Source organism: Actinomadura mexicana (assembly GCF_900188105.1).
Classification (GTDB): Bacteria; Actinomycetota; Actinomycetes; order Streptosporangiales; family Streptosporangiaceae; genus Spirillospora; species Spirillospora mexicana.
Genome location: NZ_FZNP01000009.1, coordinates 281853 through 395766, shown reverse-complemented (window position 1 = coordinate 395766; position 113914 = coordinate 281853). Strand labels below are relative to the sequence as shown.

Annotated in this window: 103 protein-coding genes and 1 riboswitch (2 of these 104 only partly in view); of the genes, 63 read left to right on the top strand and 40 right to left on the bottom strand. The window is 73.3% G+C overall.

The genetic code is table 11. The annotated features are described in order from the left end of the window. The 5 genes in view from CHC11_RS24775 to CHC11_RS24755 are tightly spaced (at most 24 nt apart) and all read left to right on the top strand, a layout consistent with a single transcriptional unit that may run on beyond the window. A protein-coding gene (locus CHC11_RS24775) for an AMP-binding protein (RefSeq protein ID WP_089314180.1) crosses the window boundary here: on the top strand, positions 1-897 show its 3' portion. 696 nt of this gene lie to the left of the window's left edge; the window shows 897 of its 1593 coding nt (coding positions 697-1593); its start codon lies beyond the left edge, outside the window; its stop codon occupies positions 895-897. Beyond that, the gene (locus CHC11_RS24770) at positions 894-2126 is read left to right on the top strand and encodes an acyl-CoA dehydrogenase family protein (RefSeq protein ID WP_089314179.1); all 1233 of its coding nucleotides are present in this window, start codon (positions 894-896) and stop codon (positions 2124-2126) included. Before CHC11_RS24775 ends, CHC11_RS24770 begins: the two co-directional genes overlap by 4 nt. Before the next feature lie 24 nt (positions 2127-2150). Continuing rightward, entirely contained in the window at positions 2151-2909 is a 759-nt protein-coding gene (locus CHC11_RS24765) for an enoyl-CoA hydratase/isomerase family protein (protein ID WP_089314178.1), read from the top strand. 8 nt (positions 2910-2917) lie between these two features. Beyond that, positions 2918-3856 carry a VOC family protein gene (locus CHC11_RS24760; RefSeq protein ID WP_089314177.1) on the top strand — a complete coding sequence of 313 codons (939 nt, stop codon included), beginning with the start codon at positions 2918-2920 and terminating at the stop codon, positions 3854-3856. Continuing rightward, positions 3847-4929: an acyl-CoA dehydrogenase family protein gene (locus CHC11_RS24755; protein ID WP_089314176.1), complete on the top strand. Its 1083-nt coding sequence runs from the start codon at positions 3847-3849 to the stop codon at positions 4927-4929. The genes CHC11_RS24760 and CHC11_RS24755 overlap by 10 nt, the downstream gene beginning before the upstream one ends. A 59-nt stretch (positions 4930-4988) precedes the next feature. Here CHC11_RS24755 and CHC11_RS41580 read toward each other — a convergent pair whose 3' ends face one another. Further along, a complete protein-coding gene (locus tag CHC11_RS41580; protein ID WP_245919714.1) occupies positions 4989-5603 on the bottom strand; it encodes a 2'-5' RNA ligase family protein in 615 nt (204 codons plus the stop codon). A 361-nt stretch (positions 5604-5964) separates the two neighbouring features. Between CHC11_RS41580 and CHC11_RS24745 the strand changes: the two genes are divergently transcribed. Continuing rightward, entirely contained in the window at positions 5965-7044 is a 1080-nt protein-coding gene (locus CHC11_RS24745; RefSeq protein WP_143227308.1) for a dienelactone hydrolase family protein, read from the top strand. Positions 7045-7237: 193 nt separating this feature from the next. Here the strand turns inward: CHC11_RS24745 and CHC11_RS40540 are convergent, their stop codons facing one another. Beyond that, complete coding sequence (locus CHC11_RS40540; protein ID WP_143227302.1) at positions 7238-7429, bottom strand: hypothetical protein; 192 nt, start codon at positions 7427-7429, stop codon at positions 7238-7240. A 271-nt stretch (positions 7430-7700) separates the two neighbouring features. Here CHC11_RS40540 and CHC11_RS24735 point away from each other — a divergent pair, with 271 nt between their 5' ends. The 6 genes from CHC11_RS24735 to CHC11_RS24710 all read left to right on the top strand — a co-directional run bounded on the left by CHC11_RS24735 (position 7701) and on the right by CHC11_RS24710 (position 13938). After that, positions 7701-8888 (top strand): sensor histidine kinase, encoded by a 1188-nt coding sequence (locus CHC11_RS24735; RefSeq protein ID WP_089314172.1) that lies wholly within the window; start codon positions 7701-7703, stop codon positions 8886-8888. 54 nt (positions 8889-8942) lie between these two features. Beyond that, positions 8943-9692, top strand: coding sequence for a LytR/AlgR family response regulator transcription factor (locus tag CHC11_RS24730; protein ID WP_179278979.1), 750 nt, complete (start codon positions 8943-8945; stop codon positions 9690-9692). 92 nt (positions 9693-9784) lie between these two features. Then, entirely contained in the window at positions 9785-10093 is a 309-nt protein-coding gene (locus tag CHC11_RS24725; protein WP_229810239.1) for a DUF485 domain-containing protein, read from the top strand. After that, complete coding sequence (locus tag CHC11_RS24720) at positions 10090-11820, top strand: sodium/solute symporter (protein WP_089314171.1); 1731 nt, start codon at positions 10090-10092, stop codon at positions 11818-11820. The genes CHC11_RS24725 and CHC11_RS24720 overlap by 4 nt, the downstream gene beginning before the upstream one ends. Positions 11821-11971: 151 nt before the next feature. After that, positions 11972-12331 (top strand): DUF485 domain-containing protein, encoded by a 360-nt coding sequence (locus CHC11_RS24715; RefSeq protein WP_089314170.1) that lies wholly within the window; start codon positions 11972-11974, stop codon positions 12329-12331. Further along, on the top strand, positions 12328-13938 hold the full coding sequence (locus CHC11_RS24710) for a solute symporter family protein (RefSeq protein ID WP_089314169.1): 1611 nt from the start codon (positions 12328-12330) through the stop codon (positions 13936-13938). Before CHC11_RS24715 ends, CHC11_RS24710 begins: the two co-directional genes overlap by 4 nt. A gap of 109 nt (positions 13939-14047) precedes the next feature. Here CHC11_RS24710 and CHC11_RS24705 read toward each other — a convergent pair whose 3' ends face one another. Continuing rightward, the gene (locus CHC11_RS24705; protein WP_089314168.1) at positions 14048-14632 is read right to left on the bottom strand and encodes a DUF2867 domain-containing protein; all 585 of its coding nucleotides are present in this window, start codon (positions 14630-14632) and stop codon (positions 14048-14050) included. 131 nt (positions 14633-14763) lie between these two features. Here CHC11_RS24705 and CHC11_RS24700 point away from each other — a divergent pair, with 131 nt between their 5' ends. Then, entirely contained in the window at positions 14764-16086 is a 1323-nt protein-coding gene (locus tag CHC11_RS24700; protein WP_245919688.1) for an RNA-guided endonuclease InsQ/TnpB family protein, read from the top strand. A gap of 35 nt (positions 16087-16121) precedes the next feature. Continuing rightward, positions 16122-16676 carry a TetR/AcrR family transcriptional regulator gene (locus tag CHC11_RS24695; protein WP_089314167.1) on the top strand — a complete coding sequence of 185 codons (555 nt, stop codon included), beginning with the start codon at positions 16122-16124 and terminating at the stop codon, positions 16674-16676. Positions 16677-16740: 64 nt separating this feature from the next. Here the strand turns inward: CHC11_RS24695 and CHC11_RS24690 are convergent, their stop codons facing one another. Next, a complete protein-coding gene (locus tag CHC11_RS24690; RefSeq protein ID WP_218826230.1) occupies positions 16741-17337 on the bottom strand; it encodes a maleylpyruvate isomerase family mycothiol-dependent enzyme in 597 nt (198 codons plus the stop codon). A 59-nt stretch (positions 17338-17396) separates the two neighbouring features. Here CHC11_RS24690 and CHC11_RS24685 point away from each other — a divergent pair, with 59 nt between their 5' ends. From CHC11_RS24685 to CHC11_RS41575, 3 genes are read left to right on the top strand one after another with little or no spacing between them, the layout of a single operon-like run. After that, positions 17397-18017 carry a TetR/AcrR family transcriptional regulator gene (locus CHC11_RS24685; protein WP_089314165.1) on the top strand — a complete coding sequence of 207 codons (621 nt, stop codon included), beginning with the start codon at positions 17397-17399 and terminating at the stop codon, positions 18015-18017. Between the two features lie 40 nt (positions 18018-18057). After that, positions 18058-19419 (top strand): DUF2201 family putative metallopeptidase, encoded by a 1362-nt coding sequence (locus CHC11_RS24680; protein ID WP_089314164.1) that lies wholly within the window; start codon positions 18058-18060, stop codon positions 19417-19419. Between the two features lie 23 nt (positions 19420-19442). Beyond that, the gene (locus CHC11_RS41575) at positions 19443-21059 is read left to right on the top strand and encodes a hypothetical protein (protein WP_089314163.1); all 1617 of its coding nucleotides are present in this window, start codon (positions 19443-19445) and stop codon (positions 21057-21059) included. A 19-nt stretch (positions 21060-21078) separates the two neighbouring features. On the opposite strand, the gene CHC11_RS24670 is transcribed toward CHC11_RS41575, so the two are convergent. Then, the gene (locus CHC11_RS24670) at positions 21079-22392 is read right to left on the bottom strand and encodes an SDR family NAD(P)-dependent oxidoreductase (protein WP_245919686.1); all 1314 of its coding nucleotides are present in this window, start codon (positions 22390-22392) and stop codon (positions 21079-21081) included. Positions 22393-22445: 53 nt separating this feature from the next. On the opposite strand from CHC11_RS24670, the gene CHC11_RS24665 reads away from it, so the two are divergent. From CHC11_RS24665 to CHC11_RS24620, 10 genes are all read left to right on the top strand, one after another. After that, on the top strand, positions 22446-24215 hold the full coding sequence (locus tag CHC11_RS24665; protein ID WP_089314161.1) for an ATP-binding protein: 1770 nt from the start codon (positions 22446-22448) through the stop codon (positions 24213-24215). Positions 24216-24372: 157 nt separating this feature from the next. Then, a complete protein-coding gene (locus CHC11_RS24660; protein ID WP_089314160.1) occupies positions 24373-25482 on the top strand; it encodes a DegT/DnrJ/EryC1/StrS family aminotransferase in 1110 nt (369 codons plus the stop codon). Then, on the top strand, positions 25479-26510 hold the full coding sequence (locus tag CHC11_RS24655) for a Gfo/Idh/MocA family protein (RefSeq protein WP_089314159.1): 1032 nt from the start codon (positions 25479-25481) through the stop codon (positions 26508-26510). Before CHC11_RS24660 ends, CHC11_RS24655 begins: the two co-directional genes overlap by 4 nt. 13 nt (positions 26511-26523) lie before the next feature. After that, positions 26524-28104, top strand: a complete 1581-nt coding sequence (locus tag CHC11_RS24650) for a glycosyltransferase family 2 protein (protein ID WP_218826229.1) — start codon at positions 26524-26526, stop codon at positions 28102-28104. Positions 28105-28107: 3 nt separating this feature from the next. Beyond that, positions 28108-29424, top strand: coding sequence for a nucleotide sugar dehydrogenase (locus CHC11_RS24645; RefSeq protein ID WP_089314158.1), 1317 nt, complete (start codon positions 28108-28110; stop codon positions 29422-29424). Between the two features lie 53 nt (positions 29425-29477). Further along, on the top strand, positions 29478-31076 hold the full coding sequence (locus tag CHC11_RS24640; RefSeq protein ID WP_218826228.1) for a glycosyltransferase family 4 protein: 1599 nt from the start codon (positions 29478-29480) through the stop codon (positions 31074-31076). 2 nt (positions 31077-31078) lie between these two features. Next, a complete protein-coding gene (locus CHC11_RS24635; RefSeq protein ID WP_218826227.1) occupies positions 31079-32335 on the top strand; it encodes a glycosyltransferase in 1257 nt (418 codons plus the stop codon). Further along, the gene (locus CHC11_RS24630; protein WP_089314157.1) at positions 32332-32871 is read left to right on the top strand and encodes a hypothetical protein; all 540 of its coding nucleotides are present in this window, start codon (positions 32332-32334) and stop codon (positions 32869-32871) included. The genes CHC11_RS24635 and CHC11_RS24630 overlap by 4 nt, the downstream gene beginning before the upstream one ends. Positions 32872-32875: 4 nt before the next feature. Then, the gene (locus tag CHC11_RS24625; protein WP_089314156.1) at positions 32876-34342 is read left to right on the top strand and encodes a glycosyltransferase; all 1467 of its coding nucleotides are present in this window, start codon (positions 32876-32878) and stop codon (positions 34340-34342) included. A 2-nt stretch (positions 34343-34344) separates the two neighbouring features. Next, positions 34345-34941: a hypothetical protein gene (locus tag CHC11_RS24620; RefSeq protein ID WP_089314155.1), complete on the top strand. Its 597-nt coding sequence runs from the start codon at positions 34345-34347 to the stop codon at positions 34939-34941. A gap of 23 nt (positions 34942-34964) precedes the next feature. Here CHC11_RS24620 and CHC11_RS24615 read toward each other — a convergent pair whose 3' ends face one another. The 5 genes from CHC11_RS24615 to CHC11_RS24595 form a co-directional block, all read right to left on the bottom strand. Further along, positions 34965-35579 (bottom strand): acyltransferase, encoded by a 615-nt coding sequence (locus tag CHC11_RS24615; RefSeq protein ID WP_089314154.1) that lies wholly within the window; start codon positions 35577-35579, stop codon positions 34965-34967. Between the two features lie 40 nt (positions 35580-35619). After that, entirely contained in the window at positions 35620-37584 is a 1965-nt protein-coding gene (locus tag CHC11_RS24610) for a glycosyltransferase family 2 protein (RefSeq protein WP_089314153.1), read from the bottom strand. Between the two features lie 37 nt (positions 37585-37621). Continuing rightward, the gene (locus tag CHC11_RS24605; protein WP_143227297.1) at positions 37622-39397 is read right to left on the bottom strand and encodes a CDP-glycerol glycerophosphotransferase family protein; all 1776 of its coding nucleotides are present in this window, start codon (positions 39395-39397) and stop codon (positions 37622-37624) included. A gap of 138 nt (positions 39398-39535) precedes the next feature. After that, positions 39536-40954, bottom strand: coding sequence for a bifunctional cytidylyltransferase/SDR family oxidoreductase (locus CHC11_RS24600; protein WP_089314151.1), 1419 nt, complete (start codon positions 40952-40954; stop codon positions 39536-39538). Positions 40955-41221: 267 nt separating this feature from the next. After that, positions 41222-42343: an acyltransferase family protein gene (locus CHC11_RS24595; protein ID WP_089314150.1), complete on the bottom strand. Its 1122-nt coding sequence runs from the start codon at positions 42341-42343 to the stop codon at positions 41222-41224. A 253-nt stretch (positions 42344-42596) separates the two neighbouring features. Here CHC11_RS24595 and CHC11_RS24590 point away from each other — a divergent pair, with 253 nt between their 5' ends. The 3 genes from CHC11_RS24590 (at position 42597) to CHC11_RS24580 (ending at position 44424) form a co-directional block, all read left to right on the top strand. Next, positions 42597-43013: a PGPGW domain-containing protein gene (locus CHC11_RS24590; protein ID WP_089314149.1), complete on the top strand. Its 417-nt coding sequence runs from the start codon at positions 42597-42599 to the stop codon at positions 43011-43013. A gap of 94 nt (positions 43014-43107) precedes the next feature. Further along, positions 43108-43536 (top strand): hypothetical protein, encoded by a 429-nt coding sequence (locus tag CHC11_RS24585; protein WP_143227290.1) that lies wholly within the window; start codon positions 43108-43110, stop codon positions 43534-43536. Positions 43537-43605: 69 nt separating this feature from the next. After that, on the top strand, positions 43606-44424 hold the full coding sequence (locus CHC11_RS24580; RefSeq protein WP_089314147.1) for an IclR family transcriptional regulator: 819 nt from the start codon (positions 43606-43608) through the stop codon (positions 44422-44424). 6 nt (positions 44425-44430) lie between these two features. Here the strand turns inward: CHC11_RS24580 and CHC11_RS24575 are convergent, their stop codons facing one another. Genes CHC11_RS24575 through CHC11_RS24560 form a run of 4 tightly spaced genes read right to left on the bottom strand, consistent with a single transcriptional unit; the run spans position 44431 to position 47813 of the window. Further along, the gene (locus tag CHC11_RS24575; protein ID WP_089314146.1) at positions 44431-45318 is read right to left on the bottom strand and encodes a fumarylacetoacetate hydrolase family protein; all 888 of its coding nucleotides are present in this window, start codon (positions 45316-45318) and stop codon (positions 44431-44433) included. Further along, positions 45315-46184, bottom strand: a complete 870-nt coding sequence (locus CHC11_RS24570) for a fumarylacetoacetate hydrolase family protein (RefSeq protein ID WP_089314145.1) — start codon at positions 46182-46184, stop codon at positions 45315-45317. Before CHC11_RS24570 ends, CHC11_RS24575 begins: the two co-directional genes overlap by 4 nt. Positions 46185-46214: 30 nt before the next feature. Then, positions 46215-47003 (bottom strand): SDR family NAD(P)-dependent oxidoreductase, encoded by a 789-nt coding sequence (locus CHC11_RS24565; RefSeq protein ID WP_089314144.1) that lies wholly within the window; start codon positions 47001-47003, stop codon positions 46215-46217. A gap of 15 nt (positions 47004-47018) precedes the next feature. Then, the gene (locus CHC11_RS24560) at positions 47019-47813 is read right to left on the bottom strand and encodes an SDR family NAD(P)-dependent oxidoreductase (RefSeq protein ID WP_218826226.1); all 795 of its coding nucleotides are present in this window, start codon (positions 47811-47813) and stop codon (positions 47019-47021) included. Between the two features lie 160 nt (positions 47814-47973). Between CHC11_RS24560 and CHC11_RS24555 the strand changes: the two genes are divergently transcribed. Both CHC11_RS24555 and CHC11_RS24545 read left to right on the top strand, forming a co-directional pair. Continuing rightward, a complete protein-coding gene (locus CHC11_RS24555) occupies positions 47974-48774 on the top strand; it encodes a TetR family transcriptional regulator (protein ID WP_245919685.1) in 801 nt (266 codons plus the stop codon). Between the two features lies 1 nt (position 48775). After that, positions 48776-50047, top strand: a complete 1272-nt coding sequence (locus CHC11_RS24545) for a cytochrome P450 (protein ID WP_089314143.1) — start codon at positions 48776-48778, stop codon at positions 50045-50047. On the opposite strand, the gene CHC11_RS24540 is transcribed toward CHC11_RS24545, so the two are convergent. Then, positions 50040-51092, bottom strand: a complete 1053-nt coding sequence (locus CHC11_RS24540; RefSeq protein ID WP_089314142.1) for an amidohydrolase family protein — start codon at positions 51090-51092, stop codon at positions 50040-50042. The two genes, CHC11_RS24545 and CHC11_RS24540, sit on opposite strands and share 8 nt — an antisense overlap. A gap of 98 nt (positions 51093-51190) precedes the next feature. Here CHC11_RS24540 and CHC11_RS24535 point away from each other — a divergent pair, with 98 nt between their 5' ends. The 3 genes from CHC11_RS24535 to dacB all read left to right on the top strand — a co-directional run bounded on the left by CHC11_RS24535 (position 51191) and on the right by dacB (position 54496). Then, on the top strand, positions 51191-51658 hold the full coding sequence (locus CHC11_RS24535) for a MarR family winged helix-turn-helix transcriptional regulator (RefSeq protein ID WP_089314141.1): 468 nt from the start codon (positions 51191-51193) through the stop codon (positions 51656-51658). A gap of 147 nt (positions 51659-51805) precedes the next feature. Further along, positions 51806-52849: a maleylacetate reductase gene (locus CHC11_RS24530; RefSeq protein WP_089314140.1), complete on the top strand. Its 1044-nt coding sequence runs from the start codon at positions 51806-51808 to the stop codon at positions 52847-52849. Between the two features lie 90 nt (positions 52850-52939). Further along, positions 52940-54496 (top strand): D-alanyl-D-alanine carboxypeptidase/D-alanyl-D-alanine endopeptidase, encoded by a 1557-nt coding sequence (gene dacB / locus CHC11_RS24525; protein WP_089314139.1) that lies wholly within the window; start codon positions 52940-52942, stop codon positions 54494-54496. A 52-nt stretch (positions 54497-54548) separates the two neighbouring features. Here dacB and CHC11_RS24520 read toward each other — a convergent pair whose 3' ends face one another. Continuing rightward, entirely contained in the window at positions 54549-55940 is a 1392-nt protein-coding gene (locus CHC11_RS24520; RefSeq protein WP_143227284.1) for a hypothetical protein, read from the bottom strand. A gap of 184 nt (positions 55941-56124) precedes the next feature. Between CHC11_RS24520 and CHC11_RS24515 the strand changes: the two genes are divergently transcribed. The 5 genes from CHC11_RS24515 to CHC11_RS24495 all read left to right on the top strand — a co-directional run bounded on the left by CHC11_RS24515 (position 56125) and on the right by CHC11_RS24495 (position 61690). Further along, the gene (locus CHC11_RS24515) at positions 56125-56466 is read left to right on the top strand and encodes a HEAT repeat domain-containing protein (RefSeq protein WP_218826225.1); all 342 of its coding nucleotides are present in this window, start codon (positions 56125-56127) and stop codon (positions 56464-56466) included. Between the two features lie 214 nt (positions 56467-56680). Then, the gene (locus tag CHC11_RS24510) at positions 56681-58306 is read left to right on the top strand and encodes a B12-binding domain-containing radical SAM protein (RefSeq protein WP_089314137.1); all 1626 of its coding nucleotides are present in this window, start codon (positions 56681-56683) and stop codon (positions 58304-58306) included. 17 nt (positions 58307-58323) lie between these two features. Beyond that, complete coding sequence (locus CHC11_RS24505; RefSeq protein ID WP_089314136.1) at positions 58324-58719, top strand: hypothetical protein; 396 nt, start codon at positions 58324-58326, stop codon at positions 58717-58719. A 27-nt stretch (positions 58720-58746) separates the two neighbouring features. Next, positions 58747-59028 (top strand): hypothetical protein, encoded by a 282-nt coding sequence (locus CHC11_RS24500; RefSeq protein ID WP_089314135.1) that lies wholly within the window; start codon positions 58747-58749, stop codon positions 59026-59028. A 4-nt stretch (positions 59029-59032) separates the two neighbouring features. Beyond that, positions 59033-61690 carry a class III lanthionine synthetase LanKC N-terminal domain-containing protein gene (locus CHC11_RS24495; protein ID WP_089314134.1) on the top strand — a complete coding sequence of 886 codons (2658 nt, stop codon included), beginning with the start codon at positions 59033-59035 and terminating at the stop codon, positions 61688-61690. Positions 61691-61733: 43 nt separating this feature from the next. On the opposite strand, the gene CHC11_RS24490 is transcribed toward CHC11_RS24495, so the two are convergent. The 3 genes from CHC11_RS24490 to CHC11_RS24480 all read right to left on the bottom strand — a co-directional run bounded on the left by CHC11_RS24490 (position 61734) and on the right by CHC11_RS24480 (position 70088). Continuing rightward, positions 61734-67250: an ATP-binding protein gene (locus tag CHC11_RS24490; RefSeq protein WP_089314133.1), complete on the bottom strand. Its 5517-nt coding sequence runs from the start codon at positions 67248-67250 to the stop codon at positions 61734-61736. Between the two features lie 205 nt (positions 67251-67455). Next, on the bottom strand, positions 67456-68868 hold the full coding sequence (locus tag CHC11_RS24485; protein ID WP_089314132.1) for a B12-binding domain-containing radical SAM protein: 1413 nt from the start codon (positions 68866-68868) through the stop codon (positions 67456-67458). Beyond that, the gene (locus CHC11_RS24480; RefSeq protein WP_089314131.1) at positions 68859-70088 is read right to left on the bottom strand and encodes an MFS transporter; all 1230 of its coding nucleotides are present in this window, start codon (positions 70086-70088) and stop codon (positions 68859-68861) included. Before CHC11_RS24480 ends, CHC11_RS24485 begins: the two co-directional genes overlap by 10 nt. 59 nt (positions 70089-70147) lie before the next feature. Between CHC11_RS24480 and CHC11_RS24475 the strand changes: the two genes are divergently transcribed. Next, the gene (locus CHC11_RS24475) at positions 70148-71128 is read left to right on the top strand and encodes an ArsR/SmtB family transcription factor (protein ID WP_089314130.1); all 981 of its coding nucleotides are present in this window, start codon (positions 70148-70150) and stop codon (positions 71126-71128) included. Positions 71129-71143: 15 nt separating this feature from the next. Here CHC11_RS24475 and CHC11_RS24470 read toward each other — a convergent pair whose 3' ends face one another. Further along, the gene (locus tag CHC11_RS24470; protein WP_245919682.1) at positions 71144-72286 is read right to left on the bottom strand and encodes a cobalamin B12-binding domain-containing protein; all 1143 of its coding nucleotides are present in this window, start codon (positions 72284-72286) and stop codon (positions 71144-71146) included. Beyond that, on the bottom strand, positions 72283-74001 hold the full coding sequence (locus CHC11_RS24465; RefSeq protein ID WP_089314128.1) for a PP2C family protein-serine/threonine phosphatase: 1719 nt from the start codon (positions 73999-74001) through the stop codon (positions 72283-72285). Before CHC11_RS24465 ends, CHC11_RS24470 begins: the two co-directional genes overlap by 4 nt. Before the next feature lie 252 nt (positions 74002-74253). On the opposite strand from CHC11_RS24465, the gene CHC11_RS24460 reads away from it, so the two are divergent. Further along, on the top strand, positions 74254-74778 hold the full coding sequence (locus CHC11_RS24460; protein WP_089314220.1) for an STAS domain-containing protein: 525 nt from the start codon (positions 74254-74256) through the stop codon (positions 74776-74778). On the opposite strand, the gene CHC11_RS24455 is transcribed toward CHC11_RS24460, so the two are convergent. Next, positions 74747-75379, bottom strand: a complete 633-nt coding sequence (locus tag CHC11_RS24455) for a fasciclin domain-containing protein (RefSeq protein WP_089314127.1) — start codon at positions 75377-75379, stop codon at positions 74747-74749. The genes CHC11_RS24460 and CHC11_RS24455 overlap by 32 nt on opposite strands. A gap of 129 nt (positions 75380-75508) precedes the next feature. On the opposite strand from CHC11_RS24455, the gene CHC11_RS24450 reads away from it, so the two are divergent. From CHC11_RS24450 to CHC11_RS24430, 5 genes are all read left to right on the top strand, one after another. Then, positions 75509-76102, top strand: a complete 594-nt coding sequence (locus tag CHC11_RS24450) for a TetR/AcrR family transcriptional regulator (RefSeq protein ID WP_089314126.1) — start codon at positions 75509-75511, stop codon at positions 76100-76102. 45 nt (positions 76103-76147) lie between these two features. Further along, complete coding sequence (locus tag CHC11_RS24445) at positions 76148-76636, top strand: nitroreductase family deazaflavin-dependent oxidoreductase (protein WP_089314125.1); 489 nt, start codon at positions 76148-76150, stop codon at positions 76634-76636. 328 nt (positions 76637-76964) lie between these two features. After that, positions 76965-77342: a BlaI/MecI/CopY family transcriptional regulator gene (locus tag CHC11_RS24440; protein WP_089314124.1), complete on the top strand. Its 378-nt coding sequence runs from the start codon at positions 76965-76967 to the stop codon at positions 77340-77342. Between the two features lie 4 nt (positions 77343-77346). Then, positions 77347-77595 carry a hypothetical protein gene (locus tag CHC11_RS24435; protein ID WP_089314123.1) on the top strand — a complete coding sequence of 83 codons (249 nt, stop codon included), beginning with the start codon at positions 77347-77349 and terminating at the stop codon, positions 77593-77595. Between the two features lie 105 nt (positions 77596-77700). Further along, positions 77701-77846, top strand: a riboswitch (cyclic di-AMP (ydaO/yuaA leader). Positions 77847-77849: 3 nt separating this feature from the next. Beyond that, complete coding sequence (locus CHC11_RS24430) at positions 77850-78893, top strand: C40 family peptidase (RefSeq protein ID WP_089314122.1); 1044 nt, start codon at positions 77850-77852, stop codon at positions 78891-78893. A gap of 152 nt (positions 78894-79045) precedes the next feature. Here CHC11_RS24430 and CHC11_RS24425 read toward each other — a convergent pair whose 3' ends face one another. Then, positions 79046-79777 (bottom strand): NUDIX hydrolase, encoded by a 732-nt coding sequence (locus CHC11_RS24425; protein WP_089314121.1) that lies wholly within the window; start codon positions 79775-79777, stop codon positions 79046-79048. A 124-nt stretch (positions 79778-79901) separates the two neighbouring features. On the opposite strand from CHC11_RS24425, the gene CHC11_RS40530 reads away from it, so the two are divergent. The 7 genes from CHC11_RS40530 to CHC11_RS24395 are packed head-to-tail and all read left to right on the top strand — an operon-like array spanning position 79902 to position 87457. Further along, on the top strand, positions 79902-80228 hold the full coding sequence (locus CHC11_RS40530) for a hypothetical protein (RefSeq protein ID WP_143227269.1): 327 nt from the start codon (positions 79902-79904) through the stop codon (positions 80226-80228). Then, entirely contained in the window at positions 80210-81880 is a 1671-nt protein-coding gene (locus CHC11_RS24420; RefSeq protein ID WP_143227264.1) for an Hsp70 family protein, read from the top strand. The genes CHC11_RS40530 and CHC11_RS24420 overlap by 19 nt, the downstream gene beginning before the upstream one ends. After that, on the top strand, positions 81877-83238 hold the full coding sequence (locus CHC11_RS24415) for a GTPase (protein ID WP_089314119.1): 1362 nt from the start codon (positions 81877-81879) through the stop codon (positions 83236-83238). The genes CHC11_RS24420 and CHC11_RS24415 overlap by 4 nt, the downstream gene beginning before the upstream one ends. Next, positions 83235-83729, top strand: coding sequence for a nucleotide exchange factor GrpE (locus CHC11_RS24410; RefSeq protein ID WP_143227258.1), 495 nt, complete (start codon positions 83235-83237; stop codon positions 83727-83729). The genes CHC11_RS24415 and CHC11_RS24410 overlap by 4 nt, the downstream gene beginning before the upstream one ends. Before the next feature lies 1 nt (position 83730). Further along, positions 83731-85674 (top strand): dynamin family protein, encoded by a 1944-nt coding sequence (locus CHC11_RS24405; RefSeq protein ID WP_089314117.1) that lies wholly within the window; start codon positions 83731-83733, stop codon positions 85672-85674. Further along, positions 85674-86267, top strand: a complete 594-nt coding sequence (locus CHC11_RS24400) for a hypothetical protein (RefSeq protein ID WP_218826224.1) — start codon at positions 85674-85676, stop codon at positions 86265-86267. Before CHC11_RS24405 ends, CHC11_RS24400 begins: the two co-directional genes overlap by 1 nt. Next, a complete protein-coding gene (locus CHC11_RS24395) occupies positions 86267-87457 on the top strand; it encodes a 5'-methylthioadenosine/S-adenosylhomocysteine nucleosidase family protein (protein WP_089314116.1) in 1191 nt (396 codons plus the stop codon). The genes CHC11_RS24400 and CHC11_RS24395 overlap by 1 nt, the downstream gene beginning before the upstream one ends. A 6-nt stretch (positions 87458-87463) precedes the next feature. Here the strand turns inward: CHC11_RS24395 and CHC11_RS24390 are convergent, their stop codons facing one another. Then, positions 87464-88879, bottom strand: coding sequence for a dihydrolipoyl dehydrogenase family protein (locus CHC11_RS24390; RefSeq protein WP_179278978.1), 1416 nt, complete (start codon positions 88877-88879; stop codon positions 87464-87466). Between the two features lie 240 nt (positions 88880-89119). On the opposite strand from CHC11_RS24390, the gene CHC11_RS24385 reads away from it, so the two are divergent. From CHC11_RS24385 to CHC11_RS24375, 3 genes are read left to right on the top strand one after another with little or no spacing between them, the layout of a single operon-like run. Then, positions 89120-90040 carry a cation diffusion facilitator family transporter gene (locus CHC11_RS24385; RefSeq protein WP_089314115.1) on the top strand — a complete coding sequence of 307 codons (921 nt, stop codon included), beginning with the start codon at positions 89120-89122 and terminating at the stop codon, positions 90038-90040. A gap of 5 nt (positions 90041-90045) precedes the next feature. Then, a complete protein-coding gene (locus tag CHC11_RS24380) occupies positions 90046-90408 on the top strand; it encodes a BlaI/MecI/CopY family transcriptional regulator (protein ID WP_089314114.1) in 363 nt (120 codons plus the stop codon). Next, entirely contained in the window at positions 90405-91295 is an 891-nt protein-coding gene (locus CHC11_RS24375) for a M56 family metallopeptidase (protein WP_089314113.1), read from the top strand. Before CHC11_RS24380 ends, CHC11_RS24375 begins: the two co-directional genes overlap by 4 nt. Before the next feature lie 9 nt (positions 91296-91304). On the opposite strand, the gene CHC11_RS24370 is transcribed toward CHC11_RS24375, so the two are convergent. From CHC11_RS24370 to CHC11_RS24350, 5 genes are all read right to left on the bottom strand, one after another. Then, positions 91305-91760 (bottom strand): tellurite resistance TerB family protein, encoded by a 456-nt coding sequence (locus CHC11_RS24370; protein ID WP_089314112.1) that lies wholly within the window; start codon positions 91758-91760, stop codon positions 91305-91307. A 74-nt stretch (positions 91761-91834) separates the two neighbouring features. After that, a complete protein-coding gene (locus CHC11_RS24365) occupies positions 91835-92377 on the bottom strand; it encodes a DapH/DapD/GlmU-related protein (protein ID WP_089314111.1) in 543 nt (180 codons plus the stop codon). 40 nt (positions 92378-92417) lie between these two features. After that, positions 92418-93389, bottom strand: a complete 972-nt coding sequence (locus CHC11_RS24360; protein ID WP_089314110.1) for a LysR family transcriptional regulator — start codon at positions 93387-93389, stop codon at positions 92418-92420. A 223-nt stretch (positions 93390-93612) separates the two neighbouring features. After that, a complete protein-coding gene (locus CHC11_RS24355) occupies positions 93613-94005 on the bottom strand; it encodes a nuclear transport factor 2 family protein (protein WP_089314109.1) in 393 nt (130 codons plus the stop codon). Further along, complete coding sequence (locus tag CHC11_RS24350) at positions 94002-94676, bottom strand: TetR/AcrR family transcriptional regulator (protein WP_089314108.1); 675 nt, start codon at positions 94674-94676, stop codon at positions 94002-94004. The genes CHC11_RS24355 and CHC11_RS24350 overlap by 4 nt, the downstream gene beginning before the upstream one ends. Positions 94677-94787: 111 nt before the next feature. Between CHC11_RS24350 and CHC11_RS24345 the strand changes: the two genes are divergently transcribed. Next, a complete protein-coding gene (locus CHC11_RS24345) occupies positions 94788-95240 on the top strand; it encodes a DUF6069 family protein (protein ID WP_218826223.1) in 453 nt (150 codons plus the stop codon). Between the two features lie 47 nt (positions 95241-95287). Continuing rightward, a complete protein-coding gene (locus tag CHC11_RS24340) occupies positions 95288-95908 on the top strand; it encodes a dihydrofolate reductase family protein (RefSeq protein WP_089314216.1) in 621 nt (206 codons plus the stop codon). 120 nt (positions 95909-96028) lie between these two features. Here the strand turns inward: CHC11_RS24340 and CHC11_RS24335 are convergent, their stop codons facing one another. From CHC11_RS24335 to CHC11_RS24300, 9 genes are all read right to left on the bottom strand, one after another. Beyond that, positions 96029-97576: a serine/threonine-protein kinase gene (locus tag CHC11_RS24335; protein WP_218826222.1), complete on the bottom strand. Its 1548-nt coding sequence runs from the start codon at positions 97574-97576 to the stop codon at positions 96029-96031. 206 nt (positions 97577-97782) lie between these two features. Continuing rightward, the gene (locus CHC11_RS43540) at positions 97783-97917 is read right to left on the bottom strand and encodes a hypothetical protein (protein WP_281258367.1); all 135 of its coding nucleotides are present in this window, start codon (positions 97915-97917) and stop codon (positions 97783-97785) included. 82 nt (positions 97918-97999) lie between these two features. After that, a complete protein-coding gene (locus CHC11_RS24330; RefSeq protein ID WP_089314106.1) occupies positions 98000-100912 on the bottom strand; it encodes a hypothetical protein in 2913 nt (970 codons plus the stop codon). 97 nt (positions 100913-101009) lie between these two features. Beyond that, entirely contained in the window at positions 101010-101690 is a 681-nt protein-coding gene (locus CHC11_RS24325; protein WP_089314105.1) for a GntR family transcriptional regulator, read from the bottom strand. Positions 101691-101959: 269 nt separating this feature from the next. Continuing rightward, the gene (locus CHC11_RS24320; protein ID WP_089314104.1) at positions 101960-102868 is read right to left on the bottom strand and encodes a polysaccharide deacetylase family protein; all 909 of its coding nucleotides are present in this window, start codon (positions 102866-102868) and stop codon (positions 101960-101962) included. Positions 102869-102914: 46 nt separating this feature from the next. Next, positions 102915-103871, bottom strand: a complete 957-nt coding sequence (locus CHC11_RS24315; protein ID WP_089314103.1) for an asparaginase — start codon at positions 103869-103871, stop codon at positions 102915-102917. Between the two features lie 73 nt (positions 103872-103944). Continuing rightward, positions 103945-105273 (bottom strand): MmgE/PrpD family protein, encoded by a 1329-nt coding sequence (locus tag CHC11_RS24310; RefSeq protein ID WP_143227252.1) that lies wholly within the window; start codon positions 105271-105273, stop codon positions 103945-103947. 2 nt (positions 105274-105275) lie between these two features. Next, on the bottom strand, positions 105276-106610 hold the full coding sequence (locus CHC11_RS24305; protein WP_179278977.1) for an MFS transporter: 1335 nt from the start codon (positions 106608-106610) through the stop codon (positions 105276-105278). A gap of 442 nt (positions 106611-107052) precedes the next feature. Then, complete coding sequence (locus CHC11_RS24300) at positions 107053-108744, bottom strand: thiamine pyrophosphate-binding protein (protein ID WP_089314100.1); 1692 nt, start codon at positions 108742-108744, stop codon at positions 107053-107055. Positions 108745-109032: 288 nt separating this feature from the next. Here CHC11_RS24300 and tcuA point away from each other — a divergent pair, with 288 nt between their 5' ends. Then, positions 109033-110514 (top strand): FAD-dependent tricarballylate dehydrogenase TcuA, encoded by a 1482-nt coding sequence (gene tcuA, locus CHC11_RS24295; RefSeq protein ID WP_089314099.1) that lies wholly within the window; start codon positions 109033-109035, stop codon positions 110512-110514. Between the two features lie 40 nt (positions 110515-110554). Here tcuA and CHC11_RS41570 read toward each other — a convergent pair whose 3' ends face one another. After that, complete coding sequence (locus CHC11_RS41570) at positions 110555-110698, bottom strand: hypothetical protein (RefSeq protein WP_179278976.1); 144 nt, start codon at positions 110696-110698, stop codon at positions 110555-110557. A 117-nt stretch (positions 110699-110815) separates the two neighbouring features. On the opposite strand from CHC11_RS41570, the gene blaOXA reads away from it, so the two are divergent. From blaOXA to CHC11_RS24280, 3 genes are all read left to right on the top strand, one after another. Next, entirely contained in the window at positions 110816-111706 is an 891-nt protein-coding gene (gene blaOXA / locus CHC11_RS24290) for a class D beta-lactamase (RefSeq protein WP_089314098.1), read from the top strand. Between the two features lie 120 nt (positions 111707-111826). After that, positions 111827-112888 carry a type III polyketide synthase gene (locus CHC11_RS24285; RefSeq protein ID WP_089314097.1) on the top strand — a complete coding sequence of 354 codons (1062 nt, stop codon included), beginning with the start codon at positions 111827-111829 and terminating at the stop codon, positions 112886-112888. A gap of 4 nt (positions 112889-112892) precedes the next feature. Then, entirely contained in the window at positions 112893-113423 is a 531-nt protein-coding gene (locus CHC11_RS24280; protein WP_089314096.1) for an isoprenylcysteine carboxyl methyltransferase family protein, read from the top strand. A 24-nt stretch (positions 113424-113447) separates the two neighbouring features. Here the strand turns inward: CHC11_RS24280 and CHC11_RS24275 are convergent, their stop codons facing one another. Beyond that, positions 113448-113914, bottom strand: partial view of a hypothetical protein gene (locus CHC11_RS24275; RefSeq protein WP_089314095.1) — the 3' portion only. It continues 19 nt past the right edge of the window; 467 of the gene's 486 nt are visible here — the last part of the coding sequence; its start codon lies beyond the right edge, outside the window — the gene reads right to left on this strand; it ends in the stop codon at positions 113448-113450.

Here is a 113914-nt window from a genome sequence, read left to right as displayed (position 1 = left end):
CTCTCGGCCCTGCTCGGCGGCGGCTCCATCGCGATCGTCGAGCGGTTCAGCGCGTCGAGGTTCTGGGACGACGTGCGCCGCTTCGACGCGCAGGTGTGCATGAGCGTGTTCTCGATGATCCCGATCCTGCTGAACCGCCCGCCGACGTCCCGCGACCGCGACCACCGGCTGGAGACGTTCTACATGGGCAAGTCCAACCTGGACGAGCCGCTGCGGGAGCGGTTCGGCGTCCGGTCCGTGGAGACCTACACCAGCACCGAGGCGGGCATCGCGACCGGCAGCCCGTACGGGGAGTGGCGGCTCGGCTCGTGCGGGCAGGCGCACGAGGAGCGGTTCCAGGTGGCGGTCGTGGACGAGTGCGACCGGGAGGTCGGGCCGGGGGAGCCGGGGGAGCTGGTGCTGCGGCCGAAGCAGCCGTTCGTCCTCACCACCGGCTACTACGGCAACTGGGAGGCCACGACCCGCTGCTTCCGCAACATGTGGTTCCACACCGGCGACCGGGTATGGCGCGACGGCGACGGGTATTTCTACTTCCTCGACCGGATGAAGGACGCGATCCGCAGGCGGGGGGAGAACATCTCGGCCTTCGACCTGGAGACCGAGATCAACCGGCATCCGGCGGTGCTGGAGTGCGCCGCGATCGGCGTGCCCTCGGAACTGGAGGACGAGGACATCAAGGTGTCGGTCGTGGTGCAACCGGACACCGGGCTCGACCCGGAGGAGCTGGTGGCCTACTGCGAGGAGCGGCTGCCGCGCTCGATGGTGCCGCGCTACGTCGAGTTCATCGACGCGCTGCCGCGCACCCCGACCGACAAGGTCGCCAAGTACAGGCTGCGCGCGCAGGGCGACGGCGGGATCACCCCGACCACCTGGGACCGGGAGGCGAGCAACCCGTGAACTGGGACGACACGCCGGAGCAGGCCGCCTTCCGCGAGGAGGTCCGCGCCTTCGTCGAGGAGCGGTTCCCCGCGTCGTACCGCCCGGCGGGGGACGAGGAGCAGAGCCTCGAACCCGAGGACGTCGCCGGCTACAACTGGCCGGTCGACCGGGTCGCGGACGACCCCGGGCGCCGCGAGGGCGCGCGGGCGTGGGCGGCGGCGCTGGCCGGGCGCGGCTGGATCGCGCCGCACTGGCCGCGGGAGTACGGCGGCGCGGGGCTGTCGGCGCTGGAGGAGTTCGTCCTGCACGAGGAGATGATGCGGGCCCGGGTGCCGACCGTGAACGGCATCGGCGCGTTCCTCCTCGGCCCGACCCTGCTGGTCCACGGCACCGACGAGCAGAAGGCCGTCCACCTGCCGCCGATCGCGGCGGGCGAGGCGACGTGGGCGCAGGGCTTCTCCGAGCCGGAGTCCGGCTCCGACCTGGCCTCGCTGCGCACCCGCGCCGTCCGGGACGGGGACGAGTACGTCGTGGACGGCCAGAAGGTGTGGACGTCCCTCGGCCAGTACGCCGACTGGCTGTTCGTGCTGGTCCGCACCGACCCGTCCGCCGAGCGTCCCCACCGCGGCATCACGTTCCTGCTCGTCGAGGCGGACGCGCCCGGGGTGACGATCCGTCCCATCACCGACATCCGCGGCGCGGCGCCGTTCTGCGAGATCTTCTTCGAGGGCGTCCGGGTGCCGGTGGCGAACCGGGTCGGCGAGGAGAACCGCGGCTGGTACGTGGCGATGTCCGCGCTCGGCTTCGAGCGGGCCGGGATCGGCGCCACCATCAAGTACGAGCAGGCGTTCGCCGAGCTGGTGGCCCACCTCAGGTCGCCGGAGGGGCGGCGGCACGCCCGGCGCGGCCCCGCGCTGCGGCAGGAGATCGCGCGCCGGCGGACCGAGATCGCCGTCCTGTACAACCTGGCCCGCTACACCGTGTCGCGGCAGGCGGCGGGCGACGAGCCCGGCTTCGAGGCGTCCGTCAACCAGCTGTTCGGCGCCGAGCTGCACCAGCGGCTCGCGCGGACGGGCGCGCTGGCCTTCGGACGGTCCGCAGCGCTGTGGGAGCGCGAGGGGGCGCCCCTCGACGCGGTGTTCACCCACATGCGCCGGGACTCGGTCGCGTCCACCTTCCTCGGCGGAACCACCGAGATCCAGCGCAACGTCATCGCCACCCGGGGCCTGAACCTGCCCCGCGGCTGACCAACACGGGAGGAGCGCACGCACATGCTCGACGAGAACGCCTACGAGACGGTCGACCTGCGGGTCGAGGAGCGGGTCGCCTGGCTGACGCTGAACCGGCCGGACAAGCTCAACGCCCTGACGCCCACCACGATGACGGAGCTGCGCGACATCTTCACCCGCGTGGACGACGACGAGGACGTCTGCGTCGTGGTGCTGCGCGGCGCGGGAGAGCGCGCGTTCTGCGCCGGCATGGACCTGTCCTGGTCGGAGAAGCTGACCCCGCGCGAGCGGATCGAGCAGGGCCGGCTCGGCGAGAGGACGTTCGCGATGATGGAGCGGATGTCCGTCCCGGTGATCGCCGCGGTGCACGGGTACGCGGTCGGCGGCGGGCTGGAGCTGGCGCTCGCGGCGGACTTCATCATCGCCTCCGACAACGCCAAGATGGGACTCGTCGAGATCACGCTGTCGGCGCGTCCCCCGTACCGCCCGAAGATGACCGAGGACGGCGACCCCGACCAGCCCGAGTTCGGCGGGTCGGCGCCCGGCTGGGGCGGCGTGAAGCGGCTGCCGGAGCGGATCGGCAAGGCCCGCGCCAAGGAGCTGCTGTTCACCGGCGCCCGCGTCGACGCCGACCGGGCGCTGCGACTCGGCCTGGTCAACGACGTGTATCCGGCGGAGGAGTTCGACAGGCGGATCGGCGAGCTGGCCGAGCGGATCGCGGCGATGAACCGCTACAACCTGCGGCTCGTCAAGGAGCTCGTCACCTACGGCTACGACTGGATCGAACCCCACCCGAGCTAGGAGGACCCGTGCAGATCTACCGCATCGATCATGTCGCGCAGGTGACCCCCGACCTCGACCAGCAGGTCGCCCTGCTGGAGGGGCTGTTCGGGTTCCGGCGCGTCCGGAGCTGGGACAACCCGGCCGAGGGCGTGCGCGGCGCCCGGCTGGAGATCCCGGGAAGCCGCGGCCAGGCGTGGGAGGTGGTCGCGCCCGCCGGCGACGGCGCGGCACTGCAGACCTGGCTGGACGAGCACAACGGGCGCCCGGGCCTGCACCACGTCGGCGCCGAGGTGCCCGACCTGGAGGCCGTCCGCGCGGAACTCGAGGTGCGCGGCATCAAGCCGACCGACTGGGCGTGGGGACGCTGGCTGGAGGCGTCGCTGAGCCCGCCCGAGCACGGCACCGGCGTGCTGTGGCGGCTCCGCGGGCCGGGCGGCCTGGACATGTGCGGCGACGCCGCCGCCTCGGTCGCCGAGCCGTCCGGGCCGGACGGCCCGTCGCTCGGCGTCGTGGCGCTCGACCACATCTGCCAGGCCTTCCACGACCGGGACGTCCTCGCCCGCTGGTACCGCGACCTCGCCGGGTTCGTGCAGGTCTGGCGGACGGCGGACGAGGAGCACCCCGACATGGCCGACCTCGTGCTGAACATCCCCGGCTCGACGATCTGCTGGGAAGTGATCATGCCGCGCGGGGAGGACTCGTTCATCGACCGCTTCCTGGAGCGCGGCGGCCCGGGCGCCCACCACGTCACCTTCGAGGTGGCCGACTGGGACGCGGCCCTGGCGGCCTGCGAGCACCACGGCGTCCCCACCTTCGACGACGAGGAGGGCGTCACCGACGGCGCCGCCTGGAAGCACACGTTCGTCCACCCGAAGCACACCGGCGGGATCCTCGTCCAGCTGTTCTGGGAGGAGCGGCCGGGCGTGTGGGTCCGCTCGGACAAGGTGCCGCCGCCATGGACCTGAGCCTGACCGAGGACCAGGAGCTGATCACCGCCACGGCCCGCGAGCTCCTGGAGTCCAAGGCCGCGACGGCGGGCGCGCGGGCCCTGGCCGGCGACCCGGCCGGCTACTCGGCGCCGCTCTGGAAGGAGATGGTCGAGCTCGGCTGGACCGGCCTGGCCTTCCCCGAGGAGCACGGCGGCGTGGGCGGCGACTTCCTGGACGTCTGCCTGCTGTTCGAGCAACTGGGGTACGCGCAGGTCCCGAGCCCGCTGCTGTCCTCGGTCGCGTGCTGCGGCATGCCGGTCGCGCGGTTCGGGACGTCCGCCCAGAAGGAGCGCTGGCTGAACGCGATCTCGGACGGCCAGATCGTGACCGCCGCACCGCTTCCCTGGGATCGCCCGGGGGAGGGCCCGGTCGCGACACGCTCCGACTCCGGCTACGTCCTGGACGGCACGGCCACGTTCGTCCCGTTCGCCGCGTCCGCCGAACACGTCCTCCTGGTGGCGCGCCTGGACGGCGAACCGCACGCCTTCTGGGTGGACGCCGCGGACGTCACCCTGAAACCGCTCGGCACGATCGGCCACGACCGTCCCTGCCACGCCGAACTGAGCGGCCTGTGGGTGCCCGGCGAGGCCGCCCTGGCCCCGGAGGCCGCCGCCGCGATCTCGCTGTTCGGCGCAGCCGCCACCTGCGCCGAGATGGTGGGGGCCGCGCAGCACGTCCTGGACATGACGGTCCAGTACGCCACGGAACGCGAGCAGTTCGGCCGTGCGGTCGGTGCGTTCCAGGCCGTCCAGCACCACTGCGCGAACATGGCCATCGACGTCCTGGGCTCCCGCTTCACCGCCTACGAGGCCATCTGGCTCCTGTCAGTGAACCGCGACGCGGAGCAGCAGGTGGCGATGGCCAAGGCCTGGGTGAGCGAGGCGTACGAACGCGTATGCGCCCTAGGCCATCAGGTACACGGCGCCATCGGTTTCACCCGGGAACACGACCTGCACCTGTTCTCCGAACACGCACTGGCAGCGTCCCTGGCCTTCGGCGACGCCCACCTTCACCTCGACACCTTGGCCGACGCCCTCGACCTACCGTGACCACGAGCCGACGTCCCGCCGGGCCGCCCCGGCGGGCGTCAGCTCACGCGCTGCGGCTCTCAACCGTCCAACGCGGCCTCGGCGAGCCGCTCCCACCGGTACAGGTGCCCGTCCCTCACCTGGCCGACCAGATGCGCTGCGGCGACACGCAGGGGAACGGGCTCGGGACGCGGGCCGAGGGCGTGGACGATCGGGGCGGAAGGACCATCGGCGTTGCTGTAGGCGACCGAGACGTGCGGCGTCCAATCAGGCTCGCCGTCGAGCGGGTGCACACCCACGGTCTCGGCCGCGGCCTGGCGCAGCGCCTGCCGGACGGGATCGAGCCCGCGTGCCGGACGGACGCCGAGCGCCACCCCCTCGCTGTGAACCCACGGCCGCCCGACCTCCACCTCGATCGGTTCGAGGGGGGCCAGACGACGGGCGGCGCTCGCGGTGAGCGCCTCGACCCGCTCGCCGGAGATCTCGTCCTCGAACCCGACGATCTGCGTGGTCATGTGCAGCCACTCGGCCGGAATGAGGTCCAGCCCGTCCACCCCGGCAAGCTTGTCCTGGTACCGACGGACCAGATCGAACACCTCCGGCTGCCTGTCCAGCAGGACGTGCCAGAGCAACATCCGCCGCCCGGGCCGCATCCCCGGCAGCCACCACCAGTGATCGGACATCCGTTCGGGCATCGGGTCCACGGGGCCTCCAAAGCGCTCGACGCCAGCATGCCGGACGGGCCCCGAACCTGCCGCTGCCGCGCGGGAGTGGGCGGCTTGTCCGGGTGTCTGGATACACCCCCTGAGGGGTCTGAGTTCACCGGCTTCCGGGTGTGTAGGTCGATGGTGTGAAGTCGGCCGCCTCTCTAGCGTCATGGACATGAAGATGAGCCTCGTGGGCAGCCGCGTGTCGCGGGTCCTGCTCGGTACGACACTGGTCGTTTCAGGTGCGGGTTGCGCTGCGCAACCCGGAAAGCCGGCTGCGGCTGCGGCCGGGCGGTCGGACGCCTCCGGTGGGCGGGGGACGGTGGTCTCGGTGACGCCGGTGGTTCGCATGTCACGGGCGGAGGTCCGCGTCTACCTCGGCGATGAGGGGTTGACGTCTCCGCGGCCGCGCAGTGGGGTGAGCGGCTTCAAGGTCCTCTACCGCACCGTCTCCGCGACCGGGCGGCCCACCCTCGCCAGTGGGATCGTCGTCCTGCCCAGCGACACCGCCGGGACGCTGGAGGCCGTCAGCTTCGCCCACGGAACCCACGCCGGCCGAAGTACCGCCGGTTCGGTCGCCGCGGACGGCCAGAGCAGGATCGCGGCGGTCTACTACGCCGCCGCCGGATACGCCGGTGTCGCCCCTGACTACCTCGGTCTCGGGGAGGGGACCGGAGCCCATCCTTACCTGGACGCCGCCTCGGAAGCGTCCGCATCGCTGGACATGCTCCGCGCCGCCCGCGCCGTCGCCACCCGGCAGGGCAGAGCGCTGGAACGGCGGGTGCTGGTGACCGGCTTCTCGCAGGGCGGTCAGGCCGCCATGGCACTGGGACGCCAACTGCAACGCGGTACCGATCCCTACCTGCGGCTGGGCGCGCTGGCTCCGATCAGCGGCGCCTACGACCTGCGGCGCGCGCAGCTCCCGGCATCCCTTCCCGGCGGCCCGCTGGACCCGCGGGTGTCGGCGTTCAACCTCGCCTACGCCACGGTCGCCTGGAACCGGCTCCACCACCTGTACAAGACACCCTCGGAGGTCTTCCAGGCGCCCTACGACACCAGCATGGAACGGCTCTTCGATGGCAGCCACGATGAATCGGACATCTTCCCGCAGCTCCCCGCGAGCCCCGATCGGCTGGTGACCCCGCGCTACCTGCACTGGCTCGACCACCCCTCCGGCGCCCTCCTGCGGGCGATCCGCGCGGCCGACGGCACCTGCGACCAGGCTCCGGACGTCCCGATCCGGCTGTACGGCGCGTCCGGCGACGAGCAGGTCACCTTCACCAACACGCGCAACTGCGTCCGCGCTCTCCGCGCCCACGGGACCCGGCCGCAGGTCGTGGATTACGGCACCGGCACCGGCACCGACCACTTCGCCACTCTCTACCGCGCCCTGCCCGACACGCTGCGCTGGTTCCAGACCCGCGATTGAGCTGGGAACGGGCGTAGGCGCAGGCGTTCGGGGCTCAGCGGCGGGCCCGGTCCGGGTCCGCCCTGAAGCGTCCTCGGCCACCCGAGAAGAGGAGCACGGTCCACGACGAAGAGAGGTCCTGGCCGCAGAGCGGCCAGGACCTCCTATGGGAGCTTTCGAATTTATCGAGAGGAGAGCTTCAAAAGCCTTTTACTTACCCGTAGTAGACCCCACTGCAGTACGTGCAGATCTTGAAGCCCTTCGTGTGGTGGTCCACCAGATTGTGGTTGCCGTCCGGGCTCGAAGGGCAGTCCCCCATCCACATGGGAAGGTTCGAGGACTCGGGCTGCTGGTCGAACGATGTCTCGGGCGGCAGGTCGGACTGCGGCTCGGACTTCGGCTCCATCAAAAGCACGTTGAACTCCCTTAGTTTGTCCCCTGGCCCGCGTTCGATCGCGGCGCCAAGCGTGCAGACGGAACCGTCCGGTGCAGCGTCGGGCGGCAAGCTCCGGGGCAGAGGAATGTGGGGGTTGTGGGGCTTGTCACAGGGGCCATATGTGCGCACGTGCTTGGACCTGAACGCCCGCAGGGAAACGTTCTCCTGCTTGATGTACGAGAACGAGGGCACCGCCGGCCTCGCCGGGCCCGAGCGTGTCTGTTCGGCGTAGGTTTGCCGGATGAGTGTGGTCGTTGCCGTTGCCGCGACGTTGGTGGTCACCTGGGTGCCGGCGTTGCTGTGGCGGCGGCACCGGCGGCGGGGGGATCTCGGAGGGCCGGAGCGGCGGGCGACCTTCGAGACCCTGCACACCGCTTCGCGGGCGGCGCCGGCGTTCCGGGCCGGGTTGACCGAGCAGGGGGCGCAGAAGGCGGCCCGGCACCTGCGGGCGCTGCTCGGGTGCGAGGCCCTCGCCATCACCGACGGGGAGCGGCTGCTGGCCTGGGACGGGGAGCACGACCATCACGCGGTGGACGGGCCCGAGCATGCCCGGGCCACCTTGGGAAACGGGCGCACGCAGGTGGACGACGTGGAGTGCGACCGGCTCGACTGTCCGATCCGTCGAGTGGTCGTCGTGCCGCTCGCCACTGACGACCGGGTGGTCGGGACGCTGGCCGCCTACGGGGAGGACGTCCCCGCCGGGCTGATCCGCGCCGCCGAGGAGGTCGCGCAGTGGGTGGACGCCCAGCTCGAACTCGCGGAGCTGGACCACTCGCGGACGCTGCTGATGGAGGCGGAGATGCGGGCGCTGCGGGCGCAGATCTCGCCGCACTTCATCTACAACTCGCTGACGACGATCGCCTCGTTCGTCCGGTCCGATCCGGAGCGGGCGCGGGAGCTGCTGCTGGAGTTCGCCGGGTTCACGCGGTACTCGTTCCGGCGGCACGGCGACTTCACGACGCTGGCGGAGGAGCTGCGGTCGATCGACCGGTACCTGCTGCTCCAGCGCGCCCGGTTCGGTGAGGAGCTGCGGGTGATGTTGCGGATCGCGCCCGAGGTGCTGCCGGTGGCCGTTCCGTTCCTCTGTCTGCAGCCGCTCGTGGAGAACGCCGTCCGGCACGGGCTCCAGGACCGGTCCGAGCCCGGGGTCATCACCATCATCGCGGAGGACGCGGGAGCCGACTGCGTGATCAGTGTGGAGGACGACGGGATCGGCATGGATCCCGAGGACGTCCGCCGCCTGCTGTCCGGGGAGCGGCCCGAGCCGTCCGCCGACGACGCCGCCGGGATCGGGCTCGCCAACGTCGACGCGCGGCTCCGGCAGGTGTACGGGGACGAGTACGGCCTCGCGGTGGAGACCGGGCCGGGTGCCGGGACGAAGGTCACCGTGCGGGTGCCGAAGTACCGGCCCGGTGTCACGGCCTCTTGACGCCCGGCCGGTACTTGACTGGAATGTGGCGAATGGCGGCGGAAGGACGGTGCGGTGTCCCTGCGTGTCCTGGCGGTGGACGACGAGGCGCCCGCGCTCGACGACCTCGTCCACCTGCTGCGCGCCGACCCGCGCATCGGTGAGATCGACACCGCCCGGGACGGGGCCGCCGCGCTCCGCAGGCTCGATCGGGCCCTCGCCGAGGGCCGTCCCGTCGCCGCCGTCTTCCTCGACATCCGGATGCCCGGCCTGGACGGCACCGTGCTCGGCCGCGTCCTCGCCCAGTTCGCCCGCGCCCCGCAGATCGTCTACGTGACGGCCTACGAGGAGCACGCCGTGGACGCGTTCGAGATCAAGGCGACCGACTACATCCTCAAGCCGGTGCGGCCGGAGCGGCTGGCGGTGGCGATCCGGCGGGTCACCGAGGCCGCCCGGGAGGACGAGGCCGCGCCGGAGCCGTCCGAGCCGGAGGCCATGCCGGTCGAGCTGGGCGGGGTGACGCGGTTCGTCACCCCGGGGGAGGTGCTGTACGTGGAGGCGCAGGGCGACTACGCGCGGCTCCACACCTCCACCGGCAGCCACCTGGTGCGCATTCCGCTCGCCGCGCTGAGCGAGCGGTGGAGCGGCGCCGGGTTCGTCCGGGTGCACCGCAGCCACCTCGTCGCGCTGGCGGCGATCACGGAGCTGCGGCTCGACTCGGGGCGCTGCAGCGTCGTCGTGGGCGGCGCCGAGCTGCCGGTGGCGCGCCGGCATGTGCGCGAGTTGCGCGACCTGCTCGTCCGCCGGGCGAGGCGGTCTCCCTGAGCGCGCCGGGGCCGGGCCGGCGGGACGTCGCGCCCGGGCGGACGCTGGTCACCGGGCCGCGGACCCGGACCGTCCGGCGGCCCCGGTACCCGGTGACGCGGGAGATCGACGAGCAGACCGGGCTCGGCGAGGCGTACATGCGGTCGCTGGTGCGCGCCCAGTGGCGGCTCGCGGCGCGGCTGTGCCTGGTCCTCGCGGTGGTGGTGCTCGGCCTGCCGCTGCTGTTCGCGCTCGTCCCCGCGGTGCGCGAGCAGGAGGTGCTCGGGCTGCCGCTGCCGTGGGTGCTGCTCGGCGGGCTGATCTACCCGTGGTTCGTCGCCTGCGGCTGGTGGTACGTCCGGCAGGCCGAGCGCAACGAGGACGACTTCGCCGACCTCGTCGACCGGGCCGACCGGCTGTGAGCGCCGCGTACGGGCTCGCGGGCGTGCTGCTGGTCGTCGTCGCGACCATGCTCGTCGGCGTGCTCGGGGTGCGGATCTCCCGCACCACGTCCGACTTCTACGTCGCGTCCCGCACGGTGACGCCGCTGCGCAACGCGTCCGCGATCGGCGGGGAGTACCTGTCGGCCGCCTCGTTCCTCGGCATCGCCGGGCTGATCCTCGCCTACGGCGCCGACATGCTGTGGCTGCCCGTCGGGTGGACGGGCGGGTACCTCGTCCTGCTCGTCCTGGTGTCGGCGCCGCTGCGCCGCTCCGGTGCCTACACGCTGCCGGACTTCGCCGAGGCGCGGCTGGAGTCCATGGCCGTGCGCCGCGTCGCGAGCGTGTTCGTGGTGCTGATCAGCTGGCTGTACCTGCTGCCCCAGTTCCAGAGCGCCGGGCTGGTGCTGCGCACGGTCACGGGCGCGCCGGTGTGGACGGGCGGCGTTCTCATCGCGGTCGTCGTGGCGGCGAACGTGCTGGTCGGCGGCATGCGCAGCGTCACCATGGTGCAGGCGTTCCAGTACTGGCTGAAGCTGACCGCGCTGGCCGTGCCGCTGGTGTTCCTGCTGATGGCGTGGCGGTACGACGGCGCGCCCGGCCTGTCGTCGGACGTGCCTCCGCGGTTCGGCGACCGGACGACCGTCTCGGTCGGGACGGGGGTCACCGTGCAGGTCACGGCGCCCGTCCAGGTGACCGTGGACGGCCGGGTGGACGGGCGCGCCTACTCCGGCGTCCCCCTCGCGCTGGGGCCGGGGCCGCACCGCCTCGACAAGGACACGTCCGTCACCTTCCCGGCGGGCGCCGACGTCCCGCACGTCAGCGGGCGCCCCGCCACCACCGGACGGGAGTGGGCGCTGCCGCTGGACGGGCGCGACCACTCCCTCTACGCCACCTACTCGCTGATCCTCGCCACGTTCCTCGGGACGATGGGGCTGCCGCACGTCCTCGTCCGCTTCTACACCAATCCGGACGGGCGCACCGCCCGCCGCACGACCGTCGTGGTGCTGACGCTCCTCGGCGCGTTCTACCTGCTGCCCGCCCTGTACGGGGTGCTCGGGCGCCTCTACACCCCCGAGCTGCTGATGACCGGACGGGCCGACGCCGTCGTCCTCACCCTGCCCGGACGGCTCATCGGCGGGCTCGGTGGCGACCTGCTGGGCGCGCTCGTGACGGGCGGGGCGGTGGCGGCGTTCCTGTCGACGTCGTCCGGCATCACCGTGTCGGTCGCGGGGGTGCTGGCGCAGGACCTCCTGCGCGGCGGCGTCCGCTCGTTCCGCGCCGGGACGCTGCTCGCCCTGGCCGTCCCGCTGGGCCTGGCGATCGCGGCCCGGTCCCTCGCCGTCGCGGACGTCGTCGGGCTGGCGTTCGCCGTCGCGGCGTCCACGTTCTGCCCGCTGCTCGTCCTCGGCGTCTGGTGGCGGCGGCTCACCGTGCCGGGCGCGCTCGCCGGGCTCGTCCTCGGCGGCGCGCTCGCCGGGACGGCGGTCGTGGTGACGATCGCCGCCGGGCCGCCGTCCGGGCTGCTCGGCGCGCTGCTCGCCCAGCCCGCGGCCTGGACGGTCCCGATCGCGTTCACCGTCATGATCCTCGTGTCGCTGTGCACGCCCGGACGGATCCCGCGCGGCGTCGCGCGGATGATGGTGCGCCTGCACACGCCGGAGTCGCTCGACGTCGATCGCGGCACGTGGCGGCCCAAACGGGTGTGACCGTTCGTCGCGCGAGAACGACCGTTCGGCGACGGGGGCGACCTTTGGTCGACGGTGAACGGCGGCTGGTCGCAGCCTTGCCGCCGACCCCTCGTCCACTCCCGGCAGGATCTTTACGGTTGCGCGTGACCGGCGTCACAATCGAGGAGGGGTGGGCGTGTCCGTCGACAAGAGCGCCACCGGCACCGTCTATGAACGGTTCCAGGGCACCACGGAGTTCCAAGAACTCCGGCGAAGATTCCGCCGTTTCGTCTTCCCGATGACCGCGGCGTTCCTCACCTGGTACCTGCTGTACGTCGTCCTGTCGGGGTGGGCGCGGGACTTCATGGGCACCGAGCTGTTCGGGGCCGTCAACGTCGCCCTGGTGTTCGGGCTGCTGCAGTTCGTCTCCACCTTCCTCATCGCCTACCTGTACGCGCGGCACGCCGAGCGCCGCCTCGACCCCGTCTCCGACGAGATCCGCGCCCGCATCGAGGCCGAGTCGGCCCCGGCCGAGAAGGAGGCCAGATGAGCAACGAGACCCTGTCGATCATCCTGTTCCTGGTCTTCGTGGCGGCCACCCTGGCGATCACCGTGTGGGCGAGCCGCAACACTCGCAACGCCACCGACTTCTACGCCGGCGGGCGGTCGTTCTCCGGCGCGCAGAACGGCATCGCGATCGGCGGCGACTACATGTCCGCCGCCTCGTTCCTCGGCATCGCCGGGCTGATCGCCCTGTACGGCTACGACGGGTTCCTGTACTCGATCGGGTTCCTCGTCGCGTGGCTCGTGGCGCTGCTGCTCGTCGCCGAGCTGCTGCGCAACTCCGGCCGCTTCACGATGGCGGACGTGCTGGCGTTCCGGATGAGCCCCCGCCCGGTCCGCACCGCCGCCGGCGTCTCCACCATCATCGTGTCGATCTTCTACCTGCTGGCGCAGATGGTCGGCGCGGGAGCCCTGGTCTCGCTGCTGTTCGGCTTCACGAGCGACTTCGCCAAGGGTGCGACGATCGCGCTGGTCGGCGTGCTGATGATCGTGTACGTGGTGTTCGGCGGGATGAAGGGCACCACCTGGGTGCAGATCGTCAAGGCCGTCCTGCTGATGACCGGCGCCACCCTGATCACGCTGCTGGTGCTGGGCAAGTTCGGGTTCAACCTGTCCAGCCTGCTGAACGACGCCGCCGACCAGAGCGGCAAGGGCGGCGAGTTCCTGGAGCCGGGGCTGCGCTACGCCACCGCGGAGCAGGGCCTGAGCGGCAAGCTCGACCTGATCAGCCTCGGCCTCGCGCTCGTGCTCGGCACCGCAGGGCTGCCGCACATCCTGATCCGCTTCTACACCGTCCCGACCGCCCGCGACGCCCGCAAGTCGGTGCTGTGGGGCATCGGGATCATCGGCGTGTTCTACCTGCTCACCCTGGTCCTCGGCTTCGGCGCCGCCGCGCTGGTCGGGTCCAAGGAGATCGCCAAGGCCAACCCGGCCGGCAACACCGCCGCCCCGCAGCTCGCCCAGAAGATCGGCGAGATCGTCTTCGGGGACGCGGGCGGGACGATCCTGCTCGCGGTCATCGCGGCGGTCGCCTTCGCGACGATCCTCGCGGTCGTGGCGGGCCTCACCCTCGCCTCGTCCTCGTCCTTCTCCCACGACCTGTACGCCCACGTGTTCAAGAGGGGCAAGGCCTCGGAGCGGGACGAGGTGCGCGTGGCCCGCATCTCCGCGTTCGTGATCGGCGCCGTGGCGATCGTCCTCGGCATCTACGCCCAGCGCCTGAACGTGGCGTTCCTCGTCGCCCTCGCCTTCGCGGTCGCGGCGTCGGGGAACCTGCCCGCGATCCTGTACAGCCTGTTCTGGAAGCGGTTCAACACCACCGGCGCCGTCTCCGCCATCTACGGCGGCCTCGGCTCGGCCATCTTCCTGGTGGCGTTCTCGCCGGTGGTGTCGGGCTCGGAGAAGGCCCTGTTCACCGACTCCGACTTCAGCTGGTTCCCGCTGGAGAACCCCGGGATCATCTCCATCCCGTTCGGCTTCCTGTGCGGCTGGATCGGGACCCTGCTCAGCAAGGAGTTCAACGCGGAGAAGTACGCCGAGATCGAGGTCCGCTCCCTCACGGGCGCGGGCGCCGAGCAGGCGACCGAGCACTAGGGGATCCGGCACCGAGAGCCGCCGCGCGGGCGGGCGTCGCCCACACCCGCGCGGCTCGCGGCCCCGTCCCTTTCTGCCCCCGCAGGGACGGGGCCGTCCCCTGCCCGCGTCAGGCCGGTTTCGCCTCGCGGGCCTTCCACGCGCGCCCGATGGTGCGCATCAGCGCCGGGTACACGAGGGTGTACCGGAACGGCAGGATCGCGGCCATATAGGCCCTGCCGAGCAGGCCGTTCGGCTTCACCAGGACGGCCATCTGGGCGCGGTGGCCGCCGGAGCCGTCCGGGACCCAGCCGATGTGCATCACGCCGTGCATCGTCCGGTTGGCCGTCTCGACCGCCCACTCGTCCCCGGTCAGGTAGAGCGGCCGGAACGGCAGCGAGCGGGGGGCGGGGCCCGCCGGGAGGTCGCGCAGATCGTCCGGCAGCCGCTCGCGCAGCGTCCGCACCCGCCCGCCGAGGCCGGAGTCCTCCCCGTCCCAGCCGAGCAGCCGCCCGAGCCGCCGGCGGACGGCGAAGAGCACTCCGGCGACGCCGGGCAGCTGGTTCTCGCTGGAGGTCATCTGCTCCAGCAGCTTCGGGAAGTCGTCCGGGCCGCCGGTGGCGGGCAGGGCCCACACGTCCTCGAGCCGGAAGTCGGGAGCGATCTCGTGGATCCGCCAGGGACGGTCGGTGTGCGCGCTCGCGGGAAGCTTCATCAGTTCTCCTTCGTAAATGCCCTGGCCTTTAGGCTGGGGAGGAAACGGGCTCTTACGGAGCAGGTCGGGGAAGCCGGGGCGTTTCGGCGTCCGCCGGGTCGGCTTGCACCGGGCCTGCTAGAACGTGGGACATGGCGCGGCAGGTCAGGCGGGCGTTCAAGTACCGCTTCTACCCCACCGAAGAGCAGGCGGCCGAGTTGTCGCGCACGTTCGGCTGCGTGCGGCTGGTGTACAACAAGGTGCTGGAGGAGCGGACCCGGGCCTGGTACGGCGAGCGGCGCCGGATCTCCTATGTGCAGTCGTCGGCCTTGCTGACGCAGTGGAAGAAGACCACGCAACTGGCCTTCCTGTCGGAGGTGTCGTGCGTGCCGCTTCAGCAAGCGCTGCGGCATCTGCAGACCGCGTTCGCCAACTTCTTCGCCAAGCGCGCCGCCTATCCGCGGTTCAAGTCGCGCAAGCGGTCGCGTGCGTCGGCCGAGTACACCCGCAGCGCATTCACCTGGCGCGACGGGCACCTCACACTGGCGAAGATGACCGAGCCGCTGGACATCCGCTGGTCGCGTCCCCTCCCCAAGCACGCGGAGCCGACGACGGTGACGGTGTCCTGCGACAGCGCCGGACGCTGGTTCGTCTCGATGCTGTGCGAGGACACGATCACTCCGGCTCCGGACACGGACGCAGCGGTCGGGATCGACGCCGGGATCACCTCCCTGGTGGCCCTGTCCACGGGGGAGAAGGTCGCCAATCCCCGCCACGAGCGCCGTGACCGCGCCCGCCTCGCGAAGGCGCAGCGGGACCTGTCCCGCAAGGCCGCGGGTTCGGTGAACCGGGACAAGGCCCGCCGCAGGGTCGCCCGGGTGCATGCGCGGATCGCCGACCGGCGCCGCGACTTCCTGCACAAGCTGTCGACCCGGCTCGTCCGTGAGAACCAAACGGTCGTGATCGAAGACCTCACCGTCCGCAACCTGCTGAAGAACGGCAGGCTCGCGCGCGCCATCTCGGATGCGGCATGGCGGGAGATGCGGCTGATGCTGGAGTACAAGTGCGCCTGGTACGGGCGCGACCTGGTCGTGATCGACCGCTGGTTCCCCTCCTCCAAGCTGTGCGGAACCTGCGGCACGATCCGCGCCAAGCTGCCGCTGGACGTCCGCGAGTGGACGTGCGGGTGCGGCGCGGTGCATGACCGCGACGTGAACGCGGCGCGCAACATCCTGGCCGCCGGGCTGGCGGTGACCGCCTGTGGAGACGGTGTAAGACCTCAACGGGACACCTCCCGGATGGGGCGGTCGTCGGAGAAGCAGGAAACCCAGCGGGCGACCGCTGGAAGCCCCCGCCTTCAGGCGGGAGAAGAAGTCAACGCCAAGCCACCTCCTCGGTCGGCGGGCGCGCCGTCGCGCCCGCCTCCGCTCAAATATACGGCACCGTATGAATCGGCCCCGGGTGGGGGGCCGTGAGATCCGGATATCCGGAGGGGAGGGGATAATGGACCATGCCCGCCGTCCTCCGCACGCCACGCAGCAGCTGGATCGAGCAGGGCCTCAAGGCCCTCGCCGCCGGGGGGCCCGACGCGGTCCGGGTCGAGGCCCTCGCCCAGGCGCTCGGCGTCACCAAGGGCGGCTTCTACGGGCACTTCCCCGACCGCAAGGCGCTGCTGGCCGCCATGCTCGACGACTGGGAGCGGCGGTCCGTCGACGACATGCGCGACCGGGTCGAACGCGAGGGAGGCGACGCCCGCGCGAAGATCCGGCGGGCGGGCATGCTCACCCGGGCGGGCGACCACCTGCACATCGACCTCGCCATGCGCGACTGGGCCCGCCGCGACCCGGCGGTCGCCGAGCGCGTCCGCCGCGTGGACAACCAGCGCATGGACTACCTGCGCGAGCTGTTCGGCACCTTCCGCTCGGACCCCGACGAGGTCGAGGCCCGCAGCATGCTCGCCTTCTGCCTCCTGGTCGGCAGCCACTTCCTCGCCGCCGACCACGGCTCCCGCACCCGTGGCGAGGTCGTCGAACGCGCCGGCAGACTCCTCCTCGGCGACGACTGAGCCTCCCGGCGCCCACTGGCCCGCTCGCCACCGACCGGCGCCACCGCCACCGGGTCACCCGCCACTACGCCGCGCCCGTCCCATGAGATGAGGCCGGCGCGCTCCAGCGCGGGTCGCGGCCGAGGAGGGCGGCGAGGTTGTCGACCGCGGGACGGGACGGGTCCTCGGCGAGGGGCGGGCGGTAGGCGCCGCCGGGCACGTTGAGGGGACTGCCGGGTGCGGTGTTGGCGCGGGCGAGGGGCAGCGCGGCCTCGGTGATCCGGGACGGCGCGGCGGACACGGCGGTGCAGAGCGCGCGCGCCAGGTCCCAGCGGTGGACCAGCATGTCGACCAGGTGGATGCCGAGCACCCACTCGGCCGACACCGGGCCCAGCCGGGGCATGGTGACGGTCTCGCCCGCCCGTTCGAGGACGGCGAGGCAGCGGGCGGCGGTCAGGGCGAAGTCGTCGCGCGGGTCCCCGGCGGGTTCGAGGGGCGGCAGGGCGGTCCGCGCGATGGCCTCGTGGCGCTCGTTCATGTGGTGGACCAGGTCCGCGACCGTCCATCCGTCGCAGGGGGTCGGGTCCGCCATCGCGGCGTCGGGGATCATCGCCACGTCGTGGCCGATGAGGGCCAGTGCCGTGGCGTCGAGGCTGAGCAGGTCGGTCATGTCGCGTCCCATCGTTGGCGAACGGTCGTTCGCCAAAACCATAGCGTACGCCCGTTCGCTAAACTGGTGCCATGTCTCCTCGTCACTCGGCGGCCGAAGCGGCCCGGACGCGCGAGCGGATCGTGGGCGCCGCCGTGCAGGACGCCTCCCGCTTGGGCCTGGAAGGACTCACGGTCGGATCGCTGGCCCAGCGGCTCGGCATGAGCAAGGCGGGCCTGGTCGGTCCGTTCGGGTCGCGCGAGCGGCTGCTCATGGCCGCGCTCGACCAGGCCTGCGAGGTCTTCCGCGCGGCGGTGACCGGCCCCCTGGAGGGCCTGCCGCCCGGGCCGGAACGCCTGGAACGGCTCGTCGACGGGTGGGTCGGCTACCTGGCCGACTGCCCGTTCCCCGGAGGCTGCTTCCTCACGGCCGCCACGTCCGAGCTCGACGGGCGGCCGGGGCCGCTGCGCGACCGGCTGCGGGAGATCGTCGCGTCCATCCGCCGGGCGCTGGCGGCGGAGGTCGCCGCCGCGCAGGCGGCATCGCCGGGCCCGCACCGGCCCGCGGAGGAGGTCGCCACGACGCTGATGGGCCTGTCGATGGCGGCCAACCAGGAGATCCAGCTGCTGGGCGACCCCTCGGCCGCGTCCCGCGCGCGGAGTGCCATGCGCCACGCGGCCGGGCTGCCCGTCCGAACCCTCGGATCTCCGTAAACCTGTGGAACGCGGCGCGGGTTGCCGGGAGGGTTGGGGGGTGGGGTACGGAGAGGTCGGGTGGCCGCGGGTGCCGGTCGTCGAGCTGGCCGATCGGCGGGCGCTGGCGCGGTGGCGGCCCGCCGGCGAGGAGGTCGTGGAGGCGGCGCGGCGGCTGAAGGAGCGGGCGCTGCTCGAACTGGGGATGACGCACAGCGCCGTCGCGTCGTGGCTGTTCAGCAAGTGCCACCACCAGCTGCCGACCACGGCGGTGGACACGGCGGCCGTGGTCGCCTCCGGGGACGGGTCCTGCCTGCTCCTCTACAACCCCGAGTTCTTCGTGGGGATCGGGGCCGAAGGGGTGCGGTTCGTCCTGTTCCACGAGGCCCGGCACCTCGTCCAGCGGCACCTCTTCGCGGACGCCGACCTGCGGAGCGACCCGGTGTTCACGCTGGCGTGCGAGGTCACGATCAACCATGTCGCGATGGTGCGGCTCGGAGCCGGGCTGCCCGAGACCGGCGGCGCGCCCGTGGGCGTCTCGCCGCACGGCGTGTACGGATCCTATGCCGAGGACCTGCGGGACCAGGGCGTCGAGCCGCTTCCGTTCGAGGAGTGGGTCGAGACCGACATGAGCGTCTACCGGGAGCTCGGACGCATGCGGAACCCGCCGGGCGTCGGGCAGGCCGCCTGCATCCACGTGCTCGTCGACGCGCTCGACCGGGAGACGGTCGGACGGGTCGGGGACGACGTGCTGCGGAGCGTGCTCATCGCGGCGCGGCGGGGCGACCGGGTGGCGCGCGACGAACTGCTCGACCTGCTGCGGCGGACCGAGGGGGCCTCGGAGGGCGTCGACAGGATCTGGGGTGACCTCGGGGTGCACGCGCTCCGGGGCGTCACGTCGGCCACGCGGCGGGTGGAGTGGTGGCAGCGGTGGCTCGTGGACGTGCTCGCCTCGAAGCTGGAGGAGGGGGAGCGGCTCGTCTACCCGAAGAAGCGCGGGGCCGTGCTGGCGGCGCTCGGGCACGAGCCGGTGCTGGCGCGGCGCGGACCGCAGCGGGTGAAGTCGCTGGTCATCGCGCTGGACACGTCCGGGTCGATGCCGGACGGCCTCGTCGAGTGGCTGGGCGAGCTGGTCGGCCGGATCGACGGGACCGAGGTCGAGTGGGTCGCCTTCGACGCCTCCGTGAAGCCGTTCCGGCCCGGGGAGCCGCTCCGCGGCGGGGGCGGGACGGACTTCGAGGCCGTCCGGCGGCACGTGGACGGACGGGACGAGCCCGCGGACGCCGTCATCGTGGTCACCGACGGGTACGCCGACCCGATCGTCCCGGCCGACCCGGGGAAGTGGATCTGGCTGATCACCGCCGGGGGCGACGAGTGGCCGGAGCGGCGGGGAATGGCCTGCCACCGGGTCCGGCCGGGGTGATCCTTCGGCTACGGTGACGGCCCATGGCCCCCCACCCCAGGACCCGCGCCCAGAACATCGCCCGCTGCACGGCCGGCCTGCTGCGGTTCGCGACGCCCGGCGAGATGGACGCGCTGCTCGGCCATCTCCCGAAGAGCCGCGTCGAGTCCGCGGTGCACAGCTTCGGGAGGCCCAACCGGGTCGTCCTCGAGGCGCTGCTGCGCCGCGGCCGGCCCAGTGACCTGGACCTGCTCGTCCAGCAGGCGGTGCTCGCGGGCGACCCGCCGGAGCTGCTGGGGCGGCTGCTCGACCTGGACGACCCCGAGGTCAACGCGACCCTGCTGACCGCCGAGAGCGCGCTCGGGCGCATCCCGCGGAACCTGCGCCGCCAGCTCGCCCACCAGACCTCCCGGCGGGACGGCGTGACGCCGCTGCCGCTGCCCGCCGGGGTGCGGCGGACCCTGCTGTCCATGCGGGGGCAGGAGCCGCTCGACCACGCGCTGCTGTGCGCGGCCGACCCGGAGCTGGCCGGGGACGCGCTGCTCTACCTCGGCGCGGGCGCCGATCCGCACGGCGCCGTCCTGGCCTGCCGGACGCTGCTGGAGGCGGGCCGGCGGCACGAGATCGGGCAGCTCGTCGAGGACGGGCGGCTGCCCGCGTTCCGGTGGGGACCGGAGGACTCCGAGCCCAGCGTGCTGGCCTACGCGCAGGCGGCGCTGGCGAGCGCGGAGGGGGAGCGGCGGCTGCGGGAGCTGTCGGAACGGGTGCGGCGGCCGGAGTTCCTCCGCTCGGTCGCCGAGATCGCCGACGTGGACGGCTGCGAGCCGTGGCGCGGGAGGCCGCTCGTCCGGACGGTCGTGAACCGCCGCCATCCCTGCGTCCCGCGCGTGGGCTGGGACGCGGTGCTGGCGGACGAGCCGCGGCGCCGGGCGGCGGAGGGGCCGTTCCCCCTGCGCGCGGCGCGGTTCGTGGCGAGGCGCACCGATGCCCCGCTCGACCTGGTCCGGATCGTCGTCGCCGACCACCCGGACCTGGCCGTCCTGCTGCCCGACCCCGCGCCCGAGGTGCTCGCCGACCTCGCCGGGGCCGGGGCGGGCCCGGACGTCATCGTCAAGGTCGTCGGGAACGGCTTCGCCGCCGGGACGCTCACCGCCGAGTTCGTCACCGCGACCGTGCCGGAGGAGAGGCTGCGGGCGGTCGCCGAGACGCTGTGGCTCCCGGGCCTGCGCGGCACGGCGCAGGTCAGGGCGCGACTCGGGCTGGCCGGGGACATCGCCCTGACGCCGCCGTTCGTCGACGAGACCGGCCACGGGCGCAGGCGCCGCCTCCGCGAACCCGGAAAGCGCCACCACTGGGACCCCGTGCTCGCCTACGGCGAGAGGGCGGGACGGTTGTTCGCGGAAGACCGGGACGTCACCGCCGACGCCGTGCTCGCGGAGGCGCACGTAGACGCCCTGCTCGCGGCGGTGGAGGTCGAACCGCTCCTCGGCGAGGTCGGGGGCATGCCCGATCCGCGGGTGCTGCGCCGTCTCGCCGAGCACGTCGACCGGCATCTCGGCGGGCGTCCCGAAGCGTGGATGGTGGCGCTGAAGCTGCTGGAGGACGGGTTCGTCGGAACGCTGCCCGAGCTGCTCGCGACCGCCGGCGCCGTCTCCGGCTGAGCCGCCCCGGGCCGGGCGGTCACCAGTTGACGACCTGGTAGTCCTTCAGCAGGCAGCCGTTCGGCGGGTCGCCGTCGCGCTCGCCGCGCACGATCGGGTGGTAGATCCGGGCGGCGGCGTCCACGACGTCGAGCGGCGGGCGGAACCCGGCGGCGGTCCGGCGCGCCCGCGCGGGCTCCGGCTGCTGGTCGGTGAACCAGCCCGGGTCGACGCTGGTGACGTGCACGCCGTGCTCGGCCAGCTCGGACGCGGTCGTGCGCGTCAGCATGTTGAGCGCCGCCTTCGCCATGTTGGTGTGCGGATGCTCGGCGCCCTTGTACACGCGGTCGAACTGCCCCTCGACGGCCGAGACGTTCACCACGTACCGCCGCGGATGCCGCGAGAGGGCCAGGAGAGGACGAAGCCGTCCCAGCAGGACGAAGGGCGCCGTCACGTTGATGAGCTGAGCCTCCAGCAGCTCCACGGGATCGACCTCGTGCACCAGCCGGGTCCAGGAGTTGACCGGGGACGGGTCGGGGACCAGGCCCGCGACGTCGACGGCGCCGGTCCAGAGCGGCACGGGCAGCGGGCCGGGCGCCGCGAGACCCTCGCCCGCCGGCAGTTCCCCGTCCGGCGATCCCTCGCCGGCCAGCAGCTCCGCGTAGGACTCCGGCGGATGGCGCAGCGTCTGCGCCGCCAGGTTCACCAGGATGTCGAGCGGCTCGCCGGCCTCGACGAGCGCGTCGCACCACCGGACGAGGGACGGGACGTCCCGCAGGTCCATGCCGACGACCGTGAGGCGGTCGTGCCAGTCGGCCCGGTCGGCGACCTCGGCGAAGCGGCGGCGCGCGTCGGCGGGGAACCGGGTCAGGGCGGTCACGGCGGCGCCGTCCCGCAGCAGCTTCAGCACGAGCTCGAACCCGGCCTTGACCCGCCCGCCCGTGACGATCGCGCGGCGCCCCGCCAGGTCGGCCCGCGCGTGCCGGTGCCGCCGGTGCTCCCGCGCGCACGGCGGGCAGAGGCGGTGGTAGAACGCGTCCGCCTCCCGGAAGTGCGCCTTGCACACGTAGCAGGCGCGCAGCCCGCCCGTCACCGTCCCGGCCGGGACGGCCTCGCGCGGCGGCTCGGCGGGCACGCCCTCGACGCGTCCCGCCGCGCCCGTGGCGGTCGCGGCCAGCATCTCCGCGTCGGCCGCCGCGCGACGCAGCCGGGCCGCCGCCCGCTCGCGCTCCCGGGTCCGCCGCACGAACGCGCCCGCCGCCGCCCGGACCCGCGCCGCGTCGGGGTCGTCGTCCGGCGCGTCCGCCAGCTCCGCCAGGACGCGCAGGCAGGTCCGCACATCGTCGTCGCGCATGCGCGCCATTAAATCGGCTGAACCGGACGTCCCGGACCGCTGTACTTGGTCTCATGAGCATGCCGGACGGGCCGCGGCTGGCCCGCTTCATCGACACGATGATCGAGCTCGGGATCACCGGGCAGGTCTTCGGCGAGCACGGCATCGGCAAGACCTCCACGTTCTTCCACCACGTCCGGCGCCGCGAGGACACCGCGCTCGTCTACGTCCCGGCCGCGAACCTCACCCCCGACGACCTGCTGGTCAACGCGCCCGTCCGGCAGGACGGGGAGCTCGTGCTGCGCCAGCTCGTCATGCGGCAGCTCAAGCCGGGCAGGCCGTTCGTGCTGCTCATCGACGACTCGCTCCAGGCGGGCGCCACGATCCAGTCGCAGCTCATGCAGATCGCCTGCGACTGGACGCTCGGCGAGCACGACCTGCGCGCGCTCGGCTGCGTCGGGGTGTTCCTGACCGACAACGAGACGCTCACCGAGACCGCCGCGCTCCGCACGGACCCGGCCGTCCTGGACCGGATGGCGACGCTGCGGGTCACCGCCGCCGACACCGCGTGGCGGGCCGCGCTGTCGCGCAGGTTCCGCGGCGTCGACCTCACGGGCGTGTTCCGGGTGTGGGCGTCGCTGCCCGCCGAGCTGCGCAGGCTGCTGTCGCCGCGCACGCTGGAGCACGTCCTCGACTGCGCGCTCGCCGGGTTCCCGCTCGCCTGGGGCCTGCCCCTCGTGGACGGGCGCCGCCTGCCGCTCGTCACCTCGGACAAGAAGCGGGGAGCCGACCAGGCCCCCGAGATCCTCGGCCGCATCGCCGCCGAGTTGCGCCGGGCGGGGGCCGACGTCCCGGACCCGGCGCACGTGCCGGACGCCGTCCGCCGGGTCGTCCGCGCGGCGATCGAGCGGCGCTGGGCCGTGCTCGTCCAGGGGCCGCCCGGCTGCGGCAAGACGGAGGTGGTGAAGGAGGTCGTCCGGGACGAACTCGGCACGGACCCGCTCTACTTCTCACTTCCCGTCACCAACGTGGAGGACCTGTGCGCGCCCGTCCCGACCCTGGACGGAACCCTCGACAACCTTCTGGCGGGCCCGTTCATGGAGCCCGGTGACAAGGCCATCGTCTGGGACGAGTACAACCGGCCCAAGGACAAGGCCACGTTCGCCCGCCTCATGGAGGTCACGCAGGAGTGGTCCTTGGCCGGACGGCGCATCAAGGGTCTCCGCGCCCAGATCGCCCTGCAGAATCCTCCGTACTACCTCGGCCGCAAGCTGCTCGTGTCACGCAACACCATCGCGCAGGCGTCCCGCTTCACCGTCTCGCTGGAAATCCAGCCAGATGACATTCCGGCGAACGAATGGCTCATTTCCCGTTACGGCGGGGTGGCCGAGACCGTCCTTGAGTGGTGGAAGAACGACATCGACGACGAGGGACGGCAGTGGATGACCAAGCGCACCTTGGAGCGCCTCATCCGCCTGCACGGCACCGGCCTGCCGATGGAGATCGGCAAGATGTACCTGGGCGACGGCGACTACGCGCCCGTCCCGCTCACCGCCCTCGAGGCGCGGCTGGCCCGGCGGCAGGTGACCGGCCTGCGCGAACTGGCCGCGGACCTGGACGCCTGGGCGGAGCGGCTCCGCGCGGCCGGGGACGAGGGCTCGGACGCGACGGACATCGTGCACCGCGTCCTCGCCAACGCCGAACTGTCGCAGCTCCGCCACCACGCGGAGGCCGCCGCCCGGCTGGCGCCGATGCTGCCGCCCAAGCTGAAGGCGACGTACCTGTTCGGGGCCGATCCGGACCGGCAGCGGTTTTGGACGGGCGTCTTCATGGGAGGTCTGTGAGGGGGGATAGATCGGCAAACGTCCTCGCATCGGTCTGACTTGGCTAGAATCCGTCCGTCAGACGAGGCTTCCGCCGAGAGTGCGCATCTTTGTCCGGTCGCGATCTGTGCCCCGCGAGGAAGCCCTAGCTCATCGTCTCGCCCTAAGGAGCCTGTGCATGCCCGTGGAATCGGAAAGGCCCGTCCCCGCGGCGAGCCCCGTGATCGGGGAGGCCGAGATCGAGGCGGCCGTCCGCGTGCTCCGCAGCGGGCGGGTGGTGCAGGGCCCCGAGGTCGCCGCGTTCGAGGAGGAGTTCTCCGCGCTCGTGGCGGGCCGCCACTGCGTCGCCGTCAACTCCGGGACCTCGGCCCTGCACCTGAGCATGATGGCCCTCGGCGTCGGCCCCGGCGACGAGGTGATCGTCCCCTCGTTCACGTTCGCGGCCACGGCCAACGTCGTCCGCCTCGTCGGCGCCGAGCCGGTCTTCGTCGACATCGAGCCGGGCTCGTTCTGCGTCGACCCGGACGCCGTCGCCGCGGCGGTCGGGCCCCGCACCGCCGCCATCATGCCGGTGCACCTGTACGGGCACCCGGCGGCGATGGACCGCGTCGGCGCGATCGCCGAGCGGCACGGCCTCGCCGTCGTCGAGGACGCCTGCCAGGCGCACGGCGCCGCCCAGGGCGGCACCCCGGTGGGCGCGCTCGGCACGATCGGCTGCTTCAGCTTCTACCCGACCAAGAACATGCACGCCCTCGAAGGCGGCATGATCACCACCGCCGACGCGGAGACCGCCCGGACGCTGCGGCTGCTGCGCAACCAGGGCATGGAGCAGCGCTACGCCAACGAGATCGTCGGCGCCAACGTGCGGCTCACCGACGTCGCCGCGGCCATCGGCCGCGAGCAGCTCAAGCGGCTGCCCGGCTGGACCGAGCGCCGGATCGGCAACGCCCGGTTCCTGGACGCCAAGATCACCGGCGCCGCGGTGCCGCCGGTCGCGCCCGGCGTGCGGCACGTCTACCACCAGTACACGGTCCGCGTCCCCGGCGACCGGGACGCCTTCCAGGTGCGCCTGGAGGAGCGGAAGGTCGGCAGCGCCGTCTACTACCCGACGCCCGTCCACCGGCTCAGACCGTTCCTGAAGGACGGCGCCCCCGACCCGCGCTGGGACCTGCCCGAGACCGAGCGCGCGGCGGCCGAGGTGCTGTCGCTGCCGGTGCACCCGTCCCTCGCCGACGACGAGCTGGCGCGCGTGGCCGACGCGGTCAACGCCGCCGGGGCCGCGTCGTGACCGCGCCGCTGCGCGCGGGCCTGATCGGGCTCGGCGTGATGGGACGCAACCACGCCCGGGTCCTGTCCGGGCTGGACGGCGTCGACCTCGTCGGGATCGTCGACCCGGCCGGGCGGCCCGAGGGCGCCCCGCACGGGGTGCCGATGATGGCGTCCCTCCAGAAGCTTCTGGACGCCGGCATCGACTACGCGGTGGTCGCCTGCCCGACGGCGCTGCACGAGGAGATCGGGCTCGCGCTCGCCGAGGGCGGCGCCGGCGCGCTGATCGAGAAGCCGCTCGCCGAGTCGGTGGAGGCCGCCGAACGGCTGGTGGCGGCGTTCGAGTCGCGCGGGCTCGTGGCCGGGGTCGGGCACATCGAGCGTTACAACCCGGCGCTGCAGAGCATGCGGGCCCGGCTGGAGGCGGGCGAGCTGGGCGAGGTGTTCCAGGTCGTCACGCGCCGGCAGGGCCCGTTCCCGCACCGGATCGCCGACGTCGGCGTCGTCAAGGACCTCGCGACCCACGACATCGACCTGACCGGGTGGGTCACCGGCCAGGACTACGTGTCGATCTCCGCGCACACCGTGGCGCGCAGCGGCCGCCCGCACGAGGACATGGTCGCCGCCGTCGGGCGCCTGGCCGACGGCTCCATGGCCAACCACCTGGTGAACTGGCTGAGCCCGTTCAAGGAGCGCACCACCGTGGTCACCGGCGAGCGCGGCTGCTTCATCGCCGACACGCTCACCGCCGACCTCACGTTCTACGCCAACGGCGAGGTGAGCACCGAGTGGGAGGCGCTGCGCGCGTTCCGCGGCGTCTCCGAGGGCGACATGATCCGGTACGCGATCCCCAAGCGCGAGCCGCTGCTGGTCGAGCACGAGCGCTTCCGGGACGCGGTCCTCGCGGGCCCGGGCGGGGCGGTCCCGGGCGACGTCGTCACCCTGCGGCAGGGCCTGCGGACGGTCGAGGTGTCGGCCGCCGTCCTGAAGTCCGCCCGTCTCGGCGAGACGGTCACGCTCCAGCCGGCGGAGGTGCTCAGTGACGTCTGAGGGAAGTGCCGCGGTGCCCGACGTCACCGTCGTGGTCGCGGTCTACAACACGATGCCGTACCTGACCGACTGCCTGAACTCGCTGGTCGGGCAGAGCATCGGCCCGGACCGCATGGAGGTCGTCGCGGTCGACGACGGCTCCACCGACGGCAGCGGCGCCGAGCTGGACCGGTTCGCCGCGGAGCATCCGGACGTCGTCACCGTGCTGCGCCAGCCGAACTCCGGCGGCCCGGCGGCCCCCAGCAACCGGGCGCTGGACGTCGCGACCGGACGCTACGTCTACTTCGTCGGCGCCGACGACCACCTCGGCCCCGAGGCGCTGGAGCGCATGGTCGCGGCGGCCGACGAATGGGGCTCCGACGTCCTCGTCGGGAAGATGGAGGGCGTCAACGGGCGGGCCGTCCGGCGCCCCGAGCTGTTCGCCGAGAACCGCCCCGAGATCGACCTGTACGACTCGGTGCTGCCGTGGGTGCTGTCGAACTGCAAGCTGTTCCGCCGCGACCTGGTGGAGCGGCACAAGCTGCGGTTCCACGAGCACATGCGGATCGGCAGCGACCAGCCGTTCACCCTCGAGGCGTGCGTGCGCGCCCGGCGGATCTCCGTCCTCGCCGACTACACCTGCTACTACGCGGTGCTGCGCGACGACGGCGGCAACATCACGCAGGGCGCCGTCGACGTGCACACCCGGCTCGAATGCGCTGAGAGCCTGTTCGGCGTCGTCGCCGACCTGATCGAACCGGGCCCGAAGCGGGACGCGATCCTCAGGCGGCACACCCGCTGGGAGCTGACGATGCCGACGCGGGAGGGGTTCCTCGAACTCGACCGCGCCGCGCAGGAGGACGTCTGCGCCCGCGTCGGAAGGCTCGTCGAGCGGTACGTGACCGACGAGGTCCTCTACACGCTGCCCATCGTCCGCCGCGCCCGGCTCCGGCTGGCGCAGCTCGGCGAGGTCGACCTGCTGTGCGAGGCGATCCGGGACGGGGTCGCCGAGCGCCCCTACCTGATCGCGCTCAAGGACGGCCGGACCTACCTCGCCTACCAGGGCTTCGAGGACCCCCGCCCGGAGCTGCCGGACGACCTGTTCGAGATCACCAAGGGGATGCGCAGGCGGCTGTCCCAGGAGGCGCGGACGGTCGCCGTGCGGCCCGACCGCGACATGGTGGAGATCACCGTCCGGACCCCGCTCACCGGCCCCGAGGCCGGCGACCCCGCGACCGTCCGGCTCGCGCTCGCCCCCCGCGGCGGCGGCGAGACCCTCGACCTCGACGAGCACACCACCCGCGAGGCGCGCGAGGACGGCCTGCACGTCACCGCCCGGATCCCGGCGGCGCTCACGGCGGCGTCCGGCGGGAACCGGCACGCGCTGCGGCTGATCGTGCGGGCGGCCGGGGAGACGCACGACGTCGCCGTGCCGGCGGGGGAGTCCGCGGTGCCCGGCCCGCGCGGCGAGCTCTTCTGGCACCGGGCCAGGCCCTACCGGCTGGCGGTGGCCGGCGACGACCGGCACGGCACGATGATCGAGACACGTCCGGTACGTCCGGCCCAGGCCGTCGCCCAGCGGGTCCGGCGCGTGACGTCCCTTGGAGGTAAGTAGCACATGCGCATCTGCGTGGTCGCGCTCGGCAAGATCGGTCTCCCGCTCGCGGTGCAGTTCGCCCGCAAGGGCCACCGGGTGATCGGCGCCGACGTGGACGAACGCGTCGTGGCCGAGGTCAACGCCGGGCGCGAGCCGTTCCCCGGCGAGGCGGAGCTGGACGTCCACCTCGGCGAGGCGGTGCGGGCCGGGCTGCTCACGGCGACGACCGACACGGCGGCGGCGGTCGCCGAGTCCGAGGCGGTCGTCGTGGTCGTGCCCCTGTTCGTGGACCCGGCGGGCATCCCGGACTTCGGCTGGATGGACGCCGCGACGCGCTCCATCGCGCGGGGCCTGCGCCCCGGCACGCTCGTCAGCTACGAGACGACGCTGCCCGTCGGCACCACCCGGGACCGCTGGGCCCCGATGCTGGCGGAGGGCTCCGGCCTCACCGCGGGCGCCGACTTCCACCTGGTGTTCAGCCCGGAGCGCGTGCTGACCGGGCGGGTGTTCGCCGACCTGCGCCGCTACCCCAAGCTCGTCGGCGGCGTCGACGAGGCGTCCGCGCGGCACGGCGTCGAGTTCTACGAGCAGGTCCTCGACTTCGACGAGCGCCCGGACCTCGACCGCCCGAACGGCGTCTGGGACCTCGGTTCCGCGGAGGCGGCGGAACTCGCCAAGCTCGCCGAGACGACCTACCGGGACGTCAACATCGGCCTCGCCAACCAGTTCGCCCGCTACGCCGACACCGTCGACGTGGACGTCACGAAGGTCATCGAGGCCTGCAACTCCCAGCCGTACAGCCACATCCACCAGCCGGGCATCGCCGTCGGCGGCCACTGCATCCCGGTGTATCCGCGGATGTACCTGTGGAACGACCCGGACGCGACCGTCGTCCGCGCCGCCCGCGAGGCCAACACGGGCATGCCCGACTACGCCGTCGGCCTCCTCGCCGACGCCTACGGCGACCTGACCGGCGCCGGCGTCCTCGTGCTGGGCGCGGCGTACCGGGGCGGCGTCAAGGAGACGGCGTTCTCCGGCGTCTTCCCCACGGTGGAGGCGCTGCGGGGGCGCGGCGCCGTCCCGTACGTGTCCGACCCGATGTACACCGCCGAGGAGCTGGAGGCCCTGGGCCTGCCGCCCCACCGCGGCGAGTCGGTGACGGCCGCGATCGTGCAGGCCGACCACGCCGCCTACCGCGAACTCGGCGCGGACGACCTGCCGGGCGTCAAAGCCCTGGTCGACGGCCGCCGCGTCACCGACGCCTCCCGCTGGCCCGGCGTGCACCGCGTCGTCATCGGGGCCCCGGACGCTCGGACCGGTTCGCAGCCGCCTCGCTGACCGCTCGGGCCGGTCCGCGCGAGCGCCCCGGCCGACCGCAACTGGAGAATCGAATGCAAATCGAAGACGGGACGGTTCCCGGCGCGCCGTCGCGCGGCCGCGTCGTCATGCTCGTCGACAACGATGTCGTGCGCGACTCCCGGGTGCAGAAGGCCGCGCAGTCGATGGCCGACGCCGGCTGGGAGGTGCACCTGCTGGGCAGTGCGAAGGGCAAGAGGCGCCGCTCCTGGAACATCGGCGGCGCCCGTGTGCGGCTCCTGCCGGTGCAGCACGTGCTCCTGCGCAACCGGCACGGCGTCCTGCGCGCCACGCTGCGCCGCCCGCTCGCGTACGGGCATCCGAAGGTGGCGGACTACCGGCGGCGGCTCGTGCAGTCCCGGCGGGCCGACCTCGCCGCCGCGCGCCTGGACCGGAACTCCCGGGGGCCGGCGCGCAAGGCGTGGCTGCTGGCACGGCGGGTCACGGCGAAGGTGCAGTCGCGGTGGGTCGCGCTGCGGGTGCGGCAGACCGAGTCGCTCGCCGCGGCCCGCGTCGACCCGCGCGCGCCGATGGAGCGGCTCGCGATCGACTTCTGGCTGAAGCTCCTCGGCGACCGGGCGTGGCGCGTCCTGGACCGCAACCTGTGGGACTGGGACAGCGCCTACGGCAAGGTCATCGACAGGCTCGAACCCGACATCGTCCACGCCAACGACTTCCGCATGCTCGGCGTCGCGGCGCGCTCCGTGCGGCGGGCCCGCGCGAAGGGCCGGCAGGTGAAGCTCGTGTGGGACGCGCACGAGTTCCTGCCGGGCATCCGCCCCTGGGGCTCCGATCCGCGCTGGCATCCCGCCATGTGCGCCTACGAGCGCGAGTACGCGGGCGACGCCGACGCGGTGGTGACCGTCTCGGAGGCGCTGGCCGATCGGCTCGTGGAGCGCCACGGCCTGCGCGGCCGGCCGACCGTCGTGCTCAACGCCCCGATCACCGGGGGCGCGCCGAGCACGTCCGAGCCGGTCCCGGACATGCGGGAGATGTGCGGCGTCGGCCCGGACACCCCGATCGCCGTCTACAGCGGCGCCGCCGCCCCGCAGCGCGGCCTCGACATCATGATCGAGGCGCTGCCCCGGCTGCCGCGGCTGCACGTCGCCCTCGTCGTCTCCTCGGCGGGGTCCGACTACGTCCGCGGGCTGGTCGCCCGCGCCGCCGAACTCGGCGCCGCCGACCGCGTCCACACGCTGCCGTACGTGCCGTTCGACCAGGTCGTCCCCTTCCTGGCGGCGGCCGACATCGGCGTGATCCCGATCCACCACTGGCCCAACCACGAGATCGCGCTGATCACGAAGTTCTTCGAGTACTCGCACGCGCGGCTGCCGATCGTCGTGAGCGACGTGCAGGCGATGGGCGACATGGTGAAGGCCACCGGGCAGGGCGAGGTCTTCCACGCCGAGGATCTCGACGACTACGTGCGGGCGGTCGAGGCCGTCCTCGGCGACCCGCGGCGGTACCGCGCCGTGTACGACGACCGGCCCGACCTGCTCCACGAGTGGACGTGGGAGGCGCAGGCCGAGGTCCTGGACGGCGTCTACACCCGCCTGCTGCCCTCCGCCGCCGCGCCCGCCCCCGCCGCGCCCCCGGCGGGGCCGGACGACCAGCTCATCGGCGCCCAGGACTGACGATGGCCGCGGACAGGAGCGACGGCGGTGACGTGGCCGTCGTCACCCCCTGGTACCCGAACCCGATGCAGGAGTGGGCGGGCGCCTTCGTCCAGGCGATGGTCGAGGCGACCGCCCCCGGGTGCGGCGACGTCACCGTCTACCACACCGAGGCGTGGCTGATGAGGCGGCCCGCGGAGGAGGTCGAGGCGGCGCGCGAGGCGCACCGCCGCCTCCTGCCGGTCGCGCTGCACCCCGCGGCCGACGTCGCGGGCTCCCGGCTGGTGCGCGTCCCGGTGCCGACGGTGCCCGACTACACCTTCGCCGAGCTCGCGGTGCAGCACGCCCGGTGGCTGCGCGAGGCGCTGGGCGGCGAGCCGATCCCGGCGCCCGTCGTCCACGCGCACGTCGGGCTGCGCGGCGGCTGGACGGCGCTGGAGAACGCCCGCCCGGACGCGCGGGTGTTCGTCACCGAGCACGCGTCCTTCCTGGACAAGGTCCTGGAGCAGCCCGACTCGCGGGAGATGTACGAGCGGGTCCTGGAGCGCTGCACCGGTTTCCTCGTGGTCACCGACGTGCTGCGGGACACGCTCGCCGAGGCGTTCCCGGCGCTCGCCCACAAGATCGAGATGATCTCCAACCCGATCTCCTTCGGGGAGCCGCGCGAGCGGCCCGTCACCGAGCTGCGGCGCTGGCTGTACGTCGGCACGCTGGTCGAGCGCAAGGGCGTCGGCTGGCTGCTGGAGGCGTTCGCCGAGTGCCTCGCCGAGGACCCCGGGCTGACGCTGACGATGGCCGGGCCGGGCGTGCTCGCCCGGCGGCTCCAGGAGCGGGCCGCCGAGCTGGGCGTCGAGCACGCGGTGTCGTTCCTCGGCGCGGTGGCCCCCGACGAGGCCACGCGGCTCATGCGGGAGCACGACCTGCTCGTCCACCCCGCCCGGTGGGAGACCTTCGGTGTGACGATCATCGAGGCGGTGGCGGCGGGCCTGCCGGTGCTCGTCACCCGCTGCGGCGGCCCCGAACGCACCCTGGCCGGTATGGAAGCCGCCGCGGGGGAGATGATCGACGTAGAGGAGAACGCGGGCTCGATCGTCGCCGGGTACCGCCGCCTGCGCGACCGCTTCCCGGACGGCCTCGACCTGGCGAAGGCCCGCGAGATCCTGAACGGGCGCTTCGGATACCGCACGGTGGCCGAGGCGCACCACCGGCACTGGTTCCCGGAGGGCGCGGCCGTCCGTGCCGGGGCCGACGGTGCCGCGAACGGGGGAGGAGAAGCGTGAACGTGCTGTTCGTGGCGCTCGGCGCCTCCCGCCGGCCCGCGGTCGTCCGGGAGGCGGCGCAGGTCGTCGCGGACGGCGGCAGCGCCACCGTGCTGGTGCGCAAGACCTCGGCGTGGGCGAAGGACCCGCTCCCCGACGGCGTCGACGCCGTCGAGCTGCCCGCGCTCGAACGGCGCTACCGCCCCGCCGCGGTGCGGATCCCGCTGTACCGGATCCCGGGGCTGCTGCTGCGCGTGTGCCTTCCCGGGCCGCTGCGCGGGCTCGGGAAGCGGATCGACTCCGCCTATTGCAGGCGCGTCGCCCGGCCCGTCGACCGGCGGCTGGCCCGTCTCTACCGGCGCGACGCCGGTGCGGTGCGCCGCCGGACGGTCGAGCGCGAGCTGCTGCGCGGCCGCTCCATCGACCTCGTCGTCATCGCGGACCCGCAGTCGCTGGCGGCCGTGTCCGAGCTCGCGGACACGATCATGGGCGCCGGGGCGGCGCTCTCCTACTCCGTTGCTCATGAAAGGTCCCCGGCAGGCCACGCCAGAGGATGACGCCATGACCGAACGCCGTCCACGCCTTCTCTACCTCGCGTTCTACTTCCCGCCGTCCCGTGCGAGCGGTGTGTACCGCCCTCGGGCGACCGCGAACCGGCTGACCGAGCTGGGCTGGGACGTCACGGTCTTCGCGGCGCCGCTGCCGTTCCTGTACGACACGATCGGCTCGGTCGACGACCGGCTGACGGAGACCGTCGACCCGCGGATCACGCTGGTGCGCCCGGACCTGAACCGGTTCGTCTGGCAGACGGACCTGCGCGAGTACAGCCGGTTCCGCGGGGCGTTCCCCCAGCTGGCCCAGTCGCTGTACACGTGGGGGCAGAAGCACGTCTTCCCTGAGCACTACGCGTCCTGGGGGCGCGACTCCGTCCGGCGCGCGCTGCGGATGCACGCGCGGCGCAGGTTCGACGTGGTCCTCGCGACGGGGAACCCGTACTCCTCGTTCGCCGCGGCGTGGCTGTTCCACAAGCTGACCCGCACCCCCTACGTCATCGACTACCGCGACTCCTGGACCCTCGACCAGTTCAGCGAGGAGCCGATGTTCGAGGACGGGCATCCCGCCTGGCGCTGGGAGCGCCGGGTGCTGCGGTCCGCGGCGAACTCGCTGTACGTCAACGACGCCCAGCGCGCCTGGCACGCCGAACGCCACCCGCGCGCGGCGGACCGCATGATGACCGTCCTGAACGGGTGGGACGCCGACACGCTCCCGCAGAGCGCCGCGCCGCCCCCGGCCGCCCGCGCGACGACGGACGGGACCGTGACGACGGGCGGGCACGCGCCCCGCTTCTCCTTCGTCGGCACGGTCACCGACAAGCAGCCCATCGAGGAGCTGATCGAGGGGTTCTCCCGCGCCCGCACGCACTCGGACATGGGGGCCGCCTCCCTGAACTTCTACGGCTACTTCGGGTTCTTCCAGGGCACCGACGACAAGCTCCGCAAGCGTTTCGCCGCCGCTGCCGAAGCGGCGGCCGCCGCCGTCGGCGCCCAGGAGGCCGGGGGCGGGCCGGCGACGGCCGAGCCGGTGGAGACCGCCGGCGGGGAGGGCGGCGAGCAGGTGCTCGCCCCCGGGGTCCACCACCGCGGTCCGGTGTCCAAGACGGCGCTCGCCGACGTCTACCAGGACTCCGACGTGCTGGTGTTCCTCAACGGCGGCGGACGCTACGTCACCTCCGGAAAGATCTTCGAGTACATGGCGGCGGGACGTCCCATCGTGTCGGTCCACACGCCGGGGTCGGCGGCCGAGGAGCTGCTGCGCGGGTATCCGCTGTGGTTCAACCCGGGCGGGCTCGCCCCGGCCGACATCGCCGCCTCGATGGTGGCGGCGGCGAAGGCGGCGGCCGGCCTGGACGAGCGGCAGGTCGCCGAGGCCCGCGCCTACGCGGACCGCTTCGAACGGAACGTGACGCTGGAGCCGCTCGTGGGGCGGCTCGACGAGCTGGCCGCCCGCAGGCGCGGCGGGAGCGGGTGATCATGTCGGGAGACGGTGACGTGCGCGGCGGGCGGCCCCCGAAGGTGCTGGTCCTGGCCATGGACCCCAGGCTGACGATGGACCCCGCCCCGAACGTGCCGCCCAAGCGCCAGCACAAGAGGGTCATCGGGCTGGCCGGGTACTTCGCGCAGGAGGGCGCGCGGGTCGACGTGGTGACCGCCGAGCCGGACGGGTGGGCGGACCTGGACGAGCGGGTGCGGCTGCACCGGCTCGACGAGGCGGAGGCCCGGCACCCGCTGCCCTGGCTGGAGCACACGGTCGTGGTCAGGATGCCGCGGCTCGCCGTCCGGCCGGTGGCGCGGGCGGGCCCTCTCGGCGCCCGCCTGGACCGCGTCCGGACCCGCGTCTCCCGGGCCGTGCACCGGCGGCTCTTCGTGCCGTTCTACCGGCACGTCCGGCCGCACCTGCTGGCCCGCATCGCGCGGCGGCGCGTCCTGCGCGAGATCGACACGGGCGGGCTCGTCCGCGTCGTCGTGATGGACCGGACGTCGGTGCCGCTCGGCCGGCGGCTGGCCCGCCTGCACCCCGACCTCGTCGTGACGACGCGGCAGGTGCGCAGCCTCGACGCCAAGCCCTGACCGGCCCGCCGCCCCCTCCGGGTTCAGCCCTTCTCGGTCAGCACGGCCGTCCCCGAGCCGTCGCCGGCGGGCGCCTCGACGTAGACCTCACCGGTCCGCGGGCACTCCCACGTCCCGTCGGAACGCTCGGTGAGCCGGGCGCCGGCCCTGCCGACCCAGCCGATCCGGCGGGCGGGGACGCCCGCGACCAGCGCGAAGTCGGGGACGTCGCGGGTCACCACCGCGCCCGCGGCGACCATCGCCCAGCGGCCGACGCGGACCGGCGCGACGCACACGCTGCGGGCGCCCAGCGAAGCGCCCTCGGCGACGTGGACGCCGACCGCCTCCCAGTCGTCACCGCGCTTCAGCCTGCCGTCCGGGTCCACCGAGCGGGGCTCCCGGTCGTTGGTGAGCACGACGGCGGGGCCGACGAACACGCCGTCCTCCAGCACGGCGGGCTCGTAGACGAGCGCGTGGTTCTGCAGCTTGACGTTGTCGCCGATCCGCACGCCCGCGCCGACGTAGGCGCCGCGCCCCACGATGCAGCCCGCGCCGAGCCGGGCGCCCTCGCGGATCTGGGCGAGGTCCCACACGGTGGTTCCGTCGCCGAGTTCCGCGCCGGGGTCGACCTGGGCGCTCGGCAGGATGCGGTGACTCATTCGGGGCCTTCCGTGCGGATGTTCAGCGGGTGGATGCGGGTCACGACCGCGGCTTCCTGCCCCCGCCGGGGAGCAGCCGCCGGGTGCGCCTCGCGAGCGACCCCAGCGGCGCGGTGACGTGCACGGTCGCCGTCCTGCGGTCCATTCTGACGTGCACGCGGCGCGGGGGCGCCAGCGACGCGGTCACCGGCCCGAGGACGCCGCCGCCCTCGGCCGGCAGGCGCACCGGGACGGGATCGCCCACGCCGTCGACCGCGAAGCGGGCCCGCCAGCGGCCGGGACGCGCGCCCGCGAGGGAGAGGTCGGCGCACAGGCGGGGCGGGTCGTCGGGCGCGGCCTCCAGCGCGGCGCGGATCGTCGTCTCGCCGTCGGCGTGCTGAAGCAGGACGCTCATCGCCGGGCCGTCGCCGAGGACGGGCGGCGCGTCGGCCCGCACCCGGACCCGCCGCCCCGGCCCCCAGCCGACCTCGACGCCGGTGAAGTCGGCGGACGTGAGGACCGCGCCGGCCTCCAGCACGAGGGGCCCGCCGCCGCGCTGCTGCGTCGGGCGCAGGAGGCGGGCGCCCGCCAGGGCCGCCCGCGGAAGGGGCAGGTCGCGCGGCTTCACCAGCGGCATCGTCCGCACGTGCCCGCTGAGCGAGACCTCGATCTGGACCGTCCAGCGGCCGTTCCGGAGGGAGGCCGCCTGCGGGGCGAGATCGGCGGTGAAGGACACTTCGACGCCTTCGTCCGCGGGCGCGGCCGGGACGGTCTCGCACTCCACCGGGCGGTGGGCGCCGTCGCCGTCCTTCAGCAGCAGGCGGACGGCCGGGCTCTGCCCGTCCACGTCGCGGACGAGCACCGTGCCGCCGACCAGGAGGGCGCCGTCCTTCCAGGCCAGTCGCGCCAGGGTGGGCAGGACCTCCAGCGGCTTGGGGCTCGCGAAGCACGCGTCGGGGATGCGGACGGCGGGGTCGCGGAAGAACGGGTACTTCACGTAGGCGCGCCCGTCCTCCAGGTGGAGGCGGGGCCGCGTCCCGCCGCGGCGGAACCGCAAAACCTCCACCAGTTCGTCGTCGAGCTCGTGCAGGACGCAGTGCGCGATCACCCGGTGGAGGGGGTGGGCCAGCTCCCGCTGCGCGGGGGTGTACCACTCCTCCAGCAGTTCGCGGCAGCCCGCGAGGGTGATCTTCTGGTCGTCGGGCGAGGAGTCCAGGTACAGGCGGTCGAGCCGGCCGAAGACCTCCAGCCGCAGGTAGCGCCGGTTCAGCCGCTCCCGGGTCTCGCCCGGCTCGGTGCGGTCGGCGACCTGCCGCATGGCCTGGGCGATGATCGCGTACAGGTCGGCGGGCGGGGCGCCCGCTCCCTGCGTCGCGCTGGAGCCGTCCTCGCGGGCGGCCCAGTAGTAGCAGTCGTAGTCGGCCAGGACGGAGACGCCGCGGGCGTTCAGGTAGGCGCCGGCGGTGAAGAGCTGGTCCTCGTGGGCCACCAGGCCTTCGGTGAAGCGGAGCCCCGCGTCCTCGACCAGGGACCGGCGGAAGAGCTGGAGCGCGGCCATCGACATCCGCCCGAACAGGTCGCAGTCGGGGTCGAGCACGTGGGTGCGCTCGATGGAGCGGGCGAACACCTTGGGCGCCTTGCGGCCGCCGGTTCCGACCTGCTTGCCGAGGACGATGTCGGTGCCGTTGCGCTCGGCCATCGCCGTCATGCGCTCCAGCGCCTCGGGGGCCAGGCGGTCGTCGGCGTCCAGGAAGAACACGAACGTCCCGGACGCCAGTTCCAGGCCCCGGTTGCGCGGCGCGCCCGCGCCGCCGGAGTTCGGCTGGTGGACGACCGTCAGCCGGTCGTGGGCGCGGGCGAGCTCGTCCAGCAGTTCGCCGCCGCCGTCGGTCGAACCGTCGTCGACGGCGATGACCTCGACCTGCTCGGCGGGCAGGGACTGGGCGAAGACCGACTCCAGTGCCCCGCCCACCGTGTCCCGGCACTGGTACACCGGGACGATCACGCTGACCAGGGGTTGCCTCATGGCCCCTCTACGCTCGGGAGGTGACTGTGGGGCCACTCTAGGCGTGCTCGGTGGCCGCCGTGACCGCCCGTCCGGAGATTCCGTACATCGTCGACCTGGGGCCGGCCTGCGCGAGCGCGTCGACGGCGGCGGCGAACCGCGTCATGGCGTCCGGCTGCTCGGGGCCCAGCAGGTAGTCGCGGAGCGTGCGCCGCTCCGCGGCCAGCGGGTCCTGGCCGGGCGTCACCGCGACGGCGAGGATGTCGGCCAGCTCGCCGCAGCCGGGGCTCAGCAGGTAGGCCGCCGACGCGGACGGGAACTCGGTCGTGAAGAGGTTCTCGTCCATCCCGTCGGGGTTGGTGACGACGTACGGCTTCAGGCTCGGGATGTAGTCGGAGATCACACTGGAGATATCGGTGATCAGCATGTCCGACCGGTTGAAGCACTCGTAGAGGGAGGCGTCCGCGCCGGTCACCACCTGGTGGCCGCCCGCGCCGCCCCGGTTCGCCTGCTCGATCATCCGGATGATCCGGGCGTGCACGGCGGCGGCCTCCGCCAGCCGCCGGCCGGTGTAGGGGTGCGGCCGGTAGATGACGCGCAGCCGCGGCCCCTGCTCCAGCAGCGTCCGGATGATCCGCTCGCCCATGCCGAGCAGGGAGCTGTAGCCGTGCTCGTTGTCCCAGCCCTCCCAGGTGGGCGCGTACAGGACGGTGGGGACGGGCCCGCCGGACGGCTCGGTGGTGATCTCGCCGAGCTGCGGGCGGCCCACCTCGACGATGGCCTCGTCGCGCACCCCGGCGTCGGAGTTGCGGTAGCGGTCGCGGCCCCCGGGGCCGGCCACCCACACCTCGTCGAAGACCTTGCTGACGGGGTTGGAGCTCGGGCCCTTGTCGCTGTCGCCGTGCCCGACGAACACGTGCTTGATGTGCTCCTCGCGGAGCAGGTGGAGGTTCTTGCCGGTGTTGCCCGGGTAGAGCGCGACCTTCACGGTGCCGAGGTCGAAGTTCATCATGTCCTCGGCCCGCGTGATGCACACGACGGGGAGCGGGGTGGGCGCGAGCGCGCCGACGACCTCGGGGGAGCGGACGAGGACCATCGCCTTGCGGTCCAGCCGCTCCAGCGTCTCCAGCCACATGTTGGCCTGGTAGACGGTCGTGGCCGGGCCGGTGAAGTACAGGACGACCTCGGGCTTGTACAGGTCGACGCGGCGCTGCACGTTGCGGCCCGACCGTCCGGCGTCGAGGAGCATGCGCATCCGGCGCAGCCGCGGCGCCTGCGCGGCCGCGACGGCGACGGCGACGGCCGCGGTGCCGAGGACGCCGGCGAGGACCAGCGCCGGGAGGCCGAGCAGGAGCCCGGCGGTGCCGAACAGCAGCGGCAGGAGGTCGGCGTGGCTCTCGAGCAGGAGGGTCAGCCGGGCCTGCCGGGCGGAGTTCGGGGCGGGGAGCGACGGCTCGCCCTGCCCGAGGTTGCGGGTGACGAAGGGGAGCCGGTTGACGCGGCGCGAGGCGACCGCGCCGGCGAGGGTCGCGGCCCGGAGCCAGTCGGCCAGCAGGAGGCCGAGGGCCGCCAGGACGACGGACGGCCGGCCGGCGTCACCCGACTGGACGAGCAGCAGCACGAGGGCGGCCTGCCGGACCAGCACCCGCGCGCCCGGGCTCATCTGGCCCCAGCGCAGCGGCCTCGCCGCGTCCGGCAGCGTCCGCCCGAGGGCGAACTCGGCCGCGTAGCAGAGCACGGCGGCGCCGAGGAACGCCCAGGGCGCTCCTGCCGCGGCCGCCCCGATCAGCAGCCCGAGCGTGACGGGCAGCGACAGCACCGATGAGTACCGCATGAGAGTCGAGTACCGGGAGACGAGACGCCGCACGGCACACCTCCGTCTTGTCAGCGCCCGAGGGGTGGGCGCATTTGGGGAGAGGGGAAGGGGGGACCTGCGCCCGCCGGGGCCGGGCGGGCGCGTGCGGGGGCGGGGTCAGCCGGAACGGCCGCCGCTGAGGGGGTCTTCGCGGCGCACGTCGATGACCTGCCCGGTGAGGCTGGAGAGCAGGACGTTGAGGGAGGTGCGGGCCACCTGGTCGGCGCTCAGCAGGGTGTGCGGGGGCTCCTGGCCGAACGCCGCGGTCCGCATGGGGGTGCTGGTCCGCTCGGGGTTGATGCAGTTGATCCGCACCTTGTCGCCGGACCACTCGTCGGCCAGCGCCTGGGTGAGGTTCACCGTGGCGGCCTTGGCGGAGGAGTACAGGCTGTAGTCGGCGCGCCCGCGGGTGTAGGAGCTGGAGGTGTAGAGCAGCAGCTGCCCGCCGGTCTTGGCGAGGTAGGGGAACGACGCCCGCGCGATGTGGATCGGCGCGAGGTAGTTGACGCGCAGCGCCTCCTCGATCGCCTCGGGGTCGATGGCGTCGAGCCGGCCGATCCGCAGGATGCCCGCCGTGTTGACGACGAAGTCGACGCGGCCGGTCGCCGAGTAGGACTGCGCGAGCGCGGCGGCGACGTCCTCGGGCCGCTCGGCGTGGGTGCGGGTGGCGCCGCGGCTGTAGCCGAAGACGCGGGCGCCGAACCGCTGGGCCAGCTCCGCGATGGCGGCGCCGATGCCCTGGCTGGCGCCGAACACGACCATCGTCTTGCCGCCGAGGGCCTCGGCGTACTGGTCCTCGGTCAGGTCGGGGGCGTCGGAGGAGGCGAGCTGGAACAGCTTGTCCGCGACGAACATGTCGACCGGCTCGGTGACCTTCATGTTGTGCTCGTCGCCGGGGACGACGTAGATCGGGGTGCCGGGCAGGTAGCGCAGCACCACGGAGCAGTCGTCGGTCGCCTCGAAGTTCTCGTCCTGCCACGCCTTGTCGTAGGCGTCGCGGATGGTGGCGAGCCGGAAGCCCTGCGGGGTCTGCCCGCGGCGCAGGTTCGCCCGGCGCGGGACGTCCACGATGACGTCCTGGTCGACCTGGATGATCGTGTCGGCGGACGGGATCGCGACGTCCACCGCCCGGTGCTCGCGCAGCGCGGCCACGCAGTCGCGGATGATGCGCTGCGACAGCAGCGGGCGCACCGCGTCGTGGAACAGCACGCTGGTCGTCTCGGCCGGGTGGTCGGCGAGGGCGTCGAGGGCGAGCTGCGTGGTGGCGTTCCGGGACGTCCCGCCGGGGAGCACGGCCTTGACCTTGGTGCAGCCGGCCTTCCGCACGCAGTCCGCGGCGTCCTGGAGGAAGCCGGGGTTCATCAGGACGATGATCTCGTCGACGTCGGGGGCCTCCTCGAACACGCCCAGCGTGTGCTCGAGGATCGACTTTCCGGCGATCTTGAGGAGCTGCTTGGGAGTGCTGAGACCCATCCGCTGTCCGCTGCCACCCGCGAGGATGACGGCGACGACGCGATGCTCACCCTGCGGCGCCATGACCAATGCGACCGTCCTTCTTCTTCATGGCAGCCGGAACGGCGGCCGGAGACCGAACGTGATGCAGTCACCCGTGGGATCTGGGGTGCGGGCGGCACGGCTTTCGCAGGGCTGGTGATCCGCACAGGGGGGAACTGCCGCCTTACTGTACCCGGTCTGTAGAACTTTGCGGCGAATTCAGCAACGTTCCAGGTTCCTGTAACCCTTGCGTGACGGGGCCTGCGACGCCCCCGGATCATGATCGTTGCGGCTCCGGACGCCCGGTCGTCACCGGCCGAAGAGCGGCCTCATGTCGGGCTCGACGGCCCAGCGGGTCACGCGGCGCACCGGGGAGGTGCTCAGCACCGTGACGATGACGAAGCAGGCGAGCACGACCGACAGGACGCCGGGGATCGTGTCGAACCAGGCGAGCTTCTGCCAGCCCTCGAACGTGAACAGCCGCGTCAGGAACCCGTGCAGCAGGTAGCCGTAGATGGTGGCGGCGCCGAGGTCGCTGTACCACGTGCGGCGGGACGGGGTGACCGCGAGGAAGGCCAGGATGAGCACCGTCCCGGTGAGCAGCAGTCCGGCGCGCATCACGGTGCCGGTGAACTCGTCCACGCCGAGGTCGCCGTTGGCGGTGTCCCAGTTCAGCCAGCGCGCGTTCATGCGGTCGTGGGTGAGGTACGCGCCCGCGAGCGCGGCCGCCAGGAGCGCGGCGCCCGTGATCCGCGCCCACGGCCGCCGGACGATCTGGATCACCTCCGGCGACAGCGTCAGCCCGAGGACGTAGAACGGCGCCAGCCCGAGGATCCGGTACAGGTCGAGCGTGCTCCCGATGTCGGACATGTAGCAGAGGAGGGCGACGAGCACGGCCGTCGCCAGCGGGAACCTGAGCCGCCGCCACACCGGGGTGAGAAGCCGCCAGATGAACAGCGCCAGCAGGAACCAGGTCAGGTAGTAGGGGTCCAGCACGTCGAACTGGAACGCCCGCCCGTCGACGCCCCAGGCGAAGAGGCTGTAGGCGCACTGGAAGACCAGGTACGGCGCGATCGTCGAGCCGACCAGCCGCACGGACTTGTCGTCGGTGAGGGTGAACCGCTTGGACAGGTAGCCGCTGACCATGACGAACAGCGGCATGTGGAACAGGTAGATGAAGTTCCAGAGCGACGCGGCCAGCGGGACGTCCCGCAGTCCCGACAGCCCGTGGCCGGCGGCGACGAGCAGGATCGCCAGGAACTTGGCGTTGTCCAGGTGGGGGTCGCGTCCTCGGGGAGCCGCGCCGCCCGGCGTCCGCGGCTTGTCCTGCGCGCGCTCGGCGGGGGGCGCGGACGCCGGGGCGGAGCCGGGGACCGCCGCCTCGGCGGAGTCGGGAACCGCCACGACGGACGCCTCGGGTGTCTGTGTCATGAAAGATCTCTGATCCTGGGAGGGGCTCGTGGAGCATACCTAACGAAACGGTCCAGAACCCTCGGAGTCACCGTGCGCTGCCGCGGCGTCACGGGCGGGCACCGCGGGTCCGGGCCGCGGATTTCGGCGGGCGTCCCGCGCGCAGGATCCGCTGAGGCGGGTAGACCGGCCCTTGCCGGATGCGGCGGCCGTCGCCCGATGCGATGGCGGGTCCGGGGACGGGCCCCGGTGGGGCGGGAGGACGGGAGCGGCGATGGGATACGGGAGGTCCACCCGGCAGGGGGTGGTGATCATCGTCGGCGGCACCGTGCTGCTGGCCGGTGTCGCGCTGCTCGTGCTGCCCGGCCCCGGGCTGCTGCTCGTGCTGGCGGGCCTGCTCATCCTCTCCCGGGAGTTCCCGGCCGTGAACCGCTACGTCGAGCCCGTCCGGGAGCGGGCGGTCCAGGCGGCCGAGGAGAGCGTGACGTCGTGGTGGCGCCTCACGGGTTCCCTGCTCACCGGGCTCGCGCTGATCGGCGCGGGCGTGGCCTGGGGGCTCGTGGAGGAACTGCCGCTCAGCGGATGGAGCACGGGCTCCGGGCTCATCCTGTCCGGATTCATCCTCTTCGGGCTGCTCTACTGGAGCTGGCGGCGGGTCAGGGCCCGCCGCGCCGAGACCTCCCCCGGGTGACGGGCCGGGCGGACGGCTCGGCGCGGCCGGACCCGGCCTCGTCGAAATGTTCCGCCTGGTTGATCCGCCGGCCGGGTATCACCGTGCAATGGGCATGGGCATCCTTCTTCGCGTACTCGTGGCCGCCGGACTCGCGGCCGACGCCGTCGTGCACTGGCGCTTCGCACCCGACATGGCCCCCGGGCCCAACACCCCCGGCGACGTCATCCCCGGAGACGACCTGTTCCGCGGCCAGGCCGTCGCGGCGGCCGTCGCGGCCCTGCTCGTGCTCTTCTGGGCCCGGAGGTGGACGTACGCGATCGCGTTCGTCGTCGCGGCGGGCGCGGCCGGGGCCGTGCTGCTGTACTACTTCGTCGACTTCGGGCAGCTCGGCCCGATCCCCCGGATGTACGACCCGCAGTGGTACGCCGACAAGACGATCAGCTTCGCCGGGGAGGCCGTCGCCGCGCTCGCCGCGCTCATCGGGTTCTTCACCGCCGGCAGGAAGGAGCACGCGGAGTCCTACTCCGCAGCCGTGCGGTGACGCGGCCGGACGCGGCGTCCGTACGATGAGGGCGCAGTGTCCGCAGGCCAGGCAGAAAGCGAGGCGTCCGTGCCCCCGCGTGACCGTACGCCGCCCCGCTCCGCCGACGGCCGGGCCCGTCCGAAGAGCGGCTACCACGTGGAGGCGCTGGCGAAGGGCCTGCGCCTCCTCGGGCTGTTCTCCGAGCAGCGCCCGGCCATGAAGCTGACCGACATGGCCGCGGCGACGGGCCTGCCCCTGCCGACCGCCTTCCGGATGGCGGCGACCCTGACCGCCGAGGGGTTCCTGGAGCAGCTTCCGGACGGCGCCTACCGGCCCGCGCCGAAGGTGCTGACGCTCGGCTTCTCGGCGCTGCGCAGCCTGGACCTCGTCCAGCTCGCGGACGGGCCGCTGCGCAGGCTCGCCGGCGCCACCGGGCAGACGGCGAACCTGGGCGTGCTGTCGGGGGACCACGTGCTGTACCTGGTGAGGCTGCGCAACAACGACCTGGTGACGGCGAACATCCAGGTCGGGTCGCGGCTTCCGGCCGTCCGCAGCTCGATGGGCAAGATGCTGCTGTCCCAGCTCGACGACGCCGAGCTGGAGCGCGTGCTGACCGAGGAGTCCTTCGCCGGGGCGGCCGGCCCCAACGCCGCGGCCTCGCTGGACGCGCTGCGGCCCGCGCTGGCGGAGATCCGCGGCCGCGGCTGGGCCCTGCAGGACGAGGAGCTCGCCTACGGGCTCCGGTCGGTGGCGGCGCCCGTCCGGGACGCGTCCGGGGCGGCGGTGGCCGCGGTCAACGTGGCCGTGCCCGCGACGGAGGTCCCCACGGCACGCCTCCTGGAGGAGGTCCGGCCCCGGGTCCAGGAGGCGTGCGCGGAGATCTCCCGCCTGCTGGGCGGGCGCTGACCCGGCTCAGCGAGCGGCGTGCGGACGCGGCCCGCCGGGCGGCCCGGCGACGAAGCGCTGGGTGATGCGCCCCACGCCCTCCAGCTCGCTCACCAGCACGTCGCCCGGCTTGACGAACCGCTTGGGCGTGCGGGCGTTCCCGACGCCGGACGGCGTCCCGGTGAAGATCAGGTCGCCCGGGAACAGGCGGCACACCCGCGACAGCCGGACGAGCAGCTCCGGAACGCTGTAGACCATCGCCGACGTCCGCGCGCTCTGCACGGTCTCGCCGGACAGGCTGCACGACAGGGCCAGGTCGGACGGGTCGTCGAACTCGCTCAGGGTGGCCAGCCAGGGGCCGGTCGGACCGAAGTTCGGGTACGACTTGGCCAGGCTGAACTGCGGCTTGGACCCGGCGAGCTGCGACGTCCGCTCGGACAGGTCCTGGCCGAGCGTGATGCCGGCGACGTGGTCCCAGGCGTCCACCGGGTGGACCCCGCTGCTCTCCCGCCCGACCGCCACCACCATCTCGACCTCCCAGTCCACGGTGTCGGACGGCAGCTCGACCTCGCAGACGGGCCCGGCCAGGCAGCTCGGGAACTTGGTGAAGGTGACCGGCGCCGAGTCGGGCGGGTACCCGGCCTCGCTCGCGTGCGCGGCGTAGTTGACGCCGATCGCGAACACCTGGGCCGGACGCGGCACGGGCGGGCCGAGCTCCTCCGGTGCGAACGGCCTGCCCCGCGCCGGGTCCAGGGACCACGCCGCCCATTCGCAGAACGCGTCCCAGCGGGCGAAGACGGCCTGCGGGTCGGCGGGGAACCGGCCGCCGCTCGCCTCGGCCACGTCCACCGCCAGGTCGCCGGAGTCCGCGCGGGCGATGACGGCGGCACGCCCGCCCAGGTTGGCGAACCTCACCAGTCGACCCGCTTCGGCGGGGCCTCGCCGTGGGCGTCCTGCCAGGAGACCACGGGGTTGCGCAGCGTCCCGACGCCCTCGATCTCGGCTTCGACGACGTCGCCGGGCCGCAGGTAGAAGTCGAACGGGTCCGGCTGGACGGCGGCGACGCCCGACACGGTGCCCGTCGTGATGATGTCGCCCGCGCTGTAGGTCTGCGGGGAGTGGTAGGCGACCAGGTGCGGGATCGACACGCGCATCTGCTTGGTGTGCCCCGTCTGCCGCGTCTCGCCGTTCACCCGCAGCTCCATCGCGAGGTCCTGCATGTCCTCGATCTCGTCGGCGGTGACGATCCACGGGCCGATCGGGCAGAACGTGTCGATGGCCTTGCTGAACGAGAACACCCCCGACTCCATCTCGCGGCGCTGGATGTCGCGCGCCGTGACGTCGTTGAAGACGGTGAACCCGGCGATGTGCTCCAGCGCCTGCTCGGGCCCGAAGAACTTGCCGGGCCTGCCGATGACGACGGCCAGTTCCAGCTCGTAGTCGAGTTCCCGGGTGAGGTGCTCGGGGTACACGATCGGGTCGTCCGGCCCGATGACCGCGTCGACGTTCTGGAAGAACACGATGCCCTTGTGCACCGGATGCGACCAGTTGACCGCCTGGAGCTCCTCGTGGTGGTCGGCGAAGTTCCCGGCGGTGTGGAAGAACTTCTTCGGCCGGATGGGCGCGCGGAGCCGCACGTCGGCCAGCCTCAGCCGCTCCCCGGTCTCCGGCGCCGTGCCGCCGCGCTCGAAGAACGCCCGCGTGGACGGCACGTCGAGCTCGATGACGTCCTCGCCGTCGAGGCGGCCGACCCGGCCCTCGTCGAACGTGATCAGTTTCATGGGTTCCTCTCAGGCCCCGGCACGGCCGGGTCAGGCCCCGACCATGTTGAAGCCGCCGTCGGCGAGCATGTAGGCGCCCGTGATGTGGGAGGCGTCCTCGGTGGCGAGGAACAGCGCCGTGCCCGCGACCTTCTCGGGCGGCGGGATCGTGCCCAGCGGCGTCTGCGCGATGAGCTTCTCGCGGCGGCCCGACTTCCAGTCCTCGCGCTCCAGCGTCGCGCCGGTCTCCATGAAGCCCGGCGCGAAGGTGTTCACGCGGACGGCCGGCGCGAACGCCGCCGCGTACGACTTGGTGATGCCGAGCAGCCCGTACTTGGCGGCGGCGTACTGGGGGGCGCGGGCGCTGCCCCGCACGACCACGGTGGACCCGATGTTGACGATCGAGCCGTGGCCCTGGTCCAGCATCCGGGAGCCGAACTCGTGGGTCATCAGCAGCGTGCCCTTGACGTCGACGTCGATGACGCGGTCCAGGGACTCCTGGGTCAGCTGCCGCCACGACATCTGCTCGGTCGCGACGTCCCCCACGTTGTTGACCAGCACGTCGAGCGTGCCCGCCCACGCGAAGACCTCGTCGGCGAGGCGGCGGATCGCCTCCCAGGACGCGATGTCGGCCTGCACGACGAACGCCTCGCCGCCGGCCTCCCGGACGCGTTCGGCCGTGCGCTCGGCGCCCTCCTTGGAGCTGTTGTAGTGGACCCCGACGCGGGCGCCCTCCTGGGCCGCGCGGACGGCGATCTCCGCGCCGAACCCCGTCCCGGCCCCGGTGACCAGCACCGCCTTCCCGGCGAACCGCGGGAAGATGCCCTGCTGCGTGCTCATGTTTCTCCTGGATGGTCAGACGAGCGTGCGGCCGCCGTCGACGTACATGACGTGCCCGGTGACGAAGGCCGCGTGCGGCGAGGACAGGAACAGTATCGGGCCGACGATCTCCCCGGCCGTGCCGAGCCGCCCCGCCGGGACGAGGCGCACCAGCTCGTCGCGGACGCCCGGCCGCGCGAGGTGCGCCGCGGTCAGCGGCGTCTCGACGTAACCGGGCGCGACCGCGTTGACCGTGACGCCGTGGCGCGCCCACTCGGCCGCCATGACCCGCATCATCTGGTTCATGCCGCCCTTGGACGCGGCGTAGGGGCCGTGCCTCTGGTGCGCCAGGAGTCCGGACACCGACGACAGGAGCACGATGCGCCCGCGGCCGGCCGCCACCATGTGCCGTCCCGCCGCCTGCGCCGCGCCGAACGCGGTGGACAGGTTGGTGCGCAGCACCCGGTCCCACTCGTCCTCGGTGAAGTCCAGGATCGGGCGGCGGTCGTTGACGCCGACGCAGTGCAGCAGCACGTCCAGCCCGCCCATCGCCTCCACCGCCTGCCGGACGGCGTCTCCGCCGGCGCCCGGCTCGGCCAGGTCGGCCGCGATCGTGTGCGGCGGGGTTCCGTCCGGGCCCGGCGGCAGGGCGTCGAGGCGCGCGGGGTCGCGGTCGACCGCCGTGACGACGGCCCCGGCCCCCAGGTAGCCGCCGACGCACTCCGCGCCGATCCCGCCGGCGCCGAGGACGAGCACCCGGGCGCCGCGCAGGCCGAGCCAGTCGGCCCCGGTGCCCGGCGTCCCCTGAGTCGTCGCAGACCCGTCAGCCACGTGCCACTGCCCGCCCTCCGTGCTTTCATTGTATGAAAGTAGCTTTCATTCCGGCTCACGAGTATCCGAGCACGGCGGACCCGGCGTCAAGGGCCCGCCGGGAACCACCCGTCGCGCCGGGGCCCTTGACCCCTCAAATGAACGCTCGTTTAATTTCGGTATGGGGCGTATTGCGGGCGTCACTCGCGCGGAGACGCGGGAGCGGCTGCTGAGCGCCGCGGCCGACGAGTTCGCGCGGCGCGGCTACGACGGGACGCGCGTCGCCGACATCGCGCGGGCCGCCGGCGTCAGCAACGGCGCCCTGTACGCGCACTTCGACTCGAAGGCCGAGCTGCTGGTGGCCGCGCTCCGCGCGCACGGGCGGCGGCTGCTGGCCGACCTGTTCGACGCCGACCCGGACCGCCCGGTCGTCGAGCTGCTGCTCGCCATCGGGCGGTGGCTGCCGAAGCGCCGCGACGCCCGCGCCCACCTCGTCGTGGAGGCCCTCGTCGCGGCCCGCCGGGACGAGGAGGTCGCCCGTCCCATGCGCGACTACGTCGGCGAGCGCGGCGACTGGCTCGCCGGGCTCATGCGCATCGCCCAGGCGGGCGAGGAGATGGATCCGGCGCTGTCGCCGAACGCGCTCGCCCACCTCTGCCTGGTGCTCGGGATGGGAAGCGCGCTCATCCCGCCGGACATGCACGCCGTCGGGGACGAGGAGTGGGCGGCGCTGCTCGCGCGGATCGTGGCCGCGCTCGCGCCGGCCCCAGGGAGGAACACAGTGAAGGTGCGGATCGACCCGAAGCGCTGCCAGGGGCACGGCCGGTGCTACGACCTGGCCCCCGGCCTGTTCGGCGAGGACGACGAGGGCTACGGCACGGTCCTCGGGGACGGCGCCGTCCCCGGGGGTGGGGAGCACGAGGCCCGCCTGGCGGGCGCGAACTGTCCCGAGCGAGCGGTCGACGTCCTCAGGGAGGCGTGAGATGACCGCGGACGACCGCTTCGGCAAGAGCTTCAGGGAGGAGCGGGAGAGTCGCCCGCTCGGCACGCGCAACGAGGCCGTCACGGGCCCGGTCTCCGACTGGGCGACCGACTTCTCCCACCTGGAACCGGAATGGGCCGCCGACCCGTATCCGATCCAGGACGACCTGCGGCGGCGCTGCCCGGTCGCGCGGACCGAGCGGTTCGGCGGCGGCTGGCTGCCGACCCGCTACGAGGACGTCGCGGCGATCGCCTACGACACCGAGCGCTTCACCTCCCGCTCGGTCGTGATGAGCAACTTCCGGCCGCCGCGCGAGGTGGCGCCGGTGGGCGTCACACCGCCGATCTCCTCCGACCCGCCGTTCCACCACGACGCGCGCAGGCTGCTGCTCCCGGCGTTCAAGAAGTCCGCCGTGGCGCGGCTGGAGCCCGCGACCAGGGCGTACTGCCACGAGCTCATCGACTCCTTCGAGGGCCGCGACGTCGTGGACGCCGCCCAGGAGTACGCGCAGCACATCCCGATCCGGGTCATCGCCGACATGCTCGGCTTCCCCTCCGAGGACGGGCCCCGGTTCCGCGAGTTCGTCGAGAACACCCTCGAAGGCGTCAACCTCCCTCCGGACGAGCGCATCGCGCGGATGGACAAGCTGTTCGACTACCTGCTGGAGCAGATCCGCGACCACGTCGCGAACCCGCGCGACGACCTCACCACCTACCTCGTCGAAGCCGAGCTGTACGGGCGCAGGCTCGAACCGTCCCACGTCTCGGGGACGATGGCGCTGCTGCTCATCGCGGGGATCGACACCACCTGGAGCGCGATCGGCGCCTCGCTGTGGCACCTGGCGAAGACGCCCGCGGACCGCGAGCGCCTCGTCGCCGACCCGTCGCTGGTGCCGACCGCGATGGAGGAGTTCCTGCGCGCCTTCGCGCCCGTGACGATGGCGAGGCTGGTGCGGGAGGACATGACCTGGCGCGGCGTCGAGATGAAGGCCGACGACTGGATCCTGCTGTCGTTCCCCGCCGCCAACCGCGACCCGGCGCAGTTCGACCGGGCGGACGAGATCGCCATCGACCGCGAGGTCAACCGGCACGCCGCCTTCGGCCTCGGCATCCACCGCTGCGTCGGCTCGCACCTGGCCCGCATGGAGCTGCGCGTGGCCCTCGAAGTCTGGCTGGAACGCATCCCGTCCTTCTCCCTGGCCGACCCGGCGGCGGTCACCTGGGCCGCCGGCCAGGTCCGCGGCCCCCGCACCCTCCCCGTCGGCATCACCTGAGGCGTTCGGCCAGCCGGGGGAGCAGTCGGAGGGCGTTCGCCCGGTCGACGGCGTGGTGGGCGCGGTCGTCCAGCACCGGGTCGCGGTCGAGGTCCCGGGTGTTCAGCGCGACCTCGCGGGCGGTGTTGGCGGGCCAGTCGGTGCCGAACAGGACGCGGTCGGCGCCGACGGCGGCGATCAGGGACGGTGTGGCGTAGGGGGACGCCGGCAGGGCCGTGTCGTAGTGGAACCGGCGGAGCGCCGGACGCATCCGCGCCGGGAGCGGGCCGCCGTCCTCGCGGGCCGAGCGCTCGGCGCGGCCCGCCATGTACGGCAGGAAGCCGCCGCCGTGGGACAGGATGACCGACACCCTCGGGTACCGGTCGAGGGTCCCGGCGGCGATGAGGCCGAGCGCGGTGCGGGTGGTGTCGAGCAGGTAGTCGGCGAGCCAGTCCCCGACGCCCGGGGCCTCGGCCAGGCCCTTCGGGGCGACCGGGTGGGTGAACACCACCGCGCGGCGCCGGTCGAGTTCGGCCCAGAGCGGGTCGAACATCGGTTCCCCGAGGTAGTGCCCGTCGGCCGAGGTGTTGAGGAGCACCCCGTCCGCGCCCAGGTCGTCGAGCGCGTGGGCGAGCTGCCGCACGGCCAGGTCGGGGTGGAGCATCGCCACGTTGGCGAAGAAGCCGAACCTCGTGGGGTGCTCGCGCACCAGTTCGGCCAGCGACTCGTTGCACACCTGGACGCCCGAGGCGGCGACCTTCCGGTCCCTGAACACCTCGGCGGGCACCGGCGCGGAGGCCACTCCGGCGGCGATGCCGCTGGTGTTCATCGTCCGCAGGGTGTCCGGCAGCGTCCACTGGGCCCAGGACGGCCCGCCGGTCGGCGGGAGGAGGCCCTGCTCGACCGCCCACTGCCGCATCCGGGGCGGGACGGCGTGGTGGTGGGTGTCGATCCTGCCGCGCGACCGCCGGGGGGTGGCGGCGGCCGCCTCGCCTGCCGGAACGGCGGCCGCGGCCATCGCCAGGCCGGTCACCTGCAGGACGCTTCGGCGGGTCGTCTCGGGCATGCGCGTCTCCACTCACTCGTTCGATGCGCCGCCCACCATGCTTTCTCTAATGAGAAAGTCTCAAGTGAGACTATATCAGCAACCCCTAAGCTGGGGCCATGCTCGACGACCTGCTCGAACGCCTCCTGTCCGAGGACGACGACCCCGCCGTCCGGCACGTGGGGCTCGGCATGCTGCTGGCCTCCGCGCACAACCGGAGCCGGGCGAGCTTGAACGACGAGCTGCGCCCCCTCGGCATCGACGTGCGCGGGTTCGGCATGCTGCTCGCCCTGGAGCTGTACGGGCCGTCCAGCCAGCGGCGGCTCATCGACCTCACCGGCATCGACAAGTCCACGATGGTGCGCATCGTCGACGAACTCGAAGGCGGCGGCCTGGTCCGGCGCGAGCGGGCCCCGCAGGACCGCCGGGCCCACTCGATCAGCCTGACCCCGCACGGGACGCGGACGCTGGAGAGCGGGCGGCGCGCCGGTGGCGACGTGGGCGAGCGGCTTTTCGGCGGTCTCGACGGCGAGGAGCGGGACCGGCTCGTCGCCTTGCTCCGCCGGATCGCCGAGCGCGCGGGTTGACCGGCGGCGGCTCCGGCGCCGGGACGTATCGCCTGGTCAGGACGGTACCGCAGGAGGACGCGTGTCACGTGGGAGACCGGCGGCGCTGAACAGGAGAGAGGTCGCGCACAGGAGAGTGAGCATGATCCGTTTGGCGAGCCGGTCCTGATGAGCAGTGCGGACGAGGTCGTCGTCCACGAGGCGCTGCCGTCCCGCGTCCTGGTCGGGCCGGGGGCGAGCGATCTCGTCGCGGACGAGGTCGCGCGGATCGGGGCGGGCAGGGTGCTGCTGGTCGCGGCGCCGTCCGCCGCCGGGCCCGCCGACCGGATCGCCGGGGCGCTCGGGGCCCGGCTCGCGGCGCGCTTCGACCGTCCGGCCCCGCACACCCCGGTCGCCGTGACGGCGCGCGCCCTGGAGGCGGCCGCGGGCGCGGACTGCGTGGTCGCGGTCGGCGGCGGATCCGCGATCGGCCTGGCCAAGGCGGTGTCGGCGCGGACCGGCATGCCGCAGGTCGCGGTGCCGACCACGTACGCGGGCTCGGAGATGACGCCCGTGCTGGGGGAGACCGAGGACGGGGTGAAGACCACGCGCCGCGCCCCCGGGCTGGCGCCCGGGACGGTCGTCTACGACCCCCGCCTCACCCTCGGCATGCCGTCCGGCCTGACCCGGACCAGCGCGATGAACGCGCTCGCCCACGCCGTCGAGGCCCTGTGGGCGCCGGACGCCACGACGGTCACCGACGCGCTGGCGACCGAGGCCGCCGCCGGCATCCTGGCCGCGCTGCCCGAGGTGCTCGACGACCCGACCGGACTGGAGGGGCGCGCGCGCCTCCAGTCGGCCGCGTGGCCCGCCGGGATCTGCCTGGCGCAGACCCGGATGGGGCTGCACCACCAGCTCGCGCACGTCCTCGGCGGCGCGTTCGGCCTCCCGCACGCCGAGCTGCACACGATGCTGCTGGCGCACGTCATGGCGTTCAACCTGCCCTCGGCGCCCGCCGCCTCGGCCCGGCTGACCCGGGTGGCCGGGCCGGACCCGGTCGCGGTCGTCGCCGCGCTCGCCCGGGCGCACCGGGGCCCGACCCGCCTGTCCGCACTGGGCGTCCCCCGCGAACGGCTCCGCGAGATGGCCGAGCGGGTGGCCGCCGATCCCTATCCCAACCCCCGGCGGCCGGACGCCGACGCGGTCGCGGAACTGCTCGACGCGATGTGGTGAGCGGCCGGCGGCGAACATCGACGCGGGGGACTGATGCCGGCCGTGTCGTTCCGCTGCCGTAGCCGGGCCGTTGCCCTACGCTCCCACCACATGCGTGGACCACTGGTGCGAATCACGTCCGTCCTGGTCGCCGGGACGTCCCTGCTCGCCGCTCCCGCCATGCACCCGGCGGCCGCGGCCGCCGCCAAGGGAGAAGCCGCCAAGGGAGATCTGGGCAAGGACCTCGACGCCATCCTCGCCGACGGCCGTCTCCAGGGCGCCACCGTGGGCGCCGTGGTGCGCGACGCCCGGACGGGCGCCGTCCGCTACTCGCGCGGCGCGACGGCGCCGGTGATGCCCGCCTCGAACATGAAGCTCTACACGTCGGGGGCGGCGCTGTCGCTGCTGGGGCCCGGGTACCGGTTCCGCACCGGCGTGTACGCCCGGACCGTGTCCGGATCGTCCGTCAAGGGCGACCTGTACCTCAAGGGCACGGGCGACCCGACGACGCGGGCCGCCGACTACGACCGGCTCGCCGCCCAGGTGGCGGCGCGGGGCGTCCGGCGCGTCGAGGGCGGCCTCGTCGCGGACGACACCTGGTTCGACGCCGTCCGCACGCCCTCCCACTGGGACCCCACCGACCTGCAGTACTACTACGCCGCGCAGACGTCCGCGCTGACCGTCGCCCCGAACGACGACTTCGACGCCGGGTCGGTCGAGGTGTCGGTGAAGCCGGGCGGCGCCGAGGGCGCACCGGTCGCGGTCGGGCTCGCCCCGGCCACCCGTACCGTCAGGATCGACAACAGGGCGGTCACGGGACGTCCCGGGACGCCGTCCACGCTGGCGGTGAACCGCGCCAACGGCACCGGCACCATCGTGGTCAGCGGCTCCCATCCGGCGGGCGCCGCGGCCTACACCACCCTGCGCACGGTCGAGAACCCCAGCCTGTACGCGGCGGACGTCTTCCGGAGCGCGCTCCGGGCGCACGGCGTCCAGGTGAAGGGCGCCACCGGGCGCGGCAGGACCCCGAAGCGCGCGGCCGCGCTCGCCGCCCGCTCCTCGATGCCGCTGTCGCGGCTGATGGTGCCGTTCCTCAAGCTCAGCAACAACATGGTCGCCGAGACCCTGGTCAAGGCGATCGGCCGGGAGAAGGCGGGCAGGGGGAGCTGGACGGCGGGGCTGCCCGTGGTCGAGCGCTACGCCCGCGGCCAGGGCGTCCCCGCCGCGCGGCTGGAGATGGCCGACGGATCCGGGCTGTCGCGCGAGAACCGCACGACCGCGCAGGACGTCAGCACCATCCTGAAGAAGGCGCAGGCCGCGCCCTGGTTCAGCACCTGGTACCGGGCGCTGCCGGTCGCCGGCGACCCGGACCGCCTCGACGGAGGCACCCTGCGGTCGCGGATGCGGAACACCCCGGCCGCGGGCAACGTGCACGCCAAGACCGGGACGCTGACCGGCGCCTCCGCGCTGTCGGGCTACGTCACCGACCCGTCCGGGCGGCGGCTCGTCTTCTCGGTCGTGCTGAACGGCTACCAGGGCGCGGCGCCCAAGGACATCGAGGACAGGGTCGCGATCCGGCTGGCCGGGGGAGACCCCGCCGCGGTCCGGAGCTTCCGCGTCTCCGGGAACGCCCCGCAGCTGGAGTGCTCCTGGACCGGCCGCTGCTGATCCCGGACGGGGCGCGTCCCGCTGACGGCGGAACGCGCCCCGCCGGCGCGGATCACCCCCGGTGCCCGGGGATGTAGAGGCGGACGTCGTCGACGTACGCCTCGCCCTCGTAGTAGTTCAGGTGCGGGTCGCCGATGATGAAGGAGTCGGGGTAGGCCGAGCCCTTGGGCCAGCTGTGCTCGGTCGTGTACGTACCGGCAGGTCCCTTGTGGACGAGCCGGCGGTCGAACCGGCCGTCGTACTCGCCGGGCGTCTGGTTGTAGTGCCAGATGGGGCGCCCGTTCTCCACGAAGTCGTGGTGGACGCGCAGCGTGGCCTGCCCGGTGTGCAGGAACGGGCCGCTCATCTCCAGCGTGTACCCGGTGCGGTCGCGCTCGATCGCGAACCGGTAGGCGGCCTTCGGCAGCAGTTCCGGCCGCAGCTCGGCGCTGGTGAGGTGCCCCTCGAACCGGCCGCCCGGCCCGTACCGCCGGTCCATGGACGCCTCCCCGCACGCGGTCTTGGCGTAGTACTCGTTGCTGATGTTGTTGTTGGCGGTCTCGCGGAACAGGTCGCCGCGCGGGAACAGCGCGTTGACGCCGTTGAAGGTGCCGTCGAACGTCCGGTACATCGTGCGGGTCTTCGGGTTGCAGGTCGCGGCGTTCTTCCAGCGGGCGTCGTCGCTGTAGTAGCCGTCCATGATGGCCTTGCGCCGGAAGTGGATGCCGGGGTTGCCGTGCGGCGCCGGGTTCGCGTGGTCGAGGATCGTCAGGTAGTAGAACCCGTTCTCTCTCGTCACGTCGGGGTACTGGCACCGGGACCTGCCGGGCACCGCGCCCTGGAACGTCCACGGGTACCGGGTCTTGCACGGCTCCCTGGTGTACCCGTTGTGCCTGCCGTCGTAGTCGAACGTGCCGCCCCGCTCGCCGCCGAACCGGATGCCGCGCAGCGTCATCTCCACCCGGTAGTACCGGGGCAGCGGGCGGGTCGGCCGGATCAGCACCCCCGCGTCCCAGCTCGGCTCGGAGATCCGGGCGACGTGGTGCCCGCCCGGCAGCGTCACGGCCGACAGCCCGGGCCGGGAGTCGGGTCGCCCGTCGTGGTCCTTGTCGACCGCGGCGACCTCCGCCGTCAGCCACCCCTCGCGCCCGAAGGCGACCCGCTTGCGGAACACGTTGAGGGTCTTCATCTGCCGCTCGAACAGCGGCCCGCTCATCTTCTTCCAGGCCGCCCCGTCGTCGTCGAACGCGTCGACGTGCCACGGGCCGCGCGGCCCCTGCGGGTCCAGCCGCCACGGCGACCCGTCGACGCGCAGCGGCCGGTCGAACTCCTCCTGCGCGACCAGCCTCCACCGGCCGCCTCCGGAGGCTCCGGTTCCGGAGGCCCCGACCGACCACCCCGCGGACACGACCGCGGCGGCGGCCGTCCCGGCGGCCACGCCCGCCACTTTCCAGCTCGTCCTCAAGACGCACACCCCTCCTCGCGGAGCGCGCGGACGCGCTCCGGCCCCGAACGTCGCAACGCATCGCAATTATAAGAACACGGAGTGTGACGAACAGGGAAGGCGGGCGCTTCGGCGCCGTCGGCCGGCCACGCCCCGCCCGTTGGTCGGGGTGCGTTCTGTCGGGAGGCGGTCGTAGGGTCGGCGCATGTCGCGGCGGCGTTTCGATCAGGCCATGCAGCTCATGCGGACGAGGGAGCCGCGGATCCGGGAGGACGCGTTCGACTTCCTGCGCGAGCACGCCGACGCCTACGTCGGCGAGCTGGTCGCGGAGTTCGCGGCCGAGCGGGACGACCCCCGCCTGCGCTGCTGGCTGCTCGAACTGATCGCCGAGGCCCGGTCGCCGGAGGCCCTGGAGGTGTTCCGCGGCCAGCTGGAGAGCCCCGACGAGTCGCTGCGGTTCTGGGCGGTCCGCGGTCTGGAGATGCTCGACACCCGCGAGGCCGACGAGGCCCTCGACCAGGCGCAGGCCGGCGGCTGGATCTCCTAGCGCCCGGCAGGGCGCGGGCCTCTTTCGGTGACGACTCTAACGGCGTTTTCGGGCATTGATCACTTTACCGTCCCTTGACCTGGAATTCGGGCCGGGACGACCATTAACCCGTTAACGGGGATGCGGGGAAAGGGGTGCGGGGGGAGAGGCGGCGGCGCAATTGATCGCGCGGCGCGCATTCCCCCGTCCGGTCTTTCTCGGACGGGAGAAGGCCGTGAAGGTTCTGCTCGTCGAACCGCCGATCATGGATTATCGCGGCGGAGCCGCGGGGGCCGGGGATCTGCGCTCCATCGCGATGGACGCCGTGCGGGAGTGCCCGCCGTACGGGATCTACCTGCTGGCCTCGGTGCTGCGCGCGGAGGGCCACGAGGTGGTGCTCGCCGATCTGATCGCCGCGGCCGGCCACCGGCTCACGGCCTGGGCGGCCGATCTGGAGAACTGCGATCTGGTCGGAATCGGCGCCACGTCGATGTCGTGGCCGACCGCGCGCGTGGTGATCCGGGAAGTCCGGCGCGAACGGCCGGACGTGCCGATCGTCCTCGGCGGGATCCATCCGACGATGTTCGACGAGTACATTCTCGGCGCCTTCCCGGTGGACTATGTGATCCGCGGGGAGGCGGAAACGGGTCTGCCCGCGCTGTGCACGGCCATTTCCGAGGGTTCCGGTCTCGACCGGGTCCCGAACCTCAGCCGCCGGGAGGCCGACGGAACGATCACGCGGAACGCCCTCGCCCCCAAGATGGCGGCGGAGCGGCTGGCGGAGTTCCCCGTCCCCGACTACGCGGAGGTCCCGGCCGGCGTCTACAAGGGGCTGGCGATCGAGTCGTCGCGGGGCTGCGCCTTCGACTGCTCGTTCTGCAGCACCTCCTACCGGCGCACCTGGCGGGGCCTGGAGCCCGAGGCGTTCGTCGACCGCCTGGAGGCCGTGCTGCCGCACCTCGACCGCACGCTCTACCGGACCGTCCACATCATCGACGACGAGTTCTCGATGAACCCCCGCCGGGCCACCGCCATCGCCGAGACCATCGCCCGCCGCGGGCTGCGGCCCCTGCTGGTGTACGACTCGCGCGCGACCGACCTGCTGTACGAGCCGTACGTGCCCGCCATCGCGCCGTTCACCTGCCAGTTCCTGATCGGCGCCGAGTGCGGCTACGACGAGGGGCTGAAGCTCGTCGGCAAGGGCACGACCTGCGACATCCTCGAACGGGCCGCGCGCCGGCTCCAGCAGTTCGGCATCAGCGACCGGGCCGACTTCTCCTTCATCCTCGGCCTGCCCTGGGAGACGAAGGCCGAGGTCGAGAAGACCATCCGGTTCGCCGTGCGCCTGCACGCGCTGTACGGCGTCCGGATCCTGCTCCAGTGGTACTGCCAGATCCCCGGATCGAGGCTGTGGCAGGCCGACCGCGCCCGGGGCGTGGTGAACGAGACCATGTACAACGACTTCGGCTTCTTCCGCGACCTCTACCTGTTCCGGTCCGGGGTCCGGCTGACCCCCGAGGAGATCTGGGAGATCGGCGACCTGGTCGAGCAGCTCAAGGCCGTGGCGCTGATCCGCACCCCCGGCCGGCGCATGATCGAGTTCGCGTTCCCCCAGGCCGTCCACGACTTCTACCCCCGGACGGTCCTCCGGCGGCCGGGCACCGGCCTGCGCAGCCTGCGCGAGGTCTCCCGGGCGCCCAAGCCCCTCCGCGCGTCCGACCTGCCGCCCGAGGCCGCGCCCCCGCCCGGCGCGGGCGCCGGGCCCGTGAACGTCGGGATACCGCAACGCCACTTCATCGGCACGGACGACGACCCCGTGCCCGCCGGTCCCGACTGGGGACCGGAGTCACTCATGCGCTAGCCGGAGCGGAGACGACCATGACCACCCCATTCCCGATCGGCGAGGGCGTCGGCATCGACGCCGAGACCTTCGCGCGCGCCCTCGACGACCTGATCACCCGGCCCGAGATGCGGGACCGCCTCGAACACGACCCGGCGGGCACGCTCGCCGACCTCGGCGTGCGGGTCTCCGACGCCGAACGGGCCGAGATCGCGGGCCGGCGCCTGTCCGAACTGGTCCCGCGCGAGGTGCCGGGAGCCCGCGAGCCGGGGATCGGGCAGGTCGCCGAGACCTACGTGCACGTCGGCGTGGACGTCGCGGTCTCCGTGGTCGTCTCGGTGGCCGTCGCCGCCGAGGTCGAGAACGTCCAGCAGGAGATCGAGGCGCAGAGCATGCGGAAGATGATCGAGCGCCGCGGGCCGGGCACGGCCTGACGGCGGGAACGGGGAGGAGATCGCGTCATGAGCGAGAACCTGGACGAGACGCGCGAGCAGGTGCGCCGGGTGCTGGCCCGCGCCGTGAGCGAGCCGGACTACGCCGAGGCGCTGCGCCGGGACCCGGGCCGGATGCTCGGGGACGCGGGCGTCGTGGAACCGATCATCGAGGACCTGACCCGGGAGCTGCGGCTCGCCGAGGGGCCCTTCGGGTGGTCGGGGCAGGCGCCCGAGACGGAGTGCGCCTTCACCTGCGACGGGATCTCGTGCATCGTCACCATCTGCGGATGCGTCCCGTTCACCACGTGATCCGGTGGCGTCCACGGTGAAGGGGGAGCACGCCGGAGCCGACGTCCCCGGGCTGCTGCGGGCGAGCCTGCCCGGCGCGGCCTGGGACGTCGAGGAGAACGGGGTGTGGGTCCGCGCGACCCGGCGCGGGCCGGCGGACCGTCCCGTCCAGGGGTGGAAGATCCACGTGTCGGCGCACGCGGGCGGCGCGGAGAGGGCGCTGCGCGCGGTGCTGCCGGTCCTGGCCGCGGGCAGGGCCGACTTCAAACTGGTCGGGACCGCCGCCGAGCTCGACCGGATGAACCGCGGCGAGCTGGGCCTCACCCAGGTCGGCAAGTGGCTGACGGTGTATCCCGACGACACGGCCGAGGCGGTGCGGCTCGCCGGGGAACTCGACCGGGCGACGCCCGGCCAGGCCGGTCCGCGCATCCCCTCCGACTACCCGCTGCGGCGCGACAGCGCCGTCCACTACCGGTACGGGGCGTTCAAGCTCATTCCCCTGCAACTGGAACCGGGCCACGTGGTGCCGGGGCTGTACGACGGCCGGGGCGCGCTGGTGGTCGACGACCGGCGCAGGCACGCTCCGGTGACGCTCGACCCGTTCGAGGCGTCCGGCGCGGCCGAGCGGGGCGACACCCCGCTGGAACGCGCGCTCGCGCACCGGTACCACGTGGTCGCGCGGCTGCACTGGACGCCGCGGGCCTCTGTGCACGCGGCGGTCGACCTGGAGCGGCTGCGGCAGTGCGTCGTCAAATGCGTCGACCGCCGGAGCGAGGGCGCGGCGGAGCGGCTGGCGCACGAGGCGGCGATGCTCCGCAGGCTGCAGGGGGCGGGGGTCTGCCCGGAGCTGTACGAGGTTCTGGTCGACGGCCCCGGAGGCGCCCTCGTGATGGAGGACGCCGGCGGGCGCAACATGGAGGAGCTGCTCAGCCGGCGGATGCGGCTGGGCCTGCTGTACGGGGACAAGGAGATCCGGTCCGTCGGGCGGCGGCTGCTGGCCCTCCTGGAGCACCTCCACCGCGACGGGATCGTCTACCGGGATCTGAAGCCGTCGAACGTGATGACCGACGGGGGCGGGCGCCTCCGGCTCATCGACTTCGAACTGGCCCACGACGTGCACGACCCGGAGCCGCCGCCCGCCGGGACGCGCGGCTACCTGTGCCCGCGCCGGGCGGCCGAGGGCGGCCCTCCGGAGCCGTCGGACGACGTCTACTCGCTGGGCGCGTTCCTCTACTACGCGGCCACCGGCGCCAATCCGAGCCATGCCCCCGAGCCGTACGACCTTCCGCGGCGGCCCGTCCGGCTGCTCAATCCCCAGGTGTCGGAACCACTGGAATCGCTGATCCTGGGCTGCCTTCGCGCGGAACCCGGCGCACGGCCGTCCCTGGCGGAGGTCGGACGCCTGCTCCGCCGCGCCCCGACCCGCGCCCCGACCCGCACCGCGACGCTCGCCGCCGGACCTCGCCACGACGCGCTCGAAACCGCGCACGCCCTGGCGGACGCGATGTGCGAGGACGCGCATCCCGCGGGCCCGGGCCTCGCCTGGACCAGCACGCACCCCTCGGCGCTGGGTCTGCCGCACCGTTTCCTCCACATCGGCGCGGCGGGATGCGTCCTCGCCCTCGCGGAGGCGGTCCGCCGGTTCGGCGTGCAGCGGCATCGCGACGTCCTGTCGGGGGCCGTGGAATGGCTCCGCTCGTCCGCGCCCTTCCCGGGCGCCGTGGTGCCCGGCTTCTACGTCGGAGAAGCCGGTGTGGGCGCCGCGCTGCTCGCGGCGGGCCAGGTGCTGGACGACGCCGCACCGGTCGAGGACGCGGCCCGGATCAGCGACGCGGTCGCCGGAATGGCCACCGGATCGCCCGACCTGATGAACGGTCGGGCGGGCATGCTCCGCTTCCACCTCCTCGTCCACCAGGAGACCGGCGACAAGCGGCACCTGGCCCACGCGGAGGCGGCGGGCCGCACCCTGCTGTCGTCCGCGGAGTCGCCCGCACCGGGGACGGCGTGCTGGCGGATACCGGAGGGCTTCGGAGAACTCGGCGGGAAGTCCCACTGCGGATACGCGCACGGCGCCGCCGGGATAGCCGACAGCCTCCTCGACCTCTTCCTCGCCACGGGCGACGAAAGGTACGCCCGGACGGCGTCCGCGGCGGCGGTCTGGCTGATGAGGCGGGCACGACCGGCCCTACCGGACGGCGAGGGCCGCGAATGGCCGAGCGTCGCCGAGGGCTCGGCGGGGGTCTGGTGCCACGGAGCCGCCGGCGTCGGCCGGTTCCTTCTCAACATGAACCGCGCGGGCCTCACCGACGACCTCCGGTGGCCGCGGGCCGCCGCGTCGATGGTGGCGCGCGGCGCCCGCTGGCTCGGGCCGTCCTACTGCCACGGCCTCGCCGGGAGCGTCGACTTCCTGCTCGACATGTACCAGCACACGCGCGACCGCGAGTACCACCGCCAGGCGACGGCGGCGATGCGGCTGCTGGAGGCCTTCAGGACCGACACCGGGGACGGCCGCGTCCGCTGGCGGAGCGACACGACCGGATGCGTCACTCCCGACTACATGGTCGGCTACGGCGGCGTCCTGGTCGCGACCCTGCGCTACGCCTCCGCGGACACCGCCCCCGGCCGGCTGACGGTGGACGGCTTCCGGCGCGAACCACCGGCGGCCGGCCCCCCGCACCGCTGACGCGCGGGGGCCGGTCCCGGCCCCCGCGCCCGGCGGCGCGGGGTCACCGCCGGCGGGACTCGATGGCCTCGATGATCCGCGGGCGCATCTCCGCGGCGCGGATGACGGCGTCGACGGAGCCGACCTCGACCGCGCGCCGGATGTCGTGCACGCGGTCGAACTCCGCGGCCACCTCGCCGAGCTTCTCCGTGCGGACCGTCGAGCGCAGCTCGTCCAGCTCCGCCGTCAGCGCGGCGCGGCCGGGGCCCGAGGACGCCGCGACGCGGCCCTCCAGGTCCCGCACCCGCGGGTCGGCGGCGGTCCGGGCGTTGACGTCGGCGGCGAACACCGCCGCGGCGGCCGGGGCGCCGCCGAGCACCGACGCGAACGAGCCCTCCAGGGCGAGCACGGTCATGTTCGGGTTCAGCGCCTTGGAGAACACCACGAACGCGCCGCCGTGGTACCGGGAGATCACGCAGAACACGATGGGGCCGCGGAAGTTGACGATCGCGCGGCCGATCTCGGCGCCGTACTCCAGCTGGAGCTGGCGCATCGACTCCGGCGAGCCGTCGAAGCCCGACAGGTTCGCCAGCACCACCAGCGGCCGGTTGCCGCTGGCCGCGTTGATCGCCCGCGCGGCCTTCTTGGACGACTTCGGGAACAGCGTGCCGGCGGTGTAGGCGTCCGGGCCGTCGGTGGGCGGGAAGCCGCGCCGCGGCACCGACTGCGACTCGATGCCGAGCAGGCACACCGGCATGCCGCCGAGATGCACGTCCTGCACCACGGCGGTCTCGGCGTCGGCCATGCCCGCCCAGCGCTCCAGCACCGGGTGGTCCTGGTCGGACAGCGCCCGCATCACGGTCCGGATGTCGAACGGCTTCTTGCGGTCCGGGTTCGCCGCGGCGGAGAAGATCTCGCCGACCGTGGTGAACTCGCTGCCCTCCAGGACGTGCGGGAAGGCGGAGACGTCGCGGTCGACGGGGTCGGTCGTGCCGGCGCCGCGCGGCCCCGGCTCCCCGGGCGCGACGTAGGTGTGGTCGTAGTGCGACATCAGGATGTCCCGGGCGGCGATGAGGTTGGGCGCCCAGTACTGCGCCTGCCCGTTCGGCCCCATCACCCGGTCGTAGCCGCCGATGCCGAAGTTGTCCTCGGCCGAGACGCCGCCGGAGAAGTCGAGCGCCTGCTTGCCGGTGAGCACCATCGCCGAGTCCGGCGTCATGACCAGGACGCCCTTGGTGTGCATGAGCATCGTCGCCTCGGCGTTCCAGTACGGCTGGGCGCCGACGTTGATGCCCGCGACGACGACGTTGATCTCGCCGCCGTCCTGGGTGAACTCGACGATCCGCTTGAGCGCCGCGGCCACCCAGTCCATGTTCTCCGTGCCCGAGTCCATGGAGACCCGGGCGCCCGAGGACAGCGCGTACCACTCCAGCGGCACCCGCATCCGCTCGGCCAGGTCCAGCGCGGCGATCACGCGGCGGCACTCGGGCTCCGACAGCGCGCCGAGCGACCTGGTCGGGTCGCCGAGTAGCACGACCCGGGTGACGCCCTGCGGGTGCCGCCGGGTCCGCTTGGTGACGACGCCCGCGACGATCGCCGCGGTGTTGCGCCCCTTCGGCCGGTCCACCGGCACCAGGGCGTGGTCGCCGTCGAGGTCGTGCTCGACGAAGTCGCCGAGCAGGCCGGTCAGCTCGTACGGGTACACCGTGTTGCGGCTGCTCGCCCGCAGCACCTTCTGCCGGTAGCCGTCGAGCGGCTCGACCGGCGCGTCCGACGGCGCGCCGACGGTCAGCCGGGTGCCGCCCGTGGCGTCGAAGGAGACCCGGACGGCGACCTTGACCGGCTCGCCCGTCCGCGGGTCGCGCTGCCGCGCGATGAGCAGGACCTCCTCCAGCCCGGCGCCCGCGGCCGTCGGCAGCATGCGGCCCGCGAGCCGCTGCAGCTCGGCGCGGGTGAGGTCGCTCGTCGGCCAGACGTAGATCACGATGCGGTTGGTCGGGAAGCGCTTGGTGGACGGCCGCCGCGCCTGCGCCCGGCGGATCGAGTCCAGGCAGGTGGCGAGGGTGTACTCGGCCGTCGGCAGCGAGCGCAGCCTGCCGTCGCCGTCGCGCAGCGCGGTGAGGTCGCGCACCTGCGCGAACGCGACGAGCCGGTCGTCGGACGGGTTGTCGCGCGCCACGCACTGGAAGAGGTAGACCTCCTCGTCCGAGGACGGCAGCCGGGTGAGGTCGAACTTGTGCAGCCGCTCCATCTGCATCCGCTGCGCGATGAACGGGTGCAGGCCGCGGATCAGCCGCTCCTCGGCCATGCCCCCTGTGGGGGGACGACCCCCCACACCCCCCGGATCGCTCCGCTCATCCGTCCCGCCGCCCTCCGCCGGGCGGAACGTGAAGTGGTGGTGCATCACCGCGCCGCTGCTGCCCGCGACGGTGGCGGTGAGCCTGCGGACCTGCGGCGGCAGCGGGTGCGCGTTGACGACCTCCTGCAGCGCGGCGGCCATCGCGTCGAAGTCCTCCGGCTGCCGCTCCCAGGACAGGTAGATGTCGGCGTCGACGCCCTCGTCGCCGTCGGCCAGCTCGGCGAGCCCGCGCAGCGCGGCGCCGAGCGCGTCGAAGCTCACCGCGGAGGAGACCAGGCGGGAGCCCGCGTGCTCGGCGACCGTGAACGCGCAGCCGCCGGCCTCCCGGGTGCGGACGCCGGTGAGGCCCTTGTTCCCGTAGTACCGCCGGGTGAGCACCTCCAGCATCACGGCGTTGTCGCCGTCGCCGCGGACGAGCCGCCGGCCGAGCAGCCGCACCAGCGGCTCGGTGCTGCGCACCATCTCGGCGATGAGCTCGTCGCGCTCCGGCGCGTCCGGGTGCGCGTCCAGGTGCCGCAGGTTGCGGCGGACGCGGGCGTAGACGGCGGCGCGGTTGCGGCGCAGCAGCGGCTGGGCGAACCAGGCGAACACCACGCCGCACGCCAGGTCGTAGACCACGGGGAACCGGACCTGCGTCGCGGCCACCAGCCGCTCCAGCGCGAGGCCGGCGGACTCGCGCAGCGCCTCGTCCGGCGGCGGCTCGCCCAGCCACTCGCGCAGCAGCGTCGCGACGACCGAGGCGTCGGCGGAGGCCCGCTGCTGGGCCAGGAAGATCCGGAACACCGCCGCCTCCAGCTCGGGGGAGCGCTCCAGGTCGGTGACGCCGTAGTGGCCGAGCGCCTTGGCGAGCTTGGCCTGGAACGCCTGGGGCAGACCCGCCCGCTCGACGTCGAGGCTCTGCAGGTAGGTGTGGAAGTACTCGCGGGCGCTGTGCATGTGGCCGCCGTCGGTGCCGTCGCCGCCCGCCGGCCGGTTGCGGCTCAGCTCGGCGAGGTCGGCGAACACGTCGACGAGCCCGAGCTCCTCGGCCACCGGCCGGTGCCCGTCCGCGGCGGCGGCCCGGCGCGCGGCGAGGTAGCCGTCCAGGGTCCGGCGCTCGTCGTGCGGGTCGACGTCGAATCCGAGCAGCAGGCTGCGCAGGTCCTCCTGGCCGCGCGCGGCGCGCTCGCGGGCCGGGACGGCCGCGGGCGCGGCCGGCAGGTCCAGTTCGACGGCCCCGACCGCCGCGACGTCCGCGACCTCGGCCTCGTCGGCGAGCGGCTCCAGCCGCAGCAGCGGCGCACCCGTCTCCACCTGGCTGCCGACGGAGACGACGCACTCCTTCAGCCGCGCCCTGAACGGCGCCCGCAGCACCGTCTCCATCTTCATGCTCTCCAGAACCAGCACCGGCGCGCCCGCCTCGACCTCGGCGCCGACCTCCAGGGGCGTGGCGACGACCAGCGCGGGCGCCGGCGAGCGGACGACGCCGCCCTCGTCGCGGCTGACCCGGTGCGCCACGCCGTCCACCTCGATGAAGTGGACCGGCCCGTGGGTGCCGGTGAGCAGGCGGTACCGGGAGCCGTTGACGGTGATCTGGCCGAGGTGCCGGTCGAAGCGTTCGAGTTCGACGTCGGCGGTCCGGACCTCGCCGCCCGCCTCGACGGCGACGCGGAACCGGTCCGCGCCGACCCTGGCCACCCGCACCCGGTAGCCGGCGCCGCGCAGCTTGAGGTCCAGCGGCCGGCCGCTCTCGTGCCGCGCCTGCGGGCGCCCGCCGGACGCCGTCGACAGCAGCCGCCGCCGCTCGGCGCCCTCCGCCTCCTCGTAGGCCTCGATGGCGGCGGCCGCGAGCGCGACGGCGGAGTGCCGGTGGGTGACCAGGCCGCCCTCGGCGCGGACGCGGTCGATCCAGCCGGTGTCGGCGCTCGCGTCGACCACCTCGGGCCGGTCGAGCAGGTCGAGCACGAAGCTCTTGTTCGTCGCGCCGCCCTCGATGATCACCGTGGTCTGGGTCATCGCGCGGCGCAACCGGCCGAGCGCCTCGTCCCGGTCGCGGCCGTAGGCGATGATCTTGGCGATCATCGAGTCGAAGTCGGCGGGGATCGTGTCGCCCTCGCTGACGCCGGTGTCCACCCGGATGCCCGGCCCGGCGGGCAGGTCCAGCCGGGCGATGCGGCCCGGCGAGGGGGCGAAGTCGCGGTCGGGGTCCTCGGCGTTCAGCCGCGCCTCGATCGCGTGCCCGCGCTCCACCGGCGGCGCGCCTTCGAGCCGTCCGCCGGAGGCCACGTGCAGCTGCGCCTTGACCAGGTCGACCCCGGTGGTGGACTCGGTGATCGGGTGCTCGACCTGGAGACGGGTGTTGACCTCCAGGAACGCGAACATGCGGTCGCCGGGGTGGTAGAGGAACTCCACGGTCGCCGCGCCGCGGTACCCGACCGCGACGGCGAGCCGCTCGGCCGACGCCTTCAGCTCGGCGGTCTGCTCGGCGCCGAGCACCGGCGACGCCGACTCCTCGATGATCTTCTGGTTGCGGCGCTGCACCGAGCAGTCGCGCACGCCGAGCGCCCACGCGCGCTCCCCGTCCGCGATCACCTGGACCTCGACGTGCCGGGCGCCGGTGACCAGGCGCTCCAGGAACACGACGCCGCTGCCGAACGCCCGCGCCGCCTCCTGGCTGGTGCGCTCGTAGGCGTCCGCCAGCTCGGCCTCGCTGGTGATCACTCGGATGCCGCGCCCGCCGCCGCCCGCGGTCGCCTTGAGCATCAGCGGGTAGCCGATCCGCGCCGCCGCCGCGATCGCCTCGTCCAGGGTGTCGACCGCGCCGCGGCTCCACGGCGCGACCGGCACGCCGACCTCCTCGGCGATCAGCTTCGCGCCGATCTTGTCGCCGAGCCGGCGCATGGCCTCCGCGCTCGGCCCGACGAAGGCCACCCCGATCCGGTCGCACAGCTCCGCGAAAGCCGGGTCCTCCGCGACGAAGCCCCAGCCGACCCACGCGGCGTCGGCGCCGCTCTCCACCAGCGCTCGCTCCAGGACCGCCAGGTCCAGGTACGGCCGGGCGGACGCGGGCCCGAGGTCGTAGGCCAGGTCCGCCTCGCGGACGAAGGTGGCCGTCCGGTCGACATCGGTGTACAGGGCGACGGTCTCGATCCGCGTCCCGCTCTCCGCGGCGATGTCCCGTACGGCGTGGATGAGCCGCATGGCGGCCTCACCCCGGTTCACGATGGCGACACGACTGAACACCCGACCGAGCCCTCCTGTTGAACGATGTGCGGCGCCGGGCCACGGCGCACCCGGACACGTTCACCTTTCCGCCCAGAGGGCGGCGGCGCCATGCCGCCGACAACGCACGCTGCGCCGCTGTAGTTGTAGGAAACCTGCAAAACCCGTTCCCCCGGTTGTGCGGGGAGCGAGCGGCGCGCAGACGTCGGCCCTCCGAGCGAGGGAATCAGGATACGGAAACCGACTCCGGGTCCCGGCGAGGTTCGAGGCGGGCCGGACGGCCGCCGAAGCCGGACAGGACCGATTCCAGCAGCGGCAGGGCACGGCCTGCCCGCTTCGCGCGGATGACCAGGTCCCAGGCGGGCTCGAACTTCTTCCAGCCGCCGGCGTAGGCGACGTGCCGGGCCTTGCCGCGCAGCGCCGGCTTGGTGGCGGCGCCGCGCAGGATCGAACCCCAGCGGTAGAAGTCGCGGTAGGCGCGCCAGTAGCCGTCCTCAAGCTGCCGGGCGGTCATCCTGGCGGGCTTGAAGACGACCGTGCGGGTGTCGTACCGGTCCCAGTCGGAGTGCAGGAGGCGGTCGGCCTTCGCCATGCGGCCGTAGAGGCGCGTGCCGGGATAGGGGGTCAGGATGTGGAAGGTGGCCGTCTCGATCCCCTGGCCGATCGCCCACTCGACGGTGCGGTCGAACACCGACGGGTCGTCCTCGTCCATCCCGAACACGAAGCTGCCGTTGACCATCACGCCGTTGTCGCGCAGCCGGCGGACCACCGCGCCGTAGTCGCGGTCGATGTTCTGCCACTTGCGCTGCTCGGTGAGGTTCCCGGCGTTGACGGTCTCGAAGCCGACGAACAGGCTCCGCAGCCCGGACTCGACGGCCTTCTCCAGGAGCCCCGGATTCAGCACCGCCTTCACCGTCCCGGCCGCCTGCCAGAGCCGTCCCATCCCGCGCATCCCGTCGAACAGCGCGGACGCGAACCGGGCGTTGCCGAACAGGTGGTCGTCCAGGAAGTACAGGTGCCGCCCCGGCAGCCGGTCGATCTCGGCGAGCGCCGCGTCGACCGTCTGGGTGTAGAACGACTTGCCGCCCTCGAAGAACGCCTCCTTGTAGCAGAAGTCGCACACGTGCGGGCAGCCGCGCGACACCACGATCGAGTTCGGCACGAGGTAGCGCTCGCGGGCGATGAGGTCGCGGCGGATCGGCGGCAGCGCCGCGAGCGTCCGCTCGGACGAGTCGTAGCGGGCGGCCGGGCGTCCGGCGCGCAGGTCGGCGAGGAAGCGGGGCCAGGTGTCCTCGCCGGGCCCGCAGAAGACCGTGTCGGCGTGCCGGGCCGCCTCGTCCGGGAGCGAGGTGACGTGCAGCCCGCCCAGGCAGACGTGGACGCCCCGGGCGCGGTACAGGTCGGCCAGCTCGTAGGCCCGCCGCGCGGAGGTGATGTAGACCTGGATCACCACGAGGTCGGGCTCGTCGGAGGTGTCGACCTTCTGCACGTGCTCGTCGGTCACCGTCACCTCGTCGTCCGGGTCGAGGTACCCGGCGAGCGTGGCCAGCCCGAGCGGCGGGAACAGCGAGTACTTGATCGGACGGAAGAACGGCGAGGTCGCCTCGGTCAGGGCCGGGAGGATCATCTTCACGCGCATGTCTCATTGGACGCCGCGCCGCCGCGCCGGTGGCGTCCGCCGTGTGCGGATCGTGTGGAGATTCCGTGCGGACGGAGGCCCGGGGCCAGGGCGAGGGTGACGGCCACCGAGGCGGCGGCCATGACCGCCATGGCGGCGGCGGGCGACGTCGCCTGCGCGGTACCGCCCGCCAGCGCCGCGCCGGCCCCCTGCATGGTGAGCATCCCGGACGAGTGCAGGCCGAGGGCGTGCCCGTGCATGGGGACGGGAGTCAGCGCCATGAGGCGGTCCTGCAGCAGTAGCGTCGACCCGTAGCCGGCGGAGGCCACGGCGACGGCGGCCGCGCCGAGCGGGAGCGGCGGGTCGACGGCGAACAGCAGGTAGGGGCCCGCCAGCAGGAGCAGCAGGGGCGAGCTCAGGCGCCCGCGCAGGCGGCTGGGGACGAACCGGCCCGTGGCGGTGTCGCCGATCAGCATGCCGACGGCCGCCGCGGCGAGCAGCAGCCCCCCGTGCCGCGGTGAGTAGGGGACGAAGAGGGCCTCGCAGCCGACGATCAGGCCGTTCGGCACCCACATCGCGAGGTAGGCGTACCGGCGCGGAGCCGAGGAGAGCAGCCGCACGGTGGTCCGCCAGGTCTCGCCGAGGCCCGGGCGCCCGGCCGCCCGGGGCGGCCGCCGGCTCAGGCCGGTGACCGCCGCCACCGCGGTGAGCAGGTAGAGCGCGGCGCCGGTGAGCAGGGCGCCCCGGGGCGAGAGCGCGACCACGAGGACACCGCCGACCGCGAAGCCGCAGATCTGCGTCATGCCCGCCGACATGTTCAGGACGGAGCGCCCGAGGAGGTACCCCTCGTCCGGCAGGATCTCGCTCAGCAGGCCGTAGCAGACGCCGCTCCTCAGCGAGGCGACCAGCCCGAGGCCCGCCACGACGGCGAGGAGTGCCGCGGGTGGAAGGCCGGGAACCGCCAGGACGGCCGTCCCCGCGCCGAAGAGCAGGGCCATGCAGGCGAGCGCGGTCCTCGGCGGCAGGCGGTCGGCGGCCGACAGCAGCGTCAGCGCGCCCGCCATCTGGGCGAACGAGCCGCCGAACATGCTCAGCGCCGACAGCAGCGGCGAGCGCGTCGACTCGTACACCAGCGTGCCGAGCGCCAGGCCGCTGACCGTCTGGGCGGACTCCTGGACCGTGAACGACGCGAGGAGCGGCGTGTACTCCGGGGCGCGGAGGAGATCCCGATACGTGCGCATGGCCGACAGGTTCGGGGCCGCCGCTCAGCGGCCGGTAGAGTTTCGCGAGGAGGCGAAACGTGAGCTTGTGGCTGGTCAACGCGGACACCCTCGCGAGCGGTCATTTCGTCATCTCCGCCCTGGCGGAGACCACCGCCTGTGTGAAGCTCCTGGAGAAGGGCGCCGCCGCGCACCCGGGGGAGCGGACCTGGCTCGACGCCCACCTGCCCGCCTACCGCCGGATGCTGCGGCGCGACCCGCTCACCGCCGCGCTGCTGGACGCCGCCCTCGGCGCCAGGACCAGGTGGAGCGCCGACTTCCTGACGCCGCCGCACCCGGGCGTGGGGTCGCCGCCGTTCCAGGAGGAGCTCGACACCGTCCGCCGGACTCCGCCGGAGCGGGCGCACGCCGACCTGGAGGTCTCGTTCGGCGGCCCCCTGCCCGCCGAGCTGCGCCGTCCCGACGCGGCCTGGCGGATCGCCGGCCTGCTGGAATGGGTGTGGACGCGCACCGTCGAGCCGGACTGGGAGCGCCGCCGCCGCGTCATCGAGGCCGACGCCGTCGCGCGCGCCGGGCAGCTGGGCCAGGGCGGATGGGCCGCCGCCCTCGACGACATGCGCCCCGGCATGCGCTGGCTCGGTGAGGGCCGCCTCCAGATCGACGCCTCCCCTTTCCCGTCGCGCGACATCTCCGGCGCCCGGCTTCTGTTCGTCCCGGTCACGCCCCGGACGGGCTGGGTGGCCTGGAAGGACCCGGACCCCGACCGTTACGCGATCGTCTACCCCTGCTCGGCCCCGCTGGCGGGCGCGGGCGAGGCCGCCGTCCCCGAGGCGCTCGAACGCCTCCTCGGCCCGGGGCGCGCCCGCGTCCTGGTCCTGCTCGCCACGCCGCTGAGCACCACGCAGCTCGTGGCCCTCACCGGCCAGGGGCTCGGGTCGGTCGGCCGCCACCTCCGGGTGCTCTTCGACGCCCGCCTGGTCGACCGCCGCCGCGCCGGACGCTCCGTCCTGTACTACCGGACGCCCACAGGCGAGTCGCTGGCGAACGGCCTCCGCGCATGACGGCGCACCAGGCGGTCATGCGTCCCTGCCTTCGACGGGATCGCTCACCGCGCCCGGAGCGCCGCCGGCGGCGTCCGGCACCGTCTGCCGGAGGGTGTCACATGCGCGGGAGAGCAGGTCGGCGGCCCGGGGGTAGTCGACGAGTTGCTCGGCCAGCAGCTCCAGGCCCGGCAGGAGGCTCTCGGCGGGCACGCCGCGCGCCGTGAGGATGCCCGCCGTCCAGCCGATGAAGCCCGTGAACAGGTCGGGGTCGTCCACGTAGAGGGCGGTGCCGAGGAAGTCGACGATGTGGGCGATGTCCTCGGCGGTGTGGCGGCGCTGCCGGTCGGTGTAGTCCGCCATCGCCGGGAAGCGGGCCGGCAGCTCGGCCAGCACGGACCGCACGAGCCCGCGCGCGGTCCGGCTGATCTGCGCGTACTCCTGGTCGGCCAGGTGCGGCAGGTCGTCCGTGACCTGGTGGAGGGCCGGCGGCCTGCGCAAGGGCCCCTCCGCCAGCCGGTCGGCGGCGGAGCGGGCGTCGGGGGCCCAGCCGTCGGCGCCGAGCAGGGCGGCGTACCGGCCGTCCGGCCCGAACGCGGCACCGCCCACCAGGACGGGGGTACCGGTCGCCTGGCAGGCGATGATGGCGGCGTGCGCGGAGGGCAGCCGGGTGGCGATCGAGGACGACAGCGCCACCACGGCCGGGTTGGTCCGGTGCACGTGGGCGATCAGGTGCGGGGTCGGCACCTGGGCGCCGAGGTAGTCGACCTGCCAGCCGCGCAGCCGCAGCACCTCGGCCAGGATCCGTGCGGGCAGCGCGTGCCACTCCCCGTCGATGCACGCGACCGCCACCCGGCCGCGCGGCTTCTCGCGCCGTTCCAGGGCCTTGCGGACGGCCGGATGATGCGCCAGCGCGGCGATCGTCCGTTCGTTGATCGCCGTCGCGGTGTGCTCCTGCGCGACCGTGAGCCGGTTCGCCGCCCACTCCCGGCCGACCCGGGCCTGCAGCGGCGCGATGATCTCCAGCAGGACGGCCTCGGCGCCCGCCCCCCGGTCGAGCGCGGTCGTGACGGCGTCGGCGGCGGCGTACTCGTCGCCCGCGATGACGGCGTCCCACAGTCGGTCCGTCACCGCGCCGGGCCCGGGGGGAGGCCCGTGGTGCCGTGCGGTTCCGGTCACGCGGTGAACCTCCCCGGTCCCTGCCCCCCTACGGCGCTCAGGTGGAAGCGCCGGGGAGCGGTGAGGGCGACCACGGCCATGTCGTCGTGCTTGCCGGTGCCCACCCATTCGGAGGCGAGCATGTGCACGCGTTCGACGAGGGCCTCCGGGGGCATGCCGCCGCAGCGGGTGAGTTCGCCGCTCAGCCGCTCGTCGCCGAACATCTCGTCGCCCAGCGGGCCGCCGAAGGCCTCGGTGATGCCGTCGGTGTAGAGCAGGCACGTGTCGCCCGGCTCCAGCAGCACGGTGGCGGTCGTGGAGGTGATCGTGTCGAGCACCCCGATCAGCGATCCGCCCGTGTCGGCGGTCTCGACCTCGCCGCCGGCCCGCACGATCAGCGGGCGGGTGTGGCCCGCGCTCGTCAGGCGCAGCCGCACATGGCCGCCCTCCCGCCGCACCGAGGCCAGCACGAGGGTCACGAAGCGGGTGGACTCGCTGCTCAGCAGCGTTCCGTTCAGCAGCTCCAGCACCCGCTTGTGGTCGTCGGCCAGCGGGAGCAGCGCCTGCAGCGTGTTGCGGATCTTGCCGGTGAGCACGGCGGCCTCCAGCCCCTTGCCGCACACGTCGCCCAGCACGACCATCGACTCCTGCTCGGCGTCGGAGCCCTCGGCCGCCGGGTGGAGATCGTAGAAGTCGCCTCCGACGAGTTCCCCGGCGCCCGACGGGCGGTACCGGGCCGCCAGCTCCACCTCGCTCAGCCCCCTGCCGCTCGGCGGCAGCAGCTCGCGCATCAGCGTCTCGGTGATGGACGCCTGCTCGGCGTACACGCGGGCGGCCGACATGGCCGCGCCGGCCCGAGCCGCGAACAGCCGGGCGATCATCTCGTCGCCCTCGGAGAACGCGCGCCGCCCGCCGCGCCGCAGCAGCACCAGCGCGCCGGCGGGCACGCCGTGCCCCGGAAGCGCGGTCACCACCATCGCGGCGAGGTCGCCCAGGTCGGCGCGGAAGATCCAGGGGGGCGCGGCCGCCGGGTCGAGCCAGCGTGAGGCCACCGGCGGGAACCCCTGCATCGCCTCCGCGAGGCCCGGGACCGCCGCGGGGTCCACGACGAGGTCCTGGTGGTCCACCTGGCCGTCCGGGCCGCAGTAGGAGACGGGGTAGCCGCGCCCGGAACCGGGCGCGATCACCAGGGCGGCGTCGGCGAGGTAGCGCGCCGCCAGGTGGACGGTCACTTCCATGCACCGTTCCAAGTTCAGCGACGCCAGCAGTTGGCTGGACGCCTCCGCAAGGAAGGCCGTGCGCTCCCGCTCGTCGGCGAGTTCCCGTTCCAGCCGCCGGTGCGCGGTGACGTCGAACAGCCACCAGACCGTCCCCGCCAGGGGGCCAGGCGGAGCGTCGGGATCGCCGTGGCCCTCGTCGGGCACGCCGTGGGCCTCGAAGGCGCGGTCGCCGATCGACCCGTGCGCCACCGGCCGCGACGTACCGGGGTGGGTCATATCGGCATGGGTCACGTTGGCGAGGGGGGCACTGGTCAGTGCGTGGTGCGCGTCGGCCAGCCAGGCGGGCGCCGCGTCGTCCATCAGGGCGCCCGGTGCCATGCCGAGCAGCAGGCGGGCCGCGTCGTTGAGCCGCGTGACGGTGCCGCTCGGATTCACGGCCAGCGCGGGGTACGGACCGGGCCCGAGCGCCGGGTCGAGAACGCGCCGAGTGCCGTCTATGCCTTGGGTCAGTTCCATCACGTCGCAGCCTGCGGCGGGACCACTTCCTTCCTCAGCTGTGCCGCCAAACGAGGATCTTGTCCTCACCACCACCCTAACCACAACAAGACAGTTGCCGGAAGGCAAAGATTCGTCGCACCCCGTCCGAGGGCCGCCGTCCGGCCGGAGGGCGACCAGGTCAGCCGCGTGATCGGCGCCTCATGATCGGCGCTGCCCGAATGCTTTCGGCGTTCCGGGGTAGCTTCGCCTCAACGGGAGGTCGAGTCTGTGATGGAAGCGGTACAAGACGGAAGTCATACGTCGCCTCGGCTGTGGCGCGACCCTCACGACAGGCTCCGAATAGGCGTCGAGAATCGCGACACCTGCATTGTCGTACGCGTCGATGGTGAAATTGACTACCTCACGGCCGACGCCTTCCGGGACCATGTTCTCTCGCACGCGCCGGCCGCATGGCGGATCATCCTGGACCTCCAGGATGTGGCGTTCTGCGATTCCTCCGGGCTGGGGGCTCTGGTGGGCCTCTGGAAGGCCGTCACGGCCCGGCATGGCCGGCTGGTCCTCAGCCGCCCGAGCCCGGTGTGCCACCGGATCCTGCAACGCACGGGCCTCGACGCGCACATCATGATCAGCCCCACGCTCCGGCACGCCTTCGCGAGGGTCGCCGCGGATCAGGCCGGTGCGGGGCCTTCGCCACTGGTTCCCGACGCGCGCCAGGACGCCTCCGACGGCGCCGAGGACGATCACATGGCCGGGAGGCTCGGGGTCACTCGGGCGGCATCAGGACGCCGTCGATGACGTAGACGGTCGCGTTGGCGGTCTGGACGTTGCCGCAGACGACGTTCGCGTCCTTGCCGACCGTGTAGGAGTCGCCCGAGCCGCTGCTCTTGAGCCTGGCGCCGTTCAGCGTCCTGAAGTCGCCCGTCCCCAGCCCGTCCGGCGAGACCTTCTTGTCGACCACGTGGTAGGTGAGGATGCTCGTCAGCGTCTTCTCGTCCGCCATGGCCTTGTCGAGCGTCGCCTTCGGGATCTTCCGGAACGCGTCGTTGGTGGGCGCGAACACGGTGATGTTCTTCGACGAGTTGAGCGTGGCCGCCAGCCCGGCCTTCCGCACGGCGCCGCTCAGCGTGGACAGCACCGGGTTGTTGGACGCGGCGGTCGCCACGGGGTCGGTGGACATGCCCTGGAAGCTGCCCTTGCCGGAAGCCTGGACGGCCGAGCAGGCGGGCCCGAACGGCAGGCCGGCGGACGGGGCGCCGCTCATCGAGAGCGTCGGCGCGGGCGATGCGGTCGGGGCCACGGCGGCGTCGCCCTTGCCGTCGTCGCCGGAGCAGGCCGCCGCGCCGGCGGCGAGGGCGGCCGCCGCGAGGACGCCGGCGACGATGCGGTTTCGGGGCATGTGAATTCCTTTGTCGGAGACTTCCGGCGGAGCGTGTGGGAGCCGGGAGCAGCGTCCCACTCGGCGACCCGCTGCCGCCACGTGTCCAGCCCGGGGGCGGGCGCGAGCCGCCCGTGCTAACTTGGTCGGGTGACCAACTTGGCCGACCGACCAAATTCGCCGCGCGGGGATCGCCGGCGACGGCAGCTGGTGGACGCCGGGATCGCGCTGCTGGACCTGGAGGGCTGGCCGGGCGTCTCCACCCGCGCCGTGGCGGAGCGCGCCGGCACCAACCCCGGCCTGATCCACTACCACTTCGGCGGGCTGGCCGGACTGCACGCGGCGATCTTCCGGCAGGCCACGGACCTGATCGTCGGGCCCCTGGTCGCCGAGCTGCTGGCGGCGCCGGACGAGCGCGCGGCGCTGGAGGCGATGCGGAACCTGCTGGCCCAGGCCCCGGCCGGCGAGCCGGGGTCACGGCTGGCCGCCGAGCTCATCGTGGGCGCGATGCGCGACCCCGCGCTGGGCGCGGTGCTGCGCGACGAGCTCCGGCAGGCCCGCGCGCAGATCGCGGACCGCCTTCGGGCGCTGCACCCGGACTGGCCGCCGCGCCGCCTGGCCGGCGCGGCCACCCTGATCACCGCGGCGATCGACGGGGTGGTGCTGCACTACATGATCGACGGCGACCTCCCGGTCGGCGACGCCCTGTCCGCGGCGGCCGACCTGCTGGAAGGCCGGGCATGAGGGTCGCCCGGAACCCGCCGTCCCCGACCTCGTGAAGGACCGAACATGGAGATCCTCGACAGGCCCGCCCCGCCGACCGGACTGCGCCGCCTGCTGTGGCGGCTGCCCATCCGGCTGTACCGCATGGGGCTCGGGCCGCTGCTGGGACACCGCGTCATGCTGCTCACGCACACCGGCCGCGTCTCCGGCCTGCCGCGCCAGGTCGTCATCGAGGTCGTCCAGAAGGACGGACACGGCTACGTGGCCGCCTCCGGATTCGGCCCCCGGGCGGACTGGTACCGCAACGTCATGGCCGCTCCGGACGTCACCCTCCAGATCGGCGGGAGGCGCGTCCAGGCGACCGCCGCCCCGATCCCGACCGGCGAGGGCGGCGAGATCATGGCCCGGTACGCACCCCGCCACCCGACCGCCGCGCGCCGGCTCTGCAAGCTCATGGGCTTCGCCGTCGACGGCGGCGTCGAGGACTACCGCCAGGTCGGCCGGCACATCCCCTTCGTGCGCTTCACCCCGCGCCCCCCGTCCCCGGCGAGCTGATCCGGTCCCGCGGCGCGGGGGCCCGGTGTCCCCGCCGGGCGGGGACGACCGTGGGGAGGCCGTCCCCCTTGTCGTCAAGACGTGTGCTCGAAGGCGACATCGCCGCGGCCTGTCCATGGACCACGAGGTCTTCCTGATCTCGCGGTCCGGGAGGAGTACGAGCGCACCGGCGACACCCGGGCGGCCGTCACCCGCGGCTGGCGCGCACCGCCAAGGCCATCACCGCCGCGGCCGCCATCATGCCCCGCCTGCGCTGGAGGAACCCCGCGTCGGGAGGCCGGCGCGCGGGAGACGTCCGGCACAATGTGGGCGGGACGGAGGTGACCGCGTGTCCGCACTCGGTGGATCGCTCGAACGTTCCGTCATGGACGTGCTCTGGGCGGCGCCCCGTCCGCTGCGGGTCCGTGAACTGCTGGCCGAGCTGAACGAGGACGCGGAGAAGGCGCTGGCCTACAACACCGTGCAGACCGTGGCCGAACGCTTGGCGCAGAAGGGCCTCCTGCGGCGCACGCAGGACGGCCCGGCCTTCCGTTACAGCCCGACGCGGCCGCGGGAGGAGTACGCGGTCGAGTTGATGCTGGACGCGTTGAGCGAGGCGGCCGACCACGGCGCCATCCTGGCGAGGTTCGCCGAGAGCGTCCCGCCGGAGGACGCCCGGCACCTCCTGGACGCCCTGCGGCGGCGGACCGCCGGCGAGGACCCGTGAACCCGTGATCCTCCTGGTGACCGGCCTGGTCGTCCCGGCGGTCGTGCTGGGGTGGGCGGCGGGGCCCGTTCTGGATCTGCTCAGGCGCTCGGCCGTCGGCCCCGGGACGGCCGTCGCCTGCTGGGCGGCCGCCCTCGCCGGGACGATCATCGCCGCGGCGGGGATCGCGGCGGGTCTCTTCGTGGTGGCGGCGGTCGCCGCGCCGCTCCTGGGCGGCGCCGTGGCGATCGCCGAGCTCGCCGCGACATGCTGAGGCGTTATGTGGCTTTTGGGGAAATCCTCCGCTCCGGTGGCGAACTGACCGTAAACCTCCTACGCTCCGTAGGAGGTCACGGTCCGACGTCCCCGCCGGGGACGGCCGGCGACCGCGCCGAATCCCGCGGACGGCTCCGTCCGGGGAACCGGGGACCCGATCTTCAGGGGTGAATCCGTCCCGCGAGGACGGTAGGGCGACTCCGGCCCGAACCCGTCAGCTGACCCGGTAGGCGGTACAGGAGAGGACACCGCATGCAGCGACGAGCTGCCGGCCCCCGAACGACAGCCCGCCGCAGGATCCGCACCGGCTCGGCATGGACGGCGGCCCTCGCCCTGTCCGCCGGGCTCCTCGCGCCCGCGCCCGCCCACGCCGAGCCCAAGCCGACCCGCAAGGAACTGACCGCGCGGCAGGAGAAGCTCGCCGACGAGGCCGAGAAGCTCAGCGAGCAGTACAACGGGCTGCGCGAACGGCTCAAGCAGGCCGAGCACGCCGCGAAGGTGGCCAGGAGCAGCGCCCAGCGCCAGCAGAAGACGCTGGAGGAGGCGCGCGAACGCATGGCGAAGATCGCCGCCGACAGCTACAAGAACGGCCCGGCGGACCCGGCCATCACCTTCGCCTCGTCCTCCGACCCGCAGGCCGTCCTGGACCAGTCGGCCACCCTCAACTACTTCGCCAAGCAGAACGACACCCGCATCACCCAGATGCTCCAGGTGATGCAGGGCGCGGACCGGTCCCGCAAGGCCGCCGAGCAGCGCGCGGCCCAGGTGCGCCGGCTCACCGGCGAGGCGAAGAAGAAACGGCGGGAACTCCAGGTCAGGCTCAAGAAGGTCGAGAAGCAGCTCGGCACCTTCAAGACCGCCGGTGCGCGCCCCGGCTCCATCCCCAACATCAGTTCCGGCGGCGCCTCGGCCAAGGCGATGACGGCCGTCCGGGCCGCGCTGGCCCAGCAGGGCGTGCCCTACTCCTGGGGCGGCGGCACCGCCTCCGGCCCGAGCTACGGCACGGCGCAGGGCGCCAACATCAAGGGCTTCGACTGCTCCGGCCTGACCCTGTACGCCTACGCGCAGGTCGGCGTCACCCTCGGCCACTACACCGGAAGCCAGTACAACGCCGGGACCCACGTGAGCATGAGCCAGCTCAAGCCCGGCGACCTGGTGTTCTTCCACAGCGACCTGCACCACATGGGGATGTACATCGGCAACGGCAACATGGTCCACGCGCCGCAGACCGGCGACGTCGTCAAGATCGCTCCGCTCGCCGGCCGCCCGTTCGCCGGCGGGGTCCGCGTCGCCTGACCGCGAGTTCCGGTCCCGCTCGGTCTCGATCACCTGCCGCCCCGTCCGGTAGGGAGCGGGCACCCGCCGGCGTCCGGCCGCCCTGGCACCGTCCAGGGCGGCCGGGTCGGCGCCCACCGGCGGCCGGCCGTCCGGGGGTCTCCGACCGCCCATCAGGCCCCTCCGCCCGGCTCCGGACCGAGCGGTGACGGCCGGTGCATCGGGGGGACGAGCGCCGTCGCGGGTCCGGCGCGGTAGAGCGCGGCCGGGCGGCCGCCCCCCACGGTGCGGCGGCCGGTGGGGATCAGGAAGCCGGGGGTGTCGATGACCTTGCGGTGGAAGTTCGAGCGGTCCAGGTCGACGCCCCACACGGTCTCGTAGACCTCCCGCAACTCGCTGATCGTGAACTCCGGCGGGCAGAAGCGGGTGGCGAGGGTGGTGTGCTGGAGCTTCGTCCTGGCCCGCTCGACCGCGTCCGCGAGGATGCGCCGGTGGTCGAACGCCAGCGCGTCGGCGTGGACCAGCGTCCTGCCGACCGGCGACCACGACGCCGCCCGCGCGTCCGACCCGGGGCGCGGTACCGGGAGGTCGGGGGCGATGGCGAGGTAGGAGCAGGTGATGACGCGCCTGTCTCGCGGGTCCCGGTCCGGGGCCGAGTAGACGCGGACCTGCTCCAGGTGGAAGTCGCCGGTCTCCAGGCCGGTCTCCTCGCGCAGTTCGCGCACCGCCGTGTCCTCCAGAGTCTCCGCGCCGCGGAGGAAGCCGCCCGGGAGGGCGAGGCGCCCGAGGAACGGCTCGTTCCCCCGTTCCACGAGCAGCACGCAGAGGACGCCGTGGCGGATGGTGAGGATGACCAGGTCGGCGGTGACGTGGACGAGGTGGGGTTCGCGGCGGTGGCCAGACACGGCCAGAGACTAACTAATGGTCGCGTTGACAACAAATCGTGAACGCGCTTAATGTCCTTATGACAACAAGTTGACGTGATGTAGATCACAGGCGGGATCGAGGGATCCGGGGGCGGGTGGTCCAGTGATCGCTTCTATCGACGTAGGCGCCTCCCTGACGAAGGCGGCGGTGATCACCGAGCCCGGGGCGCCGCCCGCGGCGGTGCGGGTCGAGGGCGTGCCGGAGTGGCCGACCGTCCTGGTGCTGAAGCGCGACCGCTCTCTGGAGACGGGCGTCGCCGCGCGCAACCGGGGTGCGGGCCGGACGTTCCGCGACCGCTACCACACCGGGCTGAAGCAGATGATCAACCGGGCGGGCGCGCTCGACCCCTGTACCGGGAGATCCACTTCGGCTCCGGGGACACCCAGCCGCTCGTCCGTGGCGTCGCGACGGTGCTCGCCCACGCCCTGAAGACGATCAGGGACCGGCACGGGGACGTCGACCACCTCGTCCTCACCCATCCCGTCCTGTGGACGGACCGGGAGAAGGCCGTCCTCGCCGAGGCCGCCGTCGCCGTCGGCTGCCCCGACGTCAGCCTCGTCACCGAAGCCGAGGCCGCCGGGGCGCGGGCCGTGGAGCGGCAGAGCGGCCTCGACTCGTTCGCCGTCCTCGACTTCGGTGCGTCGACGTTCGACTTCGCCGCCCTGCGCGCCTCCGGCGGCGGTGCTCCGCGCACCTTCCACCAGGCGGGGCGGCTGATCGGCGGCGACGACTTCGACGCCGCCGTCCTCGCGATCGCGCGCGACCGTGCCGGTGAGCGGGAGCGGCGCGTGCTGAACGAGATCGCCGCGCGGGACCCCGAACTGCTGCGCGCGGAGGCCGAACTCGTCAAGCGCGCCCTGAGCGACAGCGAAGAGGCGCATTTCGCCGTTCAGGGGCTCGACATCGTCATAGACCAGGACGATTTCGTCGACGCCATCGAGCCTCTGGTACTGGCGTGCACGGCGGTCGCCGGCGAGGCGTTCGCCGCGCTCGGACCGCGTGCGCCCGGGACGATCGTCCTGAGCGGCGGCACGGCGCGGGTGCCGGCCCTGCGCGAGGAGGTCCGGCGCCTGGCGCACACCTGCGGAACGGCGTTCGTCGATCTCACCGACACGGCCGAGGGCAGCCCTGTCGTGCTCGGGGCTCTGCGCTGCGCCCGCCCCGGGGCGGGCCGCCTTCCCTCCGCTTCCCGGCCCTTCACCCTCGTCCCCGCCGGCCATCGCGCCGGAGACGGGCCCCGGGACGTGGCGGGGACCCGCGGCGGGGTCCTCGAACTGTCGGAGGACGGCCGCGTAAGGGTCGGGGCAGGCCCCGCGGGCCTGGCGGGCGGGCCGCTGCCGCCGGTCCGCCGGGTGCGGAGCGCCCTGCTGTCCGGCCGCGTGGTCCTGGCCAGCGACTCCCCGGCCTTCATCGTCGGGGATGTCGATCCCCAGGGGTTCTTCCGGGAGGACGTGGTCCTCGGGCGGCTCGCGGCGACGCCCGCCCGTCCGGACGGCACCACGGCGATGGCCTTCGAGGGATCGCTGCTCGCCTGGACCCAGCGGGACGGCGAAGGCGTCCTGCACGACCTCGGCACGGGCCGGTGGTGCCGCCTGGATCCCGGGGGCCCCGTCCGGTCGCTCGCGTTCTGCGGCGGGTCCCGGCTGGTCGCGCGCCTGCCCGGAAAGGTCGTCCTGCTGGACGTCGCGACGCTCGGCACCGTGACGGTGCTGGGCCTGCCCGAGGAGGCGGAGCTCGCCGTCGACCCGCGGCGGCCGGTGCTCTACACGGCCCACGACGGGGAGCTCGTCGCCCGGCGGGAGGAAGGCGGAGATCTGGAACCGGTCTGGGCCAGGCCGCTGCCCGCGGGCGGTTCGCTCGCCTGGACCGCCACCGCAACCGAGGACGCCGTGATCGCGTTCGACCGGCACGACTCCGTGTACCGGGCCGTCGAGGTGGGCACCGGTGAGCAGATCGCCCTGCGGGACGCCATCGCGATGCCCCGGCCCAGCGCCCTGCACCCCAGCCCCGAACCCGGCGTGGTCTACGCACACGCCGGCGGATCGCTGCACCGCCTGCACCTGCACGGGGCGCCGGCATGACGGCCGGGGACGGCGCCTCGGCGCTGATCGCGCGGCACTGCAGCGAACTGCTGGCCGCCCCGGCGTTCCGCGACGACCCCGCGCTGCGCGACGACCCGACGCTGCGCGACGTCGTCGCCCAGTGCGGTCAGCCACTGCGGGTCCTGCTCGTGGGGTCGATCTCGACGGGCAAGTCGACGCTGCTCAACGCCCTGGTGGGCCGGCCGCTGGCGGCGACCGCGTTCGCGGAGACGACCTCGACCGTCACGTGGTACCACGCCCCGGATCTCCCTGCGCCCGACCTCCCCGATCCGGGGCACCGCTCGGTCGCCTGCGACTTCCCGCTCGCCCGGCACGTCCTGCTCGGCGACACGCCGGGCCTCGACTCGGTGGTGCACTCGCCCCGCGAGACCCTGCGCATGCTGGGCGGCTCGGACCTCACCGGCGCGGCGGCCGCCTTCGTCTGCGTGCTCACCGGGGGGCGGATCGACCAGTGGGCCCGGGGGATCGAGGAACTGGCGGCGTTCTCGGCGGGGCCGCTCGACGTCGTCGGGAACATCGTCGTGGCGATGTCCAAGATCGACCTGGTGAGCGACCCGGTCGAGGAGATCGAGGAGAAGGTGCGCCGCACCACGCCGGTGCCCTTCCGGTTCGCCGCGGTGAACCAGCTGATGGCGGCCACCGCGCGGACGGGCGGCGTCGACGCGCGCGTCCTCGGCGCGCTGGAGGCCCTGCGGGAACGCCCCGACGTGCTGGCACGCCCGACCCTGAGCTGGGAGCGGCTGGCCGAGCAGCTGAGCGACGCCCTGCCGCCCGGCCACCTCGACGCCCTGAGACGGGCCGTGGGCGGCCCCGCCTGGCTGCCCGCCCTCGTGCGCGCGTCGGCGGGGAGGACGAGCGCCGCCGAGGTCGCCGAGGTCTTCGAGGAGCTGTCCCGCATCCGCTCCCTGGAGGCGGTCCTCGCCGACATCGCCGGCGACCGCGACCTGTTCACCGCCACGGCCGCGAACCTGCGGCTGCACCGGCTGGCCGCCCGGCTCCCCGACGGGCCGGCGGCGCTGCTGCGGGCCCGGTTGGACGCGGTGGCAGGGTCCCGCGAGTTCGCTCTGCTGAGCCGGCGGGCGGGCGGACGGCTGATCGAGCGGTCCGGCGTGGACGGACTCGACGCGCGGGAGGCGCGCCTGGCGGTGAGCCTGCTGCGCTCCGAGGCCGTCGGGCGGGCCGATGCGTCCGCCGCGCTGGCCCGCTGGCGCGAGCACGCCGCCGACCCGTTCCGCGACTCCCGGTTCCGGGAGCTGGCGGCCCTGGTCGTGGACGCGGCACGGGAGGCGCTGTCGGATCCGCGATCCGACGCGCTGATGAACAAGGAGGCAGGTTGAAACGTACGTTCTGGGCGGTCCGCCGTGCCCTGGCACAGGCCCTGCGCCTGTTCGCGCACCGCCTCGACCCCGGGGCGCGGCCCATGGCAGCGGCCGGACCGGGGTTACCCGCCCCCATGCCCGCTGGCGCTCCGTCCCATGAACCCCCCGCCCGGCCCGCGGCCCGGGTAGCGCCGGGCGAGGACCGTCACGCACGGGGGGACGCCGATGCCGCCGGACGGATCCTCGCGGTCGCCGACCGCCTCGACAACCGCGAGCTCGCACGGCGCCTGCGCGCCGCCGTGGCGATGCTCGGAGCCGTCGACGTCGTCGATCCGGCGGTCGGCGACGCCTACGACCCGCTCGTCCACCAGTGGGCCGAGAGCAGGAAGCCCGGGACGCCCGCCGACCACGAGCGGATCGCCGAGGTGCTGGCGGTGGGGTTCACCGACGCCTCCGGTGCCGTCGTCAGGCCCGCGCGTGTCGCCGTCTTCGACGACGAGGAGCAGTGAGATGACGGACCCGCACGCGATGACCGCGCCCGACGCCGCGATCGACCGGATCGTCACGGAGATCGTCGAGATCGCCAGGGAGCAGCTGGTGAGCGACCGGCTGTGGCGGCCGCTCGAAGCGCTCGCGGGCCGCTGGCATGAGCCCTTCGCCCGCGTCACCGTCGTCGGCGAGGTGTCCGTCGGCAAGTCCACGCTCATCAACGCGCTGGTCGGGCAGGAGATCCTTCCGGCGGCGACCGAGGCGCTCTCCTCCGTGCCGGTGGAGCTCCGGCACGGAGACAGGACGAGCGCCACCGTCGCGGTCCAGCGCGGTGACGCCATCACCTACCGGGAGCTGAACGGCACCGCCGAGATCGGCGAGTACCTGACGACCCGGGGCGAGAAGGGCGTGGAAGTCCGGCACGGACGGGACGCCTTCGTCCGCAACGCCGGGATCACCCTGCCCTCGCCGCTGCTGGCGGAGGGGCTGCGCCTGGCCGACACCCCCGGTGTCGGCGGCCTCAATCCGGCGCACCGCAGGCTGACCCTCGCGACCCTCACCGACTGCGACGCCGTCCTGTTCGTCATCAAGCCCGGAGAGCCGGTCAGCGAGCCGGAGCTGAGGTTCCTCGCGGAGTCCGTCGAGCGGGTCGGCACCTACATGATCGTCCAGACCCACCGCGACCAGACGGGGTCCGCGAGGCGGTTGCGGCACAACCTGGACATGCTGGGACAGACCGCGACCTGGTCCCGCATCTGCGACGGGGACGAGAAGGAGGCCGAACGGCTCGCCGGCAAGTTCGCGGACGTCCGCGGCGAAGCGGTCTCGGCACGGCTCGCCCTCAACGCCCTGGTCCAGCCCCCCGGTCCGGAGCGCGACGCCGAACTGCGCGTCAGCGGCATCCCCGGCCTGGCCGAGCGCCTGCGCCAGGAGGTGATCAGCCGAGTCGGCGACATCCACCGCAGGGACCTGCTGCGGCTGGCCGAGTCGACGGCCGCGGCCACGCGCGCCCGCCTGACCGAACGCAGGACCCTGCTCGGCCAGGACGACGCCGCGTCCGACGCGATCCGGGCACGGGAGCAGAACATCCACCGCTGGGCCGCCGACCGCGGGGACACCTGGAAACCGGACCTCGAGGCCGCGACGCTCTACGCGCAGAGCGAGGTGCGCAGGCTCGCGGCGGAACGGGTGCGCATACTGCGCACCACCTATCTGGACAGGTTCCCCGGCATGGGCGTCAAGAAGCTCGCGGCCGCCGTGCCCCAGATGATGGACGAAGCGGACGCCACGGTCATCGAGATGCGGCAGATCGTGGCCGACCGGCTCAACGACGCCGTGGACACCATCCGGCACCGCGGCCCCGGCGACGCGGTCTCGGCCCACCTGGACCGGCTCAGCCTGATGGACGGTCTCGCGGGGAACCTGCCCACGTCCTTCGAGACCGCCGACCTCACCCCGGACACCTCCTTCCTCACGGGTGTCGCCAGCATGGGGATCGGAGCGATCACGCACAGGCCGGACCGGCGGCCGGACCACGAGAAGGACCGCGCCCTGCCGGTGCCCGCCCACCGCCCGCCCCCCGGCCACGGCACCGGGCACCAGGGCGGCGGCCTGGGCTACTACCTGGTGACCGCCGTGGTCCTCGCCGGCCTGAACGCCTGGCGCAGGCGCAAGGCGCGGACGCAGGAGGCCGCGGTGCGCGTCTACGAGGAGGTCGTGCGGGCCGTCGCGGGACCGGCGGTCGAGGACTCCGTCCGGGCGGCGGAACGGGAGCGGGACGCGATCATCGAGGTGATCGAGGACCGGGTCGAGGAGGAGCGGCAGCAGGTCGTCCGGGACCGCGAGGACCTGGCGCAGATGACGGGGCTCACCACCGACCGCCGCGTCGAACTGCTGAACGGGATCGACCTGTCCGCTCGCCGGCTCGACGCCCTGCTCGCCGAACTGCGGAAGGTGGGCGCGTAGTGGGGGCGGCGACCAGGGCCGAGCGGTCGTCGTCGCCGGCGTGCGGCGGCGGGATGACGGCGGCCGGGCAGGTCCTCCTCAGCGAGTACCAGGCCCTCAAGGCGGAGCAGAACGCCCGCATCGTGGCGAGGGACAACCTGATCTACGCCACCCTCGGCGCCTTCGCGGCCACCGCCGTGGCCATCGCGGGGCTGTCGGGCCAGGCGAAGCTGGTCCTGCTGCTCCCGCCCGCGTGCGTCGTCCTCGGATGGACCTATCTCGTGAACGACCAGAAGGTCTCCGCCATCGGCCGCTACCTGCGCGCCGAACTGGGCCCCCGGCTGGCCCGGACGATCGGGGCCGACGCCGGAGAGGTGCTGCGCTGGGAGACGGTGCACCGGAGCGGGCGCGGCCGCAGGTCGGGGAAGCGCCTGCAACTCGGCGTCGACCTGGCCACGTGCGTGCTCCCCGCGGTCCTCGCCGTCGCGGGCTACTGGGCCGCGGGGCCGCGCGAGCCGGCGCTCATCGGCGTGTCCGCCGCGGAGACGCTCGCGCTGGCGGTGCTGGCCGTCCGGATCGTGCTGTCCGCAGACCTGACCACGGAGGGACCCTGATGGGGAAGGCGCGCATCGGACTGATCGTCCCCCTGCCCGAGGAGTACACGAGCGTCGAAGGCGTCTTCGACGTCCTCGGAGACCACGAGCAGGGCGGACGCGTCTACTACCGGTTCCTCGTACCGGGGACCGAGCACGCCGGAGTGCTCACCGTCGTCAGCGACATGGGGCCGGAGAACGCCGCGCTCGCCGCCGCCGACCTGATCGGCGAGTTCAAGGTCTCCCTGGTCGTGGTGATCGGCCTCGCGGCCGCGCTGAGCGACGACATCGTCCTCGGCGACGTCGTGGTCGGGTCGGAGATCGTCGACTACCTCAACGAGGGCAAGGTCGTCGGTAACGCGCAGGACGGGACGCGGTTCGACGTGGTCATGGCCGGCACGAACTGGAAGCCCTCCGCACGCCTGCGCACGTTCGTGCAGAACTTCCCGCTCAGGAAGGTGAGCCGCGGCGCGCTCGGAGCCTGGGCCGAATCGGCGCTGGAGCAGTGCCGGATCGCGCCGGGCCGGAGGCCCTCGGAGCCGCCCCGGCTGCACTTCACGAAGATCGCGACCAGCGGGCTGGTCGTCGCCTCCACCGCCTTCAAGCAACGGATCAAGGAGCATGACAGGAAGATCGGCGCGATCGAGATGGAGGCGGGCGGGGCCGCGCTCGCCGCCTACCGCAAGGAAGACGTCGACCTGCTGGTCGTCCGGGGCATCTCCGACCGTGCCGAGCACCGCAAGACCGCCGCCGACGGCACGCGCGACGTCGACGGACGGCCCGCCGCGTGGCGCCGCTACGCCGTCCGCAACGCCGCGAGCCTGCTGGCGGCCATGCTGGCGGACCCGCACTTCCCCTGGCGCGAGACGCCTGCCGGCGCCGGCGCCGCGCCCGTGGCGTCCCGCCCACCGGGCGATCTGCCGATCTCCCCGGCCAGCGCCGCCGAGGACCCGCGGCCGGGCCACCGGACGCCCTCGCGGGACCGAACCGGCCGGCCGATCACCGCGGCCGAGGGGCTCGGCCTCGCCGCCGCCGCGGCGACGGGCCTCGCCGCCGGCGCGAAGATCGAGCATCACCACCACAAGGACCCTCCGGGCGACGACCGCCACGAGCCCTCGCCCCAGGATCCGGCACCCCCGCACCCCGCCTTCGAACCGCACGACCGGTCCACCCCTTACGAGCCGCCGCAGGACGATTTCGGCGCGTTCTGAGAGTGCTCAGCCGCGGTAGGTCTCCAGGAGGCGGAGCCAGACCTCGCTGATGGTGGGGTAGGAGGGGACGGCGTGCCAGAGGCGGGAGATGGGGACTTCGGCGGTGACCGCGATGGTGGCGGAGTGGAGCAGTTCGGCCACGCCGGCCCCGACGAAGGTGACGCCGAGGAGCGTCTCGCGGTCCAGGTCGACCACTGCGCGGGCGTGGCCCTGGTAGCCGTCGGCGTACAGCGAGGCCCCGGAGACGTCGCCGAGGGCGTAGTCCACGGCCCGTACCCGGCGCCCCTCCCGGGTCGCCTCCTCCAGGCTGGGGCCGACGGCCGCGACCTCGGGGTCGGTGAAGACGACCTGCGGGACCGCCCGCTCGTCGGCGGTCGCCACGCTGCGACCCCAGGCGGCGGTGTCCAGGGGGCGCCCTGCGGCGCGGTCGGCGATCACCGTGCCGAAGATCCGTCCCTGGTACTTGCCCTGGTGGGTCAGCAGCGCGCGGCCGTTGACGTCCCCGGCCGCGTAGAGCCACTCGCCGGGCACGCCGGCCGCCAGGCCGGTGGAGTCGACCTCGATCGGCCGGCCCGGGGCCAGCCCGACCGTGTCCAGCCCGAGGTCGTCGGTGGCGGGCGTGCGTCCGGTGGCGAACAGGACCTCGTCGGCGGTGACCGTGCCGCCGCCGTCCAGGGTGAGCGTCACCTGCCCGTCGCGGCGGACGGCGGTGGCCGACGCGCCGAAGCGCAGGTCGACCCCGGCCGCGCGCAGGCCCTCGGCCACGGCCTCGCCGGCGAACGGCTCCATGCGCGGCAGCAGGCGCGACCCGCGCACCAGCTGCACCACCTCGCTGCCGAGCGCACGCCAGGCCGTGGCCATCTCGCAGGCCACCACGCCGCCGCCGATGACGGCCAGCCGCGGCGGCACCCGCTCGGAGGAGGTCGCCTCGCGGCTGGTCCAGGGGCGGATCCCGGCCAGGCCCGGCAGCCCGGGCAGGGCCGCGCGGGTGCCCGTGCACACCGCGACGGCGTGGCGGGCGGTCAGTACCCGCCGTTCCCCCTCCGGGGTCTGCACCGCGACGCGCCTGGGCCCGTCCAGCCGCCCGTGGCCGCGGACGAGGACGAGCCCGGCGCCGTTCAGCCACTCGACCTGGCCGTCGTCCTTCCAGTGCGAGGTGAACCCGTCCCGGCGCCTGAGGACCGCTCCGGCGTCCAGCGGGCCGGTCACCGCCTCGCGGGCACCGGCCACCCGCCGCGCTTCCGCCAGCGCGGCGGCCGGGCGCAGCAGCGCCTTGCTGGGCATGCAGGCCCAGTACGAGCATTCCCCGCCGACCAGCTCGCTCTCCACGACCGCCACGCTGAGCCCGCCGGCGTGCGCCCGCTCGGCCAGGTTCTCACCCGTCGGCCCGGCCCCCACCACCACGACATCGAACTCGTCCATGCCCCCGCCCTTCCGAATCGGCCGCAGTCTCGTCCACCTGGATCCTGCCGGATTCGGCGGCGTCAGGCAGGTCGGCCCCGCCGCCGTCAATGATCGCAAACCGCGGAGAGCCGGTCCCCCTGAGGCCCCGCCGGTTGTGCTACAAGCGTAGTTGGCGCGGACCCGGCAGGACATGCTGCCGGCGATCACCGCCTACGCTTGGCCGGACGTTTCGCAAGGGCGGGTACGACAGGGGAGTCCGTGAGCGCCGAAGGCAGCACCAAGGCCGTCATCACCGCGCTGGGCGCGAACCTGGGGATCGCGGTCACCAAGTTCGTGGCGTTCGCGCTGACGGGTTCGTCGTCGATGCTGGCCGAGGCGATCCACTCGGTGGCCGACTCCAGCAACCAGGCGCTGCTGCTGATCGGCGGGAAGCGCGCGGAGCGGGACGCGACCGAGGAGCATCCGTTCGGGTACGGGCGGGAGCGCTACATCTACGCGTTCCTGGTGGCGATCGTCCTGTTCAGCCTGGGCGGGCTGTTCGCGCTGTACGAGGCCTGGCACAAGATCAGGGATCCGCACCCGATCGAGGAGTGGCAGTGGGTGCCGATCGCCGTCCTGCTGGTCGCGATCGTCCTGGAGGGGGCGGCGCTGCGCACCGCGGTCCGGGAGTCGAACCGGAGCCGGGGACGGGCGAGTTGGGTGCAGTTCGTCCGCCGGTCCAAGTCGCCGGAGCTGCCGGTGATCCTGCTGGAGGACACCGGGGCGCTGGTCGGTCTGGTGTTCGCGCTCGCGGGCGTCGGCCTGACCCTGATCACCGGCGACGGCGTCTGGGACGGGATCGGCACCGCCGCGATCGGCGTGCTGCTGGCGGCCATCGCGATCGTGCTGGCCACCGAGGTCAAGAGCCTGCTCGTCGGGGAGTCCGCGACCCCGGGGCATGTGCGGCTGATCAGGCGGGCGATCGTGGAGGGCGATGACATCCCCGCGGTGATCCACATGCGCACCATGCACCTCGGGCCGGACGAGCTGCTCGTCGCCGCGAAGGTCGCCGTGGACCTCCAGGACGACGCGCGGGAGGTCGCCGACGCGATCAACGACGCCGAGGCCCGCATCCGCGCGGCGGTTCCGATCGCCCGCCTCGTCTACCTTGAGCCGGACGTGCTGCGGAAGGGGGTTTGAGGACGGTGCCGCGCAGGCCGCTCGGGCAGCTGGAGGCAGAGGTGCTCGCCGCGCTGGCCGGGCTCGGCGGGGCGGCCAGTACCGCCGAGCTGGTGGAGCGGCTGGACGGTGATCCCGCCTACACGACGGTGAACACCATCCTGCACCGGCTGCACGGGAAGAAGCTGGTCTCGCGCACCCGGGCGGGCCGGCACTACCGGTACCGGCTGGCCGTCGACGAGTCCGAGCTGGTGGCGGGGCGCATGCACGACCACCTGCGGCACGCCAGCGACCCGGGGAACGTGCTGAACCGGTTCGCGCGGTCGCTCAGCGCCGAGGACGCGCGGAGGCTGCGCGAGTTCCTCGACCCTCCGGAGGCCGGCGGGTGAACTGGTTCACCTTCCTGCCCCTCGCCATCATGCTGACGTTGAGCGCCGCGCTGGCGAAGGCGCCGTTGCGGCTCCATCCGTCCTGGTCGGCGCGGCTGCTGGCGACGACCGGGGCGATGACCGCCGTGGCCGCGCTCGGCACCGGCTTCTTCGTGGCCGTCAACTACGCGGCGACGCTGGCGCCGTCCGCCGCGGCGCACGTCCCCGAATGGGCGCTGTTCGGTGACGACCGCCCGGTCCCGGACGCGGTGGGGATTCCGGCGGCCCTGCTGTCGGCCGCCGGGCCGGCGGCCGCGGGCAGGGCCACCGCCCGCTGGGCGGCCGCGCTCCGTACCGCTCGGGCGGACGCCCGCGAGCCCCTCGACACCGATGTCCCGATCGCCGTCGCGATCCCGGGCCGGCGCGGCGGGGTCCTGGTCTCCCGGGGCCTGCTGCGTGGTCTGACGTCCGAGGAGCTCCACGTCGTCTTCCAGCACGAGACGTCCCACCTCAGGCACCGGCACCACCGCTACCTCGCCGCCGGCACCCTCGCCTCGGCCGTCCTGCCGCCGCTGCGGCCCCTGGCCGCCCGGTTGCGGCTGGCGACGGAACGCTGGGCGGACGAGGACGCCGCGGAGGCGACCGGCGACCGCGCCGCCGTCGCCCGGACGATCGCGAAGGTCGCCCTCGCGCAGCCGCGCGACCCCGGGCCGGCGAGCGCGTTCGCCGAGTCCGGGGTCGTCGAACGCGTCGAGGCGCTGCTGGGCACGGCACCGGCCAAGAACGCGGTCGCCGGCCCGCTGCTGTTCATGGGCAACGGCGTCGTCACCGGGTCGCTGACCGCCGCGACCCTCCAGCTGGACCACGTTCTCGTGTCGCTCCTGGTGTCGCTGCTCGCGTTCCGGTGACGGGAGCCGTCAGAGCTCGAACTCGGCGGGATCGAGGCCGGCGGCGAAGCACGCCTCGCGGACGACGGCCTTCTCGCTGTCGTCGAAGTGCCCGTCCGCACCGCCGATCACGATGCCGATCTGGATGACGGCGCGCGCCTCGGCGGGCTTCTTCTTCGTCTTGCCGATGTCCTGCAGGACCGCCACCTTCCCGAAGTCGAAGTCGGCGGTGAGCTTGGACACGTAGTCGTTGAACCGCCGCTGCAGGTCGTCGGCGGGGAAGTTCTGCAGCACCTCGTTGGAGGCGATCAGGGACGCGGTCCGCTGCCGTTCGGACGGGTCCACGCTGCCGTCGGCCGCCGCGACCAGCGCGCACATCGCCATGCTCGCGTCCCGGAACGCTCCGCTCTTCAGTTCGTTCTTCCTGCTGAGCAGCTGCGTCTGCAAGCTCTGGGTGGAGTCGCGCAGCTTGTCCCAGAAAGGCATCGTGATCCTCCGCTCGTCGGTCGTCCCTTCCGACCCTAGCCCCCCTGCTACACATGTAGTAGCGAGGGAGGCCGTCACCACTGCCGCTGGAGGGCCGCCTTGCCGCCGGTCACCAGGCTCGCCGGCGGAACGTCGTCGGCCACGACCGCGCCGGCGGCGACCACGGAGTCGCGGCCGATGCTGACGCCGGGCAGGATCGTGGCGCCGGCGCCGATCCACACGTTCTCCGCCACGTCGATGGGCCCGCCGGTCAGCCACTCCCGGCGCTCCCCGGGATCGACCGGGTGCCCGACGGTGATGAACGTGGCCTTCGGCCCGATCATCACGCGCTCGCCGAGCCGGATGCCGGCGTAGTCCAGGAAGGTGCAGTTCTGGTTGACGAACACGCGCTCCGCGAGGTCCAGGCGGAGGCCGTGGTCGGTGTAGAAGGGCGGATGGACCGTGACTCCCGCCGGCAGCGGCCTGCCGAGGATCTGCTCGAACAGGTCGGCCTTGCCCGCTTCGTCCTCGAAGGGCAGGACGTTCAGGCGCGAGGTGAGCTCGGTGGCCCGCAGGAACCTCGCGGCCATGGCCTGAAACTGCGCGCCGTGGATGCGCATGAGGCGGTCGCTGGGCATGGGCGATCCTTCCTGGTGGAGCGGTGACTGGATGAGCCGGTCATTTCACCTTCGTCAGGCGACCGTTCGCGATACCGCCGCTGCCGCGCGCCCTCGCCCAGGACGGGAGCCAGACCGCGCCAGGAAGCCTTGGCGTGCACCCGAGGTGGGTGATGATCCCCCGCAGTTCCGGGTGCGGATTCGTCCTCGGAATCATGAGCGAGAGCGGGTACGCGAGGGTCTCCACGATGGGGATGCGGCGCAGGTCGTGGCTCGTGGGCCACAGGTACCGGTCGCGTGCCCCGACCAGAGTCGCCACCTGCGCGGAGTCCGCGAGAGTGTCCAGGAGCACCTCGTCCCCGAAATGCGGGCCCGCCGCGTCGATGCGCAGGTCGAACTCGGTGGCGAGCTGGTCGTAGAACTCTCCCCATTCGCTTCGGGGTGCGATGCCCGGCACCCATATCCGTTGCCCGCGCAGCTGCGGTGGCGCCAGTTTCCGCGCGGAGGCGAGCGGATGCCTCGGGCCGACGAGCAGTTCCAGCGGGGAGTCGAACGCGTGCACCATCCGCACGCCGGGCGGCAGGACGGCCGGGTCGGTGACCGTGCGGAACGAGGCGTCGATATCGCCTGCCTGGACGGCGGCGACCGCCACGCGCGGGTCGTCGACCCTGAGGGTCACCAGGTCGAGGTCGGACCCGGGCCGCGACCTCCAGTACTCGTGCAGAACCACGGCCTGGGCGCTTCGGTAGCCGAGAACGTCGATCCGAAGGGCACGCGACCCCGGCCTGACCGCGGCGACGGCGCGCTCGACACCTGCGACGACGCTCCGCGCGTGGGGGAGGAACGCCTGGCCGTCGAGCGTCAGCTCTACCCCGCGGGAGGTCCGTGTGAAGAGGCGGACTTCCAGATCGCGCTCCAGGGCGGCGATCCGCTTGGAGACCGCCTGCTGCGTCACGCCCAGCTCGTCGGCCGCATGCTGCAACTGCCCGAGCTCGGCCGCCCGGACGAACGATCGCAATGCCTCGGTGTCCACCGGTTCACCCTAGGCGCGCACAACCGACCGTTGTGGCGCGCCGCCGGGCGGTTGTCCAAGCGGTCGGCGATGCACCGAATGCCCCGGTCAGGATGGATGGACCCGCAGCGTCCGGTGAGGAAGCCGAGCACTCGCTGACGGCGTGAGACCCGCCTCAGCCCGTCCGCCCTCCGGCGGCCGGGGCAGGCGCGCCTCGGCCGGGGGCGCTGGCACGCCGGTGATGTCAGGTGGTGTGGCGCCAGGAGCCACCCGTGGCGCGTTCGAACGCCGTGCGGGTGGTCGCGGTGTCGTAGAAGATGCGCAGTGTCGTGATCAGGCCCTCGCCGTCGAGCTCCAGCATGTCCACGCACTCGAAGCCGGCCGCGGTGCCCGAGGACAGCGTCCAGTCGAAGCGGAACCAGACGCCGACGAGCCGTTCGCCCTGGGTGACGCCGCGAAGGTGGAGTTCGGAGCGGCCCGTGTCGGCCAGCAGCCTCGGGTAGAACTCCGCGGCGGGCAGCGGCCCGTACAGCGGGGAGTGGACGATCGCCTCAGGGTGGAAGAGCGCGAGCACGCCCTCCAGGTCGCCGCGCTCCAGGGCGGCGAGATAGTCCGCGGCCAGCCTGCGGGGGGTCATGACCGCTCCTCGATGAGGACGGCCAGGCCGTCCAGGAGGCGGTCCAGGCCGAAGGCGCGGGCGTTGTCGTCCAGGGTCGGGGTGGGGCCGCTCAACGCCTTGCTGAGCTCGGGGAACAGGTCCGCCCGGCCGCGGATCAGTGCGGCCGTCTCGCTGCCGCCCGACCAGGCCTGGGTGCCGGCCGTGGTCATCGACTGGGTGGTGCGGACGTGCCCGAACAGCAGGAACGCGGCGGCCATGCGCTCGTCGCCGGTGAGACCGGTTCCGGCCAGCGCGGCCATCGCGCTCTCGGTCCACCCGGCCTCGCGGGGGCCCATGACACGGGCGCCCACGGTGACGGTGGGCAGCCAGGGGTGCCGCCGCCAGACCTCGGCGAGCCGCCGGACGAACTCCTCCAGCCGGGCCCGCCAGCCGCCGGGCACCTCGCCCAGGTCGGGCGGCTCTCCCACCGCCGTGTCGATCATGATGCTGAGCAGCTCGGACTTGTTCGAGACGTGGCGGTAGAGCGACATCTTGGTGAAGCCGAGAGCGGTGGCGACGCGCTGCATGGAGACCGCCTCGATGCCCTCGGTGTCGGCGACCGCGATGGCCGCCTCGACGATCGCGGACACCGAGAGCGGCATGCGCGGCCGCTTCTCCGGCCGGCCGCTGAGATCCCAGAGCGCCTTCATCCCACCACCCTCTTGTCAACCCGGCACCGATGTGTCTAGCTTACATCATGTGTCCGGTGGACACTTAGTATCTAGTGGACGCCTCCCCCCAGTGAAAGGTCAGGCCAGACCATGACGAGCAACGTCACCTCCAGCGTCGGCACCGTCCAGGCCCCGGTGGCCGCCGCCCCGACCGCCCCCCGCACCGTCCCGATGTGGCGCGCCGGCCTGTTCGGCTGCGTCGCCGCCGCCGCGGCCACCACCGCCGTCGCCGCGGCCGGCAGGGGCGCGGGGGTGCCCCTGGAGATCGACGGCGAGCCGATCCCGCTGCTCGGCTTCACCCAGCTGACGCTGCTGTTCAGCGCGATCGGCGTGCTGCTGGCCGTGGCGCTGCGCCGCTGGGCCGCGTCGCCCAGGCGCACGTTCCTCGCGGCCACCGCCGTCCTCACCGCGCTGTCGATCGTCCCCGACCTGATCATCTCGGCGACGGCCGGGACGAGGCTCACCCTGATCGCCGCCCACCTCGTGGCCGCGTCGATCGTCATCCCCCTCGTCGCCGCCCGGCTGCCCGCCCGCACCCGATAGCGACCGACCCGATGCACGACAGCGAGACGACCGAGGAGGAGAGGGCGATGACCGGGAAGACGGGCAGAGTCATCTGCGACATCACGATTTCGGCCGACGGGTACTCGGCCGGTCCGAACCAGACCGAGGAACGCCCGTTCGGCGACGACGGCGGCGACGGCTGGGGTGACAGGCTGCACGCCTGGTTCATAGAGACGCCCGAGGAGAACCGGGCCGAGGCCGACCGGATGGCCACCGCGGGCGCGGTCATCATGGGGCGCAACATGTTCGGCCCGGTGCGCGGCGAGTGGGACCGGCAGTGGAACGGCTGGTGGGGGGACGACCCTCCCTTCCACGCCCCGGTCTTCGTGCTCACCCACCACGCGCGCGGGCCGGAGCCGATGGACGGCGGCACCACGTACCACTTCGTCACCGACGGAATCGAGGCGGCACTGGCGCGGGCGCGCGCGGCGGCCGGCGACGGCGACGTCATGATCATGGGCGGCGCGACCACCATCAACCAGTACCTGACCGCCGGCCTGGTCGACGAGATGCGGTTGCACATCGCGCCGCTCACGCTCGGCGCCGGCACGCGGCTCTTCGAGGGCGTCCCGCCCCTGAGGCTCGAACAGGTGGATTCGCGGGCGGCCGGCCAGGTCATGCACGTGACCTACCGCGCGGCGTCCTGAGCGAAAGGTGGTGCCGCAGGCCTGGCGCGCTGCGGCACCACCTACGCCCCGCGGTCACATGGACCAGGTCACCCGAACATGACGCGGTGCGGGAAGGGGACTGGGGAGGCTTCTGCCTGTCTAGTGGCGGGAGAACTCGCCTCTGAGCCTGCCCGACCAGATGAACGGCTGGATGCCGAGCCAGATCAGACCCAGGAGCATGAGGAGGGCGACAAGGTTGGTGCTGTGGTCGAAGTCCAGGTCCAGGCCCGACCCTGCCACCTCGTAGACGGGCACGACCCACAGCAGGGCCACCAGGCCTTCGACGAGCACGGCCACGGTGAGCAGGATGCCGCGGGTGGGCGGGGCCGCCGACCGTCCGGCGAGTGAAGGGTTCACCGCTGCGAAGGCGAACATGAACGCGAGCGTGCTCAGCACCCAGGAGATCTCGAATCCGACGTTGGGGTCGACGACCGGGAGCCTGCCGGACCACCGGTAGGTGAACACGATGAGGGCTTCCCCGTGGACGCCGCCGAGGATCGTGGACACGACCACGAGGACGAGTGTCGGCCGGTGCGGCAGGAACCACAGCCCGCACATGAGGACGAACGCGACGACGACGGGCAGCAGCAGAACGATCGCTCTGCCCGTCACCGGCTCCAGGGGAAGCTCGCCGCTGGTCCCCCTCCATGGCGCGGTCAGGAAGGCCAGGACGGCGAGCGCGGTGCACAGGAGGGCGGCTCTGACGAGGGCAGTCCGGTAGCGCTGGGGTGGGATGTCCCTGGTGGGCGGGTGGAGGAGCGTGGTGCGGGGCGGCCGGCGGGGGAAGTGTGGTTCGGTGTCCGCCGCGGTCTGCGCGGTGTCGGCGGTGGGGTCCAGGACGCCGTTCAGCAGGTCGCGGATCTGGGCGGGGGAGAGCCGTTCGTTCGGGTCCTTGCGCAGCAGGCCGTTCAGGACCTGCGCCAGCGGACCGCCGCACTGGGGCGGTGGTGGCTGCCGGGTGGCGATCGCGACGAAGACGGCGCCATGACTCGGCCCGTCGAACGGACGGCGGCCCTCGACCGCCGCGTACAGGGTGGCGGCCAGGGACCACAGGTCCGAGGCCGGGGTGACGGCCTTGCCCTCCACCTGTTCGGGGGACATGTAGGCGGGCGTGCCCAGCACCGTGCCCGAACGGGTGATGGTGACGTCGCCCTCCAGCGCGGCGATGCCGAAGTCGGTGAGGAGGACCCGGTCGCCTTCGAGGAGCACGTTGGCGGGCTTGACGTCGCGGTGGACGACGCCCTGGGCGTGGGCGGCCGAGAGGGCGTCCAGCATCGCGAGACCGATCGCGGCGACCTGGCTCGGGGGCAGCGCCCGCTGCTCGGCCAGCAGCTGTTCGAGGGAGCGGCCGCGAACCAGCTCCATGATGATCCAGGGCCGGCCGTCCTGGCCCATCACCCGGTCATAGACGGTGACGATGCCGGTGTGCCTCAGGCGGGCGGCGGCGCGGGCCTCGCGTTCCATCCGGGCGTACCAGACGCGCCGCTCCTGGTCGGTGACCTGTTCGGGCACCCGGAGCTCCTTGACGGCGACCTCGCGGTCGAGGTCGGTGTCATGGGCGCGCCACACCGAACCCATGCCGCCCTGGCCGATCCGGCCGAGATTCCGGTACCGGCCCGCCAGCACCCCGTCACCGTCCCAGCTCATGATCATAATCTAGCGGTGCGAAACGGCCGGAAGAAGGAGATCTACGCAACTGTCAGACATCTATGTCTATTTGTTCCACGGTGATCCCGCGGGCGCGGGCCGCGACGATGCGTCGGCGGCAGGGCGCCCGCCCTGGGCTCTGGGTGCGGGTGGCCTTCGGTCCGATCGCGTGGAGCTTCTCGGGTGCCTGCGGGCAGAGGCGGTGCTCAGGCGGTGCGTGCCTGGAGGATTCCCTCGGCGCCTTGCAGGAAGGTTTCCGAGACCAGTTCCGGGTCGAGCGGCCAGTGGGCGATGATCGCCAGTGGCGGCATCTCCACGGCCGCCGGCGCATCGTTCCTCATGCCGCGCCTTCGGCTACCTCGGGGTGGACTTCGCCTTCACCGGCCGGCCGGTCCCGCCCGGCTCATCGGCCACGACCATGTATCACGGCTTCGGGGGGCGGGTCTCGCCGTGGGTTCGCCACCAGTCGGCCGCCGCGTCCGTGGCGAGGCCGGTGATCCAGAGGTCGGCCGGGTCGTCGGGCAGCAGGCGTTCCCGCACCGCGTCCCGCATGGAGTAGGTGAGTGTGGCGCCGGTCGTGGGGATGTCGTCGTCCAGGATCTCAGCGGGAATCATGCACACCGCGACGGCGTCTGCCATCCCGAAACCCGCACGTTCGGCCAGGGCGCGGACGGTGGAGGCGGCATCGATCGGCGCGGGACCGCGATCGGTCAGCAACCGGACGAGGCGGACGACGCGGTCGGCGTCGCCCCAGCAGGGAACGGGGGCCCGGGCCGCCTGCCAGCCGGGGGGCTCGATCGGGTCGATCGGTTCGAAGGTTCCGCCGGGCGCGTACTCCACGGCAGTCGCGGTCCGGTCGTGCTGCCGGTAGTCCAGGATCAGCAGGGCGCCGTCCGGGGTACGCCAGAGCTCCCCGGGCGCCGTCGTCATCAACTGCCTGTCGACCCGTTGGCGTTCGGCGCTGGACTGCCCCTCGCCGCCCGCCGGAGTGATGCGCCTCACCCGGCAGGCGCCCGTGCCGTCGCCGATCGGAGCGTTGGCCCAGAGGCGCAGGTCGTCGAGGATGCGTTCGCGGTGCGAGTCAGATGTCCACGGCAGGACGGCCGGGAGCGCGTAGCCCGCCAGGGTGTCCAGGTGGAAGCCCACGTAGCCGCGGGACGGCAGGGAGACCGTCCGGACGAGGTAGGGCTCGCCGGCCGCGGGCTCGCCGGTCGTCACGGACTCCAGCGCACGGGCTATGAGCCGTTGGCGCACGAGCCACCTCGTCTGCGAACTGGTGCGCGCGAAGGGGAGGCCGGAGGCCGGTTCGACCAGCGCGGGCAGCGCCGCGGGCTGGGGGCGGCCGATCCGGTCGCGCAACTCGATGGCCAGAAGGAGGCACTCGGCGGCCGTCCGGGCCGCTTCGAGGACGCCGTCGCGCAGGACCGGTGCGGTCACTTCGGGCAGCACGGCCTCCAGCGCCTCGGTGGCCGCGCGCGGCCCGGTCAGCGTCGCCTCCAGCAGGCGCGCCGCATCCTCGCGGTCGAGACGCCGCAGCGCCGCCGACCCGTCCGGGTCCGCCGGGTCCCGCCGCGGCCACCAGCCCGGCGGCGGCACGAGCGCGCTCTTCGTGCTCATGACGGGCGAGAAGGGCAGCCGGGCCGTCCGGGTCCCATCGGGGGCGGTGACCGTGATCGCACCGCGGCTCAACCGGATCTCGCTCGGCCCGGCGGCGCCCGGGAACGTGACCTCGGCGGTTCCCGGCGCCTGGGGCCGTGCGGTGGCGGTGCCGGGGTCCAGGGTCAACGTGACCATCTGGCCCGTCTGCCCCTCGACCCGGAACGTCTGCCAGACGCCGTCCCGGATGCGTGACAGAAGGCCGGTCTTGCCGTCGTACCAGGGCAGCAGTCCATCGGGCAGTTGGGGAAACGTCAACGACAGGACGTCGTCGCCGGTGACGGACGCGTCGGCGTACCAGGACCGTTCCGTGATGGTGAGGTATCCGAGGTGCTGGACGATCGTCCGGCCCGCTTTCGGCGACTTCGACGGCGACCCGTTACCGGGCACGCCCAGTTCGGCGGGAATGCCACCGCGCAGCGCCGCGAGCAGGGCGTCCACGGGGTCGGCGGGGTCGAGCCCCTCGACGACCCCGGGGTCCAGGTCGAGGAAACCGCCGCTGCGGCCGGTGAGGCGCACCAGCCGGTGCAAGGCGTCGTGCAGGTGGGGAAGGTCCGGCCGGACTGCGTCGGACTTCCAGCGGTCGACACTTTCGCTCAGCACCTCCCGGGTCTCAGGCTGGTCCCAGAGCGCTCTCACCGTGGCCGGGTAGTCGACGTTGCCGTAGTACCCCATGTCGCGGACGAAGGCGTCCAGCAGGCAGGCGAAACGCTCGCGTCCTTCTGGCCCGGATGCCACGTCCGCGGCGTGCTGCCCTGTGTCGAAGTCCCCGCCCCACCATGGGGGCGAGTCGCTCCCCCTCTTCCCCTGGGGAATGATGTGCCGGTGGTCGGGAGACGGAAGCGCCGGGTCCGTTTCCTCGCCGAACACCACCTCGGCCTCCGGGAAGAGTCGATCCCCTGCCTGGTCGGCGAGCTTCAACAGGACGGTGGCCGCGCAGCCCCGTCCCGTGGTGGCGAACCACTGCGCCGGCAGGTGCGCCCCCGCCCCGCTCTCGGCCAGGGACTCCAGCCACATCTGCCGGATCTCCTCGGCGACCTCCTCACCGCTCTCCTCCTCGTGCCGGGCGCGGTCGGGTTCGGCGGCGATCAGCAGCTTCATCAGGTCGCCGTCGCGCCGGGCCACCGCGGCGAGCGGCACGCGGGCCGCCGCCCACACCTGGTGGGACGCGATGGGCACGAGCCCGGCGCGCAGCAGCCGCTCGGCCAGGAACGCCTCCTCGTCCCGCTTCTTGATCTTCGCGGCGCGGGCCAGCGCGCGCAGGTCGGGAAAGATCCGCGCGTACGGGATGAGGCCGGCGTCGAATGCCGCGCAGACCACCTCGCGGAAGCGGGCGTGCGCCTCCTCGCCCGGCAACCTCGCGGCGAGAGTCTTGGCGTAGTCGCGCAGGGCGGCCGGTCCGACGCCGCCCGCGGGCACCAGTTCGAGGAAGACGTCCTGCACCCGGTCGAGGTCGAGCAGCGCGGGACGATCCTTCTCGATCTTGCGTGCCTGCCCGAAGGCCCAGAACGCGAGCTCGCTCTCGCCGGCCCGCGCCAGCTCCCGGCAGGCGTGCTCGAAGAACGGTGCCAGCTCGGCGGCGGGCAACGGGCTCGCGGCCTTGGCCAGCATCCTCTTGGCGCCCTTGGGGCCGGCGGCGGCGAGGTCGGCCGGTGCCGGCGGCTGCGGGATCTGAGTCATCGCGCCCTTCGTCCCTGATCTCTTGAGCGGACCGTGAACTTCTGCGACGGCCCGCCCGCATGATCGGTTCCGCCTCCGGCGGCGCGGTTCCGCCGGCTCAGTCCTCGTTCTCCCACTGGGCCAGTCGGATGTCGCGGGCGTCGCTGAAGTGCTGGGCGCACAGGTCGCCCGCCCGTTCCTGCTCCCGCGCCTCGATGGCACGCACGATCGCGCGATGCTGCTCGACGGTCGCTTCCCGCCGGTTCGGGTACGTCAGTGTCGTATTGGGGAAGCGGCCCAGGTGCAGGTCGAGGCGTTCGAGCAGGTCGAGCAGCGCGAGCTGGTGAGTGCACCGCCAGACGGCCTGGTGGAACTCCCGGTTCGTCTCGACCATCCCCCGCGGGTTGTCGACGTCGACCGCCTCGTAGCGCTTGGCGGCCTTCCGTAAGGTCAGCAGGTCGTGCGTGGTGCGCCGGCCCGCGGCCGCCCGTCCCGCCTCGCGCTCCAGGAGGATCCGCACCTCGTAGAGATCCAGGATCTCGTCGGGGCTGTGGTCGCGGACCGTCAGGCCGCTCCCGTCCCGGACGACCAGCCCGTCCTGCTCCAGGCGCAGCAGCGCCTCCCGGACGGGAGTGCGGCTGACCTCGTACATGGCTGCGAGGGTGCTCTCGACCAGGTACCGGCCGGGCTCCAGGTCGCCGAGATAGATCGACTGCTTGAGCTGCTCGTACAGGGCGTGGCGCCGGTTCTCGGGGAGGCCCGCGATCGATCGGTTCGGCCCGGCCGAGGCAGACTTCATCTCGCTCCTTCGTCGTGGCGCCGTCGGCGCACGTCAGTGCGCAGCCGCATACAATCTATCCGCACCCATCTGAACCTGTCGACTCGCCCTTGCCCCCGGCAGATCGCGGTCACCTGCTGCGCGGGAGGCCGCGGGCGGAGATGGCACGGGGACCCCTTCCCCGGCAGGTCCTTGCCAGATCGTAGGCCGTTGTATACAGCCGATCGGGCCCCCACGATGCCGGGCGGGTCCGGGTCGCGCGGAAGCCGATCCAGGCCAGAGCGCCCGGGTCAGCCGTGCGCGGCCTCGGGCGGGAAGGTCTCCAGCCAGAAGCGGGCGATCTCGTCGCGCCCGGCGATCCAGATGTCGTCGTTCGCGCTGAGGTGCTCGATCAGGCGCAGCAGTCCGGGCAGCCGGGCCGGACGGCCGATGATCCTGGGGTGCAGGCCGACCGACATCAACCGGGGGCGCCGCGCGCTCTCGGCCGCGAGGGTGTCAAAACAGTCGATCGCGTAGCGCGCGAAGTCGTCGGCGGTGAAGAACTGCCCTTTGTAGAACTTCGTGTCATTGACGTCGAGCGAGTAGGGGACGATCAGGAACGGCCGACCGTCCACCGTCTCGTAGTAGGGGATGTCGTCGCTGACCGAGCCGGCGTCGTAGACCAGGCCGGCCTGGGCCAGCAGTGAGCGTGTGCGCACCGTGTTGGGCGGACGGGTGAACCAGCCCTGGACCGCCCGGCCGGTGAGGCGCTCCAGCGCCTCGACGCAGTCGACGATGTTGCGGCGCTCCTGCTCCGCGGTCAGCCCGGTGTGCGGGATCCAGCGGTAGCCGTGCCCCACCACGTCGCAGCCGCGCTCGTTGATCGCTTCGGTCACGGCGGTGTTGCGTTCCAGCGCGAGGGCCGAGGCGAACACGGTGGGAACGATCCCGTGCTCGTCCAGCGCCTCCAGCAGCCGCCAGATGCCGACGCGGCTGCCGTACTCGAACGTCGACTCGGCGAACAGTTCTCGCTGCCCGGCCGGAACCTCGTACCGGGCTTCGACGAGGGTCTCATGGGCCGGATCGCCGTCCAGGACGTTGCGTTCGGCGCCCTCCTCGTAGTTGACGACGAAGTTGACGGCGAGCCGTGCGCCGTTCGGCCAGACGAAGTCGGGCGCGTTCGGGCCGTAGCCGACGAGATCGCGTGGTGCCAGGGTCATGGGTCTTCTCCAACGGCGGCGGTGTGGCCGGCTAGGGCGTGCGGGATCAGAAGAGCTGCCGGGCGGTCAGTCCGGCGGAGAGGCCGAACACCAGGCGTAGCCTCGCCTTGAGCGGTGACAGCGTCCGCGAGGCGATCAGCCCGTCGGCCAGCAGTTGGGTCTCCGAACCGTGGCCGCGGTAGGTGCGCCGCAGGATGGGCCCGTCCTCGCATCTGCTGGCGAGGACCACGGGCCGGTCACCGCGGACGACGCGTACCAGCGCGTCGGCCAGTGGCGGCGGCAGGTGCCCGGCGCCCGTACCGGCCACCACGAGCGCGTCCACCTCGGCGGCGATGGCGTCGACCAGCCGCCCGTCCGCACCGGCCATCGCCGGCACGATCTCCACTCTCCGGTCTGGCGGCGCGGTGGCCGGAAGCCGGTCGGTGACGGGTGGCGGACCGAGCAGCAGTTCCACCTCGTCCTCCGCCAGGAACCCGACCGGGCCGGCGGAGGGGGAGGAGAACGCCGCGATCCGGGTGCTGTGGTGCTTGGTCACCAGCCGGGCCACATGGATCTCGTCCTGGAAGACCACCACGGGACCGTACCGGGCGAGAGGCGCATGCAGCGCCGCGCTGACGGCGGCCCTGATGTTCGCCGGCCCGTCGGCGCCCGGCAGGTGCGGGGCGCGCATGGCCCCGGTGACCACGACGGGGACGACCGTGTCCACCAGCATCGCCAGGGCGTACGCCGTCTCCTCCAGGGTGTCGGTGCCGTGGGTGACCACCACGCCCTCGGCGCCGCCCTCGATCTCCTCGCGCACCGCGGCGGCCAGCGCCCACATGTCGTCGAGGGTGACGGCCCGGCTGGGGACGGTGCGCACGTCGCGCGGCCGGACGGCGACCGGGAGCCCGCCCACCATGCCCGCCAGTTCGCCGGCGTCGCGCCGCGGCGTCGCGCCGCCGTCGTCGAGGGCCGCCGCGACCGTGCCGCCCATGGCCAGCAGGCTGACCGTGCCGTTGCTCATCGTCCCGCCCCCGTCGCTCGCGACGCGCGGCCTTCGCGCACCGCCCGGCCTTCTCGCACCGCTTCGCCTCCGCTCATCTCTCCACCCGCGCGAACAGGTCCGCACAGTCGGGCACCGCGGACAGCTCGGTGAGACGGTCCCACCATGCTCTGGAGGTCGGGGAGTCGCCCAGGAGCGACACGAACTTCTCACGGTGCTCCTCCGCGCCGAGCGGCCGGGTGTGATGGCCGCGCGGGTTGTCCACGACGGCGGTCACGGTGCCGCCGTCGGTCCGCACGGTGACACGGGCCGGGGCGGCCTCCGGCCACCGTGCGTCGAACCCGGCGTCGGCCCGGACCGTCACCTTGCGCGCCAGTTCGGCGACCTCGGGGCGGTGGCGGAAGGCGTCGACGCCGCTGTCGCCGACGAGCAGGGCGGTCGCCACCGCGTACGGCAGGGAGAACCGGCCGGACAGGTCGTTCGCGGCCGGCTGCCGGTCGATCTTGAGATTGACGCTCACCGTGTCCACCCGGACCTCCCGGACCGCATCGGCCCGCACCGTCCCGAGGGCCAGTGCCGCCTCGATCGCGCAGTGCGTCAGAGCGCAGGCACTGTGGACCTTGAAGTAGTTCCGGGTGATACCGAGCCCGCCGTAGTCCAGCGGTCGCGACAGCTCCGAGCCGTCCGCGATCTCGCCCGCCACCCGGCCGAACGCCTCCTCCAGCGCCCCCGCCGAACCGGTGTACCCCGCCTGCGCCATCGCCGTGGCGCGCACTCCGCTCGCGGCGGCGTGCCCGGTGAAGGCGTTGCGCGCGGTCGCGCCCTCGTAGCAGGGCTGCCACATCGCCAGGACGGGGCCCGTGGCGGCGATGCGGGCCGCCGCCACGGGGTCGGTGCCATCGAGCAGTGCCACGGCGACCGCTGCACCGACGGCGCCGAGGTGTCCGTGCGGATGCACGCCCTGCCGCAGGCGGAACGCCCGGAACAGCCGGCTGCTCACCTCGTACCCCGCGATGACCGAGCGCAGGAGGTCGGTGCCGGACGCGTGCAGATGCTCGGCGACGGCGAGCGCCGCCGGGACGACCTGTACGGCCGGATGACCGGTCGGGCGCATGCCCTCGTCCAACTCCAGGGCGGTTCCCGCGGTCGCGTTGAGGAACGCCGCGTGCTCGGGATGGGTGCGCCTGCCCGGTGCCGGAAGCACGGTCGCGGTATGCCCCGGCCCCGCCCGGCCGGCCGGGGTCACCAGGCCGTTGCGCTCGTCCAGGGCGACCAGGGCGGTGATCTCGGGTGACGTGGCCCCGGCGGCGGCGACGGTGTCGGCGATCACGCGCTGGGCATGCCGGACGGCCGGCTCGGGCACCCGGGCCATCTCCAGGTCGGCTGCCGCCGCCACGGCGTCGTCGATGCTGTCCACGGTCACGTTCACCGCCTCAGGTCGAGATGCCGGGTCTCGCCGAGCGCCCAGACGGCGCCGGCGCTGATCAGGGAGACCAGCACCACGTAGCCTCCGACCGCGTACATGCCGATCCCCTCGTACAGGCCGACGGCGATGAAGGGGGCCACGGCCGCCCCCAGGAGCGAACCGGCCTGGTTGGCCGCCGTCACGCCCGAATACCGGATGGCGGTGGGGAACAACTCGGCGAAGTAGACGCCCACCGGGGCATAGGCGAAGCCGACCGGGAAGGCGAAGAGCGCCAGGGCGACCGTGAAGAGAACGGGCTTGCCGGTCTCGACGAGCGCGAGCACCGGGAAGATCGACACGATGGCTCCGCCCAGGCCCCACAGCAGGGCGGTGCGCCGTCCGCGCCTGTCGGCCGTTCCCGCGGACAGGCGCAGGCCGATGCTGTAGGCGCCGGCCGAGATGAGGACTGCCGTGAGCGCGGACGCCTTGCTCATCTCCAGCTCGCCCGTCGCGTGGGCCAGCAGGAAGATGAAGGCGACGTAGAACGTGGTGCTGACCGACACGTAGGCGAGGGTGGCGAGCACGGTGGTCCGGCGAGCCTGCTTGACGACGCTCACGATCGGCGGCCCGGAGACCTTCCCCGGCCCGGCGTCGGCGGCCTTCCTGCGGCTGGCCTCGAACACCGGGGATTCGCTGATCCGCAGCCGGAGCACCAGCCCCACCACGATCAGCGCGGCGCTGGACAGGAAGGGCACCCGCCAGCCCCAGTCGAGGTAGGTCTGGTCGGGGATGACGAGGGTGATCAGCAGGAGCACGGCCGTCGAGAGGGCCAGGCCCGCGGTGACGCCCTGCTGCGGCCAGCTGGAAAGCCGGGCCCTGCGGTCCTGCGGGGCGAACTCGGTGGCCATCAGCACGGCTCCGCCCCACTCGCCGCCCACGGCGGCCCCCTGGACGAAGCGGAGCAGCACCAGGAGCACGGGGGCGATCGCGCCCGCCGTCTCGTACGTCGGCAGGACGCCCACGAGCATCGTGCTGACGCCCATCAGGACCAGGGACACCACCAGGGTCGCCTTGCGGCCGATGCGGTCCCCGAAGTGAGCGAAGATCAGCCCCCCGATCGGACGGGCGGCGAAGGCCACCGCGATGGTCGCGAAGGAGGCGAGGGTGGCGGCCACATCGGACATCGCGGGGAAGAACTGCTTGCCGAACACCAGTGCCGCGGTGCTGGCGTAGATGTAGAAGTCGTACCACTCGATGGCGGTGCCGAGAAAGGCGGCCTTGGCTACCTTTGTGGCTTCTGCCAGGGACGGTGTCGAGGTACCGGTATCGTCTTTGCTTTCCTGAACGTGCGGCACAACTTCCATCTCCTTCGGTTGTGGCACCTTGAACGTGCTGTGGTGCGTGGCCGCCGACGGCTCGGCACCGGATGTGAACGGCGTGGCCGCCGGTTCAGACGGGGTCAGGGCGCGGCCGTGCCGGGGCACGACCGCGTCAGGGTCTGCTCTGGCGAACCGCCGCGCCGGCGGACGCGGAGGATGGGGAGCCGCGATGCGGCGTCGTCCCTGATGGCATTGCGGAGGGGGGCCGCCCGGCACGCGGGTGGCCTCCGGTGGGTCGGCCTCGCGCGGGGTGCCGCGTCTTCTGGGCCGACGGGCCGCCGGCATCTCGACCGGCGGGATCTGATCGCCGGTGAGCTGCTGTCGGACGGGTGGGCGGTTGTCCGGTGGGGCTCGGTTGTCCGGTGGGGCTCGGTTGTCCGGTGGGGCTCGGCGAGCGCGGAAGGCGCCGGCCTGAGGTTCACGGGGACGAGGTCTGTCTGAGGGCGGCTCCGCTCAGCCGGGAGGCGATCTCGGCGAAGGCGGGGTTCCGTGGTTCCGGGTCGATGTGGACGTCGAACAGCACGGGTCCGGTCGTCTTCGGCAGCGTCTGGAGCAGGTCGAGGTCCCGTACGGACCGGATGCAATGAGCGGCGATGCCGAACCCCCGGGCCACCTCGCCGATGTCCGGCCACGCGTGCCATGCCTCGGTGTCCGGCAGGCCCTTGGCGGTCAGGCTGTGGCGCTCCTGTCCGTAGCCCCCGTCGTTCATCACGAAGAGGGTCAGCGGAAGCCGGTACCGCACGGCCGTCGACAGTTCACTCAGGCTCATCATCAGGCATCCGTCGCCGAGAACGGCCGTCACCCGTTCGCCGGGACGGGCGACCGCGGCGCCGATCGCCACCCCCAGGGCCTGGCCGATCGCGCCGAAGTCGTGGGTGAAGGCGTAGCGGCGGGGATCCCAGCTGCGCAGCGTCTGCTGGGCGTAGGAGCCGAAGTGCCCGGCGTCGACGACGACCAGCCGGTCCTCCGGCAGGACGGCGTCGAGCGCTTCCACCGCGAGCCGGGGATGGACCGGTGAGGTGTCGGGTGCCGCCGCAACGGACTGGTCGGTGCCCGGCGCCGGACGTCCGGGACCGTCCGGGACCGTCCAGCCGGTGGGCGCGGGACGGCCGGTGCCGCCGATGAGGGCGCACAGGGCGCCCGCGGTGGCCGCGGCGTCTCCCACGACGCCGAGGTCCGCGGCGGAATGCCTGCCGATCGCCTCGCCGTCCCGATCGACGTGCACCACCATGCCGCCGGAGAGGGCGGTGCCGCCGTCGGTGGTCCACTGGTTGGCCGACGCCCCGAGCACGAGGACGCAGTCGGCTTCGGCGAGCACCTGGCCGGCGCGCCCGGAGCCGAGCCCGCCCGCCACGCCGAGGTGCCGCGGATGGTGGGCCAGCAGGCCCTTCGCCTTGAGGGTCGTGGCGATCGGTGCCGCCAGCAGGTCGGCGAGCTCTCCCACGGCGGCCGCCCCGCCGCCCGGGGCCACCCCCCGCCCGACCAGGATCGCCGGGCGCCGGGCGGCGGTGAGGGCCGCCGCCGCCTCGGCGACCAGGCGGGGGTCGGGCGGCGGCGGTGAGGGCGGGGCGGCCGCCGGCTCGTAGGTACCCGTCCCGGCGGGCAACCGGGCGAGCATGACGTCGGTGGGGGCGTTGAGCACCGCCGGCCCCTTGCCGGCCCGCACATGGCGGAAGACCGCGGCGGTGTCGGTGTACACCGTGCCGGGCCGGTGCAGCGGCCGGAAGTACGCGCCCGCCGCTTCGACGAATCCGCGCTGGTCGAAGCGCTGGGGGTGCTCGAGATCGCCGGTCGGCGTGTCGGGTGCCAGCAGCACGACACCGGAACGGGCGGCCGCGGCGGTCAGCAGCGAGGTGGCCGTGTTGCTGAGGCCGGGGCCGTGCGTCACGCTCGCCACTCCGGGCCTGCCCGAGAACCGCGCGTAGCCGTCGGCCATGGCGACGGCCCCCTGCTCGTGGCAGGCGTGCACCAGTTCGATGCCGGTTCCGGTCGCCGTCCGCGCGAGCAGGTCGACGTTGCCGTCACCCATCAGCGCGAAGATCACGTCGGTGTCCTCGGCGACCAGGGCGGCGACGACCGCGCCTGTGACGTCTTCCACATCCTCGCTCATGGCATGCGAGTGTACACAGATGAATTCACGATCCTCAATGACTAGTTTCAGGGAATCGAGAAAATCGACCTCACCTGCATAATCACGGTCCCGCCCCGGGTCGGCCGACGGCCGCGATACCACGCTCAAGGGGAGTGGTCGGCTAGGCCACGAGCATCGTGTCGACTCTGGAGGACGTTCGTATACACATGTACACTGCGATCGTGGAACCAGTCCCCCCGAGCGCACACAGCCCCGTCACCGCTCCACGACCGGCTGCGGAACCGGCCGACTCGAAAGGCTCCCTCCATGGATAACAAGGCAGACGTCATCGTCGTGGGCACCGGCAACGCGGGGTTCTGCGCCGCGCATGCGGCCGCCCGGTACGGCGCACGCGTGCTGATGCTCGAGAAGGGCCCGGCCGAGGCGATCGGCGGCAACACCTACTTCACCGCTGGGGCGATCCGGACGACGTACCGGGGCCTCGACGAACTGACAGAGCTGGTCGTGGACGACGAGCGCCACGCGCGCACCGACATCGCGCCGTACACCGCCGCCGACTTCGGCAGCGACATGGACCGTGTCACGCTCGGGCGGTGCGATCCTTCGCTGACCCGCACGATGGTGCAGGACATCGCGGACGCCCTGACATGGATGCACGATCTCGGAATCCGCTTCCGCCTCCAGTACGAGAGGCAGGCGTACGAGGTGGACGGGCGCTTCCGGTTCTGGGGAGGGCTCCCGCTGGCCGTCGTCGACGGCGGGAAGGGGCTGGTCGCCCAGCATCGGCGCATCGCCGAACGGGAGGGCGTCAGGATCCGCTGCTCCACCCCCGTGGACCGGCTGCTGCGGGACGCCGACGGCCGAGTGGTCGGTGTCGGGGCCGGTGAGCAGGAGTTCCACGCCGAGGCCGTCGTGCTGGCCGCCGGCGGATTCCAGGCCAACCGGTTGCTGCGGGCCCAGTACCTCGGCCCCAGCTGGGACCTGGCCAAGGTGCGCGGCACGCCGTACAACACCGGTGCCGCCCTGCTGGCGGCGCTGGACGCGGGCGCCCAGCCGGCCGGGCACTGGAGCGGCTGCCACGCGGTGGCCTGGGACGCCAACGCTCCGGAGACCGGCGACTTCGAGCTGACCAACCGGCACACCAAGCAGTCGTATCCGCTGAGCATCGTGGTCAACACCGAAGGACGGCGTTTCCTCGACGAGGGCGCCGAACTGCGCAACTACACCTACGCCAAGTACGGCGCGAAGATCCTCCTCCAGCCCGGCGCCCGCGCCTTCCAACTCTTCGACGCCAAGACGGCACCGCTCCTGCGCGAGGCCGAGTACCAGGTCCCCGGCATCACCCGGTTCGAGGCGAACTCGATCGCCGAACTCGCCGAACTCGCCGGCATCGACGCCTCCGGACTGGCCGCCACCGTCGAGGACTACAACGCCGCCACCCGGCCGGGGCACTTCGATCCCTCCGTCAAGGACGGCCTGAGCACGGCCGGACTCCGCCCCCCCAAGAGCAACTGGGCCCTCCCGCTCGACGAGCCCCCGTATCTGGCCTTCGGCGTGACCTGCGGCATCACTTTCACCTTCGGCGGAGTGAGGATCGACGACTCCGGACGGGTGCTCGACCACGAGAGCGAGGCGATTCCCGGGCTGTTCGCCGCGGGAGAGATGGTCGGCGGCCTCTTCTACCACAACTATCCCGGCGGCAGCGGCCTGTCGGCGGGCACGGTGTTCGGCCGCAAGGCGGGAACGGAAGCGGGCAGACTCGCCTCAACCCTCGCCCCGGCCACCTGACGACCGCACCCCCTCCCATCCGTGCGGTGCGATCGTCCGCCTAGCGGACCGCGCCCCCGATCCAGCGCCGGACCTCCGCCGACCAGTCGACCTGGTCGACGTCGTGGTGTGCCGCGACGAAGCGGCGGGCGGGAGGCTTGTGCCTCCAGTACCGCGGTGCCGCGCGGCGGTCGGTTGCGGACATGACGTCACAATGACCACGAGGTCACTCGGCTGAGCTGCGCTGATATGAGAATCGATATTACTCGTTGATCGATATCCATATTGGACAGAGGGCGTCGTGTAGTGATCGAGTACCCGCATGACCAAGCCTTCTTCCCGAACCCTGCGCGTCCGGCTGGGTGCCGCCGCGCTCGGCGCGCTCACCCTCTTCGGTACCGCCGCGTGCGGCGCGGCCGCCCATGACTCCGCCCCGCGCGGCGCCGCCGCCGTCGCGGCCACCGATCGGATCCGGCCCGGCACGACCGAGCGCGACGATCTGCGGGCCGTCTTCGACGCGGCCGGCGTGCGCGGCTCGTTCGCGATGCTGGACGTGAGGACCCGGAGCACGACCGTGGTGGACCGGCGGCTTGCCCAGACCCCGCTGGTGCCCGCTTCCACCTTCAAGGTGCCGCACGCGCTGGTCGCCCTGGAGACCGGGGTGGTCAAGAGCCCCGACGAGGTGATCCCCTGGGATGGGACGCCGCAGCCGTTCCCCGAGTGGGAGCAGGACATGACGATGCGGGAGGCCGTCCGCGTCTCCAACGCCGCGGCGTTCCAGGTGATCGCCCGCCGTATCGGCCTGCAGCGCGAACGGCAGTGGCTGCACCGGCTCGGCTACGGCAACCGCCAGACCGGGACGCTGGTGGACCGGTTCTGGCTGGACGGCCCGCTGAGGATATCGGCGGTGGAGCAGACCCGGTGGATGGAGCGGCTGGCGGCCGGGCGCCTGCCCGCCTCGCGCGAGCACCAGCGCACCGTCCGCGATCTGATCAAGCAGGAGGAGAAGGACGGGTACACCCTGTTCGCCAAGTCGGGTTGGCAGAACGCCCCCAACCCCGGTACCGGCTGGTGGGCCGGGTGGGTCGAGCGCGGCGGGCGCGTGTACACCTTCGCGCTGAACATCGACGTCGCCAAGGACGGCGACGCCGGTAAGCGCGCCACGGTCGCGCGCGAGTTGCTGCAGCGGCTGAACGTGCTGCCCCCTGCGTGAGCATCTCCTCCGCGGACCACGGTGACCTTCTCCCGGTCACCGTGGTCGTCGCCATCCCCGTCGCTGGTACAAGCCGCGCTGGTGGGTAAGGAGGCGGGAGGGGAGGCTGAGGGGGGAGTTGTGCGCGTAGGAGCTGTGCAGACCGTCCTGCCGGAACATCGCTACGACCAGCGTGAGATCACCGAGGCCGTCGTCGGGGCGACCGGGGCCGATCGGCGGGTGGTGGAGCGTTTCCATTCCGCCACCCGGGTGAGGGGCCGGTACCTGGCGCTGCCGATCGAGAAGTACGCGAATCTCGACGGCTTCACCGCCGCGAACGGCGCCTATGTCGATACCGCGCTGTCTCTCGGGGAACGGGCCGTCCGGGGCGCGCTGGAGGCGTCCGGGGTGGACGCGTCGCAGGTCGATCAGCTGGTCTTCTGCTCCTCGACCGGAGTCGCCACGCCCTCGCTGGACGCGTCCCTGGCCCAGCGCCTGGGCCTGCGGGACGACATCAAGCGGGTACCGATCTTCGGGCTGGGCTGCGCGGCGGGGGCCGCGGGGCTGTCGCGGCTGTACGACTATCTGCGCGCGTGGCCCGACCAGGTGGCGGTGCTGGTCTGCGTCGAGTTGTGCTCGCTGACGGCGCAGCGCGACGACGACTCGCTGGCCAACCTGGTGGCCAGCGGCCTGTTCGGGGACGGCGCCGCCGCCGCCGTGGCGGTCGGCGCCGACCGGAGGACCGGCAGCGGGGGGCCGAGCCGCTGGGGGCCTCGGGTCGTCGCGACCCGCAGCAAGCTCTATCCCGGCACCCAGAGGCTCATGGGATGGAACGTCGGAGAGTACGGCTTCCGGATCGTCCTGGCGGCCGACCTGGTAGACCACGTCGAGGCGACGCTGGCCGACGACGTCGCGGCCTTCCTCGGTGAGCACGGCCTGTCGCCCGGCGAGGTGTCCTCCTGGGTCTGCCACCCCGGGGGGCCGAAGGTGATCGAGACGATCACTCAGGCCTTCGCCCTCGGACACGGCGAACTCGACCTGACATGGGACTCCCTGCAGAAGTTCGGCAATCTGTCCTCGGTCTCGGTGCTCAACGTGCTGCAGGAGACGATCGAACGACGCCGCCCGCCGGAGGGCGAACCCGGGCTGCTGATAGCGCTCGGACCCGGGTTCTCCGCCGAACTGCTCCTGCTGCGCTGGTGAACTCGTGCTCTGGTTCACGCTGCTCATAGCGCTCGTCGGGGCCGAGCGGATCGCGGAGCTGATCGTGGCTCGCCGCCATCGGACCTGGGCGCGGAGCAGGGGCGGTGTCGAGTACGGGCGCGCGCATTACCCGGGGATCGTCGCCGCCCAGGTCGCCCTGCTCGGCGGCGCGCTGCTCGAGATGTGGCTGCTCGACCGCCCCTTCATCCCGATCCTGGGCTGGTCGATGCTGGGCCTCGCCGTCCTGGCCCAGGGGCTGCGCTGGTGGTGTATCGCCGCACTCGGCAAACGGTGGAACACCCGGGTGATCATCGTTCCGGATCTGCCGCTGGTGGCCAGGGGCCCCTACCGCCGGCTGCGCCATCCCAACTACGTCGCGGTCGTCGCCGAGGGCGTCGCCCTGCCGCTGGTGCACACCTGCTGGCTCACCGCCCTGCTGTTCACCGTCGTGAACCTGGGCCTCCTGAGAACCCGCATCAGGACCGAGAACACCGCTCTGCAAAGTGCCGCCGACACCACACCCGCGCCCTCCTGACCGCACGGACGCCCCGAATAGCGGTCACGAAGAACCGAGCGTGGTGAAACCTCCGACTATGGCTCCGTAGCCGACGTGGGCGAGAACGGTGACCACGGGTGTGCTGGGCCCGTAGTTGAGCATCAGGAAGCCCGGGGGTTCCAGGAGGGCCACCCGAGGTGCGCTCGTCAGCGGGCTGCCCATCCGGGGATTGACCAGCGGCAGCAGGATGTTCACCAGGGCGGTGCCGGAGAACAGACCGTGGACCAGTCCGAAGATGGCTCCGAGCCACCAGCCGGCGTGGCCGATGGCGAGAAAGACCGCGTAGTAGGCGAACGCGAACAGCTCCCCGTTGGCGAAATGCAAGAGGTAGCCGAGCGCCTTGGCGCGGGCCCGGTCGGCGGTCACGGCGGTCCCGAGCAGGAACGGCAGGTCCATGCGGGTGAGCCTGAGCTCGCTGGCGGTGCGAAGGACGGTGGTGAGCGCCAGCGTGCCGACGAAGGCGCCCGCGG

Excerpts from the sequence above, each read along its gene's own strand:
- CHC11_RS24765 (WP_089314178.1), top strand. The coding sequence starts at position 2,151 with ATGCTCGACGAGAACGCCTACGAGACGGTCGACCTGCGGGTCGAGGAG.
- CHC11_RS24755 (WP_089314176.1), top strand. The coding sequence starts at position 3,847 with ATGGACCTGAGCCTGACCGAGGACCAGGAGCTGATCACCGCCACGGCC.
- CHC11_RS41580 (WP_245919714.1), bottom strand. The coding sequence starts at position 5,603 with ATGCCCGAACGGATGTCCGATCACTGGTGGTGGCTGCCGGGGATGCGG.
- CHC11_RS24745 (WP_143227308.1), top strand. The coding sequence starts at position 5,965 with ATGTCACGGGCGGAGGTCCGCGTCTACCTCGGCGATGAGGGGTTGACG.
- CHC11_RS40540 (WP_143227302.1), bottom strand. The coding sequence starts at position 7,429 with ATGGAGCCGAAGTCCGAGCCGCAGTCCGACCTGCCGCCCGAGACATCG.
- CHC11_RS24735 (WP_089314172.1), top strand. The coding sequence starts at position 7,701 with ATGAGTGTGGTCGTTGCCGTTGCCGCGACGTTGGTGGTCACCTGGGTG.
- CHC11_RS24710 (WP_089314169.1), top strand. The coding sequence starts at position 12,328 with ATGAGCAACGAGACCCTGTCGATCATCCTGTTCCTGGTCTTCGTGGCG.
- CHC11_RS24705 (WP_089314168.1), bottom strand. The coding sequence starts at position 14,632 with ATGAAGCTTCCCGCGAGCGCGCACACCGACCGTCCCTGGCGGATCCAC.
- CHC11_RS24700 (WP_245919688.1), top strand. The coding sequence starts at position 14,764 with ATGGCGCGGCAGGTCAGGCGGGCGTTCAAGTACCGCTTCTACCCCACC.
- CHC11_RS24695 (WP_089314167.1), top strand. The coding sequence starts at position 16,122 with ATGCCCGCCGTCCTCCGCACGCCACGCAGCAGCTGGATCGAGCAGGGC.
- CHC11_RS24690 (WP_218826230.1), bottom strand. The coding sequence starts at position 17,337 with ATGGGACGCGACATGACCGACCTGCTCAGCCTCGACGCCACGGCACTG.
- CHC11_RS24685 (WP_089314165.1), top strand. The coding sequence starts at position 17,397 with ATGTCTCCTCGTCACTCGGCGGCCGAAGCGGCCCGGACGCGCGAGCGG.
- CHC11_RS41575 (WP_089314163.1), top strand. The coding sequence starts at position 19,443 with ATGGCCCCCCACCCCAGGACCCGCGCCCAGAACATCGCCCGCTGCACG.
- CHC11_RS24670 (WP_245919686.1), bottom strand. The coding sequence starts at position 22,392 with ATGCGCGACGACGATGTGCGGACCTGCCTGCGCGTCCTGGCGGAGCTG.
- CHC11_RS24665 (WP_089314161.1), top strand. The coding sequence starts at position 22,446 with ATGAGCATGCCGGACGGGCCGCGGCTGGCCCGCTTCATCGACACGATG.
- CHC11_RS24660 (WP_089314160.1), top strand. The coding sequence starts at position 24,373 with ATGCCCGTGGAATCGGAAAGGCCCGTCCCCGCGGCGAGCCCCGTGATC.
- CHC11_RS24645 (WP_089314158.1), top strand. The coding sequence starts at position 28,108 with ATGCGCATCTGCGTGGTCGCGCTCGGCAAGATCGGTCTCCCGCTCGCG.
- CHC11_RS24640 (WP_218826228.1), top strand. The coding sequence starts at position 29,478 with ATGCAAATCGAAGACGGGACGGTTCCCGGCGCGCCGTCGCGCGGCCGC.
- CHC11_RS24635 (WP_218826227.1), top strand. The coding sequence starts at position 31,079 with ATGGCCGCGGACAGGAGCGACGGCGGTGACGTGGCCGTCGTCACCCCC.
- CHC11_RS24625 (WP_089314156.1), top strand. The coding sequence starts at position 32,876 with ATGACCGAACGCCGTCCACGCCTTCTCTACCTCGCGTTCTACTTCCCG.
- CHC11_RS24620 (WP_089314155.1), top strand. The coding sequence starts at position 34,345 with ATGTCGGGAGACGGTGACGTGCGCGGCGGGCGGCCCCCGAAGGTGCTG.
- CHC11_RS24615 (WP_089314154.1), bottom strand. The coding sequence starts at position 35,579 with ATGAGTCACCGCATCCTGCCGAGCGCCCAGGTCGACCCCGGCGCGGAA.
- CHC11_RS24610 (WP_089314153.1), bottom strand. The coding sequence starts at position 37,584 with ATGAGGCAACCCCTGGTCAGCGTGATCGTCCCGGTGTACCAGTGCCGG.
- CHC11_RS24605 (WP_143227297.1), bottom strand. The coding sequence starts at position 39,397 with ATGCGGTACTCATCGGTGCTGTCGCTGCCCGTCACGCTCGGGCTGCTG.
- CHC11_RS24600 (WP_089314151.1), bottom strand. The coding sequence starts at position 40,954 with ATGGCGCCGCAGGGTGAGCATCGCGTCGTCGCCGTCATCCTCGCGGGT.
- CHC11_RS24595 (WP_089314150.1), bottom strand. The coding sequence starts at position 42,343 with ATGACACAGACACCCGAGGCGTCCGTCGTGGCGGTTCCCGACTCCGCC.
- CHC11_RS24590 (WP_089314149.1), top strand. The coding sequence starts at position 42,597 with ATGGGATACGGGAGGTCCACCCGGCAGGGGGTGGTGATCATCGTCGGC.
- CHC11_RS24585 (WP_143227290.1), top strand. The coding sequence starts at position 43,108 with ATGGGCATCCTTCTTCGCGTACTCGTGGCCGCCGGACTCGCGGCCGAC.
- CHC11_RS24570 (WP_089314145.1), bottom strand. The coding sequence starts at position 46,184 with ATGAAACTGATCACGTTCGACGAGGGCCGGGTCGGCCGCCTCGACGGC.
- CHC11_RS24565 (WP_089314144.1), bottom strand. The coding sequence starts at position 47,003 with ATGAGCACGCAGCAGGGCATCTTCCCGCGGTTCGCCGGGAAGGCGGTG.
- CHC11_RS24555 (WP_245919685.1), top strand. The coding sequence starts at position 47,974 with ATGGGGCGTATTGCGGGCGTCACTCGCGCGGAGACGCGGGAGCGGCTG.
- CHC11_RS24545 (WP_089314143.1), top strand. The coding sequence starts at position 48,776 with ATGACCGCGGACGACCGCTTCGGCAAGAGCTTCAGGGAGGAGCGGGAG.
- CHC11_RS24540 (WP_089314142.1), bottom strand. The coding sequence starts at position 51,092 with ATGCCCGAGACGACCCGCCGAAGCGTCCTGCAGGTGACCGGCCTGGCG.
- CHC11_RS24535 (WP_089314141.1), top strand. The coding sequence starts at position 51,191 with ATGCTCGACGACCTGCTCGAACGCCTCCTGTCCGAGGACGACGACCCC.
- CHC11_RS24530 (WP_089314140.1), top strand. The coding sequence starts at position 51,806 with ATGAGCAGTGCGGACGAGGTCGTCGTCCACGAGGCGCTGCCGTCCCGC.
- dacB (WP_089314139.1), top strand. The coding sequence starts at position 52,940 with ATGCGTGGACCACTGGTGCGAATCACGTCCGTCCTGGTCGCCGGGACG.
- CHC11_RS24515 (WP_218826225.1), top strand. The coding sequence starts at position 56,125 with ATGTCGCGGCGGCGTTTCGATCAGGCCATGCAGCTCATGCGGACGAGG.
- CHC11_RS24505 (WP_089314136.1), top strand. The coding sequence starts at position 58,324 with ATGACCACCCCATTCCCGATCGGCGAGGGCGTCGGCATCGACGCCGAG.
- CHC11_RS24500 (WP_089314135.1), top strand. The coding sequence starts at position 58,747 with ATGAGCGAGAACCTGGACGAGACGCGCGAGCAGGTGCGCCGGGTGCTG.
- CHC11_RS24485 (WP_089314132.1), bottom strand. The coding sequence starts at position 68,868 with ATGCGCGTGAAGATGATCCTCCCGGCCCTGACCGAGGCGACCTCGCCG.
- CHC11_RS24480 (WP_089314131.1), bottom strand. The coding sequence starts at position 70,088 with ATGCGCACGTATCGGGATCTCCTCCGCGCCCCGGAGTACACGCCGCTC.
- CHC11_RS24465 (WP_089314128.1), bottom strand. The coding sequence starts at position 74,001 with ATGGAACTGACCCAAGGCATAGACGGCACTCGGCGCGTTCTCGACCCG.
- CHC11_RS24460 (WP_089314220.1), top strand. The coding sequence starts at position 74,254 with ATGGAAGCGGTACAAGACGGAAGTCATACGTCGCCTCGGCTGTGGCGC.
- CHC11_RS24455 (WP_089314127.1), bottom strand. The coding sequence starts at position 75,379 with ATGCCCCGAAACCGCATCGTCGCCGGCGTCCTCGCGGCGGCCGCCCTC.
- CHC11_RS24445 (WP_089314125.1), top strand. The coding sequence starts at position 76,148 with ATGGAGATCCTCGACAGGCCCGCCCCGCCGACCGGACTGCGCCGCCTG.
- CHC11_RS24430 (WP_089314122.1), top strand. The coding sequence starts at position 77,850 with ATGCAGCGACGAGCTGCCGGCCCCCGAACGACAGCCCGCCGCAGGATC.
- CHC11_RS24415 (WP_089314119.1), top strand. The coding sequence starts at position 81,877 with ATGACGGCCGGGGACGGCGCCTCGGCGCTGATCGCGCGGCACTGCAGC.
- CHC11_RS24405 (WP_089314117.1), top strand. The coding sequence starts at position 83,731 with ATGACGGACCCGCACGCGATGACCGCGCCCGACGCCGCGATCGACCGG.
- CHC11_RS24395 (WP_089314116.1), top strand. The coding sequence starts at position 86,267 with ATGGGGAAGGCGCGCATCGGACTGATCGTCCCCCTGCCCGAGGAGTAC.
- CHC11_RS24390 (WP_179278978.1), bottom strand. The coding sequence starts at position 88,879 with ATGGACGAGTTCGATGTCGTGGTGGTGGGGGCCGGGCCGACGGGTGAG.
- CHC11_RS24370 (WP_089314112.1), bottom strand. The coding sequence starts at position 91,760 with ATGCCTTTCTGGGACAAGCTGCGCGACTCCACCCAGAGCTTGCAGACG.
- CHC11_RS24365 (WP_089314111.1), bottom strand. The coding sequence starts at position 92,377 with ATGCCCAGCGACCGCCTCATGCGCATCCACGGCGCGCAGTTTCAGGCC.
- CHC11_RS24355 (WP_089314109.1), bottom strand. The coding sequence starts at position 94,005 with ATGACCCCCCGCAGGCTGGCCGCGGACTATCTCGCCGCCCTGGAGCGC.
- CHC11_RS24350 (WP_089314108.1), bottom strand. The coding sequence starts at position 94,676 with ATGAAGGCGCTCTGGGATCTCAGCGGCCGGCCGGAGAAGCGGCCGCGC.
- CHC11_RS24345 (WP_218826223.1), top strand. The coding sequence starts at position 94,788 with ATGACGAGCAACGTCACCTCCAGCGTCGGCACCGTCCAGGCCCCGGTG.
- CHC11_RS24340 (WP_089314216.1), top strand. The coding sequence starts at position 95,288 with ATGACCGGGAAGACGGGCAGAGTCATCTGCGACATCACGATTTCGGCC.
- CHC11_RS24335 (WP_218826222.1), bottom strand. The coding sequence starts at position 97,576 with ATGAGCTGGGACGGTGACGGGGTGCTGGCGGGCCGGTACCGGAATCTC.
- CHC11_RS43540 (WP_281258367.1), bottom strand. The coding sequence starts at position 97,917 with ATGAGGAACGATGCGCCGGCGGCCGTGGAGATGCCGCCACTGGCGATC.
- CHC11_RS24330 (WP_089314106.1), bottom strand. The coding sequence starts at position 100,912 with ATGACTCAGATCCCGCAGCCGCCGGCACCGGCCGACCTCGCCGCCGCC.
- CHC11_RS24325 (WP_089314105.1), bottom strand. The coding sequence starts at position 101,690 with ATGAAGTCTGCCTCGGCCGGGCCGAACCGATCGATCGCGGGCCTCCCC.
- CHC11_RS24320 (WP_089314104.1), bottom strand. The coding sequence starts at position 102,868 with ATGACCCTGGCACCACGCGATCTCGTCGGCTACGGCCCGAACGCGCCC.
- CHC11_RS24315 (WP_089314103.1), bottom strand. The coding sequence starts at position 103,871 with ATGAGCAACGGCACGGTCAGCCTGCTGGCCATGGGCGGCACGGTCGCG.
- CHC11_RS24300 (WP_089314100.1), bottom strand. The coding sequence starts at position 108,744 with ATGAGCGAGGATGTGGAAGACGTCACAGGCGCGGTCGTCGCCGCCCTG.
- tcuA (WP_089314099.1), top strand. The coding sequence starts at position 109,033 with ATGGATAACAAGGCAGACGTCATCGTCGTGGGCACCGGCAACGCGGGG.
- CHC11_RS41570 (WP_179278976.1), bottom strand. The coding sequence starts at position 110,698 with ATGTCCGCAACCGACCGCCGCGCGGCACCGCGGTACTGGAGGCACAAG.
- blaOXA (WP_089314098.1), top strand. The coding sequence starts at position 110,816 with ATGACCAAGCCTTCTTCCCGAACCCTGCGCGTCCGGCTGGGTGCCGCC.